The 115,343-nt window shown below is 68.8% G+C and carries 85 protein-coding genes and 1 tRNA gene (2 of these 86 cut by a window edge); 43 read left to right on the top strand and 43 right to left on the bottom strand.

Annotated features, from left to right (window positions below; translation table 11 throughout):
- The 3 genes in view from OZ403_RS22990 to OZ403_RS23000 are tightly spaced (at most 17 nt apart) and all read right to left on the bottom strand, a layout consistent with a single transcriptional unit that may run on beyond the window.
- Positions 1–911 carry the 5' portion of a lysylphosphatidylglycerol synthase transmembrane domain-containing protein gene (locus OZ403_RS22990; protein ID WP_140793010.1) on the bottom strand. 157 nt of this gene lie to the left of the window's left edge, so only the first 911 of its 1,068 coding nucleotides appear in the window; its start codon is at positions 909–911; its stop codon lies beyond the left edge, outside the window.
- A gap of 17 nt (positions 912–928) precedes the next feature.
- On the bottom strand, positions 929–1,660 hold the full coding sequence (locus OZ403_RS22995) for a tyrosine-protein phosphatase (RefSeq protein ID WP_140793012.1): 732 nt from the start codon (positions 1,658–1,660) through the stop codon (positions 929–931).
- Positions 1,657–1,866 carry a DNA gyrase inhibitor YacG gene (locus tag OZ403_RS23000; RefSeq protein WP_140793014.1) on the bottom strand — a complete coding sequence of 70 codons (210 nt, stop codon included), beginning with the start codon at positions 1,864–1,866 and terminating at the stop codon, positions 1,657–1,659. Before OZ403_RS23000 ends, OZ403_RS22995 begins: the two co-directional genes overlap by 4 nt.
- 82 nt (positions 1,867–1,948) lie before the next feature.
- Between OZ403_RS23000 and OZ403_RS23005 the strand changes: the two genes are divergently transcribed.
- From OZ403_RS23005 to speB, 3 genes are read left to right on the top strand one after another with little or no spacing between them, the layout of a single operon-like run.
- Entirely contained in the window at positions 1,949–2,938 is a 990-nt protein-coding gene (locus tag OZ403_RS23005) for an NAD(P)H-quinone oxidoreductase (protein WP_268781741.1), read from the top strand.
- Positions 2,939–2,968: 30 nt separating this feature from the next.
- The gene (locus tag OZ403_RS23010) at positions 2,969–4,072 is read left to right on the top strand and encodes an ankyrin repeat domain-containing protein (protein WP_140798886.1); all 1,104 of its coding nucleotides are present in this window, start codon (positions 2,969–2,971) and stop codon (positions 4,070–4,072) included.
- A 43-nt stretch (positions 4,073–4,115) separates the two neighbouring features.
- Positions 4,116–5,153 carry an agmatinase gene (speB, locus tag OZ403_RS23015; protein ID WP_140798887.1) on the top strand — a complete coding sequence of 346 codons (1,038 nt, stop codon included), beginning with the start codon at positions 4,116–4,118 and terminating at the stop codon, positions 5,151–5,153.
- Positions 5,154–5,196: 43 nt separating this feature from the next.
- On the opposite strand, the gene OZ403_RS23020 is transcribed toward speB, so the two are convergent.
- A complete protein-coding gene (locus tag OZ403_RS23020; RefSeq protein ID WP_268781742.1) occupies positions 5,197–6,192 on the bottom strand; it encodes an ATP-binding response regulator in 996 nt (331 codons plus the stop codon).
- A gap of 244 nt (positions 6,193–6,436) precedes the next feature.
- Between OZ403_RS23020 and OZ403_RS23025 the strand changes: the two genes are divergently transcribed.
- The 3 genes from OZ403_RS23025 to OZ403_RS23035 all read left to right on the top strand — a co-directional run bounded on the left by OZ403_RS23025 (position 6,437) and on the right by OZ403_RS23035 (position 11,400).
- A complete protein-coding gene (locus OZ403_RS23025) occupies positions 6,437–7,783 on the top strand; it encodes a trypsin-like peptidase domain-containing protein (RefSeq protein WP_140793025.1) in 1,347 nt (448 codons plus the stop codon).
- Positions 7,784–7,851: 68 nt separating this feature from the next.
- Positions 7,852–10,056 (top strand): protein kinase domain-containing protein, encoded by a 2,205-nt coding sequence (locus OZ403_RS23030; RefSeq protein ID WP_268781743.1) that lies wholly within the window; start codon positions 7,852–7,854, stop codon positions 10,054–10,056.
- 84 nt (positions 10,057–10,140) lie between these two features.
- Positions 10,141–11,400 carry a saccharopine dehydrogenase family protein gene (locus tag OZ403_RS23035; protein WP_268781744.1) on the top strand — a complete coding sequence of 420 codons (1,260 nt, stop codon included), beginning with the start codon at positions 10,141–10,143 and terminating at the stop codon, positions 11,398–11,400.
- A gap of 28 nt (positions 11,401–11,428) precedes the next feature.
- On the opposite strand, the gene OZ403_RS23040 is transcribed toward OZ403_RS23035, so the two are convergent.
- A complete protein-coding gene (locus OZ403_RS23040) occupies positions 11,429–12,739 on the bottom strand; it encodes a general secretion pathway protein GspE (protein ID WP_140875938.1) in 1,311 nt (436 codons plus the stop codon).
- A gap of 65 nt (positions 12,740–12,804) precedes the next feature.
- Positions 12,805–13,191 (bottom strand): VOC family protein, encoded by a 387-nt coding sequence (locus OZ403_RS23045; RefSeq protein ID WP_140793033.1) that lies wholly within the window; start codon positions 13,189–13,191, stop codon positions 12,805–12,807.
- 12 nt (positions 13,192–13,203) lie between these two features.
- Here OZ403_RS23045 and OZ403_RS23050 point away from each other — a divergent pair, with 12 nt between their 5' ends.
- Positions 13,204–14,592 (top strand): response regulator, encoded by a 1,389-nt coding sequence (locus OZ403_RS23050; protein ID WP_268784898.1) that lies wholly within the window; start codon positions 13,204–13,206, stop codon positions 14,590–14,592.
- An 8-nt stretch (positions 14,593–14,600) separates the two neighbouring features.
- Here OZ403_RS23050 and OZ403_RS23055 read toward each other — a convergent pair whose 3' ends face one another.
- The 7 genes from OZ403_RS23055 to OZ403_RS23085 form a co-directional block, all read right to left on the bottom strand.
- Positions 14,601–17,693, bottom strand: a complete 3,093-nt coding sequence (locus OZ403_RS23055) for an MYXO-CTERM sorting domain-containing protein (RefSeq protein WP_268781745.1) — start codon at positions 17,691–17,693, stop codon at positions 14,601–14,603.
- A 9-nt stretch (positions 17,694–17,702) separates the two neighbouring features.
- Positions 17,703–21,299, bottom strand: a complete 3,597-nt coding sequence (locus tag OZ403_RS23060; protein ID WP_268781746.1) for a flagellar motor protein — start codon at positions 21,297–21,299, stop codon at positions 17,703–17,705.
- Positions 21,296–23,197 (bottom strand): hypothetical protein, encoded by a 1,902-nt coding sequence (locus tag OZ403_RS23065; protein ID WP_268781747.1) that lies wholly within the window; start codon positions 23,195–23,197, stop codon positions 21,296–21,298. Before OZ403_RS23065 ends, OZ403_RS23060 begins: the two co-directional genes overlap by 4 nt.
- A 36-nt stretch (positions 23,198–23,233) precedes the next feature.
- A complete protein-coding gene (locus tag OZ403_RS23070) occupies positions 23,234–24,895 on the bottom strand; it encodes a TolB family protein (protein WP_268781748.1) in 1,662 nt (553 codons plus the stop codon).
- Between the two features lie 248 nt (positions 24,896–25,143).
- Positions 25,144–26,106, bottom strand: a complete 963-nt coding sequence (locus tag OZ403_RS23075) for a FecR domain-containing protein (protein WP_140875940.1) — start codon at positions 26,104–26,106, stop codon at positions 25,144–25,146.
- A gap of 39 nt (positions 26,107–26,145) precedes the next feature.
- Positions 26,146–27,993, bottom strand: coding sequence for a sensor histidine kinase (locus OZ403_RS23080; RefSeq protein ID WP_268781749.1), 1,848 nt, complete (start codon positions 27,991–27,993; stop codon positions 26,146–26,148).
- Complete coding sequence (locus OZ403_RS23085) at positions 27,990–31,319, bottom strand: response regulator (protein ID WP_140793045.1); 3,330 nt, start codon at positions 31,317–31,319, stop codon at positions 27,990–27,992. Before OZ403_RS23085 ends, OZ403_RS23080 begins: the two co-directional genes overlap by 4 nt.
- A gap of 196 nt (positions 31,320–31,515) precedes the next feature.
- On the opposite strand from OZ403_RS23085, the gene lexA reads away from it, so the two are divergent.
- Positions 31,516–32,184 (top strand): transcriptional repressor LexA, encoded by a 669-nt coding sequence (gene lexA, locus OZ403_RS23090; RefSeq protein ID WP_090490846.1) that lies wholly within the window; start codon positions 31,516–31,518, stop codon positions 32,182–32,184.
- 43 nt (positions 32,185–32,227) lie between these two features.
- On the opposite strand, the gene OZ403_RS23095 is transcribed toward lexA, so the two are convergent.
- From OZ403_RS23095 to eno, 5 genes are all read right to left on the bottom strand, one after another.
- The gene (locus OZ403_RS23095; protein ID WP_268781750.1) at positions 32,228–33,370 is read right to left on the bottom strand and encodes a tetratricopeptide repeat protein; all 1,143 of its coding nucleotides are present in this window, start codon (positions 33,368–33,370) and stop codon (positions 32,228–32,230) included.
- 15 nt (positions 33,371–33,385) lie between these two features.
- Entirely contained in the window at positions 33,386–34,507 is a 1,122-nt protein-coding gene (locus OZ403_RS23100; RefSeq protein ID WP_140793049.1) for a hypothetical protein, read from the bottom strand.
- Between the two features lie 62 nt (positions 34,508–34,569).
- Positions 34,570–35,505 carry a LysM peptidoglycan-binding domain-containing M23 family metallopeptidase gene (locus tag OZ403_RS23105; RefSeq protein WP_268781751.1) on the bottom strand — a complete coding sequence of 312 codons (936 nt, stop codon included), beginning with the start codon at positions 35,503–35,505 and terminating at the stop codon, positions 34,570–34,572.
- A 2-nt stretch (positions 35,506–35,507) separates the two neighbouring features.
- Complete coding sequence (gene surE, locus OZ403_RS23110) at positions 35,508–36,296, bottom strand: 5'/3'-nucleotidase SurE (protein WP_140793053.1); 789 nt, start codon at positions 36,294–36,296, stop codon at positions 35,508–35,510.
- Between the two features lie 4 nt (positions 36,297–36,300).
- A complete protein-coding gene (gene eno, locus OZ403_RS23115) occupies positions 36,301–37,599 on the bottom strand; it encodes a phosphopyruvate hydratase (protein WP_011554450.1) in 1,299 nt (432 codons plus the stop codon).
- 106 nt (positions 37,600–37,705) lie between these two features.
- On the opposite strand from eno, the gene OZ403_RS23120 reads away from it, so the two are divergent.
- Positions 37,706–38,749, top strand: a complete 1,044-nt coding sequence (locus tag OZ403_RS23120) for an ADP-ribosylglycohydrolase family protein (protein ID WP_442929821.1) — start codon at positions 37,706–37,708, stop codon at positions 38,747–38,749.
- Positions 38,750–38,848: 99 nt separating this feature from the next.
- Here the strand turns inward: OZ403_RS23120 and OZ403_RS23125 are convergent, their stop codons facing one another.
- The 4 genes from OZ403_RS23125 to OZ403_RS23140 form a co-directional block, all read right to left on the bottom strand.
- Complete coding sequence (locus OZ403_RS23125; protein ID WP_268781753.1) at positions 38,849–39,025, bottom strand: hypothetical protein; 177 nt, start codon at positions 39,023–39,025, stop codon at positions 38,849–38,851.
- A 413-nt stretch (positions 39,026–39,438) separates the two neighbouring features.
- On the bottom strand, positions 39,439–39,864 hold the full coding sequence (locus OZ403_RS23130; RefSeq protein WP_140855631.1) for a type II toxin-antitoxin system RatA family toxin: 426 nt from the start codon (positions 39,862–39,864) through the stop codon (positions 39,439–39,441).
- A 41-nt stretch (positions 39,865–39,905) separates the two neighbouring features.
- Complete coding sequence (gene glpX / locus OZ403_RS23135; protein WP_140793058.1) at positions 39,906–40,871, bottom strand: class II fructose-bisphosphatase; 966 nt, start codon at positions 40,869–40,871, stop codon at positions 39,906–39,908.
- Positions 40,872–40,901: 30 nt separating this feature from the next.
- Complete coding sequence (locus tag OZ403_RS23140) at positions 40,902–41,333, bottom strand: acyl-CoA thioesterase (protein ID WP_140793060.1); 432 nt, start codon at positions 41,331–41,333, stop codon at positions 40,902–40,904.
- 98 nt (positions 41,334–41,431) lie between these two features.
- Between OZ403_RS23140 and OZ403_RS23145 the strand changes: the two genes are divergently transcribed.
- A complete protein-coding gene (locus OZ403_RS23145) occupies positions 41,432–43,045 on the top strand; it encodes an alkaline phosphatase family protein (RefSeq protein WP_174260574.1) in 1,614 nt (537 codons plus the stop codon).
- A 157-nt stretch (positions 43,046–43,202) separates the two neighbouring features.
- Here OZ403_RS23145 and nadC read toward each other — a convergent pair whose 3' ends face one another.
- From nadC to OZ403_RS23165, 4 genes are all read right to left on the bottom strand, one after another.
- The gene (gene nadC, locus OZ403_RS23150; protein WP_140798910.1) at positions 43,203–44,087 is read right to left on the bottom strand and encodes a carboxylating nicotinate-nucleotide diphosphorylase; all 885 of its coding nucleotides are present in this window, start codon (positions 44,085–44,087) and stop codon (positions 43,203–43,205) included.
- Between the two features lie 11 nt (positions 44,088–44,098).
- Complete coding sequence (locus OZ403_RS23155; RefSeq protein ID WP_268781754.1) at positions 44,099–48,007, bottom strand: valine--tRNA ligase; 3,909 nt, start codon at positions 48,005–48,007, stop codon at positions 44,099–44,101.
- Between the two features lie 64 nt (positions 48,008–48,071).
- Complete coding sequence (gene romR, locus OZ403_RS23160; protein WP_268781755.1) at positions 48,072–49,337, bottom strand: motility regulator RomR; 1,266 nt, start codon at positions 49,335–49,337, stop codon at positions 48,072–48,074.
- A 116-nt stretch (positions 49,338–49,453) separates the two neighbouring features.
- Positions 49,454–50,269 (bottom strand): chemotaxis protein CheW, encoded by an 816-nt coding sequence (locus OZ403_RS23165; RefSeq protein ID WP_268781756.1) that lies wholly within the window; start codon positions 50,267–50,269, stop codon positions 49,454–49,456.
- Positions 50,270–50,319: 50 nt separating this feature from the next.
- Here OZ403_RS23165 and OZ403_RS23170 point away from each other — a divergent pair, with 50 nt between their 5' ends.
- The gene (locus OZ403_RS23170; RefSeq protein ID WP_268781757.1) at positions 50,320–51,693 is read left to right on the top strand and encodes a GGDEF domain-containing response regulator; all 1,374 of its coding nucleotides are present in this window, start codon (positions 50,320–50,322) and stop codon (positions 51,691–51,693) included.
- 3 nt (positions 51,694–51,696) lie between these two features.
- Here OZ403_RS23170 and encC read toward each other — a convergent pair whose 3' ends face one another.
- Entirely contained in the window at positions 51,697–52,089 is a 393-nt protein-coding gene (gene encC / locus OZ403_RS23175) for an encapsulin nanocompartment cargo protein EncC (RefSeq protein WP_140793072.1), read from the bottom strand.
- 149 nt (positions 52,090–52,238) lie between these two features.
- Between encC and sinK the strand changes: the two genes are divergently transcribed.
- Positions 52,239–53,756 (top strand): hybrid histidine protein kinase/response regulator SinK, encoded by a 1,518-nt coding sequence (gene sinK, locus OZ403_RS23180; protein ID WP_268781758.1) that lies wholly within the window; start codon positions 52,239–52,241, stop codon positions 53,754–53,756.
- Positions 53,753–54,856: a signal integration modulator SinM gene (sinM, locus tag OZ403_RS23185; RefSeq protein WP_140798919.1), complete on the top strand. Its 1,104-nt coding sequence runs from the start codon at positions 53,753–53,755 to the stop codon at positions 54,854–54,856. Before sinK ends, sinM begins: the two co-directional genes overlap by 4 nt.
- Before the next feature lie 177 nt (positions 54,857–55,033).
- On the opposite strand, the gene groL is transcribed toward sinM, so the two are convergent.
- Together groL and OZ403_RS23195 are read right to left on the bottom strand one after the other, a co-directional pair.
- The gene (gene groL, locus OZ403_RS23190; RefSeq protein ID WP_140875952.1) at positions 55,034–56,677 is read right to left on the bottom strand and encodes a chaperonin GroEL; all 1,644 of its coding nucleotides are present in this window, start codon (positions 56,675–56,677) and stop codon (positions 55,034–55,036) included.
- 168 nt (positions 56,678–56,845) lie between these two features.
- The gene (locus OZ403_RS23195; RefSeq protein WP_002639463.1) at positions 56,846–57,202 is read right to left on the bottom strand and encodes a response regulator; all 357 of its coding nucleotides are present in this window, start codon (positions 57,200–57,202) and stop codon (positions 56,846–56,848) included.
- Between the two features lie 92 nt (positions 57,203–57,294).
- Here OZ403_RS23195 and OZ403_RS23200 point away from each other — a divergent pair, with 92 nt between their 5' ends.
- On the top strand, positions 57,295–58,365 hold the full coding sequence (locus OZ403_RS23200) for a metallopeptidase family protein (protein ID WP_268781759.1): 1,071 nt from the start codon (positions 57,295–57,297) through the stop codon (positions 58,363–58,365).
- Here the strand turns inward: OZ403_RS23200 and OZ403_RS23205 are convergent.
- Complete coding sequence (locus OZ403_RS23205) at positions 58,319–59,296, bottom strand: NAD-dependent epimerase/dehydratase family protein (RefSeq protein WP_268781760.1); 978 nt, start codon at positions 59,294–59,296, stop codon at positions 58,319–58,321. The genes OZ403_RS23200 and OZ403_RS23205 overlap by 47 nt on opposite strands.
- A gap of 46 nt (positions 59,297–59,342) precedes the next feature.
- On the opposite strand from OZ403_RS23205, the gene OZ403_RS23210 reads away from it, so the two are divergent.
- The 5 genes from OZ403_RS23210 (at position 59,343) to OZ403_RS23230 (ending at position 62,967) form a co-directional block, all read left to right on the top strand.
- On the top strand, positions 59,343–60,041 hold the full coding sequence (locus tag OZ403_RS23210) for a TetR/AcrR family transcriptional regulator (RefSeq protein WP_268781761.1): 699 nt from the start codon (positions 59,343–59,345) through the stop codon (positions 60,039–60,041).
- A gap of 51 nt (positions 60,042–60,092) precedes the next feature.
- A tRNA-Sec gene (locus OZ403_RS23215) sits at positions 60,093–60,191 on the top strand.
- Positions 60,192–60,302: 111 nt separating this feature from the next.
- Complete coding sequence (locus OZ403_RS23220) at positions 60,303–61,481, top strand: tyrosine-type recombinase/integrase (RefSeq protein ID WP_268781762.1); 1,179 nt, start codon at positions 60,303–60,305, stop codon at positions 61,479–61,481.
- Between the two features lie 48 nt (positions 61,482–61,529).
- Positions 61,530–62,363 carry a hypothetical protein gene (locus tag OZ403_RS23225; protein WP_268781763.1) on the top strand — a complete coding sequence of 278 codons (834 nt, stop codon included), beginning with the start codon at positions 61,530–61,532 and terminating at the stop codon, positions 62,361–62,363.
- A 121-nt stretch (positions 62,364–62,484) separates the two neighbouring features.
- Positions 62,485–62,967 (top strand): HNH endonuclease, encoded by a 483-nt coding sequence (locus OZ403_RS23230; protein ID WP_268781764.1) that lies wholly within the window; start codon positions 62,485–62,487, stop codon positions 62,965–62,967.
- Between the two features lie 126 nt (positions 62,968–63,093).
- Here OZ403_RS23230 and OZ403_RS23235 read toward each other — a convergent pair whose 3' ends face one another.
- The 3 genes from OZ403_RS23235 to OZ403_RS23245 all read right to left on the bottom strand — a co-directional run bounded on the left by OZ403_RS23235 (position 63,094) and on the right by OZ403_RS23245 (position 67,420).
- Entirely contained in the window at positions 63,094–63,606 is a 513-nt protein-coding gene (locus OZ403_RS23235; protein ID WP_268781765.1) for a helix-turn-helix domain-containing protein, read from the bottom strand.
- A 280-nt stretch (positions 63,607–63,886) separates the two neighbouring features.
- Positions 63,887–66,211 (bottom strand): DUF3854 domain-containing protein, encoded by a 2,325-nt coding sequence (locus tag OZ403_RS23240; RefSeq protein WP_268781766.1) that lies wholly within the window; start codon positions 66,209–66,211, stop codon positions 63,887–63,889.
- 51 nt (positions 66,212–66,262) lie between these two features.
- The gene (locus OZ403_RS23245; protein ID WP_268781767.1) at positions 66,263–67,420 is read right to left on the bottom strand and encodes an IS4 family transposase; all 1,158 of its coding nucleotides are present in this window, start codon (positions 67,418–67,420) and stop codon (positions 66,263–66,265) included.
- A gap of 330 nt (positions 67,421–67,750) precedes the next feature.
- Here OZ403_RS23245 and OZ403_RS23250 point away from each other — a divergent pair, with 330 nt between their 5' ends.
- Positions 67,751–67,882 carry a hypothetical protein gene (locus OZ403_RS23250; RefSeq protein WP_257792112.1) on the top strand — a complete coding sequence of 44 codons (132 nt, stop codon included), beginning with the start codon at positions 67,751–67,753 and terminating at the stop codon, positions 67,880–67,882.
- A gap of 89 nt (positions 67,883–67,971) precedes the next feature.
- Here the strand turns inward: OZ403_RS23250 and OZ403_RS23255 are convergent, their stop codons facing one another.
- A complete protein-coding gene (locus OZ403_RS23255; RefSeq protein ID WP_201800624.1) occupies positions 67,972–68,208 on the bottom strand; it encodes an NADAR domain-containing protein in 237 nt (78 codons plus the stop codon).
- Between the two features lie 22 nt (positions 68,209–68,230).
- The gene (locus tag OZ403_RS23260; RefSeq protein WP_237077348.1) at positions 68,231–68,689 is read right to left on the bottom strand and encodes a hypothetical protein; all 459 of its coding nucleotides are present in this window, start codon (positions 68,687–68,689) and stop codon (positions 68,231–68,233) included.
- 979 nt (positions 68,690–69,668) lie between these two features.
- Here OZ403_RS23260 and OZ403_RS23265 point away from each other — a divergent pair.
- The 23 genes from OZ403_RS23265 to OZ403_RS23375 all read left to right on the top strand — a co-directional run bounded on the left by OZ403_RS23265 (position 69,669) and on the right by OZ403_RS23375 (position 103,791).
- Positions 69,669–74,573 (top strand): eCIS core domain-containing protein, encoded by a 4,905-nt coding sequence (locus tag OZ403_RS23265; protein WP_442929610.1) that lies wholly within the window; start codon positions 69,669–69,671, stop codon positions 74,571–74,573.
- Positions 74,574–74,576: 3 nt separating this feature from the next.
- Complete coding sequence (locus OZ403_RS23270) at positions 74,577–75,326, top strand: hypothetical protein (protein ID WP_140855660.1); 750 nt, start codon at positions 74,577–74,579, stop codon at positions 75,324–75,326.
- Positions 75,323–76,333: a pentapeptide repeat-containing protein gene (locus OZ403_RS23275; protein WP_268781768.1), complete on the top strand. Its 1,011-nt coding sequence runs from the start codon at positions 75,323–75,325 to the stop codon at positions 76,331–76,333. Before OZ403_RS23270 ends, OZ403_RS23275 begins: the two co-directional genes overlap by 4 nt.
- Before the next feature lie 151 nt (positions 76,334–76,484).
- Entirely contained in the window at positions 76,485–77,078 is a 594-nt protein-coding gene (locus OZ403_RS23280; RefSeq protein WP_140793168.1) for a DUF4255 domain-containing protein, read from the top strand.
- Positions 77,075–77,806: a hypothetical protein gene (locus OZ403_RS23285; RefSeq protein ID WP_268781769.1), complete on the top strand. Its 732-nt coding sequence runs from the start codon at positions 77,075–77,077 to the stop codon at positions 77,804–77,806. The genes OZ403_RS23280 and OZ403_RS23285 overlap by 4 nt, the downstream gene beginning before the upstream one ends.
- A gap of 56 nt (positions 77,807–77,862) precedes the next feature.
- The gene (locus tag OZ403_RS23290) at positions 77,863–80,235 is read left to right on the top strand and encodes a phage tail sheath family protein (protein ID WP_268781770.1); all 2,373 of its coding nucleotides are present in this window, start codon (positions 77,863–77,865) and stop codon (positions 80,233–80,235) included.
- An 18-nt stretch (positions 80,236–80,253) separates the two neighbouring features.
- Positions 80,254–80,709 (top strand): phage tail protein, encoded by a 456-nt coding sequence (locus tag OZ403_RS23295; RefSeq protein WP_011554491.1) that lies wholly within the window; start codon positions 80,254–80,256, stop codon positions 80,707–80,709.
- 28 nt (positions 80,710–80,737) lie between these two features.
- Positions 80,738–82,309, top strand: a complete 1,572-nt coding sequence (locus OZ403_RS23300) for a phage tail sheath protein (protein WP_268781771.1) — start codon at positions 80,738–80,740, stop codon at positions 82,307–82,309.
- A complete protein-coding gene (locus OZ403_RS23305; RefSeq protein ID WP_140793178.1) occupies positions 82,306–82,785 on the top strand; it encodes a phage tail protein in 480 nt (159 codons plus the stop codon). Before OZ403_RS23300 ends, OZ403_RS23305 begins: the two co-directional genes overlap by 4 nt.
- 6 nt (positions 82,786–82,791) lie before the next feature.
- Positions 82,792–84,039, top strand: coding sequence for a CIS tube protein (locus OZ403_RS23310; protein WP_268781772.1), 1,248 nt, complete (start codon positions 82,792–82,794; stop codon positions 84,037–84,039).
- A 3-nt stretch (positions 84,040–84,042) separates the two neighbouring features.
- Entirely contained in the window at positions 84,043–84,216 is a 174-nt protein-coding gene (locus OZ403_RS23315; RefSeq protein WP_174258868.1) for a hypothetical protein, read from the top strand.
- Positions 84,217–84,327: 111 nt separating this feature from the next.
- Positions 84,328–85,311 carry a phage late control D family protein gene (locus OZ403_RS23320; protein ID WP_268781773.1) on the top strand — a complete coding sequence of 328 codons (984 nt, stop codon included), beginning with the start codon at positions 84,328–84,330 and terminating at the stop codon, positions 85,309–85,311.
- The gene (locus OZ403_RS23325; protein ID WP_268781774.1) at positions 85,308–86,006 is read left to right on the top strand and encodes a phage baseplate assembly protein V; all 699 of its coding nucleotides are present in this window, start codon (positions 85,308–85,310) and stop codon (positions 86,004–86,006) included. The genes OZ403_RS23320 and OZ403_RS23325 overlap by 4 nt, the downstream gene beginning before the upstream one ends.
- A complete protein-coding gene (locus OZ403_RS23330) occupies positions 86,000–87,544 on the top strand; it encodes a hypothetical protein (RefSeq protein ID WP_268781775.1) in 1,545 nt (514 codons plus the stop codon). The genes OZ403_RS23325 and OZ403_RS23330 overlap by 7 nt, the downstream gene beginning before the upstream one ends.
- Positions 87,545–87,551: 7 nt before the next feature.
- Positions 87,552–87,953 (top strand): GPW/gp25 family protein, encoded by a 402-nt coding sequence (locus OZ403_RS23335; protein WP_140793188.1) that lies wholly within the window; start codon positions 87,552–87,554, stop codon positions 87,951–87,953.
- Positions 87,954–90,296, top strand: coding sequence for a putative baseplate assembly protein (locus OZ403_RS23340; protein WP_268781776.1), 2,343 nt, complete (start codon positions 87,954–87,956; stop codon positions 90,294–90,296).
- The gene (locus OZ403_RS23345; protein WP_268781777.1) at positions 90,296–91,960 is read left to right on the top strand and encodes a hypothetical protein; all 1,665 of its coding nucleotides are present in this window, start codon (positions 90,296–90,298) and stop codon (positions 91,958–91,960) included. Before OZ403_RS23340 ends, OZ403_RS23345 begins: the two co-directional genes overlap by 1 nt.
- The gene (locus OZ403_RS23350; RefSeq protein WP_268784900.1) at positions 91,954–92,715 is read left to right on the top strand and encodes a phage tail protein; all 762 of its coding nucleotides are present in this window, start codon (positions 91,954–91,956) and stop codon (positions 92,713–92,715) included. Before OZ403_RS23345 ends, OZ403_RS23350 begins: the two co-directional genes overlap by 7 nt.
- A 5-nt stretch (positions 92,716–92,720) precedes the next feature.
- Positions 92,721–93,641: a hypothetical protein gene (locus OZ403_RS23355; RefSeq protein WP_268781778.1), complete on the top strand. Its 921-nt coding sequence runs from the start codon at positions 92,721–92,723 to the stop codon at positions 93,639–93,641.
- A gap of 27 nt (positions 93,642–93,668) precedes the next feature.
- A complete protein-coding gene (locus OZ403_RS23360) occupies positions 93,669–95,522 on the top strand; it encodes a hypothetical protein (protein WP_268781779.1) in 1,854 nt (617 codons plus the stop codon).
- Positions 95,523–95,525: 3 nt separating this feature from the next.
- On the top strand, positions 95,526–100,040 hold the full coding sequence (locus OZ403_RS23365; RefSeq protein ID WP_268781780.1) for a hypothetical protein: 4,515 nt from the start codon (positions 95,526–95,528) through the stop codon (positions 100,038–100,040).
- A gap of 14 nt (positions 100,041–100,054) precedes the next feature.
- Entirely contained in the window at positions 100,055–101,821 is a 1,767-nt protein-coding gene (locus OZ403_RS23370) for a hypothetical protein (RefSeq protein ID WP_268781781.1), read from the top strand.
- Complete coding sequence (locus tag OZ403_RS23375; protein WP_268781782.1) at positions 101,818–103,791, top strand: ATP-binding protein; 1,974 nt, start codon at positions 101,818–101,820, stop codon at positions 103,789–103,791. Before OZ403_RS23370 ends, OZ403_RS23375 begins: the two co-directional genes overlap by 4 nt.
- Before the next feature lie 31 nt (positions 103,792–103,822).
- Here OZ403_RS23375 and OZ403_RS23380 read toward each other — a convergent pair whose 3' ends face one another.
- The 8 genes from OZ403_RS23380 to OZ403_RS23415 all read right to left on the bottom strand — a co-directional run.
- A complete protein-coding gene (locus OZ403_RS23380) occupies positions 103,823–104,530 on the bottom strand; it encodes a RibD family protein (protein WP_140855694.1) in 708 nt (235 codons plus the stop codon).
- Between the two features lie 232 nt (positions 104,531–104,762).
- Positions 104,763–105,758: an aldo/keto reductase gene (locus OZ403_RS23385; protein ID WP_268781783.1), complete on the bottom strand. Its 996-nt coding sequence runs from the start codon at positions 105,756–105,758 to the stop codon at positions 104,763–104,765.
- A gap of 34 nt (positions 105,759–105,792) precedes the next feature.
- Positions 105,793–106,533: an SDR family oxidoreductase gene (locus tag OZ403_RS23390; RefSeq protein ID WP_140855698.1), complete on the bottom strand. Its 741-nt coding sequence runs from the start codon at positions 106,531–106,533 to the stop codon at positions 105,793–105,795.
- A gap of 37 nt (positions 106,534–106,570) precedes the next feature.
- Positions 106,571–107,119, bottom strand: coding sequence for an efflux RND transporter permease subunit (locus tag OZ403_RS23395; RefSeq protein WP_140855700.1), 549 nt, complete (start codon positions 107,117–107,119; stop codon positions 106,571–106,573).
- A gap of 137 nt (positions 107,120–107,256) precedes the next feature.
- Complete coding sequence (locus tag OZ403_RS23400) at positions 107,257–108,306, bottom strand: sulfatase-like hydrolase/transferase (RefSeq protein WP_237081411.1); 1,050 nt, start codon at positions 108,304–108,306, stop codon at positions 107,257–107,259.
- Between the two features lie 138 nt (positions 108,307–108,444).
- Positions 108,445–109,644 carry an extracellular solute-binding protein gene (locus tag OZ403_RS23405; protein ID WP_140876020.1) on the bottom strand — a complete coding sequence of 400 codons (1,200 nt, stop codon included), beginning with the start codon at positions 109,642–109,644 and terminating at the stop codon, positions 108,445–108,447.
- 158 nt (positions 109,645–109,802) lie between these two features.
- Positions 109,803–114,350 carry a non-ribosomal peptide synthetase gene (locus OZ403_RS23410; RefSeq protein WP_268781784.1) on the bottom strand — a complete coding sequence of 1,516 codons (4,548 nt, stop codon included), beginning with the start codon at positions 114,348–114,350 and terminating at the stop codon, positions 109,803–109,805.
- A protein-coding gene (locus OZ403_RS23415) for a type I polyketide synthase (RefSeq protein WP_268781785.1) crosses the window boundary here: on the bottom strand, positions 114,347–115,343 show its 3' portion. Its footprint extends 5,438 nt past the window's final position; 997 of the gene's 6,435 nt are visible here — the last part of the coding sequence; its start codon lies beyond the right edge, outside the window; the stop codon is at positions 114,347–114,349. Before OZ403_RS23415 ends, OZ403_RS23410 begins: the two co-directional genes overlap by 4 nt.

Raw genomic sequence — 115,343 nt, forward strand, 5'->3', positions numbered from 1 at the left:
GCGTTCACCGCGGCGGCTGGAAGGAAGAGGCTCAGGCCCACCTTCGTGGCCGCCTGGAAGGTGCCCATCATCCCCGGCGCCGCGGGAATCATCAGGCCCACCACCAGCACGCCCAGCACGACGTAGGCCTGGAAGAGCGTCAGGTCCATGGGCTCGCAGACGGTGCCGGGCGCCGCGCCCGAGCAGTCGAAGGCGTTGGCCAGCATGGACATCCCCGCGCCATTCACGCCCCAGTACAGCGCCGTGTAGAGGAAGAAGAGCGCGACCTGCCGCCCCTTCGGCAGCTGCCGCATGGCGCCCACGAAGGTGTCGACGATGTCCGCCACCTTGTCCGCCACCTGCGGCGCCAGCCGGCCCACCGTGGCGCGCACGAGCTTCACCGTGCGCTGCTGCTGCCAGAGGCCGAAGAGGAGGAACGCCAGACCGCCGCCGAACACCGCGAACATCAGCCACGAGCCCAGCTTGACGTAGCGAATCTCCGGCGTCTCCGTGGGCACGAAGAAGAGCAGCGCTCGCAGCATCGCCGCCACGAAGAGGCCGTCCACGATGCGCTCCAGCACCACGGACGTCATGGCCGCGCTGCGGCGGATGCCACTGCGCTGCGCGATGAGGAAGGGCCGCGCGAACTCGCCCAGGCGGAAGGGCAGCACCAGCAGCATCATGAAGCCGATGCCGGACGCCTCGTTCAGCTTTCGGAACGGGACCTGCTCCAGGCCCGACAGAAGGCAGCCCCAGCGCAGGGTGCGGAAGACGTGGATGGCCAACAGGCAGCCGAAGTACGGCACCAGCCACGCGTAGTTGGCCGACTTCAGGCTGGCCAGCTGCGTGGCCCAGTCCGTGTCCCGGAAGGCCCACCACATGAAGAGGAAGGTGACCAGGAGGCTGGCCAGGAGTTTGACGGCACGTTTCACAGCGGCCGGGTATACCGTCAGTCCGAGTCGGACTCCAGTGACTCCCCGGCCAACAAAATCGCGGGATTGTCCCTCATGAGACGGGCGAAGGTCGCGTCCCCTGCCCTGCTCCTCAGCTCCGCCAGCGAGCGTCCCACCCAGTCCCGGGCCCCCACGGGCCCGTGCAGGTCCGAGGCGCCCACCGCGTAGAGCCCGTCATCCAGGAAGGCGCGGGACAGCTTCTTCGCCGTGCCGCCATAGCGGCCGATGAGCGCACCGACATCCAGTTGCAACAGTGCCCCAGCTCGAACGGCCTCCGCGGCGCGGCCCTTTCGCTCGAACTCCAGGCAGCGCTCGGGATGCGCCAGCAGCGGCACCACGCCCTTGGTGCGGATGCGGAAGAGGATGTCCGGCAGCGCGGGGACGGGCGCGGTGTAGGGCAGCTCCACGAGCACGTAGCGGCCCGGGCCCAACTTTCGAGCCTGGGGCGTGCTGAGTCCTCGAAGGAAGGCATCGTCGAGCACGTTCTCCGCGTTGCGCCCCAACGTCAGGGGGATGCGCTCGCGCTCCAGGGCCTCCGCCAGCTCCGCGCGGCGCGCGTCCACCACCTCCACGGGGGCGTATTCGGGGCGCGCATGCGGACTGGGGGCGACGGTGGAGAAGCCGAGGTCGACCAGCGCACGCGCCATCTCCAGCGCGTCTTCCAGCGTGCGTGCCCCGTCATCCACGCCGGGCAGCAGATGGCAGTGCAGGTCGACGAAGCCGCTCATGCGTCGCCGCGCTGGCGTTCCGGGTGGCTGTCGGCGGGCAGTTCGTCTTCCTGCTCATCCGACTGCCGGTCGGGCACGCGGTACTCCTCGCCCAGCCACCGGCCAAGGTCCACGGCGCGGCAACGCTTGGAGCAGAAGGGAAAAGCAGCGTTCTCCGTGCGCGGGGGAACGGGCTTCTGGCAGATGGGACACGTCAGGGTGCTCATGATGGACGGTGTTCTAGATAAGCGTTGACGCTCTCGCGAGCCAGGATGTTTCGTGCCCGCCATTCCATTGGAGGCGCCTGCCATGAAGGTCCTTCGCATCACCCGCCCTGGGGGCCCCGAGGTCCTCGCCGAGGAAGAACGTCCCGAGCCCGTCCCAGGCCCGGGGGAGGTTCTGGTCCGCGTGCGGGCCTCCGCGCTCAACCGGGCGGACCTTCTGCAGCTTCGTGGTCACTACCCTGCCCCACCAGACGTGCCGCCGGACATTCCCGGCCTGGAGTACGCGGGCGAGGTGGTGGCCGTGGGCCCGCGCGCACGGCGCTTCCAGCCCGGCGACCGCGTCATGGGGTTGGTGGGCGGGGGCGCGTGGTCGGAGCTGCTCGTCACCCACGAGCGCGAGGCGATACCCATCCCCGACGGCATGGACTTCGCTGACGCGGCGGCCATCCCGGAGGCGTACCTCACCGCGTTCGACGCGGTGGTGCTCCAGGGAGAGCTCAAACCCGGTGAGACGGTGCTCGTCCACGCGGTGGCCAGTGGCGTGGGTTCGGCGGCGGCGCTCATCTGCCAGGCCATGGGCGCGCGCGTGGTGGGTACGGGCCGCAACGCGGCGAAGCTGGCGCGCGCGGCCGACTGGGGCGTGGCGCGCACGGTGCTCTGTGACACCCAGCCGCCGCGCTTCGCGGACGCGGTGCGCGAGGAGACGGGCGGCCGGGGCGCGGACCTGTGCTTGGACCTGGTGGGCGGCAGCTACGTGCCGGAGACGCTGAACGCCCTGGCGCCCCGAGGGCGGCTGATGCTGGTGGGGCTGGTGGCGGGCGCGGCCACCGAGGTGAACCTGGGCACGGTGCTGACGAAGCGGCTGCGTGTCACCGGCACCGTGCTGCGCAGCCGTCCGCTCGAAGAGAAGATTGCGCTGGCGCAGAGCGCGGAGCGGCATCTGTTGCCGCTGTTCCGCTCGGGGGCGCTGCGGCCCGTGGTAGACGCGGTGGTGCCGCGCGCGGACATCCGGCAGGCGCTGGAGCGCATGGCGGGCAATGACTCAGTGGGCAAGCTGGTGGTGCGGTGGGCGTGATCCACTTCGCGCGCTGAAGGAACGGATTCGATGACGGAGCAGCAGCAGGAACTCGAAAAGCGCATCCGGCAGATCGACGACCTCCACTACATCCAGACCTACCACCGGGTCGAAATGCCGGAGGCCGAGTACCGGCAGAGCCTGGCCAAGGCGGAGCGCAAGAACGCCGAGGTGGTCGCTCAAATCCGGGCGCTGCTCGCCAGCGGCGTCAGCCTGGACTTCAAGACCATCAACGGGCACTCGCCGATGATGATCGCCGTCACCCAGAACAACGTCGACGTCATCCAGTTGCTCATGGAGTACGGCGCCGACATCCGGGCGGGCTCGAGCTACGAGTTCCCGATACACCGCGCCGCGGAGTTTGGCTCCGACCGCGTCGTGCGGTTCTTCATCGAACAGGGCATCGACGCTCGGCTGAAGACGGAGGGTGGCAGGTCGGTGCTCTCCGTCGCCCGCGCCTCGCGGCACAGCAAGAACGTGGGCCCCCTGCTCGTGGAGCTCCTGAAGAAGACCAAGGACCAGCGGGGCTCTCCGCCCAAGAAGATGAAGGAGCTCTCCGAGGAGCGCGTCACCCAATACCTGTCAGGGGATGCGCCCGCGGGGGTCAGCCCTCGAACGTGGGTGCAGCTCCGCGCGTTCATGGAGAGCGTCTTCGTCGAGGAGTACTCGGTCACCATCGACCAGCTCTACGCCGGCATCTCGGAGCACGGCAACACGAACGCCCCGCTCGTCTTCGCCACCATCGACCTCATCCGGCGGGTGTCCACGCGGGCCCCCGCGAGCAAGACGCTCAAGAAGGTGTCCAAGAACCCCTTCGTCCACCACGGCGACCTGGTGGTGGAGGGCCCCCTGAAGGTGCTGTCGCTCCTGGTGACGGGGAACCTGACGGTGAAGGGCAAGGCGTCCAACGTCCAGGGGTGCCAGCTCTTCGTGGGCGGCGACTTCGAATGCGACACCTTCCAGACCGAGGGCCCCGTCATCATCGGAGGGAACCTCAAGGCCTCTGTCGTGGACGCCTACTACAACGACTACAGCCTGGACGTCCGGGGCGTGCTGACGGCGGACCGGCTGGTGATTGAGAAACATCAGGTGCTGGCCGGGCGTTTCGACGTCAAGGAACGCATCGAGAAGTAACAGACCATTGCGCCCCGACACCGGGCCCTTATCCTGCGCCGCCATGGCTACCCACTTCGACCCCAGCGCCGCCGCCCAGCCGGACTCCGGCGTGTTCGGCCTCCCCCACTCCCCGGAAGAGGCGCACGTCGTCCTCATCCCCGTTCCCTTCGAGGCCACCACCAGTTACGGCGGTGGCACGTCCGAGGGGCCGACCGCCGTCCTGGAAGCCAGCCGGCAGGTCGACCTCTTCGACGTGGAGACGGGTCGCCCCTACGAGCGTGGCATCGCCATGCTCCCCGAGCCCCAGGAGCTGCGCGACTGGAACACCCGCGCCAAGGAGCGCGCCCAGGTCGTCATCGAGGCCGGTGGCATCCACTCCGGCGAGGCCGCGCTGATTCAGGCCGCGCAGGACGTGAATGTCCTCTGCGACCAGATGAACGAGCACGTCTACCGCACCACCAAGCACTGGTTGGACCAGGGCAAGCGCGTGGCCGCGGTGGGCGGTGACCACTCCATCTCCTACGGCATCATCCGCGCGCACGCGGAGAAGTACCCTGGCATGGGCGTGCTGCACCTGGACGCGCACGCCGACCTGCGCGTGGCCTACGAGGGCTTCACCTGGTCCCACGCGTCCATCATGTACAACGTCGCGGAGCGCATCCCCGGCGTGAAGACGCTGGTCCAGGTGGGCCTGCGCGACATGAGCGCGGAGGAGCACCAGTACATCGCGGACTCCAACGGCCGCGTGCACGGCTTCTTCGACGCCGCCCTCCAGAACAAGCGCTTCGACGGCGTGCCCTGGAACCGGCAGGTGGATGAGATGGTCGCCCTGCTCCCGAAGCAGGTCTACCTGTCCTTCGACATCGACGGGCTGGACCCCGTGCTCTGCCCCCACACGGGCACCCCGGTGCCCGGTGGACTGTCCTTCTCCGAGGCCGTGGCCCTCATCGCCGGCGTGGTCCGCTCCGGGCGTACCATCGTGGGCTTCGACCTCACCGAGGTGGCCCCCGACCCCGAGGGCGGCGAGTGGGACGGCAACGTCGGCGCCCGGCTCCTGTACAAGATGATTGGCTGGATGCTGAAGTCGCAGCAGGCCTGACGTCTCGTCACGCGAAGCACCCCTGGAGGGGTGCCATCGCGCATCAGGTGCTCCGCGGCAGCATCAAGCTGAACGTGGAGCCCTGGCCGGGCCGTGACTGGACGGACAGCGCGCCCCCCTGCAGGCGCACCAACTCCGAGGCCACGTACAGCTCCGGTCCGCAGACGCCCTTCGCATCCGTCCGGAAGGGCGTGAAGAGGTGGGCCAGCGCCTCCGCGGCCAGCCCCGGCCCCACGTCCTTCACGCGCACCGTGACCTGCGTCTGAGAGACCTCGAGCGCCACCTCCGCGGCCCCCTGCCGGACCGCGTTCGCCAGCAGCACGTCGAACACCTGCCGGATGCGCGGCGGGTCCACCTGCGCGTGGACCGGCGCGTCGGGGGCATCCAACGTGACGTGTGCGCCATGTGCCGCCACCGCGTCACGCAGGTGCTGGCCCACGTCCGTCTCGATTCGCTTCAACGTCGCCTCGCCCGAGGACAGCCACGACAGCTCGCGCAGGTGACGGCCCACGGCTTCGATGGACTGGAGCTGCGCGGCCAGCGTGTCCAGCGCCGCGCGGTCCACGGAGGGCGTGCATTCCAGCCGGCGAAGCTGCTCGCGGGCCGTGTCGAGCGGGCCCTGGAGCGCCTGCGCCACCCACTGCCCCAGCGCGCCCATGGGGGACGCCGCGTGCTCCATCCGAGGCTCCGGCGAGGCGGCCAGGGACCTGTGGATGACCGATTCGAAGTCGGTGATTTCGAAGGGCTTGTGGAGGAAGGCGAACGCCTCGGGCGCGCCCTGGGGCAGCACCGCGCTGAGGAGGATGACGGGCACGTCCTTGAGCTGTGCCTCCTGCTTCATCCGGCGACAGAGCTCCACGCCGCTCAGCCGCGGCATCATGTGGTCCGTCACCACCAGTTGAGGATGCCGGGCACGCGCCAGGCCGAGCGCCTCCTCACCATCCCGCGCTCTCAAGACGTCGTGACCCAGGTCCTCCACGACTTGACTGAGAACCTCCAACACCGCCGGCTCATCGTCCGCGACCAGGACGAGACTCATGCTTCCACTCCCTCGACTCGGCACGCTGCGACTGCTTGCGCGCCGCCAGGATAACAATCCACTCCCACGGTGTACTGACACCCCGAGAGGACGTGCATCCCAGAGATGCATTCGTTCATGGATGACCGGAGTGGTTTATGAAGAGCGAGACACCGCATCCAGGGGGCCCCGGGTAGGCTGCGGCCTTCCCGACAGTCAGAATGTCCTTCGCCCGACAATCCCTGGCGGTGCACGGAGGGTTGGAATGAAGCACGCAGTCATGAGGTGGAGCCTGCTGGTGGTGGCCCTGCTGACCTCGGGCACGGCGAGCGCGGACATGGCGCGGCGACGTGACGCCATCGTCGAGGTCGTGCAGAAGGTCTCCCCCGCCGTCGTCTACATCGGCACCGAGCAGGAGGTGGAGTCACGCTTCCGTGGACGCCGTTCTCCCCTGGAGGAGTTCTTCGGTGGCATGGGCGCGGAGCCGGAGCGCCAGAGAATCTCCGGCCTGGGCAGCGGCGCCATCATCGACCCCAGCGGCATCATCGTCACCAATGACCACGTCATCCGGGGCGCGTCCGCCATCCACGTCATCCTGGCGGATGGCCGCTCGTTCGACGCGGAGGTCATCGGCAGCGACGCGGCGAACGACCTGGCGGTGCTCAAGGTCAACGCCAAGGAGGCCCTGCCCATCGCGAAGCTGGGCACCAGCTCCGACCTGATGATTGGCGAGACGGTGGTCGCCATCGGCAGCCCATTCGGCCTCAGTAAAACCGTCACCGCGGGCGTCGTCTCCGCGGTGGGCCGCACCTTCCGCGCCGACAACCGCGTCTACAACGACTTCGTGCAGACGGACGCCGCCATCAACCCGGGCAACTCGGGCGGCCCGCTGCTCAACGTGGATGGGGAAATCATCGGCATCAACACCGCCATCTTCGGCGGCGGCGCGCAGGGTATCGGCTTCGCGATTCCGGCCGACAAGGTGCGCCGCATCGTCGACGAGCTGACCCGCTTCGGGAAGGTGCGCCCGGCGTGGGTGGGCATCGATACGGCCGACCTGCCTCCCCGCGTCGCCCGGCAGCTCGGGTGGGACCGGGCCTATGGCGCGCTGGTGACGGCGGTGGAGGCCGGTAGCCCGGCAGCCGAAGCCGGCGTGAAGCGCGGGGACGTGGTGGCGGAGCTGGGCGGCTCGCGCATCCAGGACGCCGAGGACTTCGACACCCGCGTGCGCGGCTACCCCGCCCGCTCCGCCTTCCCGGTGGTGCTCTTCCGCGAAGGCGGCCTGCGCACCGTCCAGGTGACGCCGGTGGAGTTCCCCGCTCGCATGGTCGAGGGGCTGGCATGGGAGCGGCTGGGACTCCGTGTGAAGGAGATTCGCGGCGGGCTGGCCGTGTCCGGCGTGCGCCAGGGCTCGGCGGCTGCGGACATCGGGCTGGAGCCCGGAGACATCATCCTCCGAGTGAACAACCAGCCCGTGACGACGAACGACGCCTTCCGGGAGGCCCTGCTCACCGCGCGACGGGGACGTAGCGTGCTGTTGCTCGTGCGGCGCGGGCGCTACGGCTACCACGTGACGCTGCCCTTCGAGCAGGAAGCAGGCTACCGGCTGTAGCTGTCGGGAAAAGGCGACGGGCTCCCCGTATTTCAGGACCCGCGTGACTCGCACTAACATGCGGTGTCATGAGTTCCGTCCGTTACCAATCCCTTGGTCCCCTGCTGGCCGGGGAAGGCTCACGTGCCTTCCTCGGACTCGCCCTGGAGGACGGCGCGTCTCCCCGTCCCGTGGTGCTCATCTGGGCACCGCAAGATGTCGTGCAGAACCCCGAGCTGAAGGCGACCCTGCGTCGCGAGACAGCTCGCGCGCTCGTCTTCGAGCATCCGCACATCCTCCGTGTCCACGCCCTGGCCGAGCAGGACGGCGGCCTGGCCCGCGTCACCGAGTTCGCCGACGGCGAGCCCCTGCGTCGCCTGCTGGAGGCCCACCCCCGCCTGCCGCCGCACTTCGCGGCGCTCGTCGTGGCGGATGCCGCCGTGGGTCTGCACTACGCGCACGTCGCCGGCAATGACGACGGCACGCCCTTCGTGCACGGTGACGTCCGGCCCGAGACGCTGATGATCTCCTTCGGCGGTCTGACGAAGGTGACGGGCTACGGCGCGCTCGGCGTGGCTCCGCGTGAGCGCGGTGGCAAGCGCGTGAAGAACCGGCGTTTGTACAGCGCGCCCGAGCAACTCCTCGGTGGACGCGATGCGGTCAACGTCCAGTCGGACGTGTTCCTCCTGGGACTCGTGCTGCACGAGTGCCTCTCCGGGAAGATTCCCTTCAAGGATGCCGCGGACCCGGACAAGGCCGTGCTCACGCGCTCGCTGCCGCCCATGGCGCAGGATGTGCCGCTGAAGCTGGACGCGGTGCTGCGCCGGGCGACGGCGAAGCGGGCCAAGGAGCGGTATCCGACGGCGCTCGCGTTCCGCGAGGCCGTGGTCGAGGCCGTCGGCTCGCTGCCCACGCATGCGGAGTTCTCGGAGTTCCTGTCGAAGTACTTCCCGCCCGAGAGCGAGGCTCGCGCGGCGCGGCGGCGGGTGATTGAAGCGGGCATCGCCGAGGTGATGCAGAAGGCTGGCATCTCTCCGCCCGCCGTGGCGGAGTTCCTCGCGCGCGGCGCCCTGCCCCCGGGATTGATGCCCGCGAAGTGGCCGGAGTTGCCGGGACAGTTGCATGCCTCGGGCGCGTCCGATGGTTCGGGTGCGCAGGCTGGAAGTGGCTCGGCGGCCGGTGGCAACGCGCAGGCGGCCTCGGCTGCGGGCATCACGGGGCAGTCCGGCTCCGGTTCAGCGGGGGCCCAGACGCAGTCCGGTGCGGGTGGCCACGCGCAGAGTGGCGCGGGTGCACAGACTCAGTCCGGTGCAGGTGGCCAGGCGCAGTCCGGCGCGGGCGCTCAGTCGCATTCAAGCGCACAGACTCAGTCCAATACTGGTGGCCCGTCTCAGGCTGGCGCAGGCACACAGGCCCACTCCGGCGCGGGCACACAACATCAGTCCGGTGCAGGCACTCAGGCCCCTTCAGGCTCAGGCGCACAGACTCAGTCCGGCGCGGGCGCCCCTGCGCAGGCTGGTGCAGGCGCACAGGCCCACTCCGGCGCGGGCGCACAGACTCAGTCCGGCGCGGGCACTCAGGCGCATCCCGGCGCCACGGGCACGGGGGCCTCAGCAGGAGCCGCTGTGCCCACCGGCACGATGGGCACGGGAGCACACGCGCCCCCCACGACGCCTCCCGCCGCGCAGAAGCAGTCGCGCACCTGGATGGCCTTCGTGGGCGTTGGTCTGGCGCTCACGGTAGGCGCGGGGGCCGTCGTGCTCAGCCGGCTGCCCTCCAACATCGAGTCCGAGCTCGAGGACGCGGGCGTCACCGACGCGCTGCCCGTCGACGCCGGCGTGACGCTGGATGCGGGCCCCGTGGACGCCGGCATTCCCATGGGCACGCTCGACGTCACCGTGGACCCGCGCGTGGAGGTCTCGATTCCTGGCCAGTACCTGGGCCGCACACCGGTCTCCGCGGCCGTGCCCGCGGGCCGTCACGTGCTGACGCTCAGCAACCCGGTGCTCGGCATCCAGACGACACGGGTCATCACCGTGCCAGCGGGTGGCCGTTCCTCGCAGCAGATCTTCCTCAACAAGGGCTTCGCGAACGTACGCGCCCCGGAGGGCGCCATCGTCACGGTGGATGGCCGGCTCATCGGTGCCGCGCCCATTGAGGAACTGGACCTGTACGAAGGCACGCACCAGCTCCTGGTCATCGTGAACAGCTCCCGGTGGCAGAAGACGTTCAAGGTGGAGCCGGGCCAGCGCGTCACCTTCGACGTCAACTTCGAGAAGCCCGAAGAGGAGTAACCGGGGTGGCAATCTCCGCGGCGTGAACACTCGTTTCACGCCGCGGTTGCGGTGCCTTCGGGGCGCGACCACACTCCCGCGCCCATGAACACCCCCGCCACGGAGTTCGACATCATCGTCTGGGGCGCCACCGGCTTCACCGGGCGCCTGGTCGCCGAATATCTCGCCAGGACCCAGGACAGCCACCGCGCGCGGTGGGCCCTGGCGGGGCGCGACCTCGGCAAGCTGGAGAAGGTCCGGCAGGGGCTGGCGGCGATTGCGCCCTCCTTCGCGGAGCTGCCGCTGCTCGTCGCGGACGCGCGCGACGCCACGTCACTGGATGCCCTGGTCCCTCGCACCCGCGTGGTCTGCACCACGGTGGGCCCTTACGCACGTTACGGCAGCGACCTCGTCGCCGCGTGTGTCCGGGCTGGCGTCAGCTACTGCGACCTGACGGGTGAAGTGCAGTGGATGCGGCGGATGATTGACGCCCACCACGAGCAGGCGCGTCAGAGCGGCGCACGCATCGTCCACACCTGTGGCTTCGACTCGATTCCGTCGGACCTGGGCGTGTTGATGATGCAGGAACACATGCGGGAGCGCCACGGCGGCCACCTGGACGCCCTTCGCCTCTACATGGGCCCCATGCGTGGTGGCGCCAGTGGCGGCACGGCGGCCAGCATGGTGCAGGCCCTGGAGGAAGCTTCGACGGACCGCTCGGTGCGGCGAATCATGGCCCACCCGCATGCGCTGGACCCCGTCCCAGGACGCTGGCCGCCCGAGTCCAAGGACGAGTTGGGCGTCCACTACAGCCAGGAGTTGGGCCAGTGGACCGGCCCGTTCTTCATGGCGACCGTGAACACGCGCGTCGTCCGGCGCAGCAACGCGCTGCTCGGCCACCCCTGGGGGGAGCGCTTCCGTTACACGGAGGTCGCCAGCTATGGCGCCGGGCCCAAGGGCCTGCTGCGCGCCACGGGCGTCACCGTGGGCCTGGGAGGTGTTGTCGCCGCGATGCAGGTGAAGCCCCTGCGCACGCTGCTGGAGAAGAAGGTCCTGCCCGCGCCGGGTGAAGGCCCGTCTCCGGAGGCCCGGGAGAAAGGCTTCTTCGTCGCGCAGCTTCGCGGCGAAGGCAACTCTCCCCACACCTGCAAGCAGGTGCGGCTGAAGGGCAAGGTCGCGGCGCAGGGAGACCCGGGCTACGCGGCCACGTCGCGGATGCTCGCCGAGTCCGCGCTGTGCCTCGCCTTCGACGACAATCCGACCACGGGCGGCGTGCTCACCCCGGCCTCCGCCATGGGCATGCGGCTGGTGGAGCGGCTGCGCCGCGCGGGCATGACGTTCCAGGTGGAGGAGCTGTCCATCTGAAGCCATTCCGCAACGAGCGCGCGACGTCCTACGCGCTCTTGCGGCGCCGCATCATCGCCTCGTACGAGCGGCCCACGCTCTGCGAGAGGATGAGCAACTCGCCCACGTCGGGCGGAGTGAGCTGGTCCGGGCCGTTGTCCACGTAGAGCAGGTGCACGACCTTGCCGCGCACCAGCAGCGGGAGGATGACGGCCGTCTTCGGGAACCCGTCACCCAGCAGCTTGTAGAACACGCCCATGGCCGCATCGCGGCGGACGGGCCCGATGTAGTGCGAGCGCGTGTCCCGCACGAGCCGGAAGGTGCTCTGCTCCCGCAGCGGCACGCCGATGCGGCGCACCACCGCGTCGCGAACGCCCGTCCCCATGCCATGCCAGCCCGTCACGAGGCTGCCCTGCACCGACAGCAGCAGGTTCCGCTTCCACTTGCCCAGCGCGAAGCGCAGCACCGTGCGCGCCACGTCCTCGCGGTCCGAGCTGCGCGCCAGCTCCGCCTGCGCTTCCGCGAAGGTCAGCGGCGTCGGCGGCGGCTCCGGTGCGCGCGGCACCTGCACAGGGAGCGGCGTGCCGCCCAGCTCGGGCGCCGGAGGCGGCACAGCCGGCTGCACCATCTGCGGCGGAACGACGATGGCCTGAGGCGGCGGCGGCGGAGCCACGGGCGCCTGCGGCCGGACCGTCGCGGGCGGAGGCACGGGCGCCACCGGCTCGGGCGCGGCCTCCAGCACCTCCACGCCGGTGATGATCTCCTCCTCGCCCATGTCCCCGTCGTAGTCGGCGCCACCGCGCAGGGCGGAGGCGTAGACGGACTGGAACTCCTCCTCGCTCATCAAATCTGGCGGCGTCTCCGCGGCCTTGGCCAGCTCGGCCTGCGAGCCCGCTGAGGGACGAGGCCGCACCGCGTTCATGTCAATGGCGCGCAGCGGCCGGAACGCCTTGCAATAGCGGCGCAGCAGCTGGTTCATCCGGAACTCGGGGATGACCACCGCCACCACGCGCTTGCCCGTCTTGAAGGCAATCCCGTCCAGCGTCGCGAAGTCGTGCGGGTTCACGACGGCGATGCTCAGCCGCGTCGCGTCCACCCGCATGGGCAGGTACTCCTTGTCGTCCGCGTGGTTCGAGGAGACCAGCTCCATCGCCTTGGGGTCCGGAACCATCTCCCCGGACGCGAACGCGCTGTTGTGGACCTTCCCCAGCGTCTTCGCCAGGTCCACCTCCGACAGCAGGCCCAGCTCCACCAGGTTCGTTCCCAGCCGCCCGCCATGCACCACCTGGGCCTCGAGCGCTTCTTCGAGTCCCTCGACGGTGACGAGACCATCCTTCAGGAGCTGTTCACCCAGGCGCATGGGGCCGCTTGTAGCCGTGCCCCGTCCCGCTCCGCAAGCACACCCGCACCCGTGGGACGGTGCGCCTAGTCCTCCGGGTGATGACTGAGCGCCACGCGGTTGCCTTCGGGGTCCCGGACGTACACCGACCACCGCGTCTCGTGTTCCAGCGGCACACCCGCGCGGGTGAAGGTGTCGACCACCTCCGCTCGAGCAGCCTTCGAGATCCGGAACGCCAGCAGCAGGAGGCCCGGCGCCTCATGGCGGAAGGGAGTGGAGACGAGCTCGCCGTCCGCCGCCTCGATGGCCAGGAAGCCGCCCCCAGGCACGCCCACCCAGATGCTCCGCAGGGAGCCGTCCGGGCGGAGATGACGGGTCAACTCCGGAAAGCCCAGCAGGTCTCTGTAGAAGCCGGTGACACACTCGATGTCCCGCGCCTGGATGGCCACGTGGTGGAAGCCCTGAACGTCCATGACGTGGATGCTATGGTCTGCGCGCCCATGGCGCGACTGCTCATCGTCGAAGACAACCACGAGTTGGCCTCCCTCATCGTCGCCCTGGCGCAAAGCCGGGGACACGACGCGAAGGCCGCGGCCACTGGCGAGGCCGCGCTGGAGTCCCTTGGCCCCGGACAACACTGGGACGCGGCCCTGGTGGACCTGCTGCTCCCGGACATCCGGGGCAGCGAGGTGCTGGCCGCGCTGCGTGCCCATGGCATCCCCGCCATCGCCGTCAGCGGTGTGTACAAAGGGGACCGTTTCGCCCAGGAGGCCGTGCAGGTCCACGGCGCCCGGACCTTCTTCGAGAAGCCGTTCGAGCTCATCACCGTCATGGAGGCCCTGGAGCAGGCCGGTGGCGTTGCACCTCAACCCCGCGCTCCCCCGCCCATCGCGGAGAGCGTGCTGCTGGACGAGCTGCTCGATGCCGAGGACCTCATCGTGCTGGAAGAGTTCCCCCCTGAGTCCGGCGACGCCGCCGAGCCCCTGCAGGTCGTCCCCAGTACGGACCCGTTGCCAGAGCCCGCGGACGCGGAGCACGCCCTCCCCCTGCCCTTCGGCAGGCGCGAGCAGGTATGGAGCGAAAGCACCGCGCCTTCGACTCCGCCGCCGCCCAAGCGCGCGCTGCCCGAGTGGTCCCTGGGCGGCGTCCTGGGGGACGCCACCGTCGCGCGGCTGCTCAACGCCTATTACGAGGCCCGCCACCACGGCGAGCTGAAGCTTCAGCAGGGCCAGGTGCTCAAGGTCGTCTACTTCGAGTCCGGCCGCGTCGTGTACGCCGCGTCCAACCTCGCCGCCGAGCGCTTCGGCCGCTTCTGCATCCGCCAGGGAGTGCTGCCCGAGGCCCGGCTCGCCGAGGTCACCGCCTTCGCGAAGGAGCACGGCCTGCGCACCGGCGAGGCCCTGCTGCGCATGGGCCTGATGGACGCGGCCCAGCGAAAGCAGCTGCTGGTGGAGCAGGTGAAGGAAATCATCTGGTCCACCTTCACGTGGAAGGACGGCGGCTTCGGCTTCAGTGCCATGCGCCCCCGCCGCACGGACCTGGTGAAGCTGTCCGTCTTCCCCGGTGACCTGGTGCTGGAGGGCGTGGCGAAGACGGAGACGCTGGTGACGCTGCGTCAGCACATGCCGCGCTCGCGCCGGCTGTTCCCCACCGCCGATGCGCCCTACGGCCTGCACGAGCTGAAGCTCGAAGGGGCCCAGGCCCTGGTGCTGGCGTATGCGGACGGCAGCAAGACGGTGGAGGACCTGCTCGCCCTCACCGACCTGCCGGAGCGGCAGACGCTGGCCACGCTGCGGGGACTGGAGCTCCTCGGTGTACTGGAGGAGCGGCCCGACACGCCGAGCCGCCGTCACCGCATCAGCTTCGGGCTGTAACCGCCGCCCTACTTCCGGCGGCGCAGCACCCGCGCCAGCGCCGCCAGCCCGAAGACGGCGGCGCCCGAACCACCTCCCGAGCAGCCGCATCCCGACGTCGGAGGCGGCACCGAGGCATCCCCCGAAACGGGCACGCCGTTGAGGGTCATCTCCCCGCCCAGCCGCGGCGTGGACAGCAGCGGCGAGCGGCCCACGTACGTCAGCGTCCGCGTGCCCTGCGCGGGCAGCCGGATGTCCTCCACCCGGAAGCCACCGTTCATCGCTTGCGCCTCCACCGCGACGCCGTCCAGCTTCACGCTGCCGGGCACCCACTCCAACCCGTCCACGCTCTCCAGGTAGCGGAGGCCACCGACCTCGCATTCGGAGGTGTTGCGCAGCTCCACCACCACGCCCACCAGCCCCTTCTCCGACGCCGTGGGCGACTCCATCGCGTGACGCACGTCCACGAAGCGCTCGGAGGTGATTGGCAGCACGTAATCCGTGGTCGCGGTGTTGCTGCCGCCCGCGTCGGCGAGGACGCGCAGGGTGATGGCCTGGCCCACCAGCGCCTCCAGCCCTGTCTCTTGCGTGCTCACCGTGACGCTCGAGCCCGCCAGGGAGACCTCTGACAGCGCGGGCCCCGCCACCTGCGACCAGGAGATGGCCACGTCGCCGCAGGCATTGGCTGGAATCGTCTGCGTCAGCGTGGCGCTCGCGCCTTCGCCACAGCGTGCCACCAGCGCCCCGGCTTCGAGCTCTCCCAGCCGCGCCGGCAGGGGCTGGTTGGGAATCTCCGCCTGGGCACGGCCACCCTCTCGCACCGGCCCCTCACTGTCATCGAAGAGCTCGCCGCGCACGCGGTAGGACTCGACGGTGCAGGACTGCGGGAGCGCGGGGCGCCACGTCCCGGGTACCGGCACCACCGCCGAGTCCAGTGCCTCGCCGCCCAGTGTCTCCAGGAACATCCGCGCCTTCAGCGTGCGCGCGTCCACGCAGTTCAGCGACGTGTCCAGGGCGATGTCCACGTGCCCTTCGCCCGACGGCACCACGCCCAGCTCCAGGCTGCCCGTGGCCACGTCCTCCAGGGAAGGTTCCACCCGAACGCGGAGCTCGGCGTCAGCGCTGTCCTGCGTGCCACCGCCGGTGACGGGAATCCGATTCCTGGCGGTGAGGGCCAGCGTCCCGTGCGCGCACTCCGCGGCCTCGACGCGCAGGCGCTCGCTCGACACCGGCGAGTCCAACGTGACAGCCGCTCCGCCTGCGGTCCTCAAGGTGACACCGTCGGGAATGCCCGAACCGGAAGCGCTCAGCCGCCACTCCGTGTCCACGGTCGGCAATCCGGGCGTCCCCTCGCAGGTGTGCAGCGCATCGGGGACCACATCCACGTTGGCCCCTGGACCCGACGTGAGCGTCCGCTCCCAGCCCGAGGCGAAGGGCACCAACGGCCGGCCCCAGGGCGCGACGTCCACGGTGAAGATGGCGACGGCGCTGGACGTCAGGCCACCTTCGTCCACGCCACGGACCTCGTACGCGTAGCTGGCACCCGACGCCTGGCACAGCACCTCCGGCGGCGTGAAGGTCGCGTGGGCGCCGCCATCGGTGGAGAGCGGCGGTGCGCCCGACTGTCCCGAGACGGGAGACCAGACGTAGCGCACCGCCGGACAGGCCTCCATCGCCGGCTGCGCGGTGAACACCCGCGACGCGCCCGACGCGGTGGTCGACTCCCGTGAGGGCACCACCGTGGGGCGCGCGGGCCCTTGGGTGTTCACCACCCGGTAGGCCACCGTGGACTGCACATCGTGGGACGCGAGCCCGTCCGAGGCGTAGACCCGCAGGAGCCCCTCTTCGTCCCTGCAGACGGGCCGCTGCGGAACGAGCGTCACGTCGAGCTGGTCGGGGTGCTCGACGATGTTGACGCCAATCAGGTCGGAGCCCGGCGCTGACGAGGCATCCACCGACACGCGCACCGCATCGAAGTCGGCGTCGGTGGCAGTGAACCGGGCCGTCGCCGTCCCCGTTTCGTTCACCACGATGGGCGAGGGCCCCACGTCCAGCACGGGGGCGTGGGCATTGAAGTACGTCACGACGTTGAAGCCCGGCTGGTCCAGGATGAACAGGCAGAACGAGGAGCCGATGCACGACACCTCGAGCGGCGTCGCCTGCGAAGCGCCCGGAAGCGCCGAGCCCTCGAAGGCCGGGTGGAACCGCCACTGAGTCCCCGCGTTGTCCGCGCTGCTCGCGGGCACGGCCCCCAGCACCACTGGCTCCCCGTTGGTCCCCACGCCCACCGCGAGGCCGAAGCCCTCGCCATGGACGCTGCCGTTGCCCGTGTTCACGTCCACCGAGGTGATGCTGACGGGCATGCTGTCGGGCAACATCACGGTGGAGAAGGTCGTCCCGGCCGGGTCCAGCTGTCCGCGGAACAGGCCGTCCGAATTGCCGAACAACGCGATGGGATACGGCCCGCTTCCGGCGAAGAGGTCCACCGTGCGCGGGGACTGGCTGGTCAGCAGCGGCGGCACGACCATCTGCGCCTGACGCCTGTCCCGCGTGTACCAGAGGAACTCCGTCCGGGAGACGCCGGTGACACTGAAGAGCGCATGGGGCGCGCCATCCGATGTCTCCACCACGCCCAGCACGTCCGTGGAGGACAGGAGGCCCGCGTCGACGCTCAGCTGCGTCCAGGGGGTGGGGCCTGCGAGCCCCGCTGACGCCGTCAGCAGTGAGAGTCCACCGTCGGAGAGGGCCACCGCGGCATAGCCCGTACCAGACGGGGTGTGCTTCACCCGCCGGATACCCACCACGGTGTTCACCGGGTCCGGGGGGATGATGTTTCCAGCCGCACGGCAGTTCTGGTGACTGATGACGTCACCCGGGCGCACGACGACGGCGAAGCAGCCCATCGGAGACAGGAACGTGCCGAAGACGTCGCTGTGCAGGAAGACGGCGGACTGGATGCCGTTCTCGTACAGCTCCGTCTGCGTCGAGGTGCTCACCGAGTAGCTGCCCGGAGCGAAGACGTCCACCGTGCGGGCGATGCCCGGCACCTCCGTCACGTCCCATTCGGCGCGTGCCGCGGTGGCCACACCCAGGCAGAGGCTGATGATGACGAGGGGACGCACGGCTTGCTCCTAGTAGGCCACTTCGGCTCGCAGATAGAGCCGGTCCTGATTGTCCGACGAGTCGGGGGACAAACCCAAGCCGCTGAAGCCCAGGAGTGTGTACCCGGTGGCCAAGCGCAGCCGTTCATCGACCCGATAGGCGACTTCCGCACGGAGCGCGGTCAGCCGCTCGCCTTCGGGAGACGCCGTTCGCCGTGCCAGCTCGGCCCCCAGCTCCAGACCGCCCACGATTCGTACCGCGGGACGGATGGTGCCCGTCCACACCCAACGCCCCGAGTCCTCCGCCCGGGTGTGCCCCGCATGCAGACCCGCCGCCACGGAGAGCCGGTCGCCCAGGCGCACCGCCGGCAAGAGGGAGAGGGTCTGCAAGGCCCGGTCTCCAAAGGCGGACCGGACGCCGGGCAACAGCTCGCGGGTGATGCCGTAACGCGCCACCACCAGCCAGGGCCCCGGCCGCCACGCCACCGCGGCGTAGCCTTCCACCAGCCGCGTCTCCAGCACGTCCGCGTTGACGGTGCGCGCGAAGTCCACCCGCCCGGAGGCCGTCACGTCCTCCAGCAACTGCGCCTGCGCGGCCAGTGCCACCACCGCCTGCAGGCGGTCCACCGCGGTGGCCGCGCCTCGCTCCGGCGTGCCCTCCTCCCGGCGAAGCTCCACACGCCCGTCCAGCCGCAAGCGCGCCAGGACGAGCTGCCCGAAGACACCGCCCGCCTCGCGCCGCAGCGGGCTGTCCACGTCCAACAGGCTGCGCACGCCGCGCTCGTAGCGCGCGCCCACGCTGAAACCGCCCGTCACCAGTTGCTGGAAGCCCACGGCGCGAGCCAGCCGCACGGCCGTCGCGTCGTGCGAGCCCACATCCTCCACGAAGAGCGCGGTGCCACTCTCGGGCAGCTCCGTGCGGGCGCCCGTCAGCGTCCGTCCCGCGCCGAAGTCAGGGCCGTCCACGTCGACGGAGTATCCGCCGTAGAACACGTCCTGGCCCCGCCGCGACTCGACGTTGGCCCACGCCCGGGGGCCCAGCTCCGGCCCCCAGCCTCCGAACACCCCTGCGCGCGTGGTCCGGTCCACCTCGACATCCACGCCCGCGGACGTGAAGGTGTCATCGAAGCGTCCGGGCCCTTCGCCATGCAGGGCCAGGGCCTGACGGTGCGCGGCGCGGAGCTGAAGCCGCTCGAACACCCGCAGCGAGCCCGCCACACCCGCGGAGGTGCGACCACCGAAGAGCGTGGGCCCCACGCCCGCCACCCGCGCCGCGTTCAACCGCGAGTCGCGAACCTCCGCGCGCACGCCCCAGCGCGACTCCTCCCAACCAACACCCGCGGCCAGGACGCGAGCGGAGAACGGGCTGTCCACGAAGGGTTCACGCGGGTCAGCCGAGCGCCGCTCGTCCGCCAGCAACGTCAACCGGAGCCGGCCCAACGGCTGACTCACACGGAGTGACGACTGCCGGAAGCGCGCCGCGTCGGTATGCGCGCCATCGGAGAAGCCCCGCCCGCGCAGGCGGAACGCCGCGTCCACGGAGCCCTCGCCGTGAAGCCCGGGGCCTGAGAGCTGGAGACTCACGGCCTCCGCGCCGCTGCCCATGTCCGGTAGGGGACGGATGAAGCTGAGGCCACCGTCATCCGAGACGCCGAAGAACGAAGCATCCATGGCGGTGCCACGGCTGGACGCGACTTCCGCCGCCATGCGGTAACCACCGAGCGCCGTGCTCGCGCGTCCCGTGTAGAGCGTGTACGGCCGTCCCTCCCGGCCCTCGCGTACCGCGCCCAGTCCCAGCCGCGAGCCGCGCCACTCGCCCCACACCTCACCGCCCGCCGTGTCGCCCGCGTCCGCGTTCCGCAGCGCGGCGTAGTCCACCACCAGCACCGGCTCGGGTGACTCCGTGGGCGCGCTGGTCCGCAGCCAGGCTTCGCCCGCGAGGAAGGAGAGCGGACGCGCCAGGAGGATGCGGCCGGCGAAGTAGTCGATGTCGTAGTCGATGCCGCGAATGAGGTGCCGCTCGCCCAGCGGCAGACCGGTGACGCCATCCCGCAGCTCCACGCGCACCAACTCGGAGCCCTCCGCCACCGATGCCGCGCCCAGGTAGTAAAGGCTTCCGCCCGTGGCGCGCAGTTCCTCGTGCGCGGGCACCGCGGACACCTGCCGCACCGGGTCCGTCAGGCTCCCGCCAAACGCCTTCACGCCCACGCGCGCCGCCTCCTCGCCGGCATGAACCTCCGCGTAGGGGCCGAAGAGCGGACGGTGATAACGGCCCACCTCACGGTCGTGAAGCTGCGCGCGATAGGTGCCCAGGCCCGCGCGGCCGTGCTCCGCGTGGCGCGCCTCAAACCGAAGACGTGCCTCCGAGGCATTGGGCGTCAGTGACACCGAGTCGTCGCCCCACTCCGCGGGCGCGAGGTCCGGGTCGGCGGCGCGGTCGAAGCGCTCCGGCATGCGCGGGCGGAGCCAGTCCGGCAGGCTGGCACCGTTCAGCGTGCGGCCATCCGTGTCGCGCAGGTCCAGCTCGCCCACCAGATCCACCGCGCCCAGCCGGAGCTCCGCGTGAGCAGAGCCTCGTCCCCGCAGCTGCACGTCGCCATTTCGCGGCGCATAGGTGGCCTCCAGGTCCAGCAGGCCCACGGCGAAGGGGCGTACCGCGGCGGCAATCTCCAGCGTCTCGTCACGAGGCGGAGCATCCGGCAGCGACAACCGCACGGGCACCTGGTTGCGCCCCGGGGACAGCACCACCAGGACATCCACACGGCCTTCGGGCCCCACCACGACTTCGCCCTCGGGCGTGCGGACGCGCGTACCCACGGGCGCCTCGACCTGCACGCGGGAGGCACCACTGGCCGCGGGCGCGTCACGGCCCGCGGGCATCTGGAGTGTGGCGAGGGGCAGCATCGGTCTGGGGGCCACCAGCCAGCCGCCGTCACGCGGCACCACGTCCACGCGCTGGCGGTACAGGCGCACCGTGCCCTGGGCCCCCGTGGCGGTGATGGAGAGTTGGTTCTCTCCCGCGACGAGCGGCACCTGCGCCTGCCATGCGCCCTTCGCGTCCACCTGGGCCGCCACACCCGACACGGTGACGGCGTCGCCCGTGGAGGCCTGTCCTGCGACACGGAAGCGCACGACGCCCTGCCCTGGCGCGACTTCCGCCATGGGCGGTGCCTCGGTAAAGGAGAGCCGCACGGGCGCGGCTTCCACCGGGATGCTGCGCACGGCGAAGTCCTGGAGGACGACGGCGCCCCAAGGAACCTCGACCGTCGCCGCCTCCGGGCTGACCCGGCTGGAGACCGGCAACGAGCGCGTATCCACCTTCAACCGCTGACGCCCTGGCCGCAGGTGCAGCCCACCCACCGCATCCGGCACGCGGGCATCGACGCCGGTGATGTGGAAGCGGCCCCGGGCGTCCGTGCGGACATCGCGGCCGGTGGTGAGCACCAACCGCACGTCTGGCAGGCCCGGCTCCTCCGCGCCGCACAGCCCATCGCCGTCCACGTCCTGGCACACCCGGCCCGCGATGGTGGAGGCCTGCGACGGTGTGTCCTGCGACAGCGCCTGCGCCCAGGTGCTCAGCGGCACCAGCATCGCGGCGGCGAACAGGCAGGCCAACATGCGCATCATGGGCGCACCTCGGCCAACGCCGTGACGCCCGTGGCGACATCCGCGACGGAGACACTCACCGGTCCCAGCGCTCGCACCGTGAAGGATGTGCGCCCCTCCTCCACCCGCTCTTCGGCTCGCTCACCACCTGTCAGCGAGACGAACACCTCGCGCCCGGTCAGCACCTTCCCGTTCGCGTCCTCCACCCAGTACGTCACCCGAGTCCCGCTCACCGTGAGCCGCACGTTCACTGGAATCTCAGGTGCCAGTCGCACGCGCTGGGACGCGGCGGACGACACCAGCGGGCGCTCCAACGGAAACACAGGCCCCTCCGAGCCCAACACGTGAACCGTCCGCGTCAGGCCCGTCCACACACCGTGCGAAATCTCCAGCGTCCCCGGGCGCGCGGGCCCCAAGCGCACCGCGCCGTCCGTGCCCGTCGTCACCTCGCGGCCATCCACACGCAGCGGCTGTCCCGGCACCGGCAGACCCGCCAGGTCGGACACGCCCGCGTACAGCTCGCCCTCGGCCCGCCACACGGTGATGCGCGCCGGCTCATTGCCCGAAGGCCCCCACGCGCGGGCACGCAGGTCCACGTCCGTCGCTTCCCCCGTGGCCGGCGGCGCCCAGGCGCTGACAAAGGTCCCCGGCCGCGGCTCCTCCACCGGAGCGAAGGTCCCCACCGGTGCGCTCAGCTCCACCGTCGCACCCGGCCGGGGACGGTCGAAGGCATCCCGCGCCGTCACTTCCACACGCGTGCGAGCCCCGTGGTGAACCAGCGCTTCACCCAGTTCGAGGCGGGTCGTCGCGACGGGCCCCTGCACCAACTCCAGCGCCGGAGACTCGCGCGAGCCAGGTCCTCGCTGGGGCCACGCGACTTCGATGTGCTCATCGCTCACCAACTTCCGCGGCGCGGTGTAGCGCCACTCCAGCAATCCTCCCGGCGCGCGCGCGGGGCCGCGCAAGGTGCCGTGGCGGACCTGCGTCGTGACGCGTGCATCGTCCACGGGCTGGCCCATGGCATCACTCGTCGCGCAGACCAGCCGGGCCTGGGACACGCCGTCCGCGGGGAGGCGCTGCGGCTGAAGCACACAGGCCAGGCCATCGGTGGGCGGCAACCGCAGGTCAATGGGCATCCGTCGCACGTTGCCCACCTTGTCCACCACCCGCCCCTGCCCGATGCGATGTCCGGGCGGGACGATGATGGGCACCCGGAAGCGGCCGTCATGCCCGGCCACCGCCGGACCGAACGTCTGGCCCGCGATGTCGATGGCGATCTCGGCGTCGGGCTCCGTCGTTCCCGGAAGATTCACGGACGCGGCCAGCGGAACGAGCACGCGCCCGTAGGCCCCATGCACCGACTGCGGGCTGGGCCACGCGGAGAAGGCCACCAAGATGGCCACTTCGGGGTAACGCGTGTCCGGCAGGACGTAGCGCGCGCGATACGTGCCCGGCCCCGTCCGCTCCAGCCCTTCCACACGGCCCACGCTGACCCGCACCACGGGGGGCGCGCCGCTGTCATCCGGAGTGCCATCCGGCCGGACCAACCGGACGGTGAGCTGCGCCTCCGTGTCCTTGCCCTTCACGGGCGCGGGAGGCACCAGCGCCAACCGCACCTCGGCGGCCGGTGGCCCCAGCACGTAGCGCGCTTGGGCCGCCAGTCCATCCACGCTCGCGCGGACCACGACGTCACGCGCGCCCGGACGCGGCGTCACCATGAATGTGCGCAGCGGCGGTTCCGCGGTGTCCTCGCGCAGCTCCGCGCCGTCTGCCTGCACCGAAGGCTTCCCCATCGGAACCGGACGGCCCGCCGAATCCTTGCGCACGAGTGCCACGGGGAATCCATCCGGCGCCACGGCGGACGAAGGCCCGAGAATCTCGAGCGTGTCCGCCCAGGCCGGGGCACACAGCAGCAACAATCCGAAGAGGAGAAACCGGTTCAGGGCCGAGCCAGTCTACAGGGCGCGGTGGCTGTGCCGAAGCCCCTTCCGTATCCGCGCGCTCGGACGCAGCCAGCACGCCAACAACAGGATCACCCCGGAAAGCGTCAACGGCCCGCCGCCCGTGCTACAGCCCCGAAGCCCTGTGTCACGCACTGGCCCCTCGGGCACGAAGGTCACCGGCGACACCGCCGAGGACGCAGATGACACCGGCTTCAACGCATGCCCCGGAATGACGCGGGCCCCCGTGGATGTGTCCGCCACGGGCTGACACACGGAGGGGGGACCGTAGACGCGAAGCCGGAAGGCACTGCCGGGCTTGCCAGAGATGAGCGCCGCCAGCGAGTTGTCCCCATCCAGCGGCGCGCGCGTGGCCACCAGCGGCACCCCCTGCTTGAAGCGGGACGGGTCCACCAGCTCGCGGCCGTTGATCCACACCCAGCCCGCGGTGGTGTCCTCGCCGTTGTAGCCGTTGTCCACGCACAACACGCCCTCACCCGTGCCAGCGAACCCGAGCGCCACACCGTTGGGCTGGCCACTGGTGCGCGCCACCTCCAGTGCCGCCAGCAGCGGCCAGGTACCGGGCCGCGCGCAGACCTCCGCCGGGGATGGCGTGTCCACCGCCGCGAGCTTGCAGCCAGGCTTGTCATCCAACTTGAAGGTGAAGGCATGGACGTTGAAGTCGCCGTTCTCCGAGACGGTCCACACCACGCGCACCGAGCCATCCGCGTCCACGCTCAGGTCAGTGAGGCTCTCGTTCTCCGGTGTCTCGGTGATGGCGTAGAGCGTCTCGGTGCTCAAGTCGTAGAGCACGATGTCGAAGTCGTTCTTCACCGGGTCCCTGCGCTCGAAGGCAATCAGCGAACCGCTGATGCTGGGATTCGCGTCCATGCCCGGCAGCGCCAGCCGCTGCTCCGTGCCGCCATTGAGTGGCTTCCAGTAGATGTCCCGGTCCGTCACGCCATCGAGGGTCCGCGTGCTGGCGTAGACGGCGATGTCCCCGTTGGTGTCCGGCTGCGACTCCTCGCCCTCGCTTCCCGTCAGCGCTTGCGAGCTGAAGCCGTTGGCGCTCCGCCGCGCCTGCCAGATGTCGCAACGCAGGCCCTGCTCATCGCACTTGGCCCAGACCACTGTTGAGCCATCCGGCGACACCGCGGGCATGCGGTCCTGGAACGTGTCATCCGTGAGCCGGGTGAGCGAGCCCTGGTCCAGGTCATACACGGCGATCTCCGGCTGCGACGTCACGCCGGTGTAGCCGAAGTCCTGCCACGCCACCGTGCGGCCGCCAATCACCGCGGAGCGCCGGCTGCTGCCCGCTTCCGGTGCCAACTCACGAGGCGCCGCGTCCACGCCCACGTCGAACGTGTAGATGGCGCTCGAAGTACTCACGCGCGTGAAGACGATGGTGCCGTCCGAGATGTCCGACACGAAGTCGAACGCGCCCCCATTGGGGATGGCCGCGTCCACGGAGGTCCGCAGGTCGTGGTAGCGAATCTCGCTCGTGCCGCGGGACTCGTTCGTATAGGCGACCAGCGGTCCGCTGACGTGCGGGTCCGTCTGGTCACCCGGGCCGCCGGCCACCACGTGCAGGGTGCCCGTCAGGGTGCGGAGCTCCGGTGTGGAGGCGAAGGCGAGCGGGGAAAACAGGCAGCAACTCAGGGCCAGTGTCCGCAGCATCGGATAGGACCTCCCGGGGGTTCCGAAATGAAGACCCATGCCCCGCCCAAGGCGCAGTGGGCCCGGAACCCGTCCGGTGCTGACTTCCCACGGCGGTCACGGCCGGCCGTACTTCAGGCCCCGCGGCTTTGCGCACCTGGGCTTTCGCCCGGGATTGCCCTTGAACAGGAATGACTCCTCCCGGAAGTGTAGGGAGGCCCCTCGCTGTGGGTCAAGGCGAACACCCGCTCGCACCCACGGCTGCTGGGTCAGTCGTCGCCCGCCTGATTCCAGATGTTCTCGGTATCCGTCTTGAGCGGCGGCGGCGTGGTGTCAACGACGACGTCCTTGCTGTCCTTCTGTCGCATCCGCCCCACGCCATAGGCCTGGACATCGACGGTGTTGCGGCCTTCGCGAAGAACCACCTTTCGCTGGAAGTTTCCCTCCGCATCGGACTTGACGCTGACGCCATCCACCTCCACGCGGCTGCCCGGTGACGTCTGCCCGCGCACGACAAGCTCACGCTCGCGGCGGGTGCGCTCGGTGGGCCAGTCCACCTTGAGCAGGAGACTGGTGGGGATGGGCGACGGTTCCGACGGCGCCTGCCCCGGGCGGACGACGGCCTGCTGTCCCGCGCGGACGATGACGACCTTGCCCTGACCGAGCAGCGTCACCTCACCATCCCGCGTACCCACCGCCACGGTGCCGTCGCCGTTGTTGCTCATGGTGAAGGCACCGGCCTGCTGCAACGTGGCCTTGGCGTCCGCGTTCGCCGCCTTCACCTCGAAGGTGTGACGCTGCCCCGGCCGCACGACGGCGGTGGCCATACCGCGCGACAGGAGGATGCGGGAAAGCGACTCGGTCAGCTCGTCCACGGAAATCTCCGTGCCCGGGTCCATGTGCACTTCCACCGCCTCGCCGCCAATCAGCATGGCGTACGAACCGTCATCGGTGCGCACGCGCTCATCCCGGCGCAGCGCCATGCCCACCGTGGCCTCGCGCCATGAGCCGTCCGTGTTCTGCACCTCCACCTTGCCGGACACCTGCGTGAGCTCCAGCACCAGCGGCTTCTGCACCACGGGCGCCTCGACGACGGGCGGCGCGGCGGGAGGAGGCGGCGGCGGAGGTGGCGGGCGCAGGAAGACGAACCACCCCACTGGCAACGCCGCGAGAATCAGCACGAGGCCAATGAAGAAAGGCGCCTGACGGCGCGATGGGCGGGAATCAGCCATGGGCAGCCTCGTTAGCTATCACAGGCCCCCCGAGGGGCCTCACGCCTTCGGCAGCTTCACGGTGAAGCAACTGCCCTGCTCGACTTCCGAGCGGACTTCGATGCTCCCGCCCGCTTCCGTCACCACACGCCAGGCCACGCTGAGTCCCAACCCCACGTTGGACCACACGTCCTTCGTCGTGAAGAAGGGCTCGAAGATGCGCGGGCGGACGTCGGGGGCAATCCCCTTCCCCGTGTCCTCCACCTCCAGGAAGCCGAAGCCGTCGACTTCGCCCGTGCGCAGGGTGAGCCGCTTCTGGGGTGAGTTCAGCATCGCGGTGCGCGCGTTGGACACCAGCGCCAGCACCACCTGCGACAAGTGCCCCGGGTCGGCACGCACTCGCGCGAGCCCGTCTCCCAGCACGCTGGTGAGCGCCACGCCATCGCCGCGAAGCTGGTGCTCAGTGAGGCTGAGCGCGTCGCGCACCACCGCGTTGAGGTCCACCGGCCGCAGCTCCGCGCGCTCGCGCTGCTGGGAGAAGCGCAGCAGGTTCTGGGTGATTTCCTTGCAGCGCTTGGCGCTCTGCTCGATTTTCCGCAGCGACTCCAGATCCGGGTCGGCGGCGCCTCGGTCGAGCATCAGCAACTGCACGTTGCCGAGGATGCCCGCCAGCGGGTTGTTGATTTCGTGCGCCACGCCCGCGCCGAGCTGCCCCACCGCGGCAAGCTTCTGCGCCTCCACCAACTGCGCCTGGGCCGCCTTCAGGTCCGCGGTGGCCTCTTCCACGCGAACGCGCAAGTCGTCGTTCCAGCGCAGCATCCGGGCACGCGCCGCTTCCAGCTCCTCTCCCATCCGGTTGAAGGTGGTGGCCAGCTCGCTCAGTTCGTCCTGGCCGGAGACCTTCAAGCGCGTGTCCAGCTCGCCACGCCCGTAGGCCTCCGCGCCGCGCACCACCTCCGCCAGCCGCACGTTGAGGCGGCGCGTGAAGAGGGCTCCCAGCCCGAGCAGCACCAGGAAGGTGGCGCCAATGGACAGCAGCACCGTGCGCCGCATGCCGTGCACGGGCGCCAGCGCGGTGGACTCATCCACTTCCACCAGCACGTCGAAGCGCATGCCATGGGGCACGCGCGCCACGCTGACCCGCCGGGCCGGTGACTCCACGCGGAAGCTGCGCACCCGCTCTGTCAGCGGCACCGCCGGGGCCAACAGGTGCGCGCTCAGCGCTGGCGCCAGTGCCTGCCCCCGACGCTCCGGCGCGGTGCTGGCGAGCACGCGCCGCTCCTCGTCCACCAGGTCGATGCGCCCCAGCCCTTCGCCCAGGCGCCTGCGCAGCACCGCCTCCAGCGGATGGAGCACGACCTCCGCGACAGCGAAAGGCGCGCCGTCGCCATCCGCCAGCTTCACCGCCACGGCGACCGCCGAGCGCCCCTCGTCCGAGTGAACGTACGCGCTGCCCAGCGCCGCCTGGCCCTTGCCGCCGCCTCGCAGCGTCTGCACGGGAATGGAGCGCACCAGCCGGTCCAGGGACTCCGGAGCGAAGGCCGGGTGCCCGTCGATGGCCTGCGCACGGAAGACGGGCGCGCCCAGGGGACGGCCCTCCGCGTCCAGTTTGAGCACCGCGCTCACCGCGGGAGACTGGCCGTAAAGCAGCCGCAGCGCGCCCTGCGTCTCCGCGTCGCTCGCGGCCTGCCAGTCGATGAGCTCCGCCGAGCGGGCCAGCGCGTCCACCACCTCCATCATGGTGGCGCCCACGGACTCGGCGGTGGCGACCGCCTGCGCGCGCTGCTCCGCGTCGATTCGGGCGGCCAGCTCGGCCTCGGCGCGCGAAAGCAACAGGAAGCCGACCGCGGCCAGGGGAAGCACCGTCGCGGCGAGCATGAACAGGACGAGTTGCTGGTAGAGCCTCATCCGGCCACGGAGCGTACCACCCGCTCCTGGTCACTGCGCAGGAAGACGGAGCCCGCAATCGCCTTGGCGCGCTTCTTCATGTCCGCGGCGCGCCGCGCCAACTCCGCGTGGTCCTGCGTTCCGTCCGTCATCACCGCCACCACGGACACGCTCATGATGGGGAACTGCCGCTTCTCCCCGTAGCGGTCCTCCGCCTCGATGTGGCCGCGCTCCCGGTCCTGCCGGTCGTAATAGAGCGGGATGATGCGGTCGAACGTCTCGATGGCCTTCTGGCAGATGCGGTCCACCGACTCCGGCGAGGTGATGAAGACGAAGTCGTCACCGGCCACGTGTCCCAGGAAGTCACCGGGCGCGCCGTCCTGCGCGAACACCTCGCGCATCAGGTCGCCCGTCTGGCGCACCACGCCGTCCGCCTTCGCGAAGCCGTAGTAGTCGTTGTAGGCCTTGAGGTTGTCCAGGTCCAGGTAGCAGAAGGCGAAGGGCCTGCGCGTGGAGAGGCGCCGCTGCACCTCGCGCTCGATGGCGGTGGAGCCCGGCAGCTGCGTGGTGGGAGAGGCCGACAGCTCCTGCTCCTTGCGCCGCATCACGCTCTCCACGCGCGCCCCCAACTCCAGCGCGTCGAAGGGCTTGGTGAGGTAGTCGTCACCGCCCAGCTTGAGCGCGCGCACCTTGGAGGACGTCTCCGCGCGGGCGGAGATGAAGATGACGGAGATGTGGCCACCGGCGCTCTCCGCCTTGATCTCCTCCAGGAAGACGAAGCCGTCGCCGTCCGGCAGCGTCACGTCCAGCAGCACGACGTCCGGCCGGCGCTCGCGCAGGGAGCGGCGGCCCTCCTCGATGGAGCCCGCCAACGCCACGTCGAAGCCGATGTTCTCCAGCACCTCGCGGCAGATGGCGGCGATCTTCGTGTCGTCGTCCACCACCAGCACGCGGCCGTGCGCCGGGCCCTGGCGGCCGCGCACCAGCGAGTCCACCGTGGCCAGCAGCTTGTCCGGCGCCAACGGGCGCACCAGGAAGGCATCCGCGCCCGCGCGGAAGGCGCGCTGACGCTCGTCGAAGGCGGACGACACCAGCAGCGGCGCGCGGCGCGTCTCCGGGTCGTGCCGCAGGATTTCCGCCAGCCGCAGCCCGTCCACGTCCGGCAGGCGCACGGACACCATCACCGTGTCGGGGTCATACCGTCGCGCGGCGGCCAGGCCGTCCTCCGCGTTGAAGGCCAGCCGCACGTCGTAGCCCCGCCCGGTCATCAGCGCCTTCGCGATGAAGGCCACCTCGGGCTCACCATCGATGATCAGCACCCGGCCCCGGCTGTCCTGCCGGCGCGGGAGCTGGATGGCGTCCGCCACGTCGTCTCCCCGGCGCAGCTCTGGCGGCGGCTCGGTGGGCAGCACCACCATGAAGCGCACGCCGTCCGTACACGGCTCACACCAGATGCGGCCGCCGTGGGCCTCCACGATGTTGCGGCAGATGGCCAGGCCCAAACCGGTGCCTCGCACGGTGCGGTTGGCCTTGGTGCGCGCCTGCTCGAAGCGGTCGAAGATGCGCTCCAGGCTCTCCTCGGCGATGGGGTCTCCGCTGTTCCAGCAGGACACCACCACGTAGCCCGGCAGGCTGGAGGTGGCGTGGATCTCCACCCGCACCTCTCCGCCCTCCGGGGTGAACTTCACCGCGTTGTTGAGCAGGTTGTTGAGCACCTGGTCCAAGCGGTTCGGATCCGCCAGGACGCGCAGCGGATGGCGCGGCAGCACCGGCTTCACCATCACGCGCTTCTCGCCGAACGCCGGGCCGTACTTCTCCACCACGCGCTGGACCAGCTCGTCGAGGTACGACACCTCGAAGTTCATCCGCAGCCGGCCCTTGGCGAACTTCGACAGGTCCAGCAGGTCGTCCACGATGGCGTTGAGCTTCTCGGTGGAGTCCCGCGCCAGCGACAGGTAGCGGCGCTGCCGCTCGTTGATGTCGCCGGCCATGAAGTTGAGCACCAGGTCCAGCGCGCCGGAGATGGACGTCAGCGGCGTGCGCAGCTCGTGGCTCACCATGGAGACGAACTCGTCCTTGCGCTCCTCCAGGCGCTTCTGCTCGGTGATGTCGCGCAGCACCACGCACACGCCGCGCAGCGTGTTCCGCGCGTCCGTCACCGGCGTCACCGTGGTCTGGACGTGCCGGTCGAAGAGCTTCACCTCCTCGCGCAGCACCTGCCCGCCGCCGTACTCCCAGCCGCGCACCAGGTGGAAGGGCTGGAAGCCCAGGCGCTCCTCCATCAGCCGCGTCGTCTGCTCCTCGGGGTTCTCCCCCGCGTGCAGCAGCCGCCGCGCCGCCGGGTTCATCACCACGATGTCGTTCTTCTCGTCGGTGAGGACCACGCCGTCGGCCATGGACTCCACCATCCGCTCCATGCGGTGGCGGGCTTCCTCCTCCGCCGAGCGCAGGGACTGGATGGCGTCCGCCGTCTGGTTGGCGAGCACGTCCAGCAACACGCCGTCGTCCTCGGAGAAGGCGTCCGGCTTCTGGCTGAACAGCGACAGCATGCCCACCGGGCGCCCACCGGCGACCAGGTTCACCGTGAGCTGGCTGGGGTAGACGGACGGCGCCGCCGCGTCCTGGGTGGTGGTGCCCGCCACGCGGGTGATGACGCGGTCCTCGGGCAGCAGGAGGCCGCTGCTCTTGCGGTACGCGCCGAGCATGGACTCCTTCACGCCCAGCAGCGCCTTCTCCCCCACCATGCCCTGACAGCGCAGCCGCAGCGTCGCGCTGCGCGCCTCGTCCGGTGCGATGAGCGCCGCGCCGCAGTCGTACGGCAGCACGCGCGCCACGGCGATGAGCACTCGGTCGATGATGTTGTCGTAGCTGGCCGGATCATTCGCGCTGGCGCGGCTGACCTCGTACAGGACGAAGAGCGCCTCCACGCGCTGGTGGAGCTGGCGGATCAGCCGCTCCTTGTCCTTGCGCAGCTGCGTGTACTCCACCGCGTTCTTCACGGTGATGAGCAGGTCGTTCACGTCCCAGGGCTTGGTGATGTACCGGTACACCTGCCCCTGGTTGATGGCCGCGATGATGTCGTCCGGGTGCGTGTACCCCGTGAGCAGCAGCGCGGTGACGTCGAAGCCCTCCGCGCGCGCGGTGGCCACCAGCTCGATGCCCGTCATCTCGGGCATCCGCTGGTCGGTGATGAGGACGTCCACCGACTCCTTTCTCAGGATTTCCAGCGCGGCGGAACCGCTTCGGGCCGTGAGGACGCGGTACCGGCGCTGGAACATCCGCGTGAGGATGTCCAGGACGTCGGCCTCGTCGTCGACGAAGAGCAGCGTGTGGCGGAGCTCGGACAAAGCGGAGGAAGTGTACGTCGAGTTCGTCCCCCCACCTCAAGAAGTGAGAAACAGGACGGAACGGGACACACCGCGAGTGTGCAGGGTGACACCGGACGAGTTGACTCTACACGTCTGTTCAGGGAGAGTGACACTGAAAGCCTGTTGCCTGGGGGGAACGACTCCCCGGCAGGACGGCAGATGAGTGAGGGAGCGCATGGAAGAGCTCACGGAACGCCAGCGCGAGATTCTCAGCTTCATCGTCAAGGAGACGGAGACCCGGGGCTTCCCGCCGACGATTCGCGAAATCGGGGAGCACATGGACATCCGCTCGACGAACGGCGTCAACGACCACCTGAAGGCGCTGGAGCGCAAGGGTTACCTGAACCGGGGCGAGCAGCAAAGCCGCTCCCTGGTGCCCACCAAGCGCGCCCGGCTGCTGCTCGGCCTGGGGGCGCGCAAGGACTCGGGCATGGTGGAGATTCCCCTGCTCGGCAAGGTCGCCGCCGGCGCGCCACTGCTGGCGCAGGAGAACATGGAGGACTCCGTCAAAATCGACAGCTTCCTGCTCGGAGGTGTGAATGGCCGCGAGGTCTTCGCCCTGCGCGTGAAGGGGCAGTCGATGATTGACGACGGCATCCACGATGGGGACTACCTCTTCGTGAAGAAGACGCCGTCCGCCCAGCCGGGTGAAATCGTGGTGGCCCTCATCGAGGACGAAGCCACGGTGAAGCGCTACTACCCGGAAGGGGACCGCATCCGCTTCCAGCCGGCCAACGCCACCATGCAGCCCATCTACGTGAGCCGCGCGGAGTTCCGGTCCACGATGATTCTGGGGCAGGTGGTGGGCGTGTACCGCAAGCTCCAGGGCGGCCGCACCCCGTAGTCCACCCCACCCGTCCCGGGCCGTTTCCTGGCCCGGGCGTGGCTCAAGGGCACTTCTTGAGGGTGGCGTCAGCCGCGGTCGCCCGCGCGCAGGCGGCCTGCAGGATGCCGGTGTCCTTGAGTTCCCGCGCCAGTTGGGCGGTGGCGACGTGCAGCTCGGTATCCTTCGCGTGGTCCTGCTCCGCGCTGAGGTTGGCGAGGATGCGCAGCGCGTCCGGCTTGCGGTCCATGGTGGCCAGCAGGCTGGCCAGCTCCCGCAGCTCGCGGATGTCCTGGCCGGACACGGACTCCAGGGCCGCGGACAGCTCCTCCTTCGCGGCCGAGGCGTCCTTCATCCCCAGGTAGATACGGGCCAGCGCCACGTGGACGATGGCGCGGTCCTTCACACGCAGGGACTCCTTGTACGCGCTGATGGCGTCCCCGGGCTTGTCCAGCTTCATCTGGATTTCGCCGACGAGCTCCCAGAGCGTGGGATCCCGGGGCGAGCGGCTGGCGGCATCGCGGTAGGCGTTGGCGGCCTCGGTGAGGTTGCCGGAGCGCACCAGGGCGTCCCCCAGGGTGGCGAGCACGTCCGCGGTGTGGATGCCGTCATCCACGGCCTTCTGGGCCGCGGCCAGCAGCTCCGGGTAGCGCTGCTTCGAGGACAGGACGTCCAACGCGCGCATGATGAGCGCGGACTTCTGCTCCGGGGAGGGCGCCGCGTTGGACGCGAGCGTGAAGTGCAGCACGGCGGCGTCGTGGTCGCCCTTCTTGAGGTCCAGGTCGCCCAGCGACTCCAGGGCGTTGAAGTCCTTGGGGAAGAGGGACAGGGCCTTGCGCAGCGAGCTCTGGGCTTCGACCACCTGGCCCAGCTGGGTCTGGATGAAGCCCAGGCGGCTCCAGTTGGTGGAGCGCTTGGGCTCCAGCTTGAGGGCGGCCTCGAACTCGGCGGCGGCGTCCGTCAGCCGGCCCATGGAGAGGTACACCTCGCCGCGCGCGGCGGGCAGGCGCGGGTCGTCCGGGGCAATCTGCTTCATGGCCTCGAAGGAGGCCAGGGCGGCGTCGAAATGGCCCTGGAGGTACTCGGCGGTGCCTTTGACGTAGAGGCCCTCCGCGTGGTCCTTCGGTTTGACGCGAGGCGTCTCGTCGTCACAGCCCGACAGGGCGAGCAGGGCAATCAGGGAGAGGGCGCGCGGTCGCGGGAACATGAGGGGCTCCGAGGCTCAGAAGTGGTACGCGATGCCTGCGTTGAGGTCCAGGTTGAGGCCGTCTCCCAGCTTTGATTCCGACAGCCCCAGCACCGCCTGCGCGACGTTGGTGCCCAACTCGACCTGGAAGCCCACCGAGCCGGCAATGAGGTACTCCAGGCCCGCGAAGCCCACGACGGTGGGCAGCGGGCCGGTGGACTGGAAGATACCGAAGTCACCGAAGGACAGCTGAACGCCCAGGCCGAACCCCCAGTAGGGCCGCAGGGACTTCTCCACGTTGTGGTAGTGGCGCGCGCCCACGACGCTGGGCAGCACGTTGAGGCCACTGCGCACGCCGTCCTGCGTGGAGCGCACGTAGCTGAAGCCCACTTGGAGGAAGCCGACCCATTCGGGGTGGAACCAGTAGCCCACCTCGATGTCGCCGCCTGGGTTCACCGTGGACAGCTTGTCGATGAAGTTGTTGTTGACGCGCAGGCCCAGCATCAGGCCGCCGCCCCCCGTGCGCGAAGAGCCCCCCAGCAGCGGGCGGGCCGCCACGGATTCCTCCGGCGGGACGAGCGCGGCGAAGAGCTGGTCGGAGACGGCCTTCGCGGTGCGCAGCAGGTCCTCCGCTTCCGGGGCCTCCGCGCGAGGCCGGGCCAGGATCCGCCCGCCCGCGGCGTCCAACAGGTTGGCGGTGAGCAGGTACTTGTCGCCGAAGCGGTCCAGTCGGCCGGCCACGACGTAGCGAGCGCCGGTGAGGGCCACGAGTTCCTGGAGGCAGTCTCCCCGGTCGCACGTCTTGAGGCCCTGGAGTTGCTGCTGGCGCTCCTCGTCCAGGGCGGCCTCGATGTCCCACTGCGAGAGGACTCGCAGCCGCGGCGACTCCGCCAGGCGCGAGGTGATGAGCGAGGTGACGCCCGGCGCCGCGTCGCTGCCTGCCTCGTTGGCCTCCAGCATCAACACCGCCACGACGACGGGCCCGGCCGCATCGGCCGTGCTCGCCTGGACCGCAGCGGCCTGTGACACAGGGGCTGGCGCCTGGGCATGCGCCGCCGAAGCCAGCAAGACGAAACAGGAGAGCCACCAGGACACGAAGCGCGACACGGGCCGACACTCTACCTTCACCCGGGCCCGGCACCGAGGCCCAGACGTCATACGACGTAGCGCCCTGCCCCACCGCCCGGAGCAGGAAGGCAACCGGGCCCGCGCCGCCTCGCCTACGAGGAGGGCATCGGCCCCAGATAGTCGAGCGGGTCCACCGGCTTTCCGTCCAGGCGCACCTCGAAGTGCAGATGGGGCCCGGACGTCCGGCCCGACTCGCCGACGGTGGCAATCACCTGTTCGCGGCGAACCTTCTGCCCGGTGCGCACGCGCAGGTCGCGGTTGTGCGCATACAGGGTAATCAACTTGTTCGTGTGCTCGACGATGACGATGTTGCCGTAGCCGCGCTGCTCGCCCGCGTAGAGCACCGTGCCTTCCTGCGCCGCCTTCACGGGTGTGCCAGAAGGCGCTGCCAGGTCGATGCCATCGTGCGGTTCCTTCCCCTTCTTCCCGAAGCGGCCGTACAGGACGCCTCTCAGAGGCCAGTCGAGCTGCCCCTGCGTGGCCACGCGCGGCGGGCCCGTGGCGCTCGCTGGACGCGACAGGGGCCGGCTGCGCGACGGAGGCTCCTCGCGGCGGCCCGCGGTGGGCACGCTGCGCCGCGACTCCGCTGACGTGGAGGTCCGAACCGGCTCTGGGTCCGCCTCCGCCAGGGCACGCACGGGCACGCCGCGCTCGACGCCGGGGATGGTGAGCTCCTGCCCCACCGCCAATGTCCACGGCGCCTTGATGCCGTTGGCCGAGCCCAGCTCCTCCACCGTGAGGCCGTAGGTGCGGGAGATGCGGTACATCGTCTCGCCAGCGGCCACGACGTGGCGCGCGGCCACCAGCTCCGGCTCGGCGTGGACGCCCCGCAGGTTGAACGGCAGCGGCGTGGTCCGCTCGGCCGCGTCGGTGACTACCGCCGTCTCGTCCTCACGCGAAACGGCGTCCAACCCCGTGTCCGTCCCGGCCACGGAGGATGCCCGGGTGCCCACACAGCCGCTCAGCAACACGGCCAGGAGGAACACCCGGAGCGCCCCACGCGCTCGGCTGGACACGCACGGCGCCAACGCTAGGCACCGTCCGGTTCATGCCGGTTGAAGCCATCGACCTGCCACCCGGAGAGGTCCGGGAGCCGGCCATGGTCCGTCAGCTCGAAGTGCAGCGGAGTGACGGAGACGCGCTTGTCCCGGAACACGGCATTGCAGTCGCTGCCCGGGATGTCCTCGTGCTGGTAGTCGCTACCGCCAATCCAGTAGTACTTCCGGCCACGAGGGTCTTCGTTCTCCACCACCTCGAAGCCGTACGAGTGACGGCCCTGGCGGGTGATGGCGTAGCCCTCCGGCTCCACGCCCCCGGGGATGTTCACGTTGAGGAGCATCCGCGGCGGCAGGGGGCGCGACAGGGCGCTGGACACCAACGAACGGGCGAACCGGGCCGCCGGCGCGAAGTCGAAGTTCCGCCGGGCCACCAGGCTGAAGGCAATGGCGGGCACGCCCAGGAGCGCGCCCTCCATCGCCGCGGCCACCGTGCCGGAGTACATGATGTCTTCGGCCAGATTCGCGCCGTGGTTGATGCCGGAAACCATGAGTACCGGGCGATCATCCTTCAGGAGATGGTTGATCGCCAGATAAGCGCAGTCCGCGGGGGTTCCGTCGACGGCGAACCACCGCGCCCGTACCTCCTTGATGCGCAGCGGCCGGTGCAGGGAGATGGCGTGGGAGGCGGCGCTCTGCTCCCGGTCGGGAGCCACCACCCACACCTCCCCCAGGGGGCTCACGGCCTCGACCAGCGCCTGAAGCCCCTCGGAGAAGTAGCCGTCGTCGTTGGAAACCAGGATGCGCTTGGGCTTGTCGCTCACGGGCTCACTTCTTCTGGTTCAGGGCGCGGAACACCGACTTGCCAGCGTAGCGGGCCGCGGCCCCCAGCTCGCCTTCGATGCGCAGCAACTGGTTGTACTTGGCCACGCGATCGGAGCGGGACGCGGAACCCGTCTTGATCTGCCCGCAGTCCAGCGCCACGGCCAGGTCGGCGATGGTGGTGTCCTCCGTCTCGCCGGAGCGGTGGCTCATGACGGACGTGTACCCGGCGCGGTGCGCCATGCGCACGGCGTCGAACGTCTCCGTCAGGGTGCCAATCTGGTTCACCTTCACCAGGATGGAGTTGGCCGTGCCCGTCTCGATGCCGCGGCCCAGGCGCTCCACGTTGGTGACGAAGAGGTCGTCGCCCACCAGCTGCATGCGCGAACCCAGCGCGTCGGTGAGCTTCTTCCAGCCCTCCCAGTCATCCTCCGCCATGCCGTCTTCGATGGAGATGATGGGGTAGCGCTCCGAAAGGCCCCGGTAGTACTCGAGCAGGCCGGTCGAGTCGTACTCCTTGCCCTCGCCCTTCAGCTTGTACTTCTTGCTGCCCTTGTCGAAGAACTCGCTGGCCGCCACGTCCAGGGCCAGGAAGAGCTGCTCACCGGCCTTGAAGCCCGCCTGGTCAATGGCCTCCATGATGAGCTTCAGCGCCTCTTCGTTCGCCGGCAGGTCCGGGGCGTAGCCGCCCTCGTCGCCCACGCCCGTGGCCAGCTTGCGGCCCTTGAGAATCTTCTTCAGCGCGTGGAACACCTCGGCGCCCCAGCGCAGGCCCTCCGCGAAGGAGGACGCACCGGCGGGCACCACCATGAACTCCTGCACGTCCACGCGGGTGTCCGCGTGCGCGCCGCCGTTGAGGATGTTCATCAGCGGCACCGGCAGGGTGCGCGCCTGCACGCCGCCCACGTAGCGGTACAGCGGCAGCCCGTGCGCGTCCGCCGCGGCGCGAGCGGCCGCCATGGACACCGCGAGGATGGCGTTGGCGCCCAGCTTGCCCTTGGTGGCGGTGCCGTCCAGTTCCAGCATCCGCTGGTCCACCGCGAACTGATCCGCCGCGTCCATGCCCACCAGCGCGGGCGCGAGCACGTCGACCACGTTCTTCACGGCCTTCTGCACGCCCTTGCCCAGGTAGCGATGCTTGTCGCCGTCGCGCAGCTCGATGGCCTCATGCTCACCGGTGGACGCACCGGACGGCACCGCGGCGCGGCCACGAGCGCCCCCGGCAAGCTGGACCTCCGCCTCCACGGTGGGATTGCCACGGGAGTCGAGCACTTCGCGCGCCAGAATCTGAGAAATCTCGGTCATAGGCGGCCGTTTCTAGAAGAGCCCTCCGGGCCGGGCAAGCGTGCTCGCGGCCCGTGCTGCTACAGTGTCCACCCGTCGAATGCCCCCGCCCCAACGCCGCCCCACCTTGAAGGGGCCTGACCCATTGCTCGCTCAACGGCGCCGCGGCGCGCTGCTTGGCATGGCCGTGGGCAATGCCCTGTCCGTCCCCACCGCGCACCGGCCCTTCATGGCCGTTCCGTTTCCCAAGCAGGCGGAGGGGCCCTACATGAAGCTGATGGGCGGCGGTCCGCATGAGCTGCGTCGCGGCCAGGTGACGGAAGAGGTCCAGCTCGCGGCCTGCCTGAGCCACAGCCTCCGGTCCATCAAGCGTTACGACGCCGCAGACGCACTGCGTCGTTACCGCGCCTGGCAGCCGCACGCCTTCGACGTCAGCGAGCCCATGAAGGAGGTCTTCGAGGACTGCCAGACGTCGGGTTTCCCGCCCCTGGGCGCGGGCATGCGCGTGTGGCTGCGTGCGTACCGGAAGCCCGCGGACCCGGGGAGCCTGGCCCGCGCGGCGCCGCTGGGCGTGTACCTGGCCGGTGACGCCCACGCGCTCACCCAGGCCTCGCTGGAGGACTCCGCCCTCACCCACTTCGACCCGCGCTGCCAGCTCGCCTGCGCGGCCTTCAACGCGGCCATTGGCCATGCCGTCACCCATGGCGCGGGCCTCAAGGCCGCCGACCTCATCCCCGCCGCGGAGTCGGGCCTGCTGCTGGCCGGCGCGGCGCTCGGGCGTTCCGCCAGTGACTACGTGCAGGAGGTGTCCTTCGCCGCGTCGCTCCTGCGCGAGGATCTGGCCATCGCCCAGCAAGAGGACCCGATGCTGTACGGGCCGGAGCTGCACCTCCACCGCCCCCTGCACGCGGTGCGCGTCGCCTTCCGGCTGGCCTTCTGGGAGCTGCTCCACGCCCCCAGCGCCGAGGCCGCGCTCCTGGACGTCGTCCACCGGGGCGGCGACACGGAGGCCCACGCCACCATCACCGGCGCGCTCGTGGGCGCCTTCCATGGCGAGCAGGCCCTGCCCGAGGAGTGGCGCAAGCAAGTCCTGGAGGCCCTGGCCACCGTCAAGGGGCCGCTGTGTGATGTCTACCACCCCCGGCACCTGCTGGCCCTGACCAACGCCTGAGGGCTCCTGAATGCGCGAAGCCCGCGGGGCCGTCCTGGGAAGGACCGCCACCGCGGGCTCGGGGACACACTGGCGCGGCCGACAGGCCGCTCGCCAGGGTCAGGCCAGCAGGTCGATGACCACTACGCCCCGCTGGGGCTTGTCGTCTTCGGTCTCCGTGCGGCGACGCGGGCGGTCATCCGGCACGGGGAGCGGAAGCTCCACCGCCGGCCTGTCGTGCTCCTCACGGCGGCGCTCACGGCGCTTGATCTCTTCGATGATGAAGGCGTCGAGCATGGGTATTCCGTCTCCCTCAGCCTACGTACCCCGATGTACGCCCATCCCGCCCCAATACCATTTCCATCAATATCAGATGCAAATTAAGAACCCCGGTTCTTCGCTGGGTACGTTGCAGCCATCTCGCACGGTTGCTCGTCTGCCACCCGACACCCGGACCAGGGCACCCAGGGCAGAAATGTCGTGGAGGCCGAAAATCCCGTGGGGATGGTGTTCATTTTAATGCCCTCGAAGCGGCCCGCAAGCGGACCGTCCCATGGGCATACTCCCCGTATCCAGCGTCGCAAGCCCCTTCGAGTCGGCCTCGTCCGCCCGCCTGCTGCGACGCGCGGATCGTCCGGGTCCCCGAAGACTCCTGGCGGCCGGCGGGCGATGGTGGAGTCGCCCGCCCGGAAGCCGCCCGGAGGCGTGGTTCAGGGCGCCTCGAAGCGGCGCTTGAAGGCGTCCAGCATCTTCGGCAACGAGGTCTCCACCAGCGCGGAGACGACGCTCTTGGGCACCAGCGCGCCCAGGGCCATCTCCACGGTGTAGGTGGCCTTCGTCTTGCCCTCGCCTTCGGGCTCCAGGACCCAGCTGCCCTGGTTGTCCTTCATGAACTCGCCCTTGATGTAGGACCAGGACATGCGAGTGGGCCGCTCCTCCGTGACGTGGATGGAGTAGTTGATGGTCTTCAACACATCCACCTTGTAGTGGACGTCCACCGTGTTGCCCTTGCGGTTCTCGGTCCGGATGCCCTTCACCTCTGGAAGGAACTCCGGGTACCGCTCGTACTGGGTGATGACGTCGAAGACCTTCTCGATGGGGGCGTTGACGATGATGGTTCGCGAGGCGCCAGGCATGGGTGTCTCCAGGGGGCGTGAGTCAGGGTGGGAGCTGCGGCCTAGAAAGCGTACCCCGGCTTCTTGTCGAACTTGTGCACCGACTGGATGAAGCGGACGGTGCCCGTCTTGCTGCGCATGACGACGGAGTGCGTCTCGCATCCACCGCCGAAGAAGCGCACGCCCTTGAGGAAGTCGCCGGTGGTGACGCCGGAGGCGGCGAACATGACCTCGCCCTTGGCCAGCTCCTCGGCGGTGTAGATCTTCGAGATGTCGGTGATGCCCATGGACTTCGCGCGGTCGATTTCGCCCTGGTTGCGGGGAACGAGCCGGCCCTGCATGTCACCGCCGGTGGCGCGGATGGCCGCCGCGGCGATGACGCCCTCGGGCGCGCCGCCGATGCCCATCAGCACCTCCACGCCCGTGTCCTCGAAACACGTGGCGATGGCGCCGGCCACGTCACCGTCCTCGATGAGCCGGATGCGGGCGCCCGCCGCGCGAATCTCCTTGATGAGGTCGGTGTGACGCTCGCGGTCCAGCACCACCACGGTGAGGTCTTCCACATAGACCTTCATCTTCTCCGCGATGGAGCGGAGGTTCTCCGTGGGCGTCTTGCGCAGGTCGATGGCGCCCCGGGCGCGCGGGCCCACGGCCATCTTCTCCATGTACGTGTCGGGGGCGTTGAGCAGCCCGCCCTTGCCCGCCATGGCCACCACGGCGATGGAACCCGGACGGCCGTAGGCGCACAGGTTGGTGCCCTCCAGCGGGTCCAGGGCGATGTCCACCTCGGGCGCACCCTCGCCACGCTTGCCCACCTTCTCGCCGATGTAGAGCATGGGCGCCTCGTCGCGCTCGCCCTCGCCGATGACAACGGTGCCATCAATCTGCAGCGCGTCGAAGGCGCGGCGCATGGCGTCCACGGCGGCCTGATCCGACTCGTCCTTGTTGCCGCGGCCCATCAGTCGAGCGGAGGCGATGGCCGCCATCTCGGTGACGCGCACGACCTCCATTGCCAGGTTGCGATCCATGTGTGTGCTCCTTGCGTATGCCGGAAGGGTTCAGGTGGAAGAAGTGGAAGAGCCCGGGGAAGGCTCGGTCGTTTCGAGCAGCCGGATGAGGGAGTCCGGCAGCCGCGTCGGCTTGCCGTCCCGCCCCACGCAGGCGTGACGGGTCATGCCGGTGCAGAGCAGCGTGCGTGGCGCACCGTCACGAAACAGCGCGTAGGTGAACACGATGGACGCTCGGCGCAACTCGCTCACGGTGGTTTGGATGACCAACAGATCGTCGTAGCGCGCGGATGCCTTGTACTGGCAGCTCGCCTCGGCCACGGGTAGCAGGGCACCAGAGCGCTCCAGTTCGGCGTAGCTGCCACCCCGGGCGCGGAAGTACTCACTGCGCGCGAACTCGAAATAGCGGAAGTAATTCGCGTAGTAGACGACACCCATCTGATCGGTGTCGCCGTAGATGACGCGAAGACGGGCCTCGACCATGAAGCGGGTGACCCTAACAGCGCGATGTGCGGCGTCCAAGCAGTGACACGCGTTGTTGGTTGCTTCTCACCATCCCGGCGGGGATGGTTCTCATCCCAATGATTCGCGCACTTGTCCTCGCCGTGGCGCTGGCCACCCTGCCCGCTTTTGCCCGACCTCCCAGGCTCACGCTCGTCATCAGTGTGGACGCGCTCGGCAGCGACGTGCTGCTGCGCAACCGCCCTCGGCTGAAGGGCGGCCTGGGCCAGCTGCTCAACCAGGGCGCGTACTTTCCTTATGCGCGCTACGGCTATGCCGAATGCCGCACCGCGCCCGGCCACGCCACCCTGTCCACGGGCGCCAACCCCTGGCGGCACGGCATCGTGGACAACCGGTGGGTGGACCGCTCCACGATGAAGCGCGTGATGTCCTTCGCGGACGCGGCACACCCAGTGTTGGAGGTGCCGCTGAAGCCGGGCCAGGACTCCGGCCCCGCGCACCTCATGGTGGAGACGCTGGCGGACCGGCTGCGGGTGACGACGCAGGAGCGCGGCAAGGCGGTGGCGTTGGCCATCAAACCCCACGCGTCCATTGCCCTGGCCGGGCGTGCGGGACAGGCGTGGTGGTTCGACAAGGGCGAGGGGAAGTTCGTCACCGGCACCTGGTACACCAAGGAGTTCCCGGCGTGGCTGAAGGCGCTGAACGCGCGGAAGCTGCCGGAGGCGTCCTTCGGCAAGAAGTGGGAGCTGATGCGGCCGGCCTCGGAGTACGTGGGCGAGGACGAAGGCCTCGCTGAGTCGGACGTCTACGGCCTGGGCCGCACCTTCCCCCATCCGCTGGACGGTGGGCTGCCGTCGCCGGGCCCTACCTTCTACCAGGCGTTCGCCGTCTCGCCGGACTCGCATGACCTGCTGGTGGAGGCGGCCAAGGCGGCCATCGCCGGAGAGGGCCTGGGCCAGGACGACGTGCCCGACCTGCTGGCCGTGAGCTTCAGCGGCACGGACCTGGTGTTCCATGAGTACGGGCCGTACTCGTGGGAGATGCAGGACACGCTGCTGCGGCTGGACAAGGCGATGGGCAACCTCATCGCCGCGGCCGAGCGCGCGGCGGGCGGACGGGGCAACCTGGTCATCGCGCTGTCCGCGGACCACGGCGGCGCGGCGATGCCGGAGCAGTGGGCAGCCAAGGGGCTTCCCGCGAAGCGGGTGACTTCGGCGGAGCTGGCGGAGGGCCTGACGCAGGCGCTGCGACAGCAGTTCGGCGGCGACGTGACGGCCACGCTCGAACAGCTCGACGTGTACCTGGGCGGTCAGACGCACCAGGGAGGTGCGGTGGACTCGGCGGTGCGACGCGCTGCCGCGGCATGGCTGGCGAAACATCCGTCGGTCATCACGGCCGTGGCGAATGATGACCTGTTCACCGCGCCGGACACCGCAGGCTACCTGACGTCCATGCGCAAGAGCTACTACCCCGGGCGCAGCGGCGACGTGCTCTTCATGATCCGGCCCTTCCACCTGCTCCACTACATCCCCACCGGCACCAGCCACGGCACGCCGCACTCCTACGATTCGCAGGTGCCCATCCTCTTCGCGGGCAAGGGCGTGAAGCCGGGCATGTACCTGGAGGAGATTGACCCGGTGGACTTCGCCCCCACCCTGTCGGCGCTGATGGAGATGGGCATGCCGGCGTCAGCGGAGGGCAAGCCCCGCGCGGAGGTCCTCACGGGCAAGTGAGCGGTCCTCACGGCCGCGAGCGGACACGCGCGCTGAGGGCGCCGTCCGCCGCGGTCCGGGCGCTGTGAAGGGAGGGCTCCGCGCGCCCAGGCAGAGAGTGCCGGGACGCCCTTCGACGCGGAGGCGCTGGAGCCAGGAGCGCCTCCGTGTCAGCGCGCTACGCCGGCTTTGGCTGCTTGCTGCGCGCGGGCCGCTTCGCCGCGGCGGTGATTTCCAGCGACAGGTCCATGGCCCGCGCGGAGTGCGTCAGCGCGCCCATGGACACGAAGTCGATGCCCAGCTTCGCCAGCCGAGGCAGCCGGTCCAACGTGACGCCGCCCGACACCTCGAGCGGGACGCGGCCCGCCGCCAGCTTCACGGCCTCGCGAATCTGCGCGTCGTCCATGTTGTCGAGCATCACCACGTCCGCGCCGTGCTCGATGGCCTCCGCGAGTTGCTTGAGGTTGGTGACCTCGATTTCAATCTTGGTCAGCCGGGGCCCGTTGAGCTTCGCCCGGCGCAGCGCCTCCGCGATGGAACCACCCACGGCGGCGATGTGGTTGTCCTTGATGAGGACGCCGTCGAAGAGGCCGAAGCGGTGGTTGGAGGCACCGCCCATGCGGACGGCCTCCTTGGCCACCGTGCGCATTCCCGGCGGCGTCTTCCGCGTGTCCAGGACGCGCAGATTGGAGCCACGCACGGACGTGACAGCCTGCTGCGCCAGCGTCGCGATGCCCGCGGCCCGCTGCACGATGTTGAGCGCGGTGCGCTCCGCCGCGAGCAGCGAGCGCATCCGGCCATGACAGCGCGCGGCGACCATCTTCGGTTTGATCTCCTGACCGTCGCGGCGCAACAGCTCCACCTCGACGTTCGGGTCGACCGTCTTGAAGACGCGGACGAAGGCATCCAGGCCCGCGAGCACCAACTGCTCCTTGGCGACCAACTCCGCGCTGCCCTCGTAGTCAGGAGGGATGAGGGCCTGCGAGGTGACGTCACCCGCCGCCCCCAGGTCCTCATCGAGTGCGAGCGCGATGAGCCGGTCGAGGTAATCCTGCTGCTGCACGTCTCCTCCTGCTACCGCCGGGCCTTTGCCCGCGCCTTGGGTTTCGCCCCGGTGCCCTTCTTCGCCGCCGCCTTGCTGGCGGGGGCCTTCTTCGCGGGAGCCTTCCGGCCCGCCGCCTTCTTCACCGGCTTCTTGCTGGCGGCAGCGACCTTCTTCGCGGCCCCCTTCTTCGTGGCAGCCTTCTTCGCGGCGACCTTGGCCGGAGCCTTCTTCGCAGCGGCCTTCTTCGCCGCGCCCTTGGCAGGCGCCTTCTTCGCGGCGGCCTTCTGGGCCGAAGCCTTCTTCGACGCAGCCTTGGCCGGAGCCTTCTTGGCGGCGGCCTTCTGAGCCGAAGCCTTCTTCGCCGCGCCCTTGGCCGGAGCCTTCTTCGCAGCGCCCTTCTTGGCGGCGCCCTTCGCGCCCGCGGCCTTCGTCACAGCGGCCTTCTTGCCCGCGGCCTTCTTCGCGGGACGCGCCTTCGCCGGAGCGGCAGGCTCCTCGTCGGAAGCGGAGACGGCCTCCACCACCGTGTCCTTCGCGATGGACGACGCCTTCTTCACGGCGGCCAGGGCGGCCTTCACCACGGCCTTCGCGGTGGAGGCCACCGTCTGCTCAGACTCAGCGGCCTCCTGCTTGGCGGCGGCGGGCACCTCACGGGCGTCGCCACCGGCGCGCGCCGTGTTGAACTCCCGCATCGCGTCGTCGACGAGGCCCATGCTCATATACGCCACGCCGAGGTCATGATGGTCGGCCGGAGACAGGCCTTCCTTCGTCCCCGCGCGCAGCTTCTCCAGGGCCTCCTGCACCTGGGGATCCGCGGCTTCGGTCACACCGCCCGCGGCCTCGAGCTCGTCCTTCAACTCCTCCGCCAGGTCGACGTTGCCCTCTGCTTCCGCATCCGGGGCGACCTTCACCTCGGCCGGAACGGTGGAAGCCTCCTCCTCCTCGGTGGACTCGGCGAGCGTCTCGTATTCAGTGCCCCCCTCGACCGGAGGCCGCGCCTCTAATGAAGCGGCGCTCTCGGGCGGCGTGATGGGCTCGGTCGCGACGTCGGCTTCGGTCGCGATGTCGGCCTCGGTCGGCTCAACGCTTTCGGTCGGCGTGCTGCTCTCGGACGGCGGCGCTGCGGGCATGGCGGGCTCCGGGGCAATGCGCTGCAGATGGTCCTGAAGCTTGGCCTTGCGCTCCTTCAACTCCTCCACGCGGGCGCGGTCCTTCTCGACCACGTCCGGGGGCGCCTTGGCCACGAAGTTGGGGTTCTCCAGCTTGCGCAACACACCGGCGGCCTCCTGCTCGGCGCGCGCAATCTCCTTGCGGAGGCGGTCGCGTTCCGCGTCCAGGTCGATGAGACCCGCCAGCGGCACGTAGATTTCCAGGTTCGTGCCCACGAAGGCGGCGGCCTGCGGCGGCTTGGTGCCGGGCGCGCCAATCTCCACCTCGGACAGGCCGGCCAGCGGCATCAGGTACGCGCGCCAGCGCTCCAGCAGCTCGCGCGTGCGAGCGTCCGGGCTCTGCACCACCGCCTTCACCTTGGTCGCGGGCGACAGGTTGCTCTCGCCGCGGATGGTGCGCAGGCCCTCGATGGAGGCGATGACCGGGGCCATCTCCGCCTCGGCGGCCTCGTCCACCAGGTTCGCGTCGGGCTCCGGGTACGACGCGATCATGATGCTGTCCACCGACCGGGACATCGGCAGCTTCTGCCAGATCTCCTCGGTGATGAACGGCATGAACGGGTGGAGCAGCCGCAGGATGCGATCCAGCGAGTACACCAGCACCGCGCGCGCGGAGTCCTTCGCCTGCTCATCGGTGCCGTAGAGCGAGCCCTTCGCCAGCTCGATGTACCAGTCGCAGAACTCGGCCCACAGGAACTGGTACAGCGTGGACGCCGCCTCGGCGAAGCCGTACGTCTCCAGCGAGGCGCGGGCCTCGGTGGTGGCTCGCTGGAGCCGCGAGAGAATCCAGCGGTCCGCCAGCGTCAACGGACGCTCCTTCAGCGGACGCTCATCCAGCGTGAACTCGCCCATGTTCATCAGGGCGAAGCGGCTGGCGTTCCACAGCTTGTTGCAGAAGGCCTTGTAGCCAGCCAGCCGGTCCATGGACAGCTTGATGTCCCGGCCCTGCTGGGTGAGCGACGCGAGCGTGAAGCGCAGCGCGTCCGCGCCGAACGCCGGCATGCCCTGCGGGAACTTGTTCTTCAGCGTCGGAGCGAGCTTGTCCGAGCTGGCGCCGAGGATGACGTCCAAGGGGTCGATGACGTTCCCCTTCGTCTTGGACATCTTCTCGCCCTTCTCGTCGCGCACCATCGCGTGCAGGTACACGGTGCGGAAGGGCACATCCCCCATGAAGTGCAGGCCCATCATCATCATCCGGGCGACCCAGAAGAAGATGATGTCGTGGCCCGTCTCCATGACGGACGTCGGGTAGAACGTCTGGAGGTCCGGCGTGTTGCGCGGCCAGCCCAGCGTGGAGAAGGGCCACAGCGCGGACGAGAACCAGGTGTCCAGCACGTCCGGGTCCTGGATGAACGTGGCGCCGCCGCACTTCGGGCAGGCCGAGGGCTGCTCACGCGCGACAATCGGCTCCGCGCGCGCGAAGTCCACGCCGCCCACCTTCACCGTCGCGGCGTCCAGCGGCAGATCGGTGTCGTCCCCCAACCGAGGGCTGCACGCGGTGCAGTAGTACGCGGGAATCTGGTGGCCCCACCAGAGCTGGCGGCTGACGCACCAGTCGTGGATGTTGCGCATCCAGTGGAAGTAGGTGTTCGTCCATGACTCGGGGACGAACTTCGTGCGGCCTTGCTCCACCGCCTCGATGGCCGGCTTCGCCAGCGGTTCAATCTTCACGAACCACTGCGGCGACAGGCGCGGCTCCACCACCGTGGCGCTGCGCTGGCACGTGCCGACGGACAGCTTGTGCGGCTCCTCCTTCTCCAGCAGACCCTGCTCCTGGAGGTCCGCCAGCACCTGCTTGCGCGCCTCGAAGCGATCCAGGCCGGCGTACTTGCCGGTCTCCTTCGTCATCCGGGCCGATTCGTCCAGGATGGACAGCATCGGCAGCTTGTGACGCAGGCCCGTCTGGTAGTCGTTGAAGTCGTGCGCGGGCGTCACCTTCACCACGCCGGTGCCGAACTTCGGATCCACCAGCTCGCCGTCCGCGATGATGGGAATCTCGCGGCCGCTGAGCGGCAGCACCACGTGCTTGCCAATCAGGTCCTGGTAGCGCTCGTCCTCCGGATGGACGGCCACGGCGGTGTCGCCCAGCATCGTCTCCGGACGCGTGGTGGCCACGGTGAGCGTGCGGTCGCTGTCCTTCACCGGGTAGCGGATGTGCCAGATGGAGCCGTTCTTCTCCTGGTGCTCCACTTCCAGGTCGCTGAGCGCCGTGCGGCACGAAGGACACCAGTTGATGAGCTTCTGGGCCCGGTACATCAGGCCCTCTTCGTACAGCCGGACGAAGACCTCGCGCACCGCGGCGGAGGACTGCTCGTCCATGGTGAAGCGCTCACGGCTCCAGTCCAGGGACGCGCCCAGGTAGCGGTGCTGCTCGCCGATACGGGCGCCGAACTTGCCCTTCCACTCCCAGACGCGCTCCAGGAAGGCCTCGCGGCCCAGGTCGTGGCGGCTCTTGCCCTCCGTCTTCTTCAGCTCCTTCTCCACCACCATCTGCGTGGCGATGCCTGCGTGGTCCGTACCGGGGAGCCACAGGGCGTTGAAGCCGCTCATCCGCTTCCAGCGGGTGAGGATGTCCTGGATGGTGGCCGTCAGCGCATGGCCGATGTGCAGGCTGCCCGTGACGTTGGGCGGCGGCAGGACGATGGAGAACGGCGGCTTGTCGGAGGGCGCCTCGGCGCGGAAGTAGTTGCGCTCAAGCCAGAACGCGTAACGCCGGGCCTCGACCTCGGTGGGCTCGTAGGCCTTCGAAAGTTCAGTGGTATCGGTCATTGAAAACGGCCGGCCCCGGAGACCGGGGCCGGCAAAAGGTCAGGAGGTTACGGCGCCAGGCGCCTCAGTGCTGGGTCTCTCGGTCCTTGATGAGCCGCTCGAGCTCCTCTCGGATGATGGTCTCCGCCAGCTGCGGTACCACCTCCCAGGCAATCTTCTCGATGACCTCGCGGGAAGCCTTCGAAAGCGCCTCGCGCAGCAGGGCCTCGCCCCCATCCGCGGCAGGCGCACGGGCGCTCGCCGGCCTGGCCGCGACAGGCGCGGGGGTGGCGATGTCCAGCGAGATCTCCTCCGCGTCACCCTGGTCGGGCAGCGAGTCCTCGATGCTGATGGACGGCTGGGCCGCGGCGGGCGCGGGCGCCCCCAGACCGAACGGATCCCTGCCCCGCGCGGCGGGCGGCGGCGCCGCCCCTGGAGGAGGCTGCGGCGCGCCAACCGGAGGACGCGAGAAGCCACCCGGCGCGGAACCACCCGGCGGAGGCGGCACGCCCGGACGCGCCACGGCGCCCGGCGGCATGCCCGGACGCGGCGGAAGGCCCGGCGCGGAACCACCCGGCGGAGGCGGCACGCCCGGACGGGCGCCCGGCGGCATCCCAGGTCCCGGAGGACGCGCACCCGGCGGCACGCCCGGGCCGGGAGGACGCGCCATGCCCGGCGGCATCCCAGGTCCCGGAGGACGCGGCGCACCCGGCGCACCCGGCGGCGGCATGCCTGGGCCGGGAGGACGCGCCATGCCCGGCGGCATCCCAGGTCCCGGAGGACGCGCACCCGGCGGCGGCACACCCGCACCCGGCGGCGGACGCGGCACGCCCGGTCCCGGAGGCACACCCGGACGAGCCCCCGGCGGCGGAGCGGGACGAGCCCCCGGCGGTGCGGCGGCGGCGACGGGCGCGGGCGCCGCGACGGGCTGAGGAGCCGCGTGGCGCACCTGCGTGGCGGCCGACGCGGGCATCGTGTTGGACTTCTGGCCGACCAGCGCCTTCACCTTGTCGAGCAGCACCTGGCTCTCGAAGGGCTTGGTGACGTGGTCATCGGCGCGGGCGGCGCGGGCGCGATTCTCGTCGAACGCCTCGAAGGTGCCGGCCAGCAGCACCACCGGGATGCCCTGGGTGGCCGGGTCGTTCTTCAGCGCCTCGCAGACCTCATAGCCGCTCTTGCCCGGCATCATGACGTCCGCGAGCACGACGTCCGGACGCAGCTCGCGAGTGCGGGAGATGGCGTCCAGCCCGTTGTCCACCGCGGTCACCTGAAAGTCCTCGGTCGCGAAGATCATCCCGATCACCTTGCGGATGGTGAGCGAGTCATCGGCGACCAGCAGATTCTTGGGCATCGGTTCGGGCCTCGGGGAGCATCCACTCCCCTGAATTCGTTGGTGATTCCCGCCGCGAGGGTTGACTCGCGGCAGTCTGACAAGTGGGGCAGCTTACGAGTTGCCCTCTGGGACGATCAAGAAAACATGCGTTGCAGGTCCAGGAACGCCACAGGCTCGCTCAACCCAGGAGCGCGGAAGCTGCCCGCGGTGTCGTCCGGCTCGAAACGTTGCATGACGCCGAGCACTCGCGTGGCCGTCAACCCCACGTTCCGCCCAGCCAGTTCTGTGAGGACGATGAAGGGCTCCGGCACGGGCGCTTCCCCCAGCAACGCGGGGACCGAGCAGACAGGCCACAGCACCTGATCATGCGGAAAAATACCGGCCACCGGTCCGCTCTGCACGGGCAGCACGCTGAAGGCCTCTCCCCGGCTGATGACCTGCGACACCAGGCCCAGGGGGACGCCGAACAGTCGGCTCTGGGACTCGAAGACGAGCGCCCGGTCCGGAGCCGCCTCCGCCCAGTGCACGGGCCGGGCGGCAACCGCCGCAGACATCGAACCCACCCGGTGCGGCAGCGCCTCCGCGATGAGCTCCAGGTACAGCCGCGACTTGTGCAGCACCGCGCCCCGGCTCAGCGGAGCCAGCGAGTCCGCCAATCCCGGTGGCAGCAGGAAGAACGGCGCGCGGGCCACGTCCGCCACCTCCACCACGGAGCGGACGCGCACCGCCAGGGTGGGACTCACGTCGAGCACCACCACCATGCCCGGGCCTTCCTCGGGCGGCCCGCCCAGCAGCGCGCAGAGGTCCTTCACCTCCAGCACACCCCGCAGGCTGCTGCCGTTGGCGCCCGGCATCGCTACTTCCATGACAGACGTCGCTTCCACGGCGTAACGGGTTTCCCCGGCCTCAACGAGAAGGCAGAGCCGACGGCCGCTTTCGAAGGGGGACACGGGGGCCGACCCTAGCAGCGTTCCATCGGTTGATGCTAAGCCGATGGGAGATGGCGCGAATCCTCCTCGTCGACGACGAAAAGATCGCCCGCACCCTGTACGGCGACTACCTCACCGCCGTGGGACACGCCGTCACGGCGGTGGGCACGCTACAAGAGGCGAAGGAAGCGCTCGCAGGCGACCGCTTCGACGCGGTGGTGACGGACCTCATCCTCCCCGGTGGCGACGGCATGGAGGTCCTGCGGCACGTGCGGGAACATCACCCGGGCGTGGAGGTGGTGGTCATCACCGGCCTGGAGAAGGTGGACCCCGCCGTGCGCGCCATCAAGAGCGGCGCCGCGGAGTACCTCGTCAAGCCGGTGGCCCCGGAGGCCCTGCAGCACGCCGTGCGCCGCGCGCTCACCACGCGCGACCTGATGCAGGAGAACGCGTCGCTGCGCCGCCACGTGGCCATGCTGGAGGCCGGGCAGCGCATCGCCACCACGTTGGACCGCGAGAAGCTGGCCGCGGTCACCGCCAGCGCGCTGCAGAGCATGGCCTCCGCCAGCGCCGTGGTGCTGCTGGAGCGCGACTCCGCCTTCGCGCTGCGGCGCCACGGCACCAGCGGCCTGTCCACCGCGCTGGAAGAGCCGCTCATCGCCGAGCTCATCGAACGCCTGACGAACGAACGCGGGCCGCGCGAGTTGGACGGCCTGGACGCGCCCTTCCCTCGCGCCGTCTCCTTCCCCGCGCTGGAGGGTGAGGCCGTGCTGGGACACGCGGTGCTCTTCTTCGGCGGCACGGGCGCGGAGTGGGCGGGCGAGACGGCCAGCTTCCTGGTGCGCAACTGGGCGCTCGCGCTGCGCAACCTCGGCCGCTTCGCCGCGGTGGAGGACCTGGCGTACGTCGACGACCTCACCCGCCTGTTCAACACCCGCTACCTGCACCTGGTGGTGGACCGCGAGGTCCAGGACGCGCTCCAGTCGCAGCGCACCTTCAGCCTTCTGTTCCTGGACCTGGACCACTTCAAGTCCATCAACGACACGCATGGCCACCTCGTGGGCTCCAAGGTGCTGGTGGAGGCAGCGCGCGTGGTGAAGGGCTGCGTGAGAGACCACGACGTCGTCGCGCGCTACGGCGGAGACGAATACGTGGTGGTGCTGCGCAACACCGACTCCGGCGGCGCGCTCAAGGTGGCCGAGCGCATCCGGCGCACCATGGAGACGCACAACTTCCTGGCGCGCGAAGGCCTGTCGCTCAAGCTCACCACGTGCATCGGCGTGGCCAGCTTCCCCGAGCACGCCCAGGACAAGGCCACGCTGTTGGACCTGTCGGACCGGGCCATGTACCGCGGCAAGCGAGGCTCGCGGAACGTCGTCTACATGGCGGCGAAGGACCTGGAGGCCCCACCGGCCGAGCGCCGGCAGGCCCACGCCGCGTCCTGACGGCTACCGGCGCAGGCTGCCGACGGTGAGGCGCTTCTCCGGGGTGACGTCCGCCGGAGCCGGCGCCGCGCCCTCCTTGCCCACGGCCTCCACGGCCTCGTGCGACGCTCCGGAAGTGATGAGCCGGTACTTCTCCACGGCCTCCTTCGCGTGCGCGGCTTGCTCTGGGTCCAACCGGGCGATGAGCTCCCAGAAGAGGGCGGCGTGCTCGCGCTCCTCGTCCATGACGTGCTGGAGGATGGCCTTGGCGTCCTCGTTGTCCGTCGCGTCGATATGGGCCGCGTAGAGGTTGATGGCGTCCAGCTCCGCCTCGATGTTGAGGCGGATGGAGCGGGCCAGCTCGGAGTCCGTCATCTTGCGGGGAACCAACGAGTGGAACGGGTTGGTCTGCGGCATGAAGGCCCTCCCGAGGCCGGTCGCGCGGTATCCGGGTTTCCGGACGGCGTGACGAGAACGCGGCCAGCATCCGCGCCGGCACGGTCCGGGTCAACGGATTCCCTCCAGGTGCGTTGCGTACAAGCGGTTGCCTCCGTCATGCTCGTCACATGGAAACACCCGCGCCGCTCGCCCAACTGCTCCAGGCCGTGGAGGCAGGGGACCTGACGGCCGCGCGAACAGCGGCGGCGGCACTGCAACGTGCGGGAGCGCACACTTCACAGCTGGCGGCGGAGGTGCTGCACGAGCTGCGACAACCGCTGCTCGGCGTGAAGGCCTACGCGCAGCTCCTCGCGGAGGACGGCGCCGCCCCCGGGCCCCTGCGCCTGCTGCTGGCCCAGGTGGAGCGGATGGAGCAGATCGTCTCCGACTTCATCCGCCTGTCGAGCGAGCGGCCGGCCTCCCAGCAGCGCCTCTCCCTGGCGGCCCCCATCTGGGCGGCGGCGAAGCACTTCAGCATCAACCCAGACTCCTCGCGCATCTCACTGGAAGTGGAGGCCCCGGAGGACATCACCATCCAGGGCAACGCGCGCCTCATCGAGCAGCTCACCCTGAACCTGCTCAACAACGCGCGCGACGCCATGGCGGGGCGCGGCCGGGTGAAGGTGGTGCTCACGATGGAGGGCCCCTCCCCTGCCCTCTACGTGGCGGACTGGGGGCCGGGCATCCCCGAGGAGCTGCGAGCGCGCATCTTCGAGCCCTATATCACCGCCAACAAGCGAGGCACCGGACTGGGCTTGTCGGTGTGCCAGCGCATCGCCCGCGAGCACCACGCGCGCCTCGAGCTGGCCCCGCAGGGCGTCATTCGCGACGTCCCGCCCCCGGCCACCGTGTTCCGCGTGCTCTTCCCCGCGACGGACGCGCCGCCCACGCAGAAGCACCGGGTCCTGGTGGTGGATGACGAAATCATCATCCGCATGGTCTTCCGCGACCTGATGGGCAAGGAGTGCGAGATCATCGAAGCGGAAAGCGGCGAGGAGGCCCTGGACCTGCTGCAACAGGCGCCGGTGGACCTCATCGTCACCGACAAGAACCTGCCCGGCATGTCCGGCCTGGAGCTGGCGCAGCAGGCGCGGCGGCTGCACACGGACTCGCGCGTCATCCTGATGACGGGCTACCCGTCGCTGGTGACGACGCAGCAGGCGCTGGAGCTGGGCGTGGTGGACTACCTGCTCAAGCCCTTCGACGACATCCGCGAGGTGCGCGCCCTGCTGCGCTCCACGCTGGCCCGGAAGCCCGTCCCCGCGCCGCTGGAGACGAACCCCGCGATGCGCCGGGTGGACGTGCTGGAGGACAACCCGGCGGCGGCGGCGCAAATCACCCACGCCCTGTCCCTGGTGGGACTGGAGGCGCGCATCCTGACGACGACGGAGCTGGCCGCGCTGGAGCCGCCCGCGGGCGTGGTGGTGAGCTGGGACTTCACGCCCGCCTACGGGCGCAAGGCGCTGGAGCTGGGCAAGGCGCTGGCCCAGGGCGCTCCCTTCGTGGTGCTGGCCGAGCACCTCACCATGGAGACGGCGCTGGAGTCCCTGCGTGCGGGCGCCGCCGCGTGCCTTCCCAAGCTGATGTCCGACGCCTCGGCGCTCAGCCGAGAGCTGAACCGCGCATTCAAACGAGAGACCCCATGAGACTCGCGCTCCTGTCCGTCCTGCTGCTGGGTGTGGCTTGCTCCTCCGACAAGCCTCCGACGCAGGACGGGCCGGACGCGGGCCGTGGCGACGCGGGCACCGGAACAGACGACGCGGGCACCGGTACGGACGATGCGGGCAGCGGCGACGCGGGTTGCGAGCCGCTGGCCTCGGGGCCGGGCACCCCACTGCTCACCGGGTTGAACACGCCCCGCAGGCTCGCGGCGGACGAAACGGACCTCTACATCGCCGAGTCCCACTCCCTGAATCCGCAGCAGCCCCAGCCGGGCCCCGGGCGGCTCCTCCGGCTGCCACGCGCGGGCGGTGACGCGGTGTCCGTGGCCACGGGATTCCGGGCGCCGGATGCCATCGCCGTGGTGTCGGACTCCGTCTACGTGCTCGACCTGGACGGGCTGTGGCGGGTGGACAAGGCGACGGGCGCGAAGGACGCACGGCCGCTCGATGCCACGGTGAACAACGTCACCATTGGCGGCACGGAGGTCCTGCCCGCGCGGATGGGCGACCGGGACGTGGTGGTCATCGCGACGTCGCACCGCCGGCTGGTGCGCGTGGACGCGTCGGGCGGCAACCGCCAGGAGCTCTACGCGGGCACGGGCTACACGCAGGTGCGCGGAGCACGCGTGCTGGGCCAGGACGTGTGGTTCCTGGTCGCCGCGGGAGAGAGCCCCGGCCTCTACAGCGTGCCGCTGGATGGCAGTGCCCCGGCCACGTTGCGCGACGGAAGCATCACCGCCGGCACCTCGTTGGAAGTCACGCCCACGCACTTCCTCGTCACCGAAGGAGGCAGCGGGAACGGCCGCGTGCTGCGCCTGCCACGCGAGGGCGGCGCGGCGGAAGTCGTGGCCACGGACCTCCAGGGGCCCGCCTTCCCGGTGGAGCTCAATGGCACGCTCTACTTCAAGGACGTCAGCACCGGCGGCACGGACTTCCTGCGCCGCGTGAGCACCTGCACGTCCGGCGCCCTGGAGCCCGTGGGCCCAGAGGGCGTGGGGCCCGGGGGCCTGCTGGTGGACGGCGACACCCTGCTCTACACGTCACAGGAAAGCGGCACCGGTGGCTTCGTGGGCCGAGTGCCCTGAGCACGGCCGGCCCCGGGTTCGCGGCACGGGGCCGCGGCAACCACCGTCCCCGTCACCTCCGAAGCCGGCCCCGCTGAAACGACAACGGCCCCGGCGCCTCGCAACGAGGCATCCGGGGCCGTCCACCACTGAGTTCCAGATGGCCCGGGACTCACGTCCCGAGCCCTCCGGAGCGGCTCAGTAGTCCATGTCGTCGCCGCCGTAGTCCGGCATGCTGGAGCCAGCGCCGCCGCCCTTGGACTTGCCCTTCGGGCGCTCGGCGACCATGGCCTCGGTGGTCAGCAGCAGCGAGGCGACGGAGGCGGCGTTCTGCAGCGCGGTGCGCTCCACCTTCGTCGGGTCGATGACGCCGGCCTTCTCCAGGTCCTCGTAGACCTCCGTGCGGGCGTTGTAGCCGAACGCGCCGGTGCCCTCGCGGACCTTGTTGATGACCACGGCGCCCTCGACGCCGGCGTTGCTGGCGATCTTCCGCAGCGGCTCCTGGAGCGCACGGAGGATGATGGCCACGCCGAAGTCCTGCTCACCGCCCAGCTTCAGCTTCTCCAGCGCGGGCAGCGCGCGGAGGTAGGCCACGCCGCCGCCAGGGACGATGCCCTCTTCGACGGCCGCGCGGGTCGCGTGCAGCGCGTCCTCGACGCGGGCCTTCTTCTCCTTCATCTCCGTCTCGGTGGCCGCGCCGACGTTGATGACGGCCACGCCGCCCACCAGCTTCGCCAGACGCTCCTGGAGCTTCTCGCGGTCGTAGTCGCTGGTGACGGTGTCAATCTGGGTGCGGATGAGCTTGATGCGGCCTTCGATGGTCGCCTTGGTGCCCACGCCGTCCACGACGGTGGTGTTGTCCTTGTCCACCGTGACGCGCTTGGCGCGGCCCAGGTCGGTCAGCGTCAGCGTCTCGAACTTGTGGCCCAGGTCCTCGCTGACCACCGTGCCGCCGGTGAGGACGGCGATGTCCTGCAGCATCTCCTTGCGGCGGTCACCAAAGCCGGGGGCCTTCACCGCGCACACGTTCAGCACGCCGCGGATCTTGTTGACCACCAGGGTGGCCAGGGCCTCGCCCTCGATGTCGTCGGCGATGATGATCAACGGCTTGCCGGAGCGGGCCACCTGCTCGAGCAGCGGAATCATGTCCTGCATCGACGAGACCTTCTTCTCGCTGATGAGGATGTAGGGGTCGTCCAGGACGGCCTCCATCCGCTCGCGGTTGGTCACGAAGTACGGGGACACGTAGCCGCGGTCGAACTGCATGCCTTCGACCACGTCGAGCGTCGTCTCGAGGCCCTTCGCCTCCTCGACGGTGATGACGCCCTCCTTGCCGACCTTCTCCATCGCGTCCGCGATGATGGCGCCGATGGTCTCATCCCCGTTGGCGGAGATGGTGCCCACCTGGGTGATGGCCTTCTTGTCGGCGGTGGGCTTGGACAGGCTCTTCAGCTCGCCCACGACGACCTCGACGGCCTTGTCGATGCCGCGCTTGAGGTCCATCGGGCTGTGGCCGGCGGCCACCAGCTTGAGGCCCTCCTCATAGATGGCGCGCGCCAGCACCGTGGCGGTGGTGGTGCCGTCGCCGGCCTTGTCGGAGGTCTTGGACGCGACCTCCTTCACCATCTGCGCGCCCATGTTCTCGAACTTGTTCTCGAGGTCGATCTCCTTGGCGACGGTGACGCCGTCCTTGGTGATCGTGGGGGAGCCGAAGCTCTTTTCGATGACCACGTTGCGGCCCTTGGGGCCGAGGGTCACCGCGACCGCGTCCGACAGGGTGCGGACGCCGCGCAGGATGGCCTCACGCGCGGACTGATGGAAGAAAATTTCCTTCGCTGCCATCGCAACCTCCTGAATTTACTGGGGGATTTTACTGGTACGACACGGGCCGTTAGCACTCGGCCATGGCGAGCGCCAACATAAGGGCCGCCCGAACGATGTCAACCAGGAAGGGTGGCCGTGTAGGCGAGCGGACGGCCCTGAGCACCCTGTCGGGCAGGGCGCCGTGGGCTACTGCGCGAAGCGGACCAGGGTGAGCAGTTGGCCCATGTCCAGGGGCTTGTGGAGCGTCAGCGCCACGCCCTTGCGCAGGCCGCGGTCCGTCACCGAGCCGTCCTCGCTGCCCGTCATCAACAGCACCGGGACGCTCTGGAAGCGGGGGTCCGCCTTGAGCATCTCCGTGAACTGGATGCCGTCCATATGGGGCATCACGTAGTCGGTGATGACCATGCTGACCTGGTTGCGCTCCAGCACGTCCAGCGCCTGGAGCGCGTCGGACGCCGAGTAGACCGTGAACCCATGCATCTCCAAGAAGCGAGAGAGCATCGTGCAGAGTTCGAGATCGTCGTCGACGACAAGGATGTTCACGGGACCGAGCGCCGCACCAGGACGGGCGAAGGAACGTAGCAGCCGTGCGCGGCGTTGACAACGAAGTGCACGGCTTCATATGTCGCGGCCCCATGGGGACGCGGACGTCGAAGCGAACGGGGGCGGGCGGGATGGAGGCGCTGGACGCGGCAGCAGAGGCCTTCGAGAGGGGTGACTTCGAGGCGGCCCTGGCCGCCGCCGACCGGGTCCTGGCCCAGGCCTCGGACGCGCTGGACGCCCTGCACCTGCGCGCCGCCGCCCTGGTGGAGCTGGGCCGCCTGGAGGAAGCCGGCCGGGCCTTCGGCGCCGCGCTGAGGGTGTCCCCGGACGACCTGGAGGTGCTCCTGGGCACCGCGGACCTCCTCATCTGCCGCGTGGGTGAGGACCGGGAGGCCGTGGAGGAAGGCCTGGGCTTCTGCGCGAAGGGCAAGCGCCTGGCGCAGAAGGCCGGCGACGTGGAGGTGCTCTACGAGTTCCTTCTCCTGGAGGGCATGGGCCTGAACCAGGTGGGCGACTGCCGCACGGCCCTGGCGAGCCTGGACGCGGCGCTGGGGCACATGCCGCGCTCGGTGGACGCGCAGTTGGAGCGGGGCATCGCCCTGTTCGAGCTGTGCCGCTTCGACGAGGCGAAGGCCGCCTTCGACAAGGTGCTGAAGGACACGCCCGACGAGGCCTGGGCCCACCAGTACCAGGGACTGCTGGCGGAGCGCCGGGGCGACGAGAAGGAAGCCCAGCGCCGCTTCGCGAAGGCCCAGGCGCTGGTGCCGACGGAGTTCTTCCCGCCGGTGGAGCTGGGCGAGGCCGAGTTCGACCGCGCGGTGGAGGCCGCTGTGCAGTCCCTGCCCGGCCACGCGAAGCAGTACCTGGACAACGTCACCATCGCGGTGGAGGACCTGCCGGCGGACGAGGACCTGCTGGGTGAGGACCCTCCCCTGTCACCTAGCATCCTCGGGGTGTTCCGCGGCCTGGCGGTGGGCGAGCGCAGCGTGACGAACGCGTTCGACCACGTCCCCGCGTCCATCGTGCTGTACCAGAAGAACCTGGAGCGCTTCGCCCGCACCCGCGAGGAGCTCATCGAGCAGATTGGCATCACCGTGATGCACGAGGTCGGTCACCTCATGGGACTGGATGAGGATGACCTGTGGCAACGGGGGCTGGACTGAGCGCCGCGAGCGTCTGGCGGATGCCGTCGCGGTACGGCGTCTTCCGGATGTCGCCGAGCAGCGCCTTCAGCGCCGAGTCGTCCATGATGACGGGCGAGGTATGCAGGTAGTGCATCTCCCCCAGCTCGCGCATGAACGGGCTGAAGAGGCCGAGGACGCGCACCATCCCCGGCCCCAGCACGGAGTACTTCGCGGGGTGGCCAGCCTGGGCGTAGATGTCCTCCACCAGGGCCGCCTGGGAGGTGACGCCCGCGCCCCCGAGGTTCCAGAAGCGGCCGTAGGCGCCCGGCGAGTCCATGAGCGCCGTCACCGTGGGGCCCACGTCTGGCACGTAGACGAACTCGTGGGGCGTGTCGATGGGGCCGATGAGCTGGGCGCGCTTGCCCTGTGAGGCGGCGACGAAGGCGCGGTGGAGGAAGCTGTTCTCCACGCCCGGGCCGTAGAAGTCCGGGAGGCGGAGGATGGTGACTTTGATGGAGCCCGCCTTGTCCGCCGCGAGCAGCAGGTCCTCCTGAGCCTTGCGCAAGCGGCCCTTGTTCGTGTGCGGCACGCGGGGGTGGGACTCGTTGACGACGTCCGTACGCGGCCGGCCGTAGGGGTACACGCTGGCTATGAAGACGATGCGCTCCACGCCCTCGGCGATGGCGGCGTCGAGCGTGCGCTTCATCAGCACAGGGTGGAGGTGAAACTGCCAGTAGGGCACGCCCACCAGGTAGACGAGCGTCTGGACGCCCCGGGCCGCGGCCTGGATGGAGGCCATGTCGTCGGGATTCCAGGTGACGATCTCCGCCTGCGGGTCCGCCCCGAACTCCCGCTGCAAGCCCTCCCGGGAGCGCCCCACCACACGGTAGCCCCGCCCCTGCCCCCGCAGCGTCTGCGCGATGCTGTGTCCGACGACGCCCGAGGCGCCGAACAACGCGACCGTGCCCATGTCCTGCTCCCATTTCCGAACGGCGAGTGGTTTGTGAACACTGTTCATGAACACCGTTCATCTACTGCTGGCCGTTCAGTTGGTCAAGGCCTACACTGGGAACATGGGGATTGCGGAGCGGAAGGAGCGACAGCGAGCGGAGCTGCGCGAGCAGATTCTGCGAGTCGCCCGGGACATCGTGGTGAAGGAGGGCTTCCCTGCCCTCTCGATGCGCAAGCTGGCGGACGCGGTGGAGTACGCGCCGGCGACGCTCTACCTCCACTTCGAAAACCGGGAGGCCATCGCGAAGGAGCTGTGCGTGCGCGGCTTCCAGGACCTGCTGGCCATGCTGGAGCCCGCGGCCCAGGTGGAGGACCCGCTGGAGCGGTTGCCCAAGCTGGCGGAGGCCTACGTCCGATTCGGCCTGGAACACCCGGAGACGTACCGGCTGATCTTCATGGAGGACCCGAAGCTCTCCACGGCGCTGTTCGGGGACCACCCGGAGGGCGCGGGGCCGAGGTCATTCGGGGTGCTGGTGCAGGTGTTCGTGGACCTGCTGGCGGCCGGGAGGCTGGAGGAAGGCACGAAGCCGGAGCAGCTCGCGGAGGTGCTGTGGGCGGGGGTCCACGGCATCGTGAGCTTGAGACTCACGTGCACGGGGTTTCCGGGCACGCCTGCGGAGGAGCTGACGCAGGTGCTGGTGACGACATTGGTGAAGGGCATGCCGGGGTTGAAGCCGGGACAGGCGCAGAAGAAGGCACGGTGAGCCCGTGGCCCTGGGTTGACGGGGTCCGCAGGGTCCTGCGTAATCGCAGACGGTAGGGCCTCCGGACCTGGTGGCCGGCCCGGTCTTCAAAACCGGTGAGGGGCGCTGAGAGGCGTCCCTGGCGAGTTCGATTCCCGTGCCCTACCGCCATGTTTTCATTGGGGTTTTCTGACGCGACCCTGATCGGGTTGCGGGGCGCCCCACCCTCCTGTACCTCTCGTACCCAAGTTCTACCCAAGTGAGGGGGTACGGGAGCCGCGCATGACGAAGTGGAGCGGGAAGTGGCTCGGGGGCCGCACGTACACGGCCACCGACGGAAGCACGCGCTGGATCATCCGCAAGACCGTTGCCGGGGTCGCGTACAACGTCACGCTGGACGTGCGGAGCGAGGCCGAGGCCCTGGCCGAGCTGGCGGCCTTCCGCCGCAACCCGGCCGCGTACCGGACCGCGAGCCAGGAGCGCCAGGACGAGGCCCAGCAGGCCCAGGAGGACGCCGCGCAGGCGGTGTTCCTGGACGAGGAGCGCGCCCGGCGGTTCCTCCAGCACCTGAAGGCCAGCGGCAGGTCCGACGAGTACCTGAAGAGCACGCGCAGCTACCTGGCCGCGTGGGCAACGGCGCTCGCGGGCAAGGACCTGCGCGCGGTGACCGGACCGGCGTTGAAGAAGATCCTGGCCACCTGGGACACCGGCAAGAAGTGGCGCATCATCGTCTTCAAGTCCTTCACCTCGTTCCTCCAGGACGCGGGCGAGCTGGACCCGATGGTGAACCCCGGGCGCTTCCTGAAGGTCCCCCCTGCCCGCCGGAACCACGAACTCAAGGGCTACAGCATCGAGCACGTCCAGAAGCACTACGCGGCCCTCGGCTCGCAGGCGATCCGCGACGTGCTGTGCCTCCAAGCCAAGACCGGGATGCACGGAACCGAGGTGGACCGGCTCGCGCGCGGCGACGGCAAGATCACGGTGCTGAAGGACCAGGGTGAGATCGCCGCCACCGTCACGTTCAAGCACAAGACCGGGAAGCGGTTCACCTTGTCGCTCGATGCGCAGGGGCTCGCCGCCGCCCAGCGTCTCCAGGCCCGGGGCTCCGCACCGGATCGACAGACCATCCGCGAGGCCGTGGAGCGAGTGTGCGCGCGCACGGGCTTGGAGTTCGTCCACTTCGGCGCGATCCGGCACAGCTTCGCAACGTGGCTGGTCGAGCGAGGCAGCCTCTACAACCCGCAGGGCGGCGGCCTCTCCCTGGAGGCCGTCGCCCAGGCGCTCAACCACAGCAGCACCCGAACCACGGCCCTCCACTATGTCAGCGCCACCGTGCCGCCGATGTACGTCGTCCCCATCAGGCTGGAGCATGCGGCGGATCCAGCGAAACCGCGCACAGTACACTGTTCCGGGCAGACCGAATCACTGGACGCACAAACCACAGATGCTGCTCTTCGGTAAACTTTGGAGTTCAATCAGCTTCTCCACCTAAAGCCCGAGATCAATAACATGCCCAGCACTCGATCAGAGAAAGACGCACAGGAACTGTTAGAGGCAAACCAGTATTCCGTCGAGAAGCTCCCCGAATCCAATCGACGCACGGCAGACTTCTTCGTAAGCAAGAACAACGACAGATACATAATTGAAGTCACCGAAAAAGAACCAGCGGAAGCTTTCACGCAGATGCTTCAGACAGCAAACAAGGAGGGGCTTGGGACGCTCATTCGGGAGCTAGATCGAAACAATGGGCTTGATGGGATCATTAAGAAGAAGGCGGCTCAACTTCGCGCAACCGATAGGGAAGCCGACTTCAAGCTGCTGTGGATTGCTGGCCCGAACGGCGATTCCGACTTCTTCCGCGACGTACTCATACGAACCCTGTATGGTCTTGCGCAGCTCTCAGCGGTTCGCTCCATGGATCTAGACTTCCTGAAAACGTCACCGCCGACAATGCACATATGCTTCTATTATGACTACTTCTCTTTTTACGGATTGCCCGATCTCGCTGGCGTCATCTTCTCGGTTCAAGGACAGAAGATTCTGTTTGTAAATCCTTTTGGAGGAAAGGCATCAGAGTTCCGAAACTCCGAAATACACCACCTATTTGAGAACATCGGAGCCGTGGCCGATCCTGACACCATCAAGGATCCCTCCGTGCTCTTTCTTGGCCTCAAGGTAGAGCGCTCAAACCAACGTGCAAAATGGGAATACATCAAAAACACGTACGGCATACTCACGAGCCGCATGATAGAGTCCTCCTTCCGGGGAGTGGTCCCTTTTAAGATCTCAACCCAATACTCCCCGGGCACATCGGGTTCATTTCCGAGGGAAGAAACTCCATAGCAATCTCCCAACACCCAATAACTCCCCCCGAGGCGAAAGCCGACTCGGGCTGTGGAGGAGATGACCGGGCTACTGTTGGTGCCATGATCTCCCTTTCGTTTGCGCGCAAAGGAATATCGAGATGGGTAAAGCAACTCCTTCGCAAGCCAGGAGTACGATCAGAAGCTCGTTGCTTCTGATTGTCGACCCGGAGCTAAGCGAAGAAGAAAAGGATCTTGTCTGGTCACACTTTGGCTCTGCATGTGGTTACTGCGGTCGGGAACTCAATCGTGTGGCGAGAGAAGGTCATGTGGATCATTTGATTCCCTTGTCGCTCGGTGGTCGCAATCACATCGGAAATCGGGTGCTTGCATGTGCAGCATGCAATGGGAACGAAAAGAGAGAACTTCCGTGGGAGCCCTTCCTCAAGAGCAAGTGCACGACGCCCGATATTCTTGCAGCACGGCGAGCCCGGATCGATGCTTGGAAGGCGCACTTCAGTGCGGATGAACTCCAGTTGCCACCTGATGTTCTTGCGGTGCTTGAAGCAGCTACAGCCCGTGTCTTTGCAGCCTACGATGCCGCAGTAGAGGAGGTTCGCGCCCTCAAGAAAAAATTGGTTTAGAGCCCATTATCAATCGGGCGCTGCCTCTGCTCCTCAAGTGCCTTTTCTGCTCGGGAAGGATTCCGATCTGACCGCGCAATACTAATGCGCCAATGGTTGAAGGCGCCTGCCATCTGATCGGTTTCCCTATACCGCTATCTCACGGATCGCAGACTCAAGGGCATGCATGGATTTGCTGCCCTCACAATTTCGAGTTTGTGTTCCTCTCTTCTTTGAGACAAGGCTCGCCCTTGTCTTCGTCAGCCGCGAGTTGTCCTTCCGTGGAGTACCCTCCGCAAGCAGAGCCTCGATGCTCGCCACCGTGATCATCACGGACCGACCAACCTTCGGTGCCCGCTCCAACCGGCCCTGCGCCAAGAGATTGAAGACCTGAGATCGCTTGCAGCCGAGCATTTCCGACGCGCGAGCCTGCGACACGGCCGAGGCATTCTGCGTGGACGATTGGGCGCGAAGCGCACGGACCTCGCGCTTTATCTCCGCCAACTCCTGGAGGATAGCGACTTCTACCGGCGCGGGCCCATGATCTTCAGTGGGCACGGCAGGACGGAAGACCGGAATAGGAATAGGCGCAAGTTCAAATGGTGGCTCCGGCTGAGCAAGCAACGAGCATCTACGACTGACGCTGAAGTTCTCGAACATGGGCTTGTACTCGACCGGTTCCCATCGGAGCCGGTGGATAGTGTCGAAGGTGTGGATCGAGCCGAGAGCCCCAACAACTACGGCGGTGGAGCACGGCGCTGGTGACGCCCAGTGACGACCCGGTTCGGTCGGGCCAGAAGAAGGAGGCAGATCCTTTTCTCTTCTGCTTCTTCTGACCCAACCAACGGGTCGTCACGGGTGTCACCGATGCGCTACCCGAGCGCGAGCGAGGTGACAGCCTGAACGACTCCGGTTGTCACTTCGGCTGTCACGGTCGTCATCAGCGAACCGGTCCCCGCAGCACCTGTGGAAACGCCTCCGGAGGGAGTGGTAGCTCAGCCTTCGCCTCGGCCAGGTTCTCGTAATACCGCTCGGAGTTGGTACGCCGGTAATTGATGCCATGGGTGCGCTCCATCCATTGCTTGAAGTCGCTGAGTTCGTTGTCGCTCAGGTGCTCGGCGCGCGATCGCTTCGAGACGATGCTGGCCGTGAGCTTCGCGCCCTTGGCGAAGACGAAGTTCTCGTCGAAGAAGTCCTGGAACTTCTGCTCGAATGAGGCAGCGCGCTCATCCTGGAGTGCGCGCGTGGTGTCCGTCAGCGGCAGGTCACCATGATGCGGGCACAGGCGTTGGTAGATGTTCCTGCACATCCAAAGGAAGCCCGGTAGTTCGACCATGAGACGGGACCGCCATGTCGGGTCGTCCTTGCGCTTGCTCTCGGCGATCTCGATGTAGAGCATCCTGGAGCGGTCCGAGTTCTGGCTGCTGATCTCTGGCTTCGGGTTGCTGGCCACGAACAGCTTGGTCTTGAGCGGGTACGAGAAAGGCGTCTGGCCCTTGTACTCGACCAGGACGTGATCGCCGCTCGTGAGGTTCCGGACGATCTCCATCATGCCGAATCGGGGGTTCTTGCAGTCGGCGTAAACCGCGAGGCGCTTGCCGTAGAAGGCGCTGTAGACGAACTGGTTGCCCTTCAGGTGGCTGTTCGTGATGCCCGTGGCAGCCGGGCCGAACACCTCCATCAACACACCGAGCACCACGGACTTCCCATCCTGCCCCTCGCCCCGGAGCCACAGATACTGGCGTCCCATGTTCTTCGGCTCGAAGCAGGACCAGACGTAGGCCATGAACGTCTCGCGGTCACTCAGCCGCTCCAGGAACTCACTCCATGCCGGGCAGGCGGACTGGGTGGGCTGCCAGTTGAAGCGTTTGAAGCAATGCCGCTCGTCCCCCTCGAAGCAGAACGGCTCCGGCTCGACCGCGAGGCGCGGGCATTCCTTCTTCCAGAGCAGGATCGCATCGCCGAGGATCTTGTCCGGCGGGATCTGACCGAAGAGCGCCTTCAGGTGGTCATGAAGAACCTGTCGCAGGTGCGCGTCACCGTGAAGCAGATTCACCTCCCGACGGGCGTTCACCGAAAAGATGCGCTCGGTGCCGTCTTCAGCCCGCAGGAGAGCGAACCGCTTGTTCAGCACCGGGACGCAGTGCTCCACGAGCTTCGCGGTCCCGAAGTTTGTGTACGCGGCCTCGGCGGTGAGCACTTCGGCAGGTGGGGCGAGATTCGCGATCTCGTCCTCGTCGATACCGCTGAGCCTCTTCTTTGCCTCCCTCTGCCACCGCTTGAAGTCGTGCCTCTTGAGCAAGAGCCGCGCGAGCTTCGCAACCCGATCGAAGTCGAGCTTCTGCTGCTTCCGGTTCATGTCGTCCCAATGCTGCTCCAGCCAGTCCAGGGCCTCGGCCACGTTGAATGGTCGAACCGAGTCCTGAAGAAGCTCCAGACGGCACTCCCGGTCCAGAGAAGACACGGCGAGGTAATCGTCGATCCCGAGCTTCTCCTCCCCCCTCTCGTGCGGCAGGTACGCGACTTCGACGGTGGCACTCTCTCCGGCAAGGAGCACACCGAGTTGGTGGAGGCCCGAGAGGACGTCCCCGTTGGTGTCCACGTCGGAGTCGAAGCATATGATGAAGGTCTTGTCCGCGACGGCGAGCCGCTTCAGCCCCTCGGCGAGCATGCGCTCGTCCCTGCCCTCACACTTCGCGATCCAGCGCGCATTGCCATCGCCACCGTTCTGCGCCCCTTGGATGGCAACGGCCGCGAGCCCTGCCTGACGCAGCGCCAGTGCCTTGAACTCGCCCTCGCAGATCCAGATGCTCGTGGTCGAGCGCAGGAGAGGGTCATCCGGCCCGAATGGGTAGTACACGAGCGAGCCCTTGCCGCATGGGCATAGGTACTTCGGGCCTTCGATGAACTGCGGCGGCAGGTCGCGCATGTACTCGGCCGCGATGCTGTGCGGCATCTGGTCTTCGGGAACCGGCACCCGAGGATCATCGGGCCGCAGTTTCACGTACCCGTCGCAGCCCGAGTACGGAATCACGAGGCCGGGGGCTGGGATGGACTGGCGGCCACCACGCCGGTCGAGAAGTTCAGCTCCCTCTTCCTGAGTCCAGTACGCGCGAATCCCGGCCTTGATCGCGGTTTCGCCGGTGATGCCACGCTCAGTCAGAACCGCCTGCGATGCGGCAGAGAACTTCGGCGTGTTCGTGTTCCTCCCCGTGTCGGTGTTGGTGTCACTGCTGCATTCATTGAGGTTCGTCGAGTTGTCCATATCGAAGAGATATCGAATTGGGTTGATGGCCCCCTGCCCTGAGCCATCCCCTCATATGAGGCCGAACGCCTCTTGGAAAACCCGATGGCCGTGAAGGAGTTCGGCGAAGCGCTCGACGAGAGGCCGAAGGCGCTCCTCTTTCATCATGGGAATGGCTTGGTAATACATGCAGCCCTGACGGAAGAGCGAGTAGGTGCGCGTCTTGACGGTGTTGGCCTTCAAGCCCTTCTCCATGCCAAGACTCTCCCCGGCAGCGCCCAGCAGCGTCAGCAGCACCTGGGCCAGTGCGCTCACCAGCAGCAGCCTGTCCCTGCGCTCGGGACTCTTCACACGCACCGTGGACAGCCCCATCCCGAATCTCAAGTCCTTGACGTCACGGAACGTCTCTTCGCACGAGAAGCGCTGGGAGTAGAGGTCCACCACCTGGCGAGCGCTGGCGCCGTCCAGGCTGGTGGCCAGACACCAAGGCTCCTTCATGCCCTTCTGGTGCACCAGCACCACCGCGGGCACCGGTGCCCGGTCCGCCGTGACATGCACGTCCGTTAGCTTCTTGGCGTGCCCGCTGGCTGGAATCCATTCGGCCGCCGGACGCTGGTGGCCCCCTTCCACCTCTACCCGCACGTCCTTGCGAAAGCGCACCACGTACTCGAAGCCTGCCTGTGCCAACAAGGCATACAGCCGCTGGTCCGCGAAGCCCCGGTCCGCCAGTATCGTCACCTTCACCCCGTCGGGCACGCACTCCTTCAACCGCAGCAGCAGCTCATCCTCCGCGTGGGCCCGGTTGCCCGTCAGGGCGCTCTTCTGCAGCGTCAGCCATAGCAGGGGCGTGGCGCGCCCGTGTGAGGTGACGAGGCTGGCCACCAGATTGGTGTGGTCATCGGCCTCGAAGTCCGTCCAGTCCAGCGCCACCACCGCCTCGGTGCGCTCGGCCAGCACGTATGGCACCCACGAGGCCGCCAGTTGCCACACGTCCACCGCCTCGTTGGACAGCAGCCGGTCCACCTGCTTGATGCCGTGCTTCTGCACGCCGCCTCGGGCCCATGCCAGGGCTTGGCCAATGGTGTGCACCGACAAGGACGCGGCGTGCACCACGCCCAACGTCGCATGCGACAGCGACAGCACCCGCTTGGCGTGCAGGTCCTCCTCGAACAAGTTCTCCAGGAACGCCCGCACCTGCCCCTCATTGATGGCCACCTTGCGTACCAGCATGGCCTCTCCTCCTGCACCTCACCACTCCACTCCGCACGGAGCTGTCAGGTAGGCGCCTGGCTCTCCCCTCGCTCAAATGCGGGGATCGCTCAGCCCCCGCCCCCCTCCGAACCAACTACACACGATTCGGGACTTGACCCTGGGCAGCGCGTGAAGCTCTGGAGGTTCAGGTCATGGCTGACGGCTCCCAAATCCTCAACAGCATGCCCGTCATCGCGGTGCTGGGACGCAACCCAAACACATATCAAGGTGGACGCGAATTTAACGAAGACTCGTAAGCAGGTGAAGTGACGGGACGTCCCAGCGTCACTGACGCTCCGACTGCTCGCCATGGCCGGAACGGCTGCTCGGCTCGAGCTGGAATGGGTGCTCACCATCACCGGAATACGCATCAAGGAAACGAAGAACGTGCGCATCTGGGACGAGTTGGAGGAAGCGCGCAAGTCCGGCGAGGCGCGCTGAGCGCCCCCGCCACGGCCTTGAGGCCGGACGTGACACGAGAACGGGGCCGGAAGCCGCTGAGCGTTCAGCGGTCTCCGGCCCCGTTGCTTTCAGCCCCCAGGCTGCGCGCACTCGCGCAGGAGGGAGCGAACCTCCATCAGCAACTGCCCGAGCCGGTTCTTCCCGGTGCCCGTGGAGCCGCCGCCCCAGTAGTACTCATCGGTGGTCTTCTCGATGAGCTGCTCGTCGTGGGTGGACAGCAACTCCTCGCGAGCGTCCGCGTGCGTCTCGAACTTCGCGAGGACAGCCCGGCTAGTGCTCCTTAGTTGAAATGGAGTTCCTGACATGACCTCGCAGGGAGCCCAGGCTTCACTGGTAGTCGGCCCACTGCCTGTCATTCGGCGACGAGTTGGTCGAGCGCGTGAACGTCGCGGTCTTCCCCACCGCGTCCGCATAGCCGATGGTCCGGTCCAGCGTGCAGAGAAGCGCGTCGTTGCCGTCCACCTTGAGGCCTTGGCAGGTCATCAGGTCGCCGAGCTTCAACGAGCCTCCACTGACCCTCCAGACGCCGGTGCGTTTGAACATGCGGGAGAGAGGAATCTCGGCGGTGTAGCCATTTGAACGCACGGTCCCCGCGCCCTCGGCGTAGTAGAGGATGAAGCTCTTGTCCTGCTTCAGATAGGCGGTCGCGGCGAACAGGTTGATGCCATCCCGCTGGGCGGGGAACGCAACCGCGCCACCCGGGGCGCCAGCGTATTTCTCATAGGCGAACTGTGCGTAGTACTCGCTCGCGGGCCTGCCATTCACCGTCGTTTCCGTGACAGGCACCTCCTCTCCATTTCCATTTCCATTTCCATCTCCATCTCCATCTCCGTTCGGATTGGACGGCTCCGAGTCACCTCCACAAGCAACGAGAAGGGCCCCGAGGGAGAGTCCAGCAAGCGCGCACGGCCAACGAATGAACGACGTATTCACAGGATGAGTCCTTTGATCCGAGGGTTTGCTCTCGCGAGCTGCGGCCCTGAACTCGCGGCCCCAACAGCGCGAAAATGCCGACGAGCACCCGCGAGCGCCGTCGGCCCCCATGGGACCGCGCATACGGCGAGTTAATTCACGTGAAACACACCACTCGGACGATTTCACACTTTGAGAATCTGGAAGGAGGGAGGCGACTCCTGCACGCGCTCGATGAGCATTCTTCGAGGCAAGCCAGCCGGAATCGTGGCCCAAACTCCTTCAAGCACTCCACTCATTTGCACTGAAATCACCTCCAATGATTCGTAGCGATCCCAGCGGCAACAAGGTTCCAACCATCCCCCTCTATCCGCAAGTAGGCGTAGAACATCACGACGTCGTCGCGGGGCTCGTTGAAACACTGAGACGTGTTAGAGACCTGCTCCAAACTGCTTCTGCTTGAACACGCTCCACCCGCGCCCCAGCATGCTCCGGCTGCGTCAATTCCAAACCTGCCAGGTCGGATTGGGATTCGCGCCGACGAAATCGACTGCCCCACCGGGCTCTCACAGTCGGCTTCAGTTCACGACAGCGCCACCCATTGACACTGACAGTGAACCCATGAACTCCTCCGGTATGAATCACCAGGGGGCGCGCATCCGTGAGCCGAGCGACGTCAAAGTCGGTACGCCGGAGTGAGTCGACCCGGCCTTCGGATTCATCCAGACGTCCTGAGAGCGCGCCGTCGGAGCGGTCTGCGCCTGGCGTTCCCGCCTTCCTGCGCGGGCGGCCCGGCGAGAGTGGCCCTGGCGCACGCGCCCGCCCCAACTCCGCATCGGGTGTCCCGCGTTACATGCGAGGTGGATTGGCGTCCCCCCTCGGACCTCCGGTCCAGGCGAAGTGCGCGGCGTGTGAGTCCGGAGGCGGCCCGTGCGCGGCGTGCGGGGAGAAGGACGCGGTGCAGCCGCAGGCGGCCGGAGGCACCGTGGAGTCACGGCCCGCGGCCATCCAGCGCGAGGCCCATGCAGGTGTGAAGGATGCCAGCGCTCCCCTTCCCCATTTCGTACAGCTCCAGCAGGCGTTCGGCCGCCATGACCTGTCAGACGTTACAGCCCGTGTGGGAGGTGATGCAGCGCTCGCGAGCGACCGGATGGGAGCCCATGCCTTCACGATGGGCAATCGCATCGCCTTTCGTGGCCCACCCGACCTGAGACTGGCGGCACACGAAGCGGCACACGCTGTTCAGCAGCGCTCCGGCGTACAGCTCCAAGACGGCGTCGGTCACCCAGGAGACCCCTACGAGCGCCAGGCAGATGAGGCCGCTGACGCCGTGGTCCGAGGCGAAACCGCCGAGCCCATCCTCGACCGGACGGTGGGCCCCTCCGGTCCTCCGGTGACGGGAACGTCTCCGAGCGCAGCGCCCGTCCAGCCCTTCCTCGCAACCAACGTCCACCGCCTCTTCGAACCGCCTGCGGCACCGTCCCGAATGCCCAGGCCGCGAGGTGGCGGTGGCACCTCCAACGGCGGTTCGCGCGAATCAACCGAAGCCCGCGCGGCCCAGGATGGACAGTCCACCGACAGCGGCTCGGGGGCCGCTGGAAGCGCGCTTGGCGCCGCGGCGGGCCCCGCGACGGATGCACTGACTTCCGGTCCACCAGAGCCCACGAGCGACACGGTCGCGCCTCCTGGCGGTACCGATGGCGCACAGGCCTGCGTGGGCGGAGGCCCCCAGAGCGCAACCTGCTACACGGAGGACATTGAAGAGCCGGAGGAGGAGCCCGACCAAGAGCCTCCCGAGCCAGCGCCCACGGAGTCGCAGGAAGCCGCCTCCAGTGTCAGTCCCGATGCCGAGGAGCAGGACAACTGCCCCATCGAGGAAGCCATCTCCGAGCAGGCGCCCTCCTCCACGGAAGCCGCGGCGCCCGCGCAGTCCACGCTGGAAAGCAACGCTTCCGCCTCCGAAGCCTCGGACGCTTCCGCGGAAGGGGCCCCCACGGGTGACGACGCGGCCTCACTGTCCTCGGAGGCATCTGGGGGTAGTGGCGGAGCCCCGGCGGAAGACACCGCGAATGAAGCCGCTCGTGCGCCGCTGGACGAAGCCATCGCCACGACCGAAGTCCAGCGGTGGGATGCCGTGGCAGCGTATGGCAGTGCGTCCGCCTCGCTCGCCAATGCAGGGGCAGGTGCCATTTCGCTCCGAGGCGGCGTGCAGTTCGTCCCAGCGCCGGGTGCGACCTCGGCGGACGACGCGCGACGTGTTGACGCGAACTCACGCGCGGACGCGTTCTTCCTTCAGGCGGCCAATCGAATCGAGGACGCGGTTCTCCTGACGCTGGATGATGTTCCAGCCCGCATCGGTGCGCTCGCCGAGACGTACAAGAGCGCGATCTCCGCCTCCATGGAGGAACAAAAGGCGGCCATCAGCGCCAGCGTGGAGCAGGCACGCGTCGCCGCCACCGCACAGGCCGAGGGCGCCCGCCAGCAAGTCCTGTCCGAGCATTCGACCACCGTCTCCACCATCCACTCGGAGACTGACAGTGCGCTCGAGTCGCTCCGGGCCGTCTACGACTCCGGAGTGCTTCTCGTTGACGAGCAGGAGTCCGGCACGCTGGACAGCGTCAACTCCCTCTACGCCCAGGCACGCATTGCCCACGAGGCACTCGGTCCGACAGTGGGCGATGAGTGCATCCAGCTCGGCGAGGAGTACGCGGAGGAATACGAAGGCTGCAAGATCAACAAGAAGGACAGCTTCTTCGCGGGCTATCTGACCGATCGCCGCGCCGAGGCCCAGATGAAGGCCGCGCGCGAGACGGCCAAGGGCTATCGCAAGAGCCTGGTGGACACGGCCACGAAGCAGGCCGGCGAGGCGATGAAGGGGCGCCAGCGGGACCGCTGCGGCGTCATCGCCGCCGCCCGCCGTGCCCGCGAGACGCTCGACACGCAGTACGAGCAACTCGTCACCGCGCTCGAAAGCAGCCGGACACAAGCCCTGACGCAGGCGGAGACCACGCGCGACTCGATGATGGCCTCCGTCGACTCGGCCTTCATCGCCGAGTTGGCCCGACTGGACCGCCACGAACACGACCAGCGCCAGTCCGTGAATGACACGGGCTACCTGCAACAGAGCCTCATCGAGCTGGCGGCCTTCGCCTCGGCGACGTCCATCCAGAACGCCGTGACGGGCGCCATCGACACCCTGGTGCAGGCGCTCACGGGCGTGCGCGACCTGTTCGCCACGCAGTCCGCTCCAGAGGGCGAACACCTGGAGCGCATCCTCGGGCAAGCCATGGGCGGGCTTGAAGGTGGGCTGGATGGCCTCGTCTCCCAGGTGGAGCATGGAGCCGCCGGCGCCCTGGAGCGCGTGGACGGCGTGGGAAACCAGGGACTGGAGGCCATGCTGCGGCTGGGCCAGTCCTCCGAGGAAGCGACAGCGGCCCTGGTCGATTCCTTCACGGCTTCCATGGGCGCATTGGCAGCAGGAGCGACCACCAGCTTCGGCCAGCAGCGCGACGCGTTCACCACGCAAGCACAACAGGTGGCTTCGGACGGAGCCACCGGCCTGGAGACCGTGGCCACCGGCTTCCAGACGACCTGCACGACGATTCTCACCCACGTCGAGAGCGCACTGGTGGACTCCGCGGACGCGCTGGAACAGAGCCTCCGCGCCTCCAAGGCGCAGCTCGACTGCGACATTCCCGTCCAGGCCCAAGAGGCGGCGTCGAAGGAACAGCCCGCCTGGAAGGGCGTGCTGGCGGTGGTGCTCATCATCGCCATTGTCATCGTGGTGGCACTGGTCGTGGGCCCGGCGGTCATTGGCGCGGTGGGGGCGGCGGCGAGCGCGCTGGGCGCCACCGCGGCAGCCGCGACCATTGGAACCATCGTGGGTGGTGCCATTGTCGGCGCGGCGACGTCGGCCGCCATCCAGGTCCTCAACAACTGGGCGTCGGGCGAGCGCCTCATGGCGGGCGTGGGCAAGGCCGCGTTGATGGGCGCGATTGGCGGCATCGTTGGCGCGGGTGCGGGCGCCATCATCCAGAACGCCGTCAAGAACGTGGCTCTTCAGTTCGTGGCCAACATCGCCGCAGATGCGGTGCTGGAAGTCGCCACCCAGCTCATCACGGGCGAGTTCTCCTGGAATGCGCTGGGCATGTCGGTGCTCATGTCCGTCGTCACCGGCGGCTTCGGCGAAGTCCCTCGCATCAAGCGCGTTCAGCAACGGTGGATGGCTCGCGGCGCGGGCGTCGTGCCCGGATCGAGGGCCCGTGCCTTCCGCGAGTCCATCACTCCCCGGCCTCCAGCGGAGAGCGAGGCCGTGACGACCGTAAGTCCCCGCCCCGAGGCCGAGACCGACAGCACTACGACGGCACGTCCCGAGGCCGACGCTGACGCCAGCACGGCGCCACGCCCCGAGGCAGAGGCGCAAGCCACGAAGACTCCGCAGCCCGAGGATGGGGCAGCCACGCAGTCTACGCCCCGCGCAGAAGACATTGCTGAGACCGACTTGCCCCCCCGCTCCGAAGCCGATGTCGAGCCAACTGATCTCCACTCGGAGGTCGGAGCAAGTGCACCTCCACGCGCTCAAGCCGAAGCGGAATCCACCTCCCAGGGCGCCGCGTCCAACACTCCCGGAAAGAAGAGCGAAGACAATCTCGACTTTTACGAAGACATCGAAACGAACCCGAAAGGCAGAGCACGACAAACGCTCGGCTGGTCCGGAGACATCCATTCTCCGACTTCAAGTTCACCGCATCTTGACTTCATCAAGGGCGGAATAGACTTCATGGAGAGCATCTCCAATGGGATGCAACACCGACTCGACATGCTGCTCCACCGGTCTCACCAATCCTATGAGCAGCACGTGGCACGCATCAATGAGCAAATGGCTGCGCTCGTCAACGACCCCATCACGCAGGCCAGACTGGCCTCGCTGCGCAAGAACTACAAAGCCAATCAAGCAGAAATCCAGCGCATTGAGGCCGACATTGCCCAACAATACGAAGCGCTAAGGCTCAGTCGCTACCAGGCGGGAAAGGCGCGCGAAACGCGGTCGGCGGCGAACAAGCAACCTGCAGAGAAGGTCATGAGCGAGTTGCGCACCGCACTCCTCGGTGCCGACAGTCCGGCCGCGGCGGCCATTGCAGCCAAACCAACCTTTACGGAGAAGGGCCTCAAGACAATCCATGACTTCGGCCGCACCGAAGCCGATATCCGCGCCGACATCGCCGACCATTACCGCATGACGGGCAACGCCCCAGATGACGGCATGACCGTCACCAAGCTCGGCGGCCCAATGGATGTCCGACCGGAATACTATCACGCGCCTAATTGGCTCAACGTTGGCGCATCCCCCTCCTCCGGGAAAATACACCACGAACTGGGCCACCGCATCGAACATGTCGATCCTGTGGTCTCGACCGCGTCGAAGTCTTTCGTTGAAGCGCGAGCCAGACGGTTCGTTCAGCCCGGCGATCCAATTCACACGGAATCCATCAACAAACTCACCGATTCTACGGATTACAAGGCGAATGAATTTGCCCATGAAGGTGGGTTCTTCCACAAGTACGTCGGGAAAGTCTACCCAGGCCCAGAGACGGAGGTCGTCACCATGGGGCTCGAGCATTTCGAAAACCCGAGCACCATGGTGGCTCTCTATCGCCAGGACCCAGAGCATTTCTTCTATGTCTTGGGTGTCATTCAACGGACCCGAGCACGGGCTGGCTTCCCGGCGACCACCTCGACTGGTACGGTAGGAGACTGAGCCATGTTCCGCTATCGATTGGTCATTCCGTCGTCCTCGCCATCCGTCTCCGCCCAGGATGAAATCGTCGTCAGCCTGAACGCGGAGTACAAAGATCAGTTCGTGCCCCTTCAGTTCGAGGGACCTGCCGCCTCCATTGAGGTGGTGCACCGGGCGATCGTGGACGCACGTGGGTACAAGAAGCGGGAGTTGAACCTCAAGGCCAAGCTCATGCCTGTCGACCTCGTAGCGGCCATGAGCAGCGCCCACATGCAGCCATTCCAACCGCAGCTCATCGAGGGAGAGGACATACTCTCGCGACGAAGCCCTCCCAACCAGAGCACCGAGGAGCTCACCCGTAGCTTCGGGAGCCAATTCGCAGGCTGGTTGGTCGTCGACCTCCCTGGCCCCGTGCAGCCCTCGAGTTACGAGTGGGAAATCCTCATGACGTCGCTGAACGAGACCCTCTTCGAATGGTCTTTCTGGCGCCCCAAGCACGAGTCCCAGGAACAAGCCGCCCGTGCCCTGGTCGGCCCCCTCAGCGAAGGGCTGGCCCACGAGACGATGCGCTTGAGACACGTGTATGAGAGCCGCCCCGTTGCGCGGCGTCTCGTCCCCCCCGCGTTGACACCTGAGCAGGCGCACGAAGTCGCCAGTGTCTTCGTCGAAGCGTTCGACACCGCGGGCCCCGGCGATGATGGCGCCGCGGCGCTCATCGTCCGGCTGCATGAGAAGCTCAATGCACTCGGACTCATGAGCCGGAGAGAGACATGACCGCCAGCGCGCGCGACATCCTCCACGCCCTTCTCCAGAAGAAGGCTCGCGCGCGGGACCTTCAGCTTCACAGTACGGACCTCGCTGGCGCCCCACTCGACGGACTGCGTGGAGACGGCTTGGACCTGGGCCAGGCCAACCTCCACGGCGCGAGTCTGCGCGGCGCCCAGCTTTCCGCCTGTTCGCTGGAGCGCGCGGTTCTCGAGGAAGCCGTGCTGGAAGGTGCGACACTTCGGCAGTGCCGGCTCGATGGCGCCGACCTGCGACGGGCTCGGCTCTCCGAGGCCCGCCTCGAGGACAGCTCCGCGCGCGGCACGGACCTGTCCCAAGCCAACCTGAGCAAAACCCGGCTCTCGGAGACATCGTTCTCACGCGCCATCCTCCGCGAAGCCGTGCTCGACGGCGCGGAAGGCGTCGGCGTGGAGTTACGGGGCGCGGACCTCACGGGCGCGTCACTCGTGGACGTGCGGCTGGACGAGGCGGACTTTCGCGGCGCCGACCTGACGGGTGCCAACGTGTCAGGCGGAAGCTTCCGCCACGCGGACTTCCGAGGCGCCATCGTGGACGGCGTGCAGTGGAACGGGTGCGACCGCACCGGCGCCCGCTTCGATGCGGAGGACGCCACCCCGCCGCGCTCCCAGCCCAGCGATACGGGCATCCCGCCCAGCGCGCCCGAGAACTTCGATGCCCCTGCGATGGCCACCTGGCTCGGAAACCTGATGGAGCACGCGCTGCGCTCCGCGCCAGGCAGCGTGCACGGCGCAGCCACACGAGGCCCTGAGACACCCGCCGAGTTGTTACAACTCCTCGGCTCGCTGCAGCAGGACCTCGGCGCCCGTGGCGTTGAACTCCCGGACCTGACCGCACGCGTCCAACCGCTGCTCTCCGCCCTGGAACAGCGTGGCGATGAGCCGCCCGCGGAATGGAAGGCCTTGCTCGAGGGGCTTGACTCGAACGCCGAAGACATCGTCCGCGCGCTGCTCGACCGGCTTCAGGCACCTCGATAGGCATCTCCCACCGTCTCAACAGGTCTCAGATATTTCACCCACCGCATGAGGTGACTTGACTCAACGTGGATATTTCGACACCATATCCATACTCGAAGGCGAATCTCATTCACCTTTAGAACATACACGCGGTGCACTTGGGGGGACCAACGTGGCCGGCTTTTCCGCCATCTATTCGGTAGGCGATTCGCTGGTCTCATATCTGAGACACGCCTACGAGTTGTCTCACGAGCCCGAAGGCCTGCCCACGTGCCGTTTCGAGCTCGTCCCAAGCGGAAAGATGGCTGGAAGCGAGACAAACACCCCTCCGGTCGAAGTCCCAGGCGTCACCCTCTTTCTCTACCGCGTCGCAGTCAACGAGCACCTGCGCAATGAGCCACGCGCGGAAGCGCCTCCGCCGCTCGCACTGGACCTGCATTACCTGCTCACGGTCTGGGCTGAAAACGTCGACGACGAGCACCGCATCATGGCCTGGGTCATGTTGCAGCTTCACACGCACAACGCGTTGAGCGCCTCGGACCTGTCCCCCGTGGGCGTCTGGCGCCCGGACGAGCTGGTGCAAATCATCCCAGCGGAAATCCCTCAAGAAGACATCTTGCGGATGTGGGATGCCTTGCGGCGCCCCTATCGCCCTTCCGTCACGTACGTCGCCCGTGTCGTCTGCATCGACGTGCAAGGCAAACCCGCTGGACGGCCCGTGGTGGCGCGGCGCTTCGACTTCACGAACGAGGTGCCCAGGTCATGAGGCTCGAGCGCACCGAGAGCCGCGCCCTGGCCGCCATCCGCTTCCTCGACGCGGAGACGCAACGCCCTCTCTCGGAGCCCATCACCATCGCGGGGCAAGGCCTCCGCTTCGCTCGCAACGTCCGCGGGCTGCACGTGGTGACGGACGCGCCGGGCTTCTCCGACTACGCGGCGAGCTTCGAGTTGCCGGACCCGCTTCCCGCCGCGGCCGCCTTCACCCTGGTGGCGAGCGACCCCACACTCCGCTACCTGGCCCGGAGCTTCACGCTCGAATTGCCACGAGACGCAACGGCTCCGCCCACGGGACAGCCGCTCCCACCAGACTCCGTCTTTCGCCCGGTCGACGTCACGCTCTACCCGTCGCCGCTGATGCGTCCGTCCGCGCGAAGTGCCGTGGTGCGGCTCCGTGTCGTGGACGTCAACGACACACCCCTGCCCGGCGCGCTGGTGTCGCTCGCGCTGGCCGACCCGGAAATCACGCGCTGGGGCCTGTCGAACGAGCGGGGTGACGCGCTCATCCTCGTGCCCGGCATTCCCATCGCGGACTGGAGCAACCCCGAGGCCCCCATCCACTTCACCTTCAGCCTGGCCGCGGCTTGGGCCGCCTCGACACAACCGCCCGACCCCGACGCGCTCTCCCTGGACTTCCACCCTTTGAGCAGCACCCTCGACGTCGCCGCCGGCGAAGAGGTCACCACCACCATCAAGCTCGATTGGGTCGAGCTCTGAACGCAGACCAATGACGGCGCGACCGCGCGCCACGTAACGAGAAAGTGGGGGCTCGCGTGCCTGAATATCTCGCACCCGGTGTCTACGTCGAAGAGACGAGTTTCCGAGCCAGGTCCATCGAGGGCGTCAGCACCAGCACCAGCGGCTTCGCGGGCCCGGCACGCAAGGGCCCCGTTTCCGGCACCCCGTCGCTGGTGACGAGCTTCCCCGAATTCGTCCGGCTCTTTGGTGGCCTCGCGGACCTGGACCTCACCGGCACCCAGGAGACGACCAACTACCTGGCGCACTCGGTCCGCGCTTACTTCAACGAGGGCGGCTCCCGCCTCTACGTGGCGCGCGTCTTCTCGGGGACGCCGGCCAACGCCACCGCTGGCGCGGACGTCATTCCCAACGCGGACGCGAACCTGCGCGCACGCTTCACCGCGAGGTTTCCCGGCCGCGCGGGCAACGGGAGCATCAGGGTCCGGGAGGTGCTCGCGCCCGCCACGGTCGGCGCCATGCGGCGCGCGCCCACGGGCAGCCTGGTCCGGCTGAATCAGACCGCCGCCTCGGCCGCGCGCGTCGTAGGCACCCTGCCCCCGCCCTTCAACATCCCCGATGGCACCACGCTCACGCTGACGTTCGACGGGAACACCGACGTCACCCTCACCTTCTCCGGGCGCAATGCCGAAGCAGCAGCGACGGCGGAGCTCGACCCCACGACGACGTTCCTTGAAGCCAACCAGACGCTCACCGTCACCCTTGGCGGACAGGCGCAGACCCTCACCCTGCCCACCGATACGCCGTTGACGCCCGCGGAGGTCGTGGACGCGCTCAACCGGCAGCTCCGGGGTGGTTACGCCCGGCTCAGCGGCGCCGATGACGCCGCGCCCGTCGGCCGTCTCCTCCTGGGTACCGATACCCGCGGTACCGGGGCCCTCATCCAGGTCTCGGCCAACCCGCAGCTCAAGCTCGCCGCACAGACGGTCGACAACGCGGCGGACCCGCAGAGCAACGTGAGCGACCTGGGCGCGGTGTCCCTCGCCGACATCCAGGCGCTCCTGGGCGCCAACGCCACGGCGTCCGTCGATGACAACAAGCTCATCATCAGCCACCCGCTCCCCGGCGCCAGCCATTCGTTGGAGGTGGCCTCGGTGAGCTCCAGCGCGCTGGGCCTGGACGCGGCCACCGCGGAGCCCGGGACGGACGGCACCGCGGGGGTGACCTGGTGGCTGAAGCAGGCGAACGACACCTGGTCCAACGGCAGTGACACGTTGCCGCTGCCGAACGACACCGCGTCGCAGTTCCAGCAGCTGCCCGGGGACAGCCAGTTCGTCACGCTCACCGTCACCACACAGGACGGTGACGGGCAGGAGCGGCTGTACGAAGGGCTGGGCGTGGACCGCGCCCATCCCCGTTACCTGGGCCACGTGCTCACCCCTTCGCCCGCCACGCTCTCCGAGCAGATGGAGCGGATGTACGCGTTCGAGGCGGGCAACGGCGTGTCCACGTTCGCCCTGCGCACGGCGCTGGCCGCGGGCCCCTTCACGCTCACCGGCGGTTCCGACGGGAGCGAGCCGAGCGCGGCCTCGTACGAAGACGCGTTCGAGCGGCTGGGCGGCGTGGAGGACATCTCCATCATCGCCGCGCCAGGCTCCTCGGCGTATGCGACGGCGCAGGCAGTGAGGCTCGGGCTCATCAGCGCCGCGGAGCGACGCCGTGCCTATCGCATCGCGGTGCTGGACACGCCGCGCGGATACGGGCCGCAGGACGCGCTGGCACTTCGCGCGCAGGTGGACTCGACCAAGGCCGCGCTCTACTACCCCTGGGTCGTCGTCGCCAACCCGCTGGCCGGGCCCGAGGCGGCCGATGTCCCTCGTGAGATCGCGCTTCCGCCGTCCGCCTTCCTGTGCGGCATCTACGCCCGCAGCGACATCGAGCGCGGCGTGTTCAAGGCGCCCGCGAATGAAGTGGTCCGTGGCGCGCTGCGCTTCGAGCAGGACATCCACTTCGCGCAGCAGGAGACGCTCAATCCACAGGGCGTCAATTGCCTGCGCTTCTTCCCGGGACGCGGCTACCGCGTGTGGGGCGCGCGCACCGTCAGCTCCGACCCGGAATGGAAGTACGTGAACGTGCGGCGCTACTTCAACTTCCTGGAGCGCTCCGTGGACGAAGGCACGCAGTGGGCCGTGTTCGAGCCCAACGGCGAGCGCCTGTGGGCCAACATCCGCGAGACGATTGGCAGCTTCCTCGAGAACCAGTGGCGCACCGGCGCGCTGTTGGGAACGGACCCGAAGCAGGCGTTCTTCGTCCGGTGTGACCGCACCACCATGGACCAGAACGACCTCGATAACGGCCGGCTCGTCTGCCTCATCGGCGTGGCGGTGGTGAAGCCCGCTGAGTTCGTCATCTTCCGCATCGGCCAGAAGACGGCGGATGCCCGGACCTAACGCAAAGGACTCGCCGCCATGCCTACCCGCCCCACGCCCTACGGCGCCTTCAATTTCGAAATCAGCTTCGACGGCACGTCCTTCGGTGGGTTCTCCGACGTGTCCGGACTCAGCACCGAAGTCACCCTCTCCGAGTACCGCGAGGGCAGCGACCCGGAGAACCACGTGCGCAAGGTGCCCGGCGCCTTCAAGACGGGCGACGTCACCCTCAAGCGTGGCGTCGTCGACTCGCGGGCCATCTGGACGTGGGTGGAGGACGTCCGCCGCAACGGCCCGCTGGGCCGCAAGGCCGCCGTCACCATCCGCTTGCTCGACGAGGCGCGCAACCCCGTGCAGTCCTGGAAGTTGGTGAACGTCACGCCCATGAAGTTCACCGGCCCCACGCTGGCCGCCAAGGGTGGCGGAGACGTGGCCATGGAAGAGCTCGTCCTCGCCGCGGAGACGGTGCGGATGGGCTTCCCGGACGTGGACTGAGCGGAGCATCAGGGGGAGCTCCCGGGCCATGCGGCGACTGACCTTCGAAGTCACAGAGCGCGTGGCGCCCACCGCGCCCGAGCGGATGGACGTGGCCCTCTTCGTGGGCTTCGTCCGCCGCCGCCCGGGCGCGTCCGTGCCCACCGCGCTGTCGCGCTACCTGTTCGAGCAGGGGTGGATGACCGCCCCCACGCTCCGCGTGGACCCCAACGACCCGCAGGCCCCGCTCACCGACGTCCCCCTGCCCTTCGAGAGCTTCGCCGCCTTCGAGCGACTCTTCGACTGGCGAGCCCGCACCGGAACCGCTCCCGACGAGTTCACCGCCCTGGGAGCGGCGGTGCAGGCCTTCTTCGTCCAGGGCGGGCGCAAGTGCTACGTGGTGCGCATGGCGGACCCGCTCACTCCAGGGGCGGAACGCGCCACGCGGCTCGGGCGGCTGAACCTGCTGCTGCCGGGCAGCAGACTGCCGGCGCCTCCCGGCATGGAGCACTCCGCCTCCGCCGTGGACCGCACGACGTGGCACGGCGCGGCCCACCTGTTCGGCCTGCAGGACGTGTCCTTCCTCTGCCTTCCAGACCTGCCGGAGCTGGTGGCGGATGCGCCCGAGCCACTCCCCATCCCCCGCCTTCCACCCGCAGGTGCCCCCGGGTTCGTGGAATGCGCCACGCATGGCGCGGCCACCGGGTCCGAGTGGAAGACACCGGAGCGCGCGGCGCCTCGCTGCGGACTCACCGCCTACCTGGACTGGGCGGCCTTCCTCGCCGTAGTGGCCGAACTCCTCCGCGACAGGCGCCTGCGGGAGACGCACCTGGTCGCGGCGCTGCCGCTGCCCTCGACAAGCCTGGTCTTCGATACTCCCGCGGGCAAGCGCGCCGCGACGCAGGACCTGGGCGCGTTCCTCCATGCCAGCGGAGTGCTCACCCCATTCCAGAGCGCGTTCATCCAGCTCGCCTATCCGTGGCTGCGGACCGCGTCCTCGGAGGGACTTCCGGAGCGGCTGGCGGCCCCTGACGGGACGCTGACGGGGGTGCTGGCACGCAACGCACTGCTCCGCGGCACCTTCCGAAGCGCCCTGGGACTGGGGCTCGCGGAGGTACGGGAGGTCTTCCCTATCCCAACACGCCTGGACCAGGAACCGCGCGAGCCGGGTTCGCCGCTGCGCGCACTGGGCGAGCGCGTCACGTTGCTGGGGCCCACGCCCCGCGGGATGCAGGTGTTGTCCGACGTGACGTCCAGCCAGAGGGTCAGCCACCGTCAGGCTCCGGTGAGCCGGCTCATCTCCTCGGTGCTGCGAGCGGCGAGGCAGCTCGGCGCGGACCTGACGTTTTCACCTTCCAACGAGGACACCTGGTTGGCGCTGCGCTACCGGATGGAGTCCGTGCTCGGCCGGTTCTTCGCGGAGGGCGCACTGCGAGGAGCGACGCCGCGCGACGCGTTCTCCGTGCGGTGTGACCGGACGACCATGACGCAGGACGACCTCGATAACGGGCGGCTCATCGCGCTGGTGGAGCTGGCTCCCGCGGCGGCAATCGAACGGGTGCAGGTCCTTCTCTCCGCGTTGGAGGGCGACGTGTCGCTCCAGCAGGAGGAAGCCGCATGAGCGGAGACCTCTGGCCCCTGCACACCTTCCGTTTCGAACTCACATTCCAGCCCGAGCCGCTGTCGGGCAGTGGCCCGGAAGAGGCTCCCGTGGACGGAGCCTTCTCCGAGTGCACGGGTCTGGAAGCCACCATGGAGCCCAAGGCCATTCGCGTGGGCGGCCACAACCTGGGCGCCGTGCAGCGCGCCGGGCCGGTGAGCTTTGGCACCGTGGTGCTCAAGCGAGGCCTCTCGTCGGGCGAGCGGCTGGCTCGCTGGTTCATGCGGGTGACGGGCGGCGACTACGGGTACCGGTGCACCGTGCGAATCCGCCTCAAGGCCCCGTCGGAGGACGGAGGGACCCAGACGGTGCTCACCTACAAGCTGGAGCGCGCCATGCCGGTGAAGTTCAAGGCGGCCGACTTCAACGCCCGCGCGACGGACGTCGGTATCGAAGAGCTGCACCTCGTGCACGAAGGACTCTCCCTCGAGGACTAGCGCGCCATGCCAGACACCACTCCCGAGAGCGCGAGCTTCATCAACGAGAGCAACGGCGAAGAGGTGCTGGTGCATTTCAACCCCAGCTCGCTCCAGTACACCGTCACCAACAAGCTCCAGAACGCCCAGGGCCAGGAGAACCAGCAGTTCGTCTCGGAGAGCAGTGCGAAGCTCACCATGGAGCTGGTCTTCGACACCACCGGCACGGGCGCCAACGTCTGCGACCACACGATACGCATTGCGCAGTTCATGGGCGCCAAGAGCCAGATTCCTCCGGACGTCACCTTCCGGTGGGGTGCCTTCGAATTCACCGGTCTGGTGGACACCTATCGGGAGACCATCGACTTCTTCGCGTCCGATGGCATCCCCCTGCGCTCGACCGTCTCGGTGGGCCTGACGCGGCAGCAACGCGTCTTCTCCAGGGGAGCCGAAGGCGAAAGTTCGCGGCAGATGGCCGCTGCGCGCAACCAGCCCATCTCGCGCGCCGTCGCGGAGCAGAACAGTGAAGACAATCCGCGCTTCCCCAGCCAGGACGTGATGACTGTCGACCCTTCCGTCCCGCTAGCCCCGCCCACCGCGTTCGCAACAGGCGGTGCCCTGAGCACGGGCCTGGGGGGTGGAATCGGAGCGGGTGCTGGGTTCGGCGTTGGAGGTGGGTTCAGCGCGGGGGCGGGACTCGGCGTTGGCGGTGGAATCGGCGCGAGTGGCGTGTTCGCCGCCGGTGGTGGCTTCTCGGCCGGCGGTGGCATCTCAGCGGGTGGAGGCTTCTCAGCCGGCGGAGCCTTCTCAGCGGGTGCGGGCGTTTCCGCCGGTGGCGCCTTTTCAGCAGGCGCCTCGTTCGAAGGCAGCGCCTCATTCAGCGCGGGGGCCATGGCGGGAGGCTCAGCTTCATTCGGGGCCAGCACATCTGCGTCGAGCCCGATCTTCTCCGCGGGGGCGTCCTTCTCCGCTGGAGCCAACTTCCCCGCGACCACGGGTGCATCCGGCTCGGGCTGGACCGCGAATGCCTGGTCTGGCGCGCAGGCCTCCGCGGGCCTCTCCGCCACAGCAGGCGCGTTCGCGGGACTGCGTGCCGGTCCTCCTCGCACCTCCGTCCGAATGGAGACCGTGCGCTCCACCGGGCACGTGGACACCTACACCTACGAAACCACCGGAGACGGCCTCTTCGAACTCGGAGGACGCGCCCGGGTCACCAGGCCCCGCTTCGGCGCGACCCTGCCCCCCCGGGGCCGCCTCCGCTTCGAGGGAGATTGAGCCATGTCCATCGTCTTCGACGAGGTCCAGGGGTCCGTCGTCTCGGGCTCCACGCCAGACGCGAGCCAGCGCCCGACCGCGGAGCCAGCGCTCACGCCGCCTCCCGTGGATCCAACAGCGATTGCCCGCGCCATCCGGCTCATCACGCAACGCAAGGCCCGGCTCTTCGCCGACTGAGTCCGCTCCCCGTTCCCCATGACTGACGCCACGTCACAGCCAGAACATCACCGCCCCACGGTGCGCATCTTCGGCAAAGCCGACGCACGCGTGACCGGTCTGGTCAGCAGCATGCGGGTCGAGGAAGCCGAAGGCGGCCTGTGCTCGCTCGAGCTGCGCTTCGAGGCAGTCGCGCGCTACGCCGACACCGTGGCCGAGCAGGTCTTCGAGGACGAGCAGCTGCTCAGGCTCGGGGCCCCCATCGGCATCTACACCGGTCCCGAGAGCGCCCCTCAGGAGATTTTTCGCGGCGTCATCACCGGAGTCGAAGCCGTGTTCTCGCACGACTCCGCGCCGGAGTTCGTCGTGCTCGCCGAGGATGCACTGCAGAAAGCAAGACTCGCGCGGCGCACGCACGTCCACAGCGACATCACACTGGCAGAACTGGCGGAGAAGCTCGCCCGGGACCTGGGCCTGACGCCCATCATCACAGGCCTGCGAGAGTCCCTGGGCCTCCAGGTCCAGTGGAACGAAAGCGACCTGGCCTTCGTGCGGCGGCTGCTGGCCACGCGGGATGCGGACCTGCAGGTGACGGGTGAGGAGCTCCACGTCTCGCCACGGAGCGCGGTGCGCCGGGGCACCCTGGAGCTGACCCTCTACTCTGAACTGCGCCGGGTGCGCGTCACGGCGGACCTGGCGCATCAGGCCACCCAGGTCACTTGCTCCGGGTGGAACGCCATCCAGGGCGCCGTGGTCTCCGGCCAGAGATCCGGCTCGCGTCCCGGCCCCGGCGCGGGTCGTACCGGCGCGGAGCTGCTCCAGCAGACGCTGGGCCCTCGGACAGAACACCTCGGCTCGCTGCCCGTGTCCACCAGCGACGAGGCCACCGCCATCGCCAGGGCCGCCTTCGATGCGCGCGCCCGGCGCTTCGTCCGCATCGACGCCACCGCGGAGGGCACCCCCGCGCTCCGCGTGGGGACCCACGTGAGGCTCAGCGGCATGAGCGCTCGCTTCGACAACACCTACTACGTGGTCCGTGCCAGCCACCGCTACGACACCCTCCACGGCTACGAGACGGACTTCGAGGCCGAGTGCGCCTTCCTGGGAGAGCCATGACCGACACCGCACACGCTCAGGAGCGCCGCCTGCTGGGCGCCATGCTCGGCACCTATCTGGCGAAGGTCGTGTCCGTGGAGGACCCCGAACACCTGGCGCGCGTCCAAGTCCGCCTGCTCACCGCGCCCGAGGGCCTGGCCGATGCGGACGTGGCCTTGTGGGCGCGCGTCGCCGTGCCGTTCTCCGGCAGTGGCTGGGGCGCGCTCTTCCTCCCGGACAAGGATGACGAGGTGGCCGTGGTCTTCGCCGGCGGAGACCCTCGCCAGCCGCTCGTCGTGGGGGGCCTGTGGAACGGGAGCGCCCGTCCGCCGGAGACACCCGGTGGAAAGCGCGTGGACCGCTACGTCATCAAGGCCCGGAATGGCAGCCGCATCGCCATCGTCGAAGCGAGCGAGGGCACCGCGCAAATCACCCTGGAAGTCCCCGGAGGCGTGAGCGCCACGCTGAGCCAGTCCAGCGGGGGCGAGCTCACGCTGGAAGCAGCAGGCAACACCATCACGCTCGCCTCGCAGGGCGTCACCGTCCGGGCCGCGACCACGGTGTCCGTCACCGCCAGTGAGGTGGAGGTGAGCGCCGGTCAGGTCACGGTCAACGCGGCGATGTCGTCCTTCACGGGCATCGTGAAGTGCGACGTGTTGCAGACCAACTCGGTGATGGGCGTGACGTACACGCCAGGGGCGGGCAACGTATGGTAAGCCACCCCGTCAAGCTGCGCGGGCTCGTTTTCGACGGAGCCACCGGAGCCCCGCTGGCGGCCCAGCGCGGCGCTCCCGCGTTCATCGAGCGGCTGGACCAGGAGTTCGTTCAAGCCATCTTCGGCGAGCTCAGGTCCGAGGAAGGCCGCAAGGCGCTGGCGGGCACCTTCATCTCCGATGGGACGCCCAACCCCCAGGGGCTCAAGCTGCTCCAGCCCGTTCACGGGGTGTTCAACGTGGCCTTGCTGGAGGCCTGCTGCGACGTGTTCGGTGAGCCCCGGGTCGAGGCGACCCGAATCGAAAGCGCGGGGCTCGTCATCCGCCGCGTGGGAGCGGGCAATACGCGCGAGGCCTGGGTGCGGCGGGACGGCAAGGTCGCCGGCTGGGTCGTGCTCGACGGAGAGGAACAGGAGCGCGACCCCGACCCGAAACGGCGCGAAGGGCCCGCGGGCTCCGGTCCCGCGGACGTCCGGCGCGAGCTGCTGCGCCTCATGCGGGCCACCAGCCGGGACCAGGAGACCGTGACATCGCTCTTCATCGCGCCGCCCGACGCATGCGCCGCGGCGAAGCGCACCGTGCTGTACGGACTGCTCCAGGTGGCGAGCGGTGAAGCACCCGAGGGCGCATCCAACACAGGGCCCGCTTTCGACGACGCGCAGGTGCGCAGCTTGCTGTCCCCCTACTTCGCCGCGGGAAAGACGGTGGATTGGACAGGGCTCGAAGGACTGTCGGTCACCTACCAGGACGTCGCCCAACGCAGATTGCCGCAGGCGAAGCACGACAAGCTCTCCCTGTTCATCGACTTCCTGCGTGGACTGGCCGCGGTGTTCGACGCCTTCCAGGTGCCCGCGCTCATGACGGCGATGAACCGCGTGCAGCTCGACTATGGCAACGGCCAGAAGCGGCCCGCGGGCACGGCGCTCGCCGGGCTGGCGGACGTCCTCGTCCAGGGGAAGACGGGCACGGTGGTGTTGCCTCGTTCGTGGACGCATCCCAATGCCTCGGATGCAGCCCAGATCCTCCAGGCGGCGAAGGCCGCCACCGCGCCGCGGATGCGGGACCTCATCCCTCCCGAGCGGCGCTTCGAGCGGCGTGGCTCGCGCTACGTCGCCAGGGCCTTCGTCCGGGTCCACCGCGAGGATGGCTGCCCACCCGCCATCGTCTGGAGCGAGGAGAGCGCCCCCTTCACCATCGCCGCCTGGCACGAGCGCGGAAAGCGGCCGCCCGTCCTCATCTCCCTTCCGTCACTCAAGGACCTGAGCGCCTTCAAGCCCAACGTCACCTTCCAGGTGCCGCCGGGGATGAACGAGCTGCTCAACAAGAATTCGCCGAAGGACTTCCTTGAAGGCTCAGCCAGTCCCCCCGCGGGTCAGGGCATCGGGTGGCTGTGTGGGTTCAACATTCCCATCATCACCCTCTGCGCCTTCATCGTCCTCAACCTCTTCCTGTCGCTGCTGAACATCGTCTTCTTCTGGATTGCCCTCATCAAGATCTGCATCCCCATTCCCGCCTCGCTGCGCGAGCGGTTCGAGGACTGACCGCGCCATGAGCCCGAAGCTTCCCGACAGGCGCCCTCCCGTGGGCTTTCCGCTGCGGCTCGTTCCGGACGAACGCGGCGAGCTGGCGTTTCCTTCGCTGGAAGCCAGCGTGCGTCAGTCCATCGAGGTCATCCTCCGCACGCGTCCCGGCGAGCAGCTCATGCGACAGGGCTTCGGCGCCGGGCTGGAGCGGATGATGGGGCAGCCCAACACCGTATCCACCCGCCGGCGCATCCAGGAGCTGGTGCAGCGCGCGCTCACCGAGTGGGAGCCGCGCCTGGAACTCATCCGCGTGGACGTGCTGGAGCTGGCGGACCTGCCTGCCCAGGTCCGCGTGGAAATCGTCTACCGCCTGCGCCGCACGGGTGACGTGCAGCAGCTCGGGCTCGCCATGGACCTCGGAGGCTAGATGCCCATCATTCCTCCCCGACTCGACGACAGGAGCTTTCCGGACCTCGTCGAGGAGCTGCTCTCCCGCATCCCGGGCCATACCCCGGAGTGGACCCATGCCCGCGTGGGCGACCCGGGGCGCACCCTGCTGGAGCTCTTCGCCTGGCTGGCGGACTCCATCCTCTACCGCGCCAACCTGATTCCCGAGCGCCAGCGACTGGCCTTCCTTCGGCTGCTGGGCGCGAGCCTGCGTCCCGCCGAGGCCGCCAGCGGCGTGGTGAGCGTGCACTTCGACACCGAGGTGCTCCAGCCGTCCGTGTCGCTGCGGGCCTTCGCCTCGTTGCGCAAGCCCGTGCCCTTCGAAACGCTGGATGAGCTGACCGTGGTGCACCTCACCGCGGAGGCGTATCGCAAGCGCCCGCTCACGGAGACGGAGCGTCAGCAGCACGCGTCGATGCTGCCCCGGCTCGCGCAAGTCTACGGCCTGGACCCCAAGGCCCAGCACGGCTTCTACGCGACGACGCCTGTGTTCCCCCTCGGCGCCGCTGACCCGCGCGGGTTGGACCTGGTGACGGAGACGGTGGACGGAAACCTGTGGCTCGCGCTGCTCGCCCCCAAGGCGGAACACGTGGCGGCCCTGCGCGAAGACCTGACGAAGGGGAATGGACAGGGACCTCGCGTCCTGAGCGTGGGCGTCTCCCCCGTCATGGAGGTGCCCGCCCTGTCCGAGCTGCTCGGGGCGCGTGGCCGGCTGCCGCACGTCTGGGAGGTGACGGGCACGCCCGCCGCGGACGGGTTGCCGGTCTACCACCGGCTCACCGTCGTGGCGGACTCGACACAGGAGCTGTCCCGCCGGGGCGTCGTACGGCTGCTGTTGCCATCCGACCTTGGCGCGCCGGTCAATGACGTGAGGGCGGACTCGCGCGCCGGCCTGGGCGACCGGCCACCCCGCCTGGACGACCCAAGGGTCGCGGCGCGCTTGGTGACCTGGCTGCGCCTGCGTCCCAGCGGCAAGCCGGAGCGCTTCGCGCTGGGCTGGGTGGACATCAACGCGGTCGAAGTGGATCAGCGCGAGACGACCGGCGGACGCCTGATTGGACAGAGCGACGGCAGCGCGGAGCAGGAGTTTCGCCTGCCCTCCGGCTCCGTGGAGCGTGCAACCTTCCAGCTCTTCATCGAAGAGCCAGGGGCGGGATACCGCGAGTGGCGGCTCATCGAAGACCTCGCGCTGGCCCGGCGCGACGAGCCCGTCTACGCCCTGGACTCCGAGGCGGGCGCCGCCCGCTGTGGTGACGGTGTGCGAGGACGCGTGCCTCCCGCGGGTGCCCAGGTGCTGGTGGCCCGGATGCGCAGCGGCGGCGGCGCCGCGGGAAATCTCCCGCCTGGCAGCCTGAAAGACATCAGCGCCTTCCGGGTCGATGGAAGCCCCGCACCGGGGCTGCGGGTGCAACAGCCGGAGCCCACGTTGGGTGGCCGGGACGCGGAGACGCTGGCGGAGGCCGAGCGCCGCATCCCCGCGCTGCTGCGCCACGTGGACCGGGCCGTGACGGAGGAGGACTACCGGCGGCTCGCGGCGAGCACCCCCGGCGTGCAGTTGGGGCGCGTGGAGGTGCTGCCCCGCTTCGAGCCAAGGCGACGGCGAGACGGTGTTCCCGGCGTCGTCTCCGTCATGGTGTTGCCCACGGCCACGCGGCTCGAGCCGCCCTACCCGCGGGCGGACCGGCCGCTGCTGGAAGCCGTCCATGCCTACCTGGATGCGCGCCGTCCGCTCACCACCGAGCTCTACGTAATTGGCTGCGAGTACGTCCCACTGGGGCTTGGCGTGGGCATCACCGTGCGCGAGGGCTTTGGTAGGGAGACAGTGGTGCAGGCGGTGCGGCAAGCCGTGCGCCGCTTCATCTTCCCGCTGCCGGCGGGAGGCCCCACCGGAGAGGGCTGGCCGCTGGGCCGGGACGTCCAGGACCGGGAGCTCTATGTGGCGGTAGCGCAGGTCCCCGGGGTGGCCAGCATCGCCGGGGTGAGCCTCTTCGCCTGGGGAACGGTGACGCGCGTGCTGAGAGACCCTCGCCGCGCCGGAGCCACGGCCGACGTGGCGCGCTTCACGGTGGAGCCCCCTGCCCCCTCCGTCCGTCAGGCCGAGGGTCCAGTCAACCCGAGCTGGCTCCAGCTCAAGGGCAGCACCGCGACGACGCCGGTGGAGCTGTCCATCGCGGACTGGCAGCTCCCGGAGCTGCTCAAGGTGGCGGTGAATGCCGACGGGGAGGTGCCGACGATGCTCCACGGCATCGGCGATGAGGGAAGTGTTGGCGTGGACTCCTCGCAGGCGGGCGTGGCGGTGCCCATGGTCCCCGAGGTCTGCTGATGGACGCCAACCGCCTCCGGTTCTACATGCTGGCGGACGCGCAGGACTGGGCCACGGAGAGCTCGGTCTCCGCTGGCGAGGTGTGCCTCTACGACGCGAAGCGCAGGACGCTCCGGCTGGGAAGTCTGGGGGAGACCCGCACCTTCGATGAGGCGCTCGACCTCGCGGTGCTCGAGCCCAGGCTCGCTCGCGTACCGGGCGCGGTGGATGCCTTCGGCACGTGGGCGTGGTGGGACGACGTGGCAGGGCAGGTGCGCGCGGCGGGCGGAGGCGCTGGTACCACCCTGCGATTCGAGCCCGCTCAGGTCGGGTTGTCCGGCGCGGTGACGGACCTGTCACCTGGAGCTGGCGGCGTCCTCTACCTCGCGGTGGCCCAGCGCGTGGTGGCGCTCCACCTGCGCAAGGTGTGGTCCGCCGTGGTGTTCCCGGCCGAGGGTATCGCCGCGCACCGCATCGCCGCGGACCCGCGGGGTGGCGCCTACGTCCTGAGCGGTCCGCCTTCCTTCGCGCCCAACGCACCTCCCGCCGTGCTCGGCCGGGTGGACGGGCAGCCGCTCCCGGACATCCTGTCCATTCCCTCCGGCGCAGGCTTGTTCCGTCCCACGGAAGAGAACCCGGACCCGCCTCGGACCCGGATGCTGGAGACGCTCGCGTGGCCTGGCGAAGTGCCGGTGGCACTCGCATGTGACACCGAGGGACGGCTGGCGGTGCTGAGCTGGGTCATGGACCCGGCGCTCGCGGGTGTCCCCGCGGACGCGGCATACGCGCGGCTGCGCTTCTACACGGGCCGCTTCTCCACGCCCGTCGCGCTGCCGGGCGTGCTGCGGCCCTTCAGTCTCGCCATCCTTCCGGACGGACGCGCCGTGGTGCTGTCGCTGCTCGACGACGGCAAGGTGGAGGCGGTGGCCTACGCGCTCCCAGCCGGTGCGTCAGAGGCGATTCCCCAGGGAGACTACTTTCCACTGCCCGGCCATGACGGGGGTCCCTTTCTCCAGGGGGCGCAGCCTCCGCACCACGCCGTCACCCCGGGGCTCGCTGACATGGCGCCTGTGCCGCTTCAAGCCCTGTCACTGCCCCGGTGCGCCGAGCGGGGCCGCGCCGCCAACCCGCCGAACCGGCCCTTCGACTCGGGCGACGGGCGCACGGTGTGGCACCGGCTGTACGTGGAGGCGCTGCTGCCCCCACGCACCGGAGTGCGCGTCTGGCTCGCCGCCACCGACGCGCCCCTCGCTCCGCCCAGCGCCTCGCCGCACTGGCACGAGCATCGCTTGGGCCTCATCCCGGAAGCCCCTGTTCATCCAGACGTCCGCATGGGAGCTGGGTACCGCTGCCGTCGGAGGTGCCGTTCCAACTGGGGATGCTGCCCGCGCCGCCGGCCCCGGGCGAGAGTGGCCTGTTCACCGTCCTCATCCAGCGCGCCCACACGAAGGTGCGTGCGCTCTCCGGACGGTACCTGTGGGTGCGGGTGGAGCTGTTCGGCGACGGCCGCCGGACGCCCGAAGTGGGAGCGCTGCGCGCGTATGCATCGCGCTTCTCCTACGTGGACAACTACCTGCCGTCCCTCTATCGCGAGGAGCTCTTCGGCGAGGACGCGGACACCGCCGGCCGGGCGACTCCCGCGGACTTCCTGGAGCGTTTCCTCGGCATCGTCGAGGGTGTGCTGACGCCCATCGAGGACCGCATCGCCCATGCGCACGTCCTCACCGACCCGGGGCACGTGCCTGGTGATTCGCTGGAGTGGCTCGCGAGCTGGGTAGGCCTCTCCTTCGACCCCGTCGTGGGCGAAAGCCAGCGGCGCGCGATGCTTCGGTCCGCGCCCGCGCTCGCCCGGCGGCGCGGCTGCGTCGAGGGCCTGCGCCTGGCGCTGGACCTGGTCACGGACGGCGCGGTGAACCGAGGCGCGGTGGTGGTGGTGGAGGACTTCCGGCTTCGGCGCACGCTGGCCACCATCCTCGGCGCGGACCTCGCGGACGCGGAGGACCCGTTGCTGCCGGGCCTGGCCCGGAGCGGGAACTCCTACGTGGGCGACACGCTCTTCCTCGGGGATGAGACGCGCAAGGAGTTCCTGGCCGTCTTCGGAGACGAAACGCTGCGGACCCGGGCGGAAGCGGAGGCGGTGGAGCAGCTCCTGGAGCGGCTGGCACACCGGCTCACGGTGCTGGTGCACCAGGGCACGGACACGCGGACCCTGGGCCTCATCCGGAAGGTGGCGGAGCAGGAGGCCCCCGCGCACGTGCAGGTCTCCGTCATCACCGCGAGCCGTCCGCTGCTCGTCGGAGTCGCGTCGCTGGTGGGCGTGGACACCTACGTCGGGCCCGCCCCCGCCCCCACCTCGGTGCGGGTGGGCCACAGCGTGCTGGGGCTCGCGGACGTCATCGAACGCCCGTCGAGCCTGGACCCCAGATTGGAAGGAGGTTGATGACCATGTCGCCCCCGAATGACGCCTTGCTCGACGCGGAGACGCGAGACCGGCTCCACTACGACACCGGCGTGCTCCTGGACGCGGGAGACTTCACCGCCGAGCAGACCTATCACCGAGGCCGGCTCACCCGGGCCCTGGCGTACCTCCACGGCGTCGGGACGGTGGCCGGACTCGAGGTGAGTCACCACGAGGGCACCGAGCCGGAGCATGAGGAGCTCCGGGTGTCCGCCGGGCTCGCGTTGGACCCCTTCGGCCGGTTGGTGGAAGTGCCCACGGACGCGTGTCTCAAGCTGGACCGCTGGTACTGGCAGGAGCCGCTGGAGATGGCCGACTTCGGCGTCTTCACCCCCGCCGAGTACCGGCTGAGCCCCGATGCCGCGGGCTTTCCGCCCACGGGGGTGGTGGCGGACCTCTTCCTGCGTTTCCTCCAGTGCGAGCGCGGCAAAACGCCTGCCTTCGCGGCGGGGCCCTTCGACGCCATGGGCGCCGTGGTCGCCTCGCGCATTCGCGACGGCTACGAGCTGCGACTGGTGCCGCGCTCCACGGCGTATCCCCCTCCGGAAGTCCCCAAGAGCCCCTTCCCAGACCCCGTGGACGAGCCAGACCCGGTGCAACGGCGCCTCAAGCTTCGGCAGGCCATCTTCAGCGCCTGGCGAGGCAGCCGCGAACAAGAGCTGGCGAAGCTGTGGAGCGACACCTTCATCCCAGCCTCGCTGCTGACGGACCCGACCCAGCCCGACCTGAAGATGAGGGATCCCGCGTGGGTCTTCCTCGCCCGCGTCGTCATCGGAGCAACGGACGTGGAGGACGTGCGCGGCACGGAGGTGCGGCCCACGCGGCAGGGGAATGTCTACGTCGACAATGACCTGAGGCCCTTCAGCCTCTCTACCGCCGCGCTCGCCCGGTGGATGGGCGTCTTCTAAGCCCGACTCTCTCGAAGGGGGATAACCGTGTTCAACCCAACCAGTGGACCCGCCCGGGAGAAGCTCACCTGGGAGACGGCACAAGCGCTGGAGACCGCCCGGGCAATGGTGCACGACGACCGGCGCGTGCGCTCTTTCTTCTTCGACGGGCGCTTCCTCACCGCGAAGGACCTCACGCGGGAGCAGAACTACTTCCTCACGCGGCAGGCAGACCTCTCACGGGCCAATGGCACCGGGGTGATGCACGGACTGACCGTCACGCCCAGCCAGGACCGAACGACGCTGACCGTCCGCCTGGGCCATGGGCTGACACCCGGCGGCGAATTGGTGGTCGTGCCTCGTGACTTGACGGGCATCCGCCTTGACGACATCCCGGAGATTCAGCGGCTGGACGCGGCCTTCGGACTCGCCCCCGTGCCGCGCGAGCTGGCGCGGAGCCGGTCTGGGTTGTACGTGCTGGTGCTGCGCCCCGTGGAGTACACGGCGAACCCGGTTGCTTCGTACCCCACGTCGCTGGGCGCCGCGCGGACCACGCAGGACGGCGACATCATCGAGGCGGTGGCGCTGACGCTCATCCCCTACCCAGACCCGGTGGGCGGCGGCACCTTCGAGACGCGCCGCGGCCGCGCGGCCCATGAAGTCTTCGCCGGTGCGGGGATGCGGAACCTCCCCGTGGACGCGCTGCCGCTGGCGATGCTGGCACTGGACCGAGGCACCCTCCGCTGGCTGGACACCTTCCTGGTGCGACGTGAGGTGGGCGCCGAACAGCGCAGCGTGGTGGGCTTCGGCGTGGCATCACGCGAGCTGCGTGAAGCCCACGCGCTTCAATATCAGCAGCACCTGAAGGAGGTGCTCCAGGCGCGTCGCGCAGCGGGCCAGAGCGAGCGGTTCCTCGCAAGCGAGCACTTCTTCACGCTGCCCGCCGCGGGGACCCTGCCCGCGGCGGCCATTGAGGCGGGCAGCCTCACGGAGTTCTACTTCCCGCCCGAAGTGGACGTCGAGCTGACGGTGGTGGCCGAGGACGAGCTCGGCGCCATCCTCGACGAGTCCCTTCAACTGCCCCCCATCGACCTCACGCAGACGGGCGAGGCCCTGGAGTCGGTGTCCGTCCTGGTGATGGTGCCCGTGGCGCGCCATGGCATGGCGCAGCGGCTGGAGGGCCTCCGCGAGGTGCTGCGCGCGGCGCCGCTCAAGCTGCGGGCGGCGGCGGTGGGACAGGTGGCGCGGCGGCTGCCCGCGCATGCCCTGCTGGACCTCACGCGCCGCTGGCAGGTCCAGCCCGTGCCCGAGGCGCCCGTGACAGATCTGGTCGACGCGGCGTGGAGCGAGCTGCTCTCCGGTTCGCGGACCCTCTGGTATGCCTGCCGGCGCAGCCTGCCGCTCCACCACTCCGCGGCGGGCCAGCCGCTGCCCGAGCCGGAGGACCACGACGGCGAGCAGCACTTCGAGGAGCTCGTGAAGAAGCTCCGGCAGGCGGAGCTCTATGACGAGTTCTCCGCCCTGCCCCAGCGCGGCACCGCCATGGCCATTGGCCAGCTCGTTCCCCTGCTCAACACGCTCGCCCACGGAACCACGCGGTGGCAGTTCGCGGGGATGGCCTCCGCCACGCTGCGGCTGGAGCGCCTCCAGCACAAGGAGTACATGGCCGCGCTCAACCGCTTCCCTGCCACCGTCAAGCAGGGCCTGGCGAGGCTCGAGGCGGCACCCAGCCTCCTGAACGTGCCGCTGGCCACCCTGGCCGCGTCCTACCGGATGCCGGACATCGGGGCCTACGTGATGACGCTCACCGCCGCGGCCTACGCCACGTTCGTGACGGAGCTGAAGAAGCTGCTGGATGAAGGCGTGTCGCTCGACGAGGCGTTCCTGGCGCTGCGGAGCTGAGAGATGATTACCAAGCCGATTGCGGATCCACTGGCCAACGAACATGTGCTCCGCGTGGAGCCACGCATGGCGCCCTTCGGCGTGGACGCCGAGTGGCGGAGGAGGGCCCACTTCTTCACGGGACGCGCCGTGTCGGCGGACGCGCTCGCGCTGGAACAGGAACATCGCGGGGGGAGGCTCGCGCTCCTGGGCCAGCACCTCACGCCGGGCATCGTCGCCGGGCTGGAGGTGCATCTGGAGCGGATGGGCACGCAGACCTTCATTCATGTCCGGCCCGGCAACGGCATCGCCGTGACAGGCGAGGACGTCATCGTCCGCCGGCAGCTCCGCGCCCCGCTGGGAAAGATTCCCCTCTTCCCAGGAGACCGGGACCCTTCCACGTTCTCCCTGGAGGCACTCGCCAACGAGGAGCCCCCCGCGGACCCTCCGCCGTTTCCCAAAGCCGCGGTACTGGTGCTGGTCCCCACCACGTCCGTGCTGACGCCACCAGCCTCGCAGACGGACGCCTGCGAGGTGGACCCGGAGTCCTATGCATTCGAGGACGCGGTGCGCACGGAGGGCGCGGCGCTGGTGCTCTGGGGCTGGCCCGAGGGCTGGTACATGCCGCAGGACTACTCCCTGCGCTGGCGCAGCCGGCTGGTGTACAGCCTCTTCGAGCGGGAACGCCGTCGCCGGAGTGGACTGCTCGCCCCCTGGGAGCACGCGGGCGTTCCACTTGGACTGATGGGCTTCGGGGAGGGTCCGGACGGTCCCGAGGCGTTGTTCGTCGACCGGCATGCGGTGGCGCGGGCGGGTGGACTGCCACGCGCGCGCACGGCGTTGCTGAAGTCCCGCGGCTCGCCCGTGCTGTGGCAGGCGCGCATCCTCCAGTTCAACGACCACCTGGCGGAGCTTCCCCCGGAGCGGCTCGCCCAGGACAAGGCCATCCTCTACTTCCGCCGCCTGCCGCCCGTGGGCGTGCTGCCTCCGGACGCCGTGGACTACCGCGCCTGGACGCGGCGCTTCTTCCCCGACCGGTTCGAGCTGGAGGCGGTCCCCATTCCACTGGAGCAGCTCGACACGGTGGCGATGGCCAGCGCGGCCCTGGAGCCGTTGGACATCACCCGCGAGGAGCGCGTTCGCATCCTCGTCCCCGTGCCTGGCGCCGTCTATGAGCCGGGGCTGCTGCATGACGCACCGCTGGACCCCGCCTTCCTCGCTGCCATCGAAGAAGGACTTCAGCGCCTGGGCGGATGGCTGAAGCGGCGCATCGTCGTGCGTGCACGGATGAGCACCCTCAAGGACAACCTGTACGGCGCCACCGGCAAGCACTTTCCCCTGGTGGACCCGGAAGCCGACCCGGACGAGGCGCGCTACATCCCCGCCGCCGACCCGACGAACCCCACCGAAGAGGATTACGGAACGTCGGGTGAGACGGTGCCCTCGGCCGAGGCCTACCTCCAGAACCACTTCGAGCCGTCCTGGGGGTTGGCCGTCGATGCGCGCTCCGATTTGCTGCCTCGGCCGCAGGGAGACCCGACGCCGCGGCTGGAGTTCGCCGGACAGCTCACCTCCGCGCCCGTGGTCATCTCCACCGAGGACCGGGCGCATGTGTTGTTCCGGGGACCGTTCTGGACGCTGGGATACCGGACCTTCGACGGCCGGGCGTGGAGCAAGGTGACGCCCGTGCTTCAGGGCAGGGTCAGGTCACGCTCGGTGCCCGTCGCGGCGATGTGGCCGCGCGGGCGACTGGACGTCTACTTCCGGGACGACCAGGGCAACCTGCACAACACCTACCTGGACACCCGGGTCAGCAATCAGCCCTGGAGCAGCCCTCGCGTGCTGGCGAGCGATGTCATGGGAGATGCCGCCGCGGTGTCTCCCTCCGAGGGACGCACGGACGTCTTCTACCAGGCCCTCCGAGGGCAGGTCCTCTCACTCTGGTGGATGACCGTCACTGCCTCACGCGTCATCCGGCCGAAGCCCTTTGAGACGCCGCTCGTGTTCAAGGGCGAGCCCATCTCGGCGGTGGTGTCACGGGGCCAGCTCATGGCCTTCCTCCTGGACGCCCAGCGCAACATCCAGCAGGTCACCGTCTCCCCGGACCCCACGCACGGCGCGGTGGTCTGGACCAACCACTCGCTGGGCCGGGAGATTCGCTGGCTCAAGGCCTGCGCCTCACCGGATGACGGCACCGTGGATCTGGTCGCGCTCACGGGCAGCTCCCTGCTGCACCGGCGCTTCAACGGTTTGGTGTGGAGCGAGTGGAAGGACCTGGGCGGCAGCCATTCGCTCACCGCCGCGCTGTCCGCGCCAGGCAAGGGCGTGCTGGATGTCCTGTCCCGAGCGGTCAACGGACGCATCCGGTACGCCCGGTTCGATGGCACCACCTGGACGCCCTGGAAGACGCTCGGCACCGAGGTGGCACGCTCCGCGCCCGCGGCCATCCGCCGCGGCGACCAACTGGATGTGATTGTCAGGGCGCGTGAGAACCTCCTGTGGCATCGGCCGGTGCGCTCGCCCCTCCACACCACCCAGCGAACCCTGGGCCTGCGTGGGCTGATGCGCGACCTGTCCAACCGGATCCAGCGAGTCGACGAGGCCGTGGACGCGGCCTTCCTTCAGGTCCAGTCGGAAATCCATCGCGTCCGCCAGCTCATGCTGGGCAGCACCAACTCCGCCGTGATGACGGCGTCTCCCGTACTGACCGACGTCGCGCAGGCAGAGACGCGTGTCGCCACATTGACGGACGTGGAGAAGTTCATCGGGGTCCTGAACGCGAAGCGCAAGGTGAGCTGGTCCACGGTCCGCTACCTGGATCAATCCAACCTCCGGGACCGGCTCCTCAAGGTATCGCCCGTCATCGGCACGCTTCACTCGGCGATGGCCATCAAGCGAGAGGTGCTCGGGAAGCTGTTCACGTTGCTCTCCGGCATGGAGTTCAACCTCGAGGCCGTGCAGGTCCCCAACGTGAAGGTTCCCCCGTGGCGGAGGTCGCGCGTGCCACCGGTGACCGGAGAGCCAACGCCCCCCCCGGAGCCGCGCATCGGCATTCCGTTGAGCGAGCTGCGTGCCCTGACCGCGGAGGATTGGAACCTGGTGTTCACCGATTACGTGGCGCCCAAGGTGCCCACGCGGGCGGAAGAGGCCACCTACTTCTCCATGTCCGTGGCCCAGCTCGAAGACGTGCTGGCCGTACTGCGGAACCTCGAGGACCGCGTCATGCAATACCGGGAGGCCCTGGAGGAAGGCGGGCGCCTGGTGAGCGTGCTCCAGGCCCATGAGACACGGGGAGGCGAGCGCCTGTCGGTGATTGGCACTGAAGTCTCCGAGTCCCGCCAGGACGTCATGGTGGCGCGCGCGCTCCTGGCCGAGGAGCAGGCCCGACTGCAACGCATCAACGAACGACGCACCCAGGTGCTGCGCGAGCACGTTCGCTTCCTCGTCTACCACCGGCCGAGAGAGCAGGTCCTGGACCGCGCCACGCCCGTCCGCGCGTTGGACACCGGCATCTACGAGTCGGAGCTGCCCGCGGCGCTCGCGGAGACACGCGCCGCGCCTCCAGAACTCTGGGCCCTCATCCAGCTCCTGCGCGACGCCCCGCTAGACTGGTTCGCGCAGGGACCATTGCTGTTCCAGCGCCTGGACCGGCTGGACCTCGTCCACCGGACACTGGAAGGGGCTCGGCAGCGCGCCACGGTGCGCGTGCCGCCCGCCCTGCCCCAGATCACCCGCGCGCCCAGCCGCTCGGGTGAAGGCGTGAGCCGTGTCTTCACCGCGCAGAGCCAGATTGTCTCCCAGGCCAGGGTCGTCACCGCGACGCTGGAGCTGGCCAGCCTCGTCCACCGCGGCTGGGCGGAGCTGGTGAAGCTGGCGTTGCCCATCACCTCGTTCGGCGACCTGATGGACACCGCGCACGGGCGGCCGGACGTCGCACAAGCCGCGGCCCGCGAGTTGGAGAACACCGCCAAGGTGGCCACGTACCTCTACTTCCTCTTCGGCGAGGTGCCTCCACGCGTCCGGATGGAATGGGCGTCGATGCTCAGCGAGTATGACGCGCCGTGGGACCTGAGGGACCTGGCCCGGCTGCCCCAGTGGAACACGCTGGAAGTCACGAGCCGGCGCCAGCTTCAGGAGTTGGTGGACTGGCTCTTCGCACAGATGAACCCGTCACGCACCGAGGCCGTGGCGCTGATGAACGACCTGGTGCGCTCGGCGCTGCTGCTCGCGAGCCACGCCCCCGTGGGAGAAATCGTCGCCGGGCACCTGCCGAAGCCAGCTCCGGCCAGGGTGGGAACGGTGCTGGACCTGCAAGTGGACCCATCGCGCATCCGAGTGGGCACCCATGTGCTGCTCGCATCCGGCGTTCACACGGTCCAGGCCGTGGTGGAGGACCTGGGCACCGGCATGGCCCGCGCGCGCGTCTTCTCCACGAGCGCGGCCAGCGTGAACCTCGCGGAGAAGACGGTGGCGAAGTTCTCCGAGCCCGAGCAGCGAGGCGGCCTGCTCCCGACGCCGCGACGGACACTGCTCCGGTGACCGCGGAACGGCGAGTGCGCAAGGTGAAGCTCGCGGCGGCCAGCCCCGCGCTCGTCCGACGAGGGGCTGTCCTCCTGGAGGATGCACTGCGCACCGCATCCCTTCCGGATGCGCCCGGAGGCCGAGTGCTGGTCATCCGCCAGCTGTCGCTCGGAACGATTCACGCGGACCGCAGCCCGGCCACGCTCTCGCTCGCCGTGGAGCAACGCGTGCGCGAGCTGGCGCTGCTCGCGGTGCATGCGAGGTCGCAGTCCGCCGCCACCGCGCAGGCGGTCTACTTCCAGGATGAACTGGAACCCTTCGTGATGCTGGCCACCCGGCTTGCCCAAGGGTTGCCCCTGGACGCCTGGTTCTGGCGGTTGGCCGTTCCTGAGCTGCACCCGGGGACGTCCCGAGACGAGGCGCTCCGCCTCGCGCTCGCCAGCGCCTTGCGGACGAGGCCTGGCCATGCCGCCGGGGTGACGCTCGTCTCCGAGCTGCACGCGCTCGGCGCACTGGCCCCTCTGTTGGGCGCGCTGCGATGGCAGGATGGACCCGCGCTTGCCCGAGCCTGGTGGGGGCACCTGCCATCCCGCCCGGCGCCGCGGCTGCCCTTGGACGACGTGGGCTCGACGGAGCAGGTCTCCGAACCGCTCTGGAGTACGCTCGCGCGCTGGGCACGAGCCTGGGGCGCTGGCGACGCCCGTGCCTTGTGGCTGGCCGCGGTGGCGCTCTGCACACGCATGCCATCCCGGGTGGCCGCGCCCGATCTTCCGTCGAGGGCATGGCGGGTGCTGGGGGCGCTCCAGGCTTCCCCTACGGCACACCTGCCCACGCCACGGGAACCGCCCCAACAAGCCCCTCCGAAGCCGGACGCACGCACTGTCCCCGCCGCTACGGGCGTGGTTCCGGGCATCGCCGCGTCGTCACCTCCATCGCCGCGGGCTCTTTCCGGCGCGCCTTCTTCCGACGACGTAACGAAGCCCCTGCAAGCCACACCCGCGTCCCCGGCCGACGTGACTGCGGCTCCGCGGCGGATGGCGCGCCCCGCGACTGAGGACACCGACGGGGCGCCCGGAGACATCGGGACCACGCCTCAGGACACGCCCCTGCGCTACGTGACGGAGGAAGCGCTCCCCACAGCCGCTGGGGGGCTGCTCTTCCTCGTGCCCATGCTGAACGCACTGGGCCTCGAGGAGTTCCTTGCGGGCCACCCGGCCCTTGCCGACCTTGGAATCCCGGAGCGCTTTCTCCGTCACGTCGCCGAGCGCCTGGGTGTTCCCTCGACGGACCCATTGTTCCGCGTGCTCCAAGAGGCCGCGGCGCCGTTGCCCGAGCCCAACCCCTTCGTCCTCCCCGGGCGCTTCCAGGCAGGCGTCGGCGCGCGAGCACCGTTCCGTCTCGTCCGCGAACCCACCGGACGCTGCGTTGCCTTCGATGCACGAACCCGGGTACCGCTCGCCTCGACGTCTCACGGGGAAGCGCTGCCCCCACCCTTCGACCGATGCCTCACGACGCCCCTGGCGCATCGACTCCCCTGGGATGACGCCACCCTCATGCTGCGCGCGGCCCTCCTCACGGTGGGCCGCGTCACGCGACGACTGGCACACATGGGACTGAGAGCGCTCGTCCTCCGTCCCGGACGTCTCGTCGCGACACGCACGCATCTGGACATCGTCTTCGCTTCCTCGCAGGTGGATATCCGCATCCGCCGCGCGGGGCTCGACATCAACCCGGGCTGGGTTCCCTGGCTCGCCCGCGTCATCCAATACCACTATCAATACGACGAGACCGGAGCATGACGACGTCCTCCCTGCCCCTTCGCACCACGGTCCTCGCGGCGTTGGCCCTCACACAGGAGGACTCAGGGGATGGAGAGGCCATCGAGCTGCGCTTCCTGCGACAACACCTGGATGCAACAGGGCGGGACTGGGTCGCTCGCGCTCGGGAGCGCCTCACGCGTCCGGGTTCCGAGGATGCTGGACTCGTCATGCTCGGCGAAGCGCTCGGGCTCTCCCTGGTGGAACTCCTGGCAGTGGTCCTGGTCGCTGCCGTCGAGCAGGACCCGATGGTGGGCCGGGCCGTCGCGTACCTTCAAGCGCCCGTGGGGGCCTCCCGACCAACGCTGGGACTGGTTTCCAGCGCGCTGGCGCCGGCCGCTTCCGGAAGCCAGGAGGCCCTGCTCCTTCTCACCGCCGGAGCGGCACTGGGCAGTGGGCTGCTGACACGCCTCCGGGAGGAGCTGCCACTGTGTGAACAAACGCTGGCCATGCCGCTGCCGCTCTTCCTGGCGCTGTCCGGCCACGACGTCACCTGGCCTGGGGCAACGCTCGGCTCGGCCCGCCACATGGAAGTACCGCTGCCCCCCTCCATCATGGATGGCGTGCACCGGTATGCGCGCTTTATCGCAGACAAGCCTCGGTCGACCCTCGTGCTGCGCGGCACGTCCCTCTCTGAAACCCGCACCGTGGCGGCCGCGGTCGCAATGTCGCTCGGGCGCGCGCCCCTCTTCCTCGGAGCAGAGCAACAGCCGGGATTGGGGCCCTTCCTGCTTCAGCGAGGACTGCTCCCCATCCATGTCCACGAGCTCGGGCCCGGTGAGCGGAAGGTCCTTCCCAACCTGCCGTACTACGGCGGCCCTGTGCTGGCCATCACCGGTCCAGAGGGCACGCTCGACGCGGCGGACCGCGCGGTGTTGCGCTGGTCCGTTCCACGACCTCCCAGCGATGAACGGCGAGCACTGTGGGAGTCCTCATTGGGTGCACCGGAGCTCGCGGAGGAGCTGGCCCGACGGCACCGCCAGGGAGCAGGACGGATTGCCCAACTTGGCCGGCTGGCGCGACAGAAGGCAGAGCTGGATGGGCGGCCGGAGCCCGAGCTTGAGGACGTGCTCGCAGCGGCGTGGGTGGCGGAATCCGAGGGCATGAGCACGCTCGCGGAGCCCTTGATGGACGCCATCCACGACGACGCCATCGTCCTCGTGCCCCAGGTGAAACGAGAACTGGAGCTGCTCCTGGCGCGGTGCCGCGCTCGGGACGATCTGGTCCACGGCCTGGGCCCCTCCGCGACGGTGCGCTATCGAGCGGGTGTCCGGGCACTCTTCATGGGCGCGTCGGGCACGGGCAAGACGCTCGCCGCGGGCTGGTTGGCCACGAAACTCGGGCTGCCGCTCTACCGCGTGGACCTGGCCTCAGTGACCAGCAAGTACATCGGTGAGACGGAGAAGAACCTCTCGCAGCTCTTCGCGCGGGCCGAGCATGCCGACCTGGTGCTGCTCTTCGATGAGGCGGACTCGCTCTTCGCCAAGCGCACCGACGTGAAGGACTCGAACGACCGGTTCGCCAACGCACAGACGAACTACCTGCTCCAGCGAATCGAGGCGTTCGACGGCGTGGCCATCCTGACCAGCAACAGCAAGAGCCGGTTCGATTCAGCCTTTACGCGGCGCCTCGATGCCATCATCGACTTCACCCTGCCCGGACCCGCCGAGCGGCGCGCGCTCTGGACCACACACCTGGGCATGGCGCACGAACTTCCCGCCAAGGAACTGAGCCGACTGGCGGCGACGGCTGACCTGGCCGGAGGGCAGATTCGCAACGTGGTGTTGACGGCCGCGCTCATTGCGCGTGAGGCGGGACGCTCCATCCAACCACCGGACATCATCGAGGCGCTCGTGCATGAGTACCGGAAGCAGGGCCGCGAGCCCCCCTCCGAGTTCCGCACCACGCCCCAGGGTACCGCTGGCAGCGCCCGTGACACATGGCGCCGCTAGCGTGGCAGTCCACCCGGCCCCCTTCTGCTCATCACCTCTTCGATTCTGATTTGCGCACCTTGTATTTCAGCCAGAGCATGTCGCCCTTCCGCGGCTCGGCGGAGACCAGCTTCAGATGGCGGACCGGTCCCCTGCCCTCGCCCGCATCGAATAGCGAAGGCGTTCCGATGGAGCCATCCGCGATGGGAGCCATCAGCACGCTCAGCTCGTCAATCAGGTCCGCGGCCAGGAAGGAGCCGTTGATCTTGCCGCCTCCCTCCAGGAGCAACCGCTTGATGCCGAAGTCCTTCCGGAGCTTTTCGAGCACCCGCTTCAGGTTCAGCTCCGTCTTTCCGCCAAACAGGTAGGAGACGCCCTTTGATTGGAGGAAGGCCAGGTAGTCGTCAGAGACCTGCTCCGTGAGAATGGTGACGACGTGCTCGTCATCGATGGAGCCCGACTTCCAGGTGAGCTTGCCCGAGGGGTCCAGCGCGATGGCGTAGGACTCCGCGTCGCGCCTCGCGATGAAGTCCGTCCTCGGAATCGGCTGCCCTGCCTTGCGTACTGGAACCTTCGACATCCCCGCGTAGGGCTCCATCGAAATCCGGCCAATCATCCAGGCGTCGGCGTCGAACGTCTCCGCCGTCCGCTCGTACTCGGACAGGGCGCGCGACGAGAGCTTCCAGCCCTTCGTGACGATGCGCCCATCGACGGAGGGCACCATGTGACAAATCACGTACGGGCGCTTCGCTCTGCTCATCTGATTTCTCCTCGGACGCTGGGCGCGGTCGTCAGGGTGACGTCTTCTGCGTCTGTCCCAGCGGGTGCGTATGCCATGCGGTCCGCGCACACGGCTCGAACGTGACGCTCGCACCGAATCCACGCGCGGGCGCAGGTGCTTGGAACAAGGGGTCGATTCGCACGTTTCCCGTGAAGCTCTCGGCAGGACCTTTGCTCGACGGCTGGGTGCCGTTTCGTTTGATGTCCATGGCTCAGCGCCCCGTGACTTTCTCCAGCGCCTCCGGATAGCGAGCGCCCTGGACGGTGATTTTCGAAGCCGCGTCGTTGATCTCCTGGAGGTCTTTCGGCGACAGCTCGATGTCGGCCGCGCCGAGGTTCTCCTCGAGCCGACTCTGCTTCGTGGTGCCCGGGATGGGCGCAATCCAGGGCTTCTGGGCGAGCAACCACGCGATGGCAATCTGCGCAGGTGTCGCCTTCTTCTTGGCGCAGACTGTCTGCAGCAGCTCGACCAGCGTCTGATTCGCCTTCCGGGCCTCGGGCGTGAAACGTGGGACGATGTTGCGGAAGTCGTCCTTGGAGAACGAGGTCTTGTCGTCAATCTTCCCGGTCAGGAAGCCCTTGCCGAGCGGACTGAAGGGAACGAAGCCGATGCCGAGCTCCTCCAGCGTCGGCAACACTTCCTCCTCCGGCTTCCGCCACCAGAGTGAGTACTCGCTCTGCAACGCGGTCACCGGCTGAACCGCGTGCACGCGCCGGATGGTCTGCACACCCGCTTCGGAGAGCCCGAAGTGCTTGACCTTGCCTTCGCTAATCAGGTCCTTCACCGCGCCCGCGACGTCCTCGATGGGCACTTCCGGGTCCACGCGGTGCTGGTAGAAGAGGTCGATGGCATCGACCTTGAGCCGCTTGAGTGAGGCCTCGGCGACGGCCTTGATGTGCTCGGGCCGGCTGTCGAAGCCGCTCCACCTCGCTTCGCCGGGGACGGCCGGCTTGAAGCCGAACTTGGTGGCGATGACCACCTTTCCTCGGAACGGCGCCAGGGCCTCGCCCACCAGTTCCTCATTCGTGAGGGGGCCATACACTTCGGCGGTGTCGAAGAAGGTGACACCACGTTCCACCGCGGCGTGGATGAGATTGATCATCTCCTGCCGGTCCGCGGGCGGGCCGTAGCCGAAGCTCATGCCCATGCAGCCAAGACCGATGGCGGAGACCTCGAGATTCCCTTTCCCAAGCTTGCGCTTTTTCATGATGGGCTCTCCTTGAAAGTTCGCGTGTGAGGACTCACAGCACCTGCTTCGTGGGACGCAGCAGGACCTCGTTGATGTCCACGTCGGCGGGTTGCTCGATGGCGAAGGCGATGGCCCTCGCGACGGAGTCCGCGGGAATCGCCAACTGCTGGTACATCTCCTTCACGCTGGCGGCGGTCTCCGGGTCCGAGCTCCCCATGGGCAGTTCGGACTGCACCGCGCCCGGGGAGATGATGGTCGTGCGGATGGAACCACCCACCTCCTGCCGCAGACCTTCAGAGATGGCGCGCACGGCGAACTTGGTACCAGCGTACACCGCGGCGCCCATGCTGACCTTGTGCCCCGCCACCGAGGAGATGTTGATGAAGTGGCCGCTGTTCTGCCGCTGGAACACCGGGAGCGCCGCGGCGATGCCGTAGAGGACACCCTTGATGTTGGTGTCGACCATCCGGTCCCACTCGTCCACCAGCGTCTTCGCCACCGGCGCGAGCGACATCAGGCCCGCGTTGTTCACCAGGACGTCGATGCGTCCGAACCTGCCGACGGCGGCCTGGATGAACGCCGCGACCTCGGCTCGCTTCGTGACATCCACCGCCCGGGCACTCGCCTGTCCGCCTCCCCGCTCGATGTCCGCAACCACGGCGGCGAGCTTGTCCGTTCGCCGCGCGCCGAGGAATACCTTCGCGCCTCGGGAAGCGAGGTGACGGGCGGTCTCCGCGCCCAGCCCGCTGCTGGCCCCCGTGATGACGACGACCTTCCCTTGAATGCTCGACATCTTCCTTCTCCTGGCTTCGGGACACTGCGTCCCGCGTCTACGAAGAGAAGTACGCACCGCCATCGCCCACGACTACACGCCGATGCGGCGATAGGCCTTGAAGGCACGCTGAAGAATCCGACGCGCTGCTCGACCGCCCCGACGCGGCGAGCAGCCGCTGTGACGTCGTGGGAAGGCACGCGTCATGAAGGCCCAGGGCGCCCGGCAATCCCAGGGGCACCGAGAGAATGACGACCAGCGGCAGGGTGAAGCTCTCGTACTGGGCGGAGAGCACGAGGAAGGCGAGGAGCAGGCCGAGCCCGAAGAGGACGAGCGGCTGCCCACCACGCTCCTGCTGCTCCAGCAAGAGGCCGGACCTCGCCGTGCTCGTGCCCGGTGGCGACACCTGCGCGGCCCGTTCCTGCATGGCGGCCAGGGCCCGCCCGAGCGACACCCCAGGCGCCGCCTGTCCGCTGAGTTCCGCCGAGCGGGAAAGGATAAGGGGATGCGGTGTGCCTTCGAGCGCAGCCAGGGCCGTGGCGCGCCCGGTGTCGCTGAGTCGTTCACGGAACGTCGGGGGCGAACTGGCAGCGGACGCGCGCGTCAGGCCTTCAGGCTCGCCATGTCGATGACGAAGCGGTTGCGGACGTTTGGCCGCCTACCGCAAGCGCTGAACGGACGCGAAGCGCGTCATCCAGCTCTTGCTGGGTCGCGACAACACGGCAGGTCATGGACGGCGTGACCTCAGTCCCGCAGCGGGCCCTTTGTCGGCGCGTTCCGATTCAGGCTCTGGGGCAGCAGCCGCTTCTTCTCGCGCTGCTCCTTCAGGACCTTGTCGAGCGCCTCACGGATGTCTTGCGGCAGAGGCTGCGCCGCCACCGCGCTGCACCGATTCCGGGTCTCCAGCGGGTCCTCCGTGAGGTCGTAGCACTCGTATTCACGGGGGATGAAGCGCGCCGTTGCGACCTCGTCCGTGTTCCCCGCCGCACCCGCGAAGAAGCGCGGGTTGTCCGAGTAGCAGCTGTACTTCCAGAGCGTGTCTCCCGTGAGTTCGGGAAGGCGGGTGACCACCGTCTCGATGTGCTTAGGCTGGATGACGCCCGCGAACTCCTGGCCGGTGAGGTTGTTGGTCATCTGGAGCCCCGACTCGACGTTGTCGTCGGTCATGAAATAGATGGGCTCATGCCGCTCGGACTCCCGTCCCAGCACCAGACCGGACAGGTCCCTGCCCACCAGCGGCTGCGCCTCCGAGTGGTCCCGCGCCAGCTCTCGCCGGGCCGCATCCGCGTCGATTCCGGCGAGTCCCAGCAGCGTCGGCACCAGGTCCACGTGCGACGTCACCAACTCCGTCCTCCGGGGCTCAGGAAACAGCCCTGGATTGGAGATGACGCACGGCACGTGCAGCGTCTCCTGATAGGCGTTGTACCACTTCTGCATCATGCCGCCGTGAGCCCCGAGCATCTCACCATGGTCGGACGTGAGGACGACGATGGTGTTGTCGAAGAAGGAGGTCTTCTTGAGATGCTCGTAGACTCGCTGGATGTGTTTACTCACCTCCGCCATGAGGAAGTAATAGAACTGCCGGTACGACGCGGTATCGCGCTGCGGCAGGTACATGCGCGGATACGTGTAGACGTAGTCCTTCTGACAGCGCGGCTTGCTTTCGAGTGACTCGCCTGCCGTCGGCGAAGCGGCCACCTCCGGCAGCTTCCCCGCTTGCTGAAGGTTGCTGAACTCGGTGAACCAGGGCAGGCCCGAGAAGACGATGTCGTGCGGATTGACGAAGGAACTCACGACGAGCCACGGCGCCGCGTCACCCTTCGCGGCCTGGTGGTCCAGGTCGCTCAGCAGCCGTCATGTCACGACCTCCTGATGGGGAACGCAAACTGTAACTCAGAAGGCCGTGACGCATGACGGCCCCAGCACGTCGTTCTACTGCAGCGCGTCCATCAGCGCCGACTGGAGCGTCCTCCGGTTCTGCGGGAAGCCCTGATTGGGATAGGGCCGGGCTCCGCTCAGGAACTGCACATACTTCTGATACATCGGGTCGGAACGCGCGGGCTCCTGCTGATAGAAAGCCTGGGTGGCCTGCAGCAGATAGCGCGGCGTCGTGCCCTGCGGCGCGTCCCCGCTGAAGGCGATGAGGCTGCGCACCTCCGGGTCCTTCATGAAGTCGGTGAAGGCCCGGGCGTCCTCGGCACACGTCCCCGTGCACTGCGCATTGACCACCAGCGCATCCACGAACACCGCGGGCGCGGAGCCCGTGCCCAGCGGAACGGAGATGACTTCTGGAAGCGCCATGCCCGGGTTGGCCTTCCGGACGAAGAACAGGCGCTCCGTGTAGCCCATGAAGCCGTTGGCCTGCCCCAAGGCGAACGCCTCTTCCGCCCGCGAATTATCCGCATAGGTGCCGTCGAGGCATGGGTTGATGCCTGCCTCCAGCTCACAGCTCTTCACCACGTCCTCGAACGAATCCAGCGCCGACGCGTCCAGCGGCAGCGACAGCGCCTGGGACAACACGCCCGTGGGATTCGTGTCGGCCCAGGCGTCCAAGTAGGACGAGGGCAGCGTCCAGCTTCCGCTGTAGTTGGCCGCCAACGGACGCATCCCCGGTGCCACGTCCGTGAGGATCTGAACCAGGGAATCGCCATCCGTGGCCGACGACAGGTGGGGGCTGTTCGAGTAGACGACGTAGCTGCACAGGTAGGTCGGCACCCCGTAGCTCTGGCCAGCGATGGAGACGGCTTGTTCCGCCGCCGGATGCGCGGCCCCGGCCTCCAGGGCGACGGGCTGCACCCACCCCTTCGACACGAGGTCACCCATGATGAGCGTGTCGATCTCCACCACCTGCGCGGCCCCTGCTCCCTGCCCGAGGAGCTGGTTCAGGGTGCCTCCTTCATCCAGGTCATAGAGGTCCAGCTTCGCGTCGAACACGATGTCCACGTCGATGTCCGAATGCTCTCGCTCGAAATCCGTCTCGAGCCGCTGCTTGAGGCTGGCGAAGCCATCCCCCGCCGAGTCCGGGATGTAGGGGAAGAGGACAACCTTCAACGGCCGTGGAGCCTCGGGTTCGGGGTCCGAGCAGGCGCCCAGGGACAGGGCGAGGACGCAGGGCAAAGCTCTCCATTGCATGGCGTGTCTCCGGCGAAATGAGGGGGACCGCCCCGCACGAATGCGGGAGCGGCATTGCTCCTCAGTCTACCGCTTCCGCCCGACGAGGCTTGGGCAGCACGCCTGCGTCTGTCTTTGGAGCCGGTGGGCACCAACCTGTCAGGTCGATGCCCAGGCCTTCACCGCCCCTCGGGCGCAGCCAGGAAGCCGCGCTGCACCAGCGAGGAGAGATACGTCGTAATCAACGTGGCATCCACGGACGGACACGACGTCCCTGTTCCTCCCAGCGCCTTCAGCGTGTGACCACTGTCACAGACCACCATGCGCGGTCCACCCACGCTCCGGTCCTCGGGCGGCACCTGCTGGAGGAACAGAAGCAGGTCTCCCAGCTCACGGTCGGACGGCGCCGCGAGGCCGAGCTCCGCGAGCCACTCGTCATAGGGGAGCACGCGCAGCCCGTAGCCAAAGGCTCGCATGTGGCTCCACATCTCGTCCGCTCGCACGAACTGCGGGTTGACCAGGTGGAAGGTCTGACCAAGGGACTCGGGACGCAGGGACAGGTCCAAGATGGCGCTGCTCACGTAGTCCACCGGCGTCACATCCAGCAGCGCGTCCACGCTGGGCGCACTCCCCAGTTGGACGCAACCCTTGAGGGTCCTGCACACCAGGTCATCCGTGTTCCACGCCCCCGTCTGGCTGTGCCCCGTCACCCGCCCCGGCCGGTGAATCGTCACTGGGAGTCCTCGCTGCGAGGCCTCACGCACGAGCTTCTCCGCCACCCACTTGCTCTGGGCATAACCGCCCACCAGGCTCGTGGCGGCTTCCAGCGGCTCATCTTCGCGGAAGGGAAGCTGGCGCCCCACGGGCAGCACCGACACCGTGGAGACATAGTGCAGCGGCTTGATGCGCGTGCGCATGCACAGGCGGAGAATCTCCCGCGTGCCGAGCACATTCGCGGCGCGCATCGACTCGTAGGGGTAGATGAAATTGACGAGCGCACCGTTGTGGTAGACGGCGTCCACGTCCTCCGACAGCCGCTGGAACTCTGCTTCCGACAGGCCCAGCAGGGGCTGGCCGATGTCCCCTCGGACCGGGACGATTCGCGACGCCAGGTCGTCGCGCCACAGCGAGTAGCTCTCCAGGTTCTTGCGAATCCGCTGCATCCCCTCCTGCTCCGACTTGGAGCGGACCAGGCAATGGATGCGCGCCTGCGTCTTCCGGCAGAGCTCCTCCAGCAGGAATGCGCCGAGGAAGCCCGTGGCGCCCGTCAGCAGCACGGCGCGCGCGGGCCCGGAGGTGGGCGGAAGCGCCGTTCCCGGCAGCAGCCCGGCCTCCATCACGGCGTCCGCCTCCAGCTCCGCCACCACGTCGTGGACTGGCAGCGAGCCCGTCTTCGCGGCCTCGATGGTGCGCGCCATCTCTTCCAGCGTCGGCGACTGCAACAGGGCCCTCAGCGGGATGTCCGCTCCCGACGCGGCCCGCGCGAGGACGAGCACCCGGTAGAGCAGCAGCGAGTGGCCTCCGAGCTCGAAGAAGTGGTCGTGCACGCCCACCTGCTCCACCCCGAGCACCTGACGCCAGATGTCCGCCAGCGTGGCTTCCCCAGGCGTTCTCGGCGCGACGTGGGCCTTCGCCGTCCCGGAGCCCACACGCTCCGGCGCGGGGAGCGCGGCGCGGTCCACCTTCCCGTTCGGCGTGAGCGGCAAGGCCTCCAGGCTCACGAACACGAAGGGCACCATGTACTCGGGCAGCCGGGACTTGAGGTGGTCGCGCAGCGCACCCGGCTCGGGGGCCTTCCCGTCGCGGCCCACCACATACGCCACCAACTGCTTGTCCGCGCCTGGACCTTCTCGCACGACGACGACCGCATCGCGGAGGCCTGGGTGCTCCTGCAGCGCCGCGCCAATCTCACCCAGCTCGATGCGGAAGCCGCGGAGCTTCACCTGGTGGTCCATCCGGCCCAGGTATTCGAGTTGCCCGTCCGGCAGCCACCGCGCCAGGTCCCCTGTCCGGTACAGGTGCGCGCCCGCGTCTCCGGCGAATGGAGACGTGACGAACCGCTCCGCCGTCAGCTCCGTCCGGCCCAGGTAGCCCCGCGCGACACCATGCCCGCCGATGTAGACCTCGCCCGGCACACCCACGGGCATGGGCTCCCGGTTCGCATCCAGCACGTAGACCTGGGTGTTTCCAACGGGCCGGCCGATGGTCGGCGTCTCGCCCCGGTTCACACGGGTGAACGTGGAATAGGTCGTCGTCTCGCTCGGGCCGTAGAGGTTGAAGACATCTCTCACGTGGCCCAGGGCGTAGATGGAGTCGACCAGTGCTCCGGCCAGCGCCTCGCCCGCCAGGTTGACGATGGTGACCGACGCCGGCACCCCACCCCCTCGCAGCAGCGCGCCCATCGCCGAGGGCACGGTGTTGATGAGCGTCACCTCCTTCGCCGCGGGCAGCTCGGGCAGCTCCAGCGCGTTCTTCGCGACGATGACCTTCGCCCCACAGCACAGGGGCGTGAAGATCTCGAAGACGGACAGGTCGAAGCAGATGGACGTCGACGCCAGCGTCCCCGCCAACGACTCCGGCGAGAAGACACTCTGGGCCCACTGCAAGAAGGCCACGGCGTTCCGGTGGTCAATCATCACGCCCTTGGGCTTGCCGGTGGAGCCCGAGGTGTAGATGAGATACGCGAGCGAATCGGGCGTCGTGACACGCCCGGGGTTCATCTCCGGCTCGGCGCCGAGGGCGGCGGCATCGGCGTCCAGGCACACCACGCGTGCCTCGGTGGCGGGAAGCTCCGGGAGCAGCCGCTGCTGCGTGAGCAGCACGGGCACCTGCGCGTCCTCGAGGATGAGCGCCAGCCGCTCCTTCGGGTAGGCGGGGTCCAGTGGCACATAGGCGCCGCCGGCCTTGAGGATGGCCAGCAGGCCGATGACGAGGTCCTCCGTCCGCTCGACGCAGAGCCCCACTCGCGCCTCGGGCCGCACGCCCAGCCGCCGCAGGTGATGGGCCAGTTGGTTCGCCCGGCGGTTGAGCTCGGCGTAGGTCAGCGTCCGCGTTCCACTCACCACGGCCACGGCGTTCGGCGTTCGCTCCACCTGGGCCTGGATGAGTTCGTGCATGCACAGCGCCGGGACGCCGAGCACCGGGCCGTTCCACGCCGTGAGCAGCCGCGTCCGCTCTTCCGCCGACAGCACGGGCAGCTTTGACAGTGGCGCCTCCGGTTTCGCGACGACGGCCTCCAACAGCACCTGGAGGTGGCCCACCATCCGCTCCGCCGTCGAGGCGTCGAAGACCTCTCGCGAGTATTCGAGCATGCCAGCCAAGCCCTGTTCGCCGGAGGCCAGGATGAGCGACAGCTCGAACTTGGCGACGCCCTCCACGCTGCCGTCGGGTGCTCCGCCCAGGAATGACCAGCGCGTCCCGGGCAGGTCCAGCGTGGGCGCGGGGATGTTCTCCAGCGTGAAGCACGCACGCACCAGCGGGTTGAGCCCGCCCTCACGCGATGCGCCGACCGCCTTCACCACTTCACTGAAGGGCAGCGCCTGATGGTCCTGGGCGTCGAGCACCGTCTTGCGCGCCCGGGCCAGCCACTGCGAGAAGGTCGGGTCCCCGGACACGTCACTCCGGAGCACCAGCGTGTTGGCGATGAAGCCGATGAGGTCCGGAGGCACGCTCCCGCGGTTCGCGGTCACCGTCCCCACGCCGAAGTCGAGCTGCCCCGAGTAGCGGTGCAGGAGCGCGGCGAACGCGGCGTAGAGCACCATGAAGAGGCTGCACCCCTCACGTTGGCCGAGTTCCCGCAGCGCCTCGCTCAGCGCGGGCGAGAAGGCCACGGGCACGGTCGCGCCGCGGTGGCTCGTAGCGCTGGAGACACCCCGGTCCACGGGGAGCTGAAGCGGCGGCAGCCCCTGGAGCGTCTCCTTCCAGAAGGCCCGTTCCCGGACACCTGAGGCTCCCGCCAGCCATGCCTGCTCACGCAGGGCCGACTCGGCGAACTGCATGGACACGGGCGGCAGGGCCGCGGCCTGTCCCCCCACGAAGGACGCGTAGAGCGCCGACAGCTCCCGGACGAAGACTCCGAGCGACCAGCCATCCGTGATGATGTGGTGCTTCGTCACGAAGAGCGCGGAGTCCTGGTCGTCAAGGGACACCAGCGTCACGCGAAACAGGGGCCCCTGGGCCAGGTCGAAAGGCTGCTGGGCCAGTTCCTCCGAGCGCCGGTGGACCTCCTCGTCACGCTGCGCCTCCGTCAGCCCCCGCACCTCCACGACGCTCAGCGCCGCGCCCAAGTCGGGCGATGCGATGACCTGCCTTGGACTTCCGTCCACCTCCGGGAAGGACGTCCGGAGGACCTCGTGCCGGCGGACCAGCTCGTCCAGGCTCCGGCGCAGCGCCACCGTGTCCAGCGCGCCGCGTACCCGCAGCCCCAGGTGGACGTTGTACTGCGCGGTCCCCGGTGACAGCCGGTCCAGGAACCAGAGCCGCTCCTGGCCGCTGGACAGTGGGATGACCTGGGGCCTCGCGACGGGCTGCTCAGGGCCGCTGCCCGCCTCGTCGCGCGAGGTGTGCTTGCGCAGGAACGTCAGGATATCGGCCTTGTTCGCCGCCAGCTCGGTCCGCAGCTCCGGCGTGAGGACGGCCTTGCCCGCCTCCACCACCAGTTTGTCACCGTCGACACGCAGGCGAACGCCCCTGGCCGCGAGGGTGCCCAACAGTTCCCGTACACTCATAGGACGAAGACCTCGTTGTCGTTGGTTGCGGCCGCCTCTGCCTGGATTGCGAGCGTCTCGGCCAGGGCGCGATCCATGACTTCACTCTGGAGATGCGCACAGAGCGCATCCAGGGTCGGGTGCTTCCAAATCAGTGACGCCGGGAGCGACAGCCCCAGTCCCGACGCCAACCGGTTGCGCAGCTCGAGCCCCATCAGCGAGTCGAGTCCGAAGCCTTGGAGCGGCGCTTCTGCGTCGATGCGCGCGGAGTCGAGCCGGAGCACCCGGCCCAGCTGCTCGCGAACGAACTTCTCCAGCGCCACCCGCGCGTCCCGAGGTGTCGCCGTCCGCAAGGCTTCAAGCAGCGCAACCTCCCTGGCGGCCTGCACGCCCTCCCCCGCGCTGGCCGGGACGAGCTCCGACAGCCATGGCGAGGACTTCGCTCGCGGATAGAACTCCACCCACTTGCGGAGGTCGAGCGGCATGACCGCCATCTGCGTCACGTCGCCATCCAACAGCCGGCCCAGGATGGCGTTGCCTTCCGCGGGCGTCAGGCTGTCGGAGCCCCGCTGCGCCAGGCGCTCTCCCCGGTTCGACTGCGCGGCGGCCAGACCGACCTCGGAGAAGGGTCCCCAGTTGATGCTCAGGCCCGGCAGCCCCAGCACCCGGCGGTGATGGGCCAGCGCGTCGAGGAAGGCATTGGCCGCCACGTAGTTCCCCTGCCCTGGTGCGCCGAACAGGGAGGCCGCCGACGAGTACAGCACGAAGAAGTCGAGCGGCAGGTCGCGCGTCAGGACATGCAGGTTCCAACCACCGAGGACCTTGGGCGCCATCACCCGGCGGAAGCGCTCCACCGTCTGCTGCAACAGGACGCCGTCATCCAGCACACCCGCCGCGTGGATGACGCCTCGCAGCGGGGTGCCGCCCTCGGCAATCTCCGCGAGCACCCGAGCCAGCTGAGCCCTTTCGGACACATCCGCCCCCATCACCCGCACACGCGCCCCCGCCGCTTCG

This window comes from Myxococcus sp. NMCA1 (assembly GCF_026810205.1).
Classification (GTDB): Bacteria; Myxococcota; Myxococcia; order Myxococcales; family Myxococcaceae; genus Myxococcus; species Myxococcus xanthus_A.

Excerpts from the sequence above, each read along its gene's own strand:
- OZ403_RS23200 (WP_268781759.1), top strand. The coding sequence starts at position 57,295 with ATGGGGACGCGGACGTCGAAGCGAACGGGGGCGGGCGGGATGGAGGCG.
- OZ403_RS23310 (WP_268781772.1), top strand. The coding sequence starts at position 82,792 with ATGCCAGACACCACTCCCGAGAGCGCGAGCTTCATCAACGAGAGCAAC.
- OZ403_RS23220 (WP_268781762.1), top strand. The coding sequence starts at position 60,303 with ATGACGAAGTGGAGCGGGAAGTGGCTCGGGGGCCGCACGTACACGGCC.
- OZ403_RS23070 (WP_268781748.1), bottom strand. The coding sequence starts at position 24,895 with ATGCTGCGGACACTGGCCCTGAGTTGCTGCCTGTTTTCCCCGCTCGCC.
- OZ403_RS23100 (WP_140793049.1), bottom strand. The coding sequence starts at position 34,507 with ATGACGTCTGGGCCTCGGTGCCGGGCCCGGGTGAAGGTAGAGTGTCGG.
- sinM (WP_140798919.1), top strand. The coding sequence starts at position 53,753 with ATGAGACTCGCGCTCCTGTCCGTCCTGCTGCTGGGTGTGGCTTGCTCC.
- OZ403_RS23030 (WP_268781743.1), top strand. The coding sequence starts at position 7,852 with ATGAGTTCCGTCCGTTACCAATCCCTTGGTCCCCTGCTGGCCGGGGAA.
- OZ403_RS23250 (WP_257792112.1), top strand. The coding sequence starts at position 67,751 with ATGGCCGGAACGGCTGCTCGGCTCGAGCTGGAATGGGTGCTCACCATC.
- romR (WP_268781755.1), bottom strand. The coding sequence starts at position 49,337 with ATGCCCAAGAATCTGCTGGTCGCCGATGACTCGCTCACCATCCGCAAG.
- eno (WP_011554450.1), bottom strand. The coding sequence starts at position 37,599 with ATGACCGAGATTTCTCAGATTCTGGCGCGCGAAGTGCTCGACTCCCGT.
- OZ403_RS23340 (WP_268781776.1), top strand. The coding sequence starts at position 87,954 with ATGCCCATCATTCCTCCCCGACTCGACGACAGGAGCTTTCCGGACCTC.
- OZ403_RS23375 (WP_268781782.1), top strand. The coding sequence starts at position 101,818 with ATGACGACGTCCTCCCTGCCCCTTCGCACCACGGTCCTCGCGGCGTTG.
- OZ403_RS23325 (WP_268781774.1), top strand. The coding sequence starts at position 85,308 with ATGACCGACACCGCACACGCTCAGGAGCGCCGCCTGCTGGGCGCCATG.
- OZ403_RS23035 (WP_268781744.1), top strand. The coding sequence starts at position 10,141 with ATGAACACCCCCGCCACGGAGTTCGACATCATCGTCTGGGGCGCCACC.
- OZ403_RS23060 (WP_268781746.1), bottom strand. The coding sequence starts at position 21,299 with ATGATGCGCATGTTGGCCTGCCTGTTCGCCGCCGCGATGCTGGTGCCG.
- OZ403_RS23230 (WP_268781764.1), top strand. The coding sequence starts at position 62,485 with ATGGGTAAAGCAACTCCTTCGCAAGCCAGGAGTACGATCAGAAGCTCG.
- OZ403_RS23270 (WP_140855660.1), top strand. The coding sequence starts at position 74,577 with ATGTTCCGCTATCGATTGGTCATTCCGTCGTCCTCGCCATCCGTCTCC.
- OZ403_RS23335 (WP_140793188.1), top strand. The coding sequence starts at position 87,552 with ATGAGCCCGAAGCTTCCCGACAGGCGCCCTCCCGTGGGCTTTCCGCTG.
- OZ403_RS23040 (WP_140875938.1), bottom strand. The coding sequence starts at position 12,739 with ATGCGCCTGGGTGAACAGCTCCTGAAGGATGGTCTCGTCACCGTCGAG.
- lexA (WP_090490846.1), top strand. The coding sequence starts at position 31,516 with ATGGAAGAGCTCACGGAACGCCAGCGCGAGATTCTCAGCTTCATCGTC.
- OZ403_RS23155 (WP_268781754.1), bottom strand. The coding sequence starts at position 48,007 with ATGACCGATACCACTGAACTTTCGAAGGCCTACGAGCCCACCGAGGTC.
- OZ403_RS23390 (WP_140855698.1), bottom strand. The coding sequence starts at position 106,533 with ATGTCGAGCATTCAAGGGAAGGTCGTCGTCATCACGGGGGCCAGCAGC.
- OZ403_RS23380 (WP_140855694.1), bottom strand. The coding sequence starts at position 104,530 with ATGAGCAGAGCGAAGCGCCCGTACGTGATTTGTCACATGGTGCCCTCC.
- OZ403_RS23355 (WP_268781778.1), top strand. The coding sequence starts at position 92,721 with ATGTCGCCCCCGAATGACGCCTTGCTCGACGCGGAGACGCGAGACCGG.
- OZ403_RS23130 (WP_140855631.1), bottom strand. The coding sequence starts at position 39,864 with ATGCCTGGCGCCTCGCGAACCATCATCGTCAACGCCCCCATCGAGAAG.
- OZ403_RS23205 (WP_268781760.1), bottom strand. The coding sequence starts at position 59,296 with ATGGGCACGGTCGCGTTGTTCGGCGCCTCGGGCGTCGTCGGACACAGC.
- OZ403_RS23210 (WP_268781761.1), top strand. The coding sequence starts at position 59,343 with ATGAACACCGTTCATCTACTGCTGGCCGTTCAGTTGGTCAAGGCCTAC.
- OZ403_RS23095 (WP_268781750.1), bottom strand. The coding sequence starts at position 33,370 with ATGTTCCCGCGACCGCGCGCCCTCTCCCTGATTGCCCTGCTCGCCCTG.
- OZ403_RS23005 (WP_268781741.1), top strand. The coding sequence starts at position 1,949 with ATGAAGGTCCTTCGCATCACCCGCCCTGGGGGCCCCGAGGTCCTCGCC.
- OZ403_RS23265 (WP_442929610.1), top strand. The coding sequence starts at position 69,669 with ATGCGAGGTGGATTGGCGTCCCCCCTCGGACCTCCGGTCCAGGCGAAG.
- OZ403_RS23000 (WP_140793014.1), bottom strand. The coding sequence starts at position 1,866 with ATGAGCACCCTGACGTGTCCCATCTGCCAGAAGCCCGTTCCCCCGCGC.
- OZ403_RS23140 (WP_140793060.1), bottom strand. The coding sequence starts at position 41,333 with ATGGTCGAGGCCCGTCTTCGCGTCATCTACGGCGACACCGATCAGATG.
- OZ403_RS23170 (WP_268781757.1), top strand. The coding sequence starts at position 50,320 with ATGGCGCGAATCCTCCTCGTCGACGACGAAAAGATCGCCCGCACCCTG.
- OZ403_RS23125 (WP_268781753.1), bottom strand. The coding sequence starts at position 39,025 with ATGCTCGACGCCTTCATCATCGAAGAGATCAAGCGCCGTGAGCGCCGC.
- OZ403_RS23305 (WP_140793178.1), top strand. The coding sequence starts at position 82,306 with ATGAGCGGAGACCTCTGGCCCCTGCACACCTTCCGTTTCGAACTCACA.
- glpX (WP_140793058.1), bottom strand. The coding sequence starts at position 40,871 with ATGGATCGCAACCTGGCAATGGAGGTCGTGCGCGTCACCGAGATGGCG.
- OZ403_RS23020 (WP_268781742.1), bottom strand. The coding sequence starts at position 6,192 with ATGAGTCTCGTCCTGGTCGCGGACGATGAGCCGGCGGTGTTGGAGGTT.
- OZ403_RS23045 (WP_140793033.1), bottom strand. The coding sequence starts at position 13,191 with ATGGACGTTCAGGGCTTCCACCACGTGGCCATCCAGGCGCGGGACATC.
- OZ403_RS23080 (WP_268781749.1), bottom strand. The coding sequence starts at position 27,993 with ATGAGGCTCTACCAGCAACTCGTCCTGTTCATGCTCGCCGCGACGGTG.
- OZ403_RS23240 (WP_268781766.1), bottom strand. The coding sequence starts at position 66,211 with ATGGACAACTCGACGAACCTCAATGAATGCAGCAGTGACACCAACACC.
- OZ403_RS23345 (WP_268781777.1), top strand. The coding sequence starts at position 90,296 with ATGGACGCCAACCGCCTCCGGTTCTACATGCTGGCGGACGCGCAGGAC.
- OZ403_RS23225 (WP_268781763.1), top strand. The coding sequence starts at position 61,530 with ATGCCCAGCACTCGATCAGAGAAAGACGCACAGGAACTGTTAGAGGCA.
- groL (WP_140875952.1), bottom strand. The coding sequence starts at position 56,677 with ATGGCAGCGAAGGAAATTTTCTTCCATCAGTCCGCGCGTGAGGCCATC.
- OZ403_RS23010 (WP_140798886.1), top strand. The coding sequence starts at position 2,969 with ATGACGGAGCAGCAGCAGGAACTCGAAAAGCGCATCCGGCAGATCGAC.
- OZ403_RS22995 (WP_140793012.1), bottom strand. The coding sequence starts at position 1,660 with ATGAGCGGCTTCGTCGACCTGCACTGCCATCTGCTGCCCGGCGTGGAT.
- OZ403_RS23410 (WP_268781784.1), bottom strand. The coding sequence starts at position 114,350 with ATGAGTGTACGGGAACTGTTGGGCACCCTCGCGGCCAGGGGCGTTCGC.
- OZ403_RS23405 (WP_140876020.1), bottom strand. The coding sequence starts at position 109,644 with ATGCAATGGAGAGCTTTGCCCTGCGTCCTCGCCCTGTCCCTGGGCGCC.
- OZ403_RS23050 (WP_268784898.1), top strand. The coding sequence starts at position 13,204 with ATGGTCTGCGCGCCCATGGCGCGACTGCTCATCGTCGAAGACAACCAC.
- OZ403_RS23385 (WP_268781783.1), bottom strand. The coding sequence starts at position 105,758 with ATGAAAAAGCGCAAGCTTGGGAAAGGGAATCTCGAGGTCTCCGCCATC.
- OZ403_RS23315 (WP_174258868.1), top strand. The coding sequence starts at position 84,043 with ATGTCCATCGTCTTCGACGAGGTCCAGGGGTCCGTCGTCTCGGGCTCC.
- OZ403_RS23255 (WP_201800624.1), bottom strand. The coding sequence starts at position 68,208 with ATGTCAGGAACTCCATTTCAACTAAGGAGCACTAGCCGGGCTGTCCTC.
- OZ403_RS23145 (WP_174260574.1), top strand. The coding sequence starts at position 41,432 with ATGATTCGCGCACTTGTCCTCGCCGTGGCGCTGGCCACCCTGCCCGCT.
- sinK (WP_268781758.1), top strand. The coding sequence starts at position 52,239 with ATGGAAACACCCGCGCCGCTCGCCCAACTGCTCCAGGCCGTGGAGGCA.
- OZ403_RS23300 (WP_268781771.1), top strand. The coding sequence starts at position 80,738 with ATGCGGCGACTGACCTTCGAAGTCACAGAGCGCGTGGCGCCCACCGCG.
- OZ403_RS23365 (WP_268781780.1), top strand. The coding sequence starts at position 95,526 with ATGATTACCAAGCCGATTGCGGATCCACTGGCCAACGAACATGTGCTC.
- OZ403_RS23285 (WP_268781769.1), top strand. The coding sequence starts at position 77,075 with ATGAGGCTCGAGCGCACCGAGAGCCGCGCCCTGGCCGCCATCCGCTTC.
- OZ403_RS23275 (WP_268781768.1), top strand. The coding sequence starts at position 75,323 with ATGACCGCCAGCGCGCGCGACATCCTCCACGCCCTTCTCCAGAAGAAG.
- OZ403_RS23235 (WP_268781765.1), bottom strand. The coding sequence starts at position 63,606 with ATGTTCGAGAACTTCAGCGTCAGTCGTAGATGCTCGTTGCTTGCTCAG.
- encC (WP_140793072.1), bottom strand. The coding sequence starts at position 52,089 with ATGCCGCAGACCAACCCGTTCCACTCGTTGGTTCCCCGCAAGATGACG.
- OZ403_RS23075 (WP_140875940.1), bottom strand. The coding sequence starts at position 26,106 with ATGGCTGATTCCCGCCCATCGCGCCGTCAGGCGCCTTTCTTCATTGGC.
- OZ403_RS23295 (WP_011554491.1), top strand. The coding sequence starts at position 80,254 with ATGCCTACCCGCCCCACGCCCTACGGCGCCTTCAATTTCGAAATCAGC.
- speB (WP_140798887.1), top strand. The coding sequence starts at position 4,116 with ATGGCTACCCACTTCGACCCCAGCGCCGCCGCCCAGCCGGACTCCGGC.
- OZ403_RS23330 (WP_268781775.1), top strand. The coding sequence starts at position 86,000 with ATGGTAAGCCACCCCGTCAAGCTGCGCGGGCTCGTTTTCGACGGAGCC.
- OZ403_RS23025 (WP_140793025.1), top strand. The coding sequence starts at position 6,437 with ATGAAGCACGCAGTCATGAGGTGGAGCCTGCTGGTGGTGGCCCTGCTG.
- OZ403_RS23245 (WP_268781767.1), bottom strand. The coding sequence starts at position 67,420 with ATGCTGGTACGCAAGGTGGCCATCAATGAGGGGCAGGTGCGGGCGTTC.
- OZ403_RS23320 (WP_268781773.1), top strand. The coding sequence starts at position 84,328 with ATGCGGGTCGAGGAAGCCGAAGGCGGCCTGTGCTCGCTCGAGCTGCGC.